At 59.1% G+C, this 106300-nt stretch carries 98 protein-coding genes and 5 pseudogenes; 53 read left to right on the top strand and 50 right to left on the bottom strand.

Going from position 1 to position 106300, the window contains the following annotated elements:
• Positions 1 to 114: 114 nt before the first annotated feature.
• Positions 115 to 339 (bottom strand): hypothetical protein, encoded by a 225-nt coding sequence (locus tag ACYP2A_RS18980; protein ID WP_459747240.1) that lies wholly within the window; start codon positions 337 to 339, stop codon positions 115 to 117.
• A gap of 125 nt (positions 340 to 464) precedes the next feature.
• Here ACYP2A_RS18980 and ACYP2A_RS18975 point away from each other — a divergent pair, with 125 nt between their 5' ends.
• The gene (locus ACYP2A_RS18975; RefSeq protein WP_459747239.1) at positions 465 to 1388 is read left to right on the top strand and encodes a LysR family transcriptional regulator; all 924 of its coding nucleotides are present in this window, start codon (positions 465 to 467) and stop codon (positions 1386 to 1388) included.
• Here ACYP2A_RS18975 and ACYP2A_RS18970 read toward each other — a convergent pair.
• From ACYP2A_RS18970 to galB, 5 genes are all read right to left on the bottom strand, one after another.
• Positions 1379 to 1822, bottom strand: a complete 444-nt coding sequence (locus ACYP2A_RS18970; RefSeq protein ID WP_459747237.1) for a GlcG/HbpS family heme-binding protein — start codon at positions 1820 to 1822, stop codon at positions 1379 to 1381. The genes ACYP2A_RS18975 and ACYP2A_RS18970 overlap by 10 nt on opposite strands.
• A gap of 2 nt (positions 1823 to 1824) precedes the next feature.
• Positions 1825 to 3168 (bottom strand): metal-dependent hydrolase family protein, encoded by a 1344-nt coding sequence (locus ACYP2A_RS18965; RefSeq protein ID WP_459747235.1) that lies wholly within the window; start codon positions 3166 to 3168, stop codon positions 1825 to 1827.
• 105 nt (positions 3169 to 3273) lie between these two features.
• Entirely contained in the window at positions 3274 to 4359 is a 1086-nt protein-coding gene (locus tag ACYP2A_RS18960; protein ID WP_459747233.1) for a 4-oxalomesaconate tautomerase, read from the bottom strand.
• A gap of 1 nt (position 4360) precedes the next feature.
• Positions 4361 to 5077: a 4-carboxy-4-hydroxy-2-oxoadipate aldolase/oxaloacetate decarboxylase gene (locus tag ACYP2A_RS18955; RefSeq protein ID WP_459747232.1), complete on the bottom strand. Its 717-nt coding sequence runs from the start codon at positions 5075 to 5077 to the stop codon at positions 4361 to 4363.
• On the bottom strand, positions 5074 to 5808 hold the full coding sequence (galB, locus tag ACYP2A_RS18950; protein WP_459747231.1) for a 4-oxalmesaconate hydratase: 735 nt from the start codon (positions 5806 to 5808) through the stop codon (positions 5074 to 5076). The genes ACYP2A_RS18955 and galB overlap by 4 nt, the downstream gene beginning before the upstream one ends.
• A 161-nt stretch (positions 5809 to 5969) precedes the next feature.
• On the opposite strand from galB, the gene ACYP2A_RS18945 reads away from it, so the two are divergent.
• Positions 5970 to 7151: a LysR family transcriptional regulator gene (locus ACYP2A_RS18945; RefSeq protein WP_459747229.1), complete on the top strand. Its 1182-nt coding sequence runs from the start codon at positions 5970 to 5972 to the stop codon at positions 7149 to 7151.
• A gap of 36 nt (positions 7152 to 7187) precedes the next feature.
• Here ACYP2A_RS18945 and ACYP2A_RS18940 read toward each other — a convergent pair.
• Positions 7188 to 7802: pseudogene (locus ACYP2A_RS18940) on the bottom strand (gallate dioxygenase); the annotation flags it as partial.
• Here ACYP2A_RS18940 and ACYP2A_RS18935 point away from each other — a divergent pair.
• The 11 genes and pseudogenes from ACYP2A_RS18935 to ACYP2A_RS18885 all read left to right on the top strand — a co-directional run bounded on the left by ACYP2A_RS18935 (position 7764) and on the right by ACYP2A_RS18885 (position 18741).
• Entirely contained in the window at positions 7764 to 9521 is a 1758-nt protein-coding gene (locus ACYP2A_RS18935; protein ID WP_459747228.1) for a transposase, read from the top strand. The pseudogene ACYP2A_RS18940 and the gene ACYP2A_RS18935 sit on opposite strands and share 39 nt — an antisense overlap.
• A 5-nt stretch (positions 9522 to 9526) precedes the next feature.
• Positions 9527 to 10387, top strand: coding sequence for a TniB family NTP-binding protein (locus ACYP2A_RS18930; RefSeq protein ID WP_459747227.1), 861 nt, complete (start codon positions 9527 to 9529; stop codon positions 10385 to 10387).
• Positions 10388 to 10714: 327 nt separating this feature from the next.
• A complete protein-coding gene (locus ACYP2A_RS18925) occupies positions 10715 to 11410 on the top strand; it encodes a hypothetical protein (protein WP_459747226.1) in 696 nt (231 codons plus the stop codon).
• A gap of 123 nt (positions 11411 to 11533) precedes the next feature.
• Complete coding sequence (locus ACYP2A_RS18920; protein ID WP_459747225.1) at positions 11534 to 12628, top strand: TniQ family protein; 1095 nt, start codon at positions 11534 to 11536, stop codon at positions 12626 to 12628.
• 335 nt (positions 12629 to 12963) lie between these two features.
• The gene (tnpA, locus tag ACYP2A_RS18915) at positions 12964 to 13281 is read left to right on the top strand and encodes an IS66-like element accessory protein TnpA (protein WP_459747224.1); all 318 of its coding nucleotides are present in this window, start codon (positions 12964 to 12966) and stop codon (positions 13279 to 13281) included.
• Positions 13278 to 13613, top strand: coding sequence for an IS66 family insertion sequence element accessory protein TnpB (gene tnpB, locus ACYP2A_RS18910; protein ID WP_459747223.1), 336 nt, complete (start codon positions 13278 to 13280; stop codon positions 13611 to 13613). Before tnpA ends, tnpB begins: the two co-directional genes overlap by 4 nt.
• A gap of 81 nt (positions 13614 to 13694) precedes the next feature.
• A pseudogene (tnpC, locus tag ACYP2A_RS18905) lies at positions 13695 to 15263 on the top strand (IS66 family transposase).
• 352 nt (positions 15264 to 15615) lie between these two features.
• The gene (locus ACYP2A_RS18900; protein WP_459747222.1) at positions 15616 to 16398 is read left to right on the top strand and encodes a transporter substrate-binding domain-containing protein; all 783 of its coding nucleotides are present in this window, start codon (positions 15616 to 15618) and stop codon (positions 16396 to 16398) included.
• A 53-nt stretch (positions 16399 to 16451) separates the two neighbouring features.
• Positions 16452 to 17180 (top strand): ABC transporter permease, encoded by a 729-nt coding sequence (locus tag ACYP2A_RS18895; protein WP_459747221.1) that lies wholly within the window; start codon positions 16452 to 16454, stop codon positions 17178 to 17180.
• A complete protein-coding gene (locus ACYP2A_RS18890) occupies positions 17177 to 17887 on the top strand; it encodes an ABC transporter permease (protein ID WP_459747220.1) in 711 nt (236 codons plus the stop codon). The genes ACYP2A_RS18895 and ACYP2A_RS18890 overlap by 4 nt, the downstream gene beginning before the upstream one ends.
• Positions 17888 to 17913: 26 nt before the next feature.
• Positions 17914 to 18741 (top strand): ABC transporter ATP-binding protein, encoded by an 828-nt coding sequence (locus ACYP2A_RS18885; protein WP_459747219.1) that lies wholly within the window; start codon positions 17914 to 17916, stop codon positions 18739 to 18741.
• Between the two features lie 34 nt (positions 18742 to 18775).
• Here ACYP2A_RS18885 and ACYP2A_RS18880 read toward each other — a convergent pair whose 3' ends face one another.
• A complete protein-coding gene (locus ACYP2A_RS18880; protein ID WP_459747218.1) occupies positions 18776 to 19654 on the bottom strand; it encodes a LysR family transcriptional regulator in 879 nt (292 codons plus the stop codon).
• Between the two features lie 108 nt (positions 19655 to 19762).
• Here ACYP2A_RS18880 and ACYP2A_RS18875 point away from each other — a divergent pair, with 108 nt between their 5' ends.
• Complete coding sequence (locus ACYP2A_RS18875; RefSeq protein ID WP_459747217.1) at positions 19763 to 20158, top strand: DoxX family protein; 396 nt, start codon at positions 19763 to 19765, stop codon at positions 20156 to 20158.
• A 128-nt stretch (positions 20159 to 20286) separates the two neighbouring features.
• Here ACYP2A_RS18875 and ptsJ read toward each other — a convergent pair whose 3' ends face one another.
• Positions 20287 to 21579 carry a MocR-like B6 salvage transcription factor PtsJ gene (gene ptsJ, locus ACYP2A_RS18870; RefSeq protein ID WP_459747215.1) on the bottom strand — a complete coding sequence of 431 codons (1293 nt, stop codon included), beginning with the start codon at positions 21577 to 21579 and terminating at the stop codon, positions 20287 to 20289.
• A 220-nt stretch (positions 21580 to 21799) separates the two neighbouring features.
• Here ptsJ and ACYP2A_RS18865 point away from each other — a divergent pair, with 220 nt between their 5' ends.
• From ACYP2A_RS18865 to ACYP2A_RS18840, 6 genes are all read left to right on the top strand, one after another.
• A complete protein-coding gene (locus ACYP2A_RS18865; RefSeq protein WP_459747214.1) occupies positions 21800 to 22693 on the top strand; it encodes a dihydrodipicolinate synthase family protein in 894 nt (297 codons plus the stop codon).
• A gap of 292 nt (positions 22694 to 22985) precedes the next feature.
• Positions 22986 to 23423 carry an Lrp/AsnC family transcriptional regulator gene (locus ACYP2A_RS18860; RefSeq protein ID WP_459747213.1) on the top strand — a complete coding sequence of 146 codons (438 nt, stop codon included), beginning with the start codon at positions 22986 to 22988 and terminating at the stop codon, positions 23421 to 23423.
• A 129-nt stretch (positions 23424 to 23552) separates the two neighbouring features.
• A complete protein-coding gene (locus tag ACYP2A_RS18855; protein ID WP_459747212.1) occupies positions 23553 to 24602 on the top strand; it encodes a homoserine dehydrogenase in 1050 nt (349 codons plus the stop codon).
• A 1-nt stretch (position 24603) separates the two neighbouring features.
• The gene (locus ACYP2A_RS18850) at positions 24604 to 26019 is read left to right on the top strand and encodes an aldehyde dehydrogenase family protein (RefSeq protein WP_459747211.1); all 1416 of its coding nucleotides are present in this window, start codon (positions 24604 to 24606) and stop codon (positions 26017 to 26019) included.
• A 91-nt stretch (positions 26020 to 26110) separates the two neighbouring features.
• Entirely contained in the window at positions 26111 to 27664 is a 1554-nt protein-coding gene (locus ACYP2A_RS18845) for an amino acid permease (RefSeq protein WP_459747210.1), read from the top strand.
• 16 nt (positions 27665 to 27680) lie between these two features.
• The gene (locus ACYP2A_RS18840) at positions 27681 to 28886 is read left to right on the top strand and encodes a trans-sulfuration enzyme family protein (RefSeq protein ID WP_459747209.1); all 1206 of its coding nucleotides are present in this window, start codon (positions 27681 to 27683) and stop codon (positions 28884 to 28886) included.
• A gap of 73 nt (positions 28887 to 28959) precedes the next feature.
• On the opposite strand, the gene ACYP2A_RS18835 is transcribed toward ACYP2A_RS18840, so the two are convergent.
• Positions 28960 to 29562 (bottom strand): XRE family transcriptional regulator, encoded by a 603-nt coding sequence (locus tag ACYP2A_RS18835; RefSeq protein WP_459747208.1) that lies wholly within the window; start codon positions 29560 to 29562, stop codon positions 28960 to 28962.
• 43 nt (positions 29563 to 29605) lie between these two features.
• Between ACYP2A_RS18835 and ACYP2A_RS18830 the strand changes: the two genes are divergently transcribed.
• The 4 genes from ACYP2A_RS18830 (at position 29606) to ACYP2A_RS18815 (ending at position 32764) form a co-directional block, all read left to right on the top strand.
• Positions 29606 to 30292: a B3/B4 domain-containing protein gene (locus ACYP2A_RS18830; RefSeq protein WP_459747364.1), complete on the top strand. Its 687-nt coding sequence runs from the start codon at positions 29606 to 29608 to the stop codon at positions 30290 to 30292.
• A gap of 95 nt (positions 30293 to 30387) precedes the next feature.
• The gene (locus ACYP2A_RS18825) at positions 30388 to 30708 is read left to right on the top strand and encodes a DMT family transporter (RefSeq protein WP_459747207.1); all 321 of its coding nucleotides are present in this window, start codon (positions 30388 to 30390) and stop codon (positions 30706 to 30708) included.
• 229 nt (positions 30709 to 30937) lie between these two features.
• Positions 30938 to 32317, top strand: coding sequence for a threonine synthase (gene thrC / locus ACYP2A_RS18820; protein ID WP_459747206.1), 1380 nt, complete (start codon positions 30938 to 30940; stop codon positions 32315 to 32317).
• Between the two features lie 9 nt (positions 32318 to 32326).
• A complete protein-coding gene (locus tag ACYP2A_RS18815; RefSeq protein ID WP_459747205.1) occupies positions 32327 to 32764 on the top strand; it encodes an Lrp/AsnC family transcriptional regulator in 438 nt (145 codons plus the stop codon).
• Positions 32765 to 32819: 55 nt separating this feature from the next.
• On the opposite strand, the gene ACYP2A_RS18810 is transcribed toward ACYP2A_RS18815, so the two are convergent.
• The gene (locus tag ACYP2A_RS18810; RefSeq protein ID WP_459747204.1) at positions 32820 to 34229 is read right to left on the bottom strand and encodes an amino acid permease; all 1410 of its coding nucleotides are present in this window, start codon (positions 34227 to 34229) and stop codon (positions 32820 to 32822) included.
• A 494-nt stretch (positions 34230 to 34723) separates the two neighbouring features.
• On the opposite strand from ACYP2A_RS18810, the gene ACYP2A_RS18805 reads away from it, so the two are divergent.
• Positions 34724 to 35941 carry a M20 aminoacylase family protein gene (locus tag ACYP2A_RS18805; RefSeq protein WP_459747203.1) on the top strand — a complete coding sequence of 406 codons (1218 nt, stop codon included), beginning with the start codon at positions 34724 to 34726 and terminating at the stop codon, positions 35939 to 35941.
• On the opposite strand, the gene ACYP2A_RS18800 is transcribed toward ACYP2A_RS18805, so the two are convergent.
• Entirely contained in the window at positions 35928 to 37391 is a 1464-nt protein-coding gene (locus ACYP2A_RS18800) for an L-lactate permease (RefSeq protein WP_459747202.1), read from the bottom strand. The two genes, ACYP2A_RS18805 and ACYP2A_RS18800, sit on opposite strands and share 14 nt — an antisense overlap.
• A gap of 217 nt (positions 37392 to 37608) precedes the next feature.
• Between ACYP2A_RS18800 and ACYP2A_RS18795 the strand changes: the two genes are divergently transcribed.
• From ACYP2A_RS18795 to ACYP2A_RS18785, 3 genes are all read left to right on the top strand, one after another.
• Positions 37609 to 38238 (top strand): glutathione S-transferase family protein, encoded by a 630-nt coding sequence (locus ACYP2A_RS18795; RefSeq protein ID WP_459747201.1) that lies wholly within the window; start codon positions 37609 to 37611, stop codon positions 38236 to 38238.
• Between the two features lie 52 nt (positions 38239 to 38290).
• Positions 38291 to 38923 (top strand): LysE family translocator, encoded by a 633-nt coding sequence (locus ACYP2A_RS18790; RefSeq protein WP_459747200.1) that lies wholly within the window; start codon positions 38291 to 38293, stop codon positions 38921 to 38923.
• A gap of 94 nt (positions 38924 to 39017) precedes the next feature.
• Positions 39018 to 40244, top strand: a complete 1227-nt coding sequence (locus ACYP2A_RS18785) for an MFS transporter (protein WP_459747199.1) — start codon at positions 39018 to 39020, stop codon at positions 40242 to 40244.
• Between the two features lie 314 nt (positions 40245 to 40558).
• Here the strand turns inward: ACYP2A_RS18785 and ACYP2A_RS18780 are convergent, their stop codons facing one another.
• From ACYP2A_RS18780 to ACYP2A_RS18770, 3 genes are all read right to left on the bottom strand, one after another.
• Entirely contained in the window at positions 40559 to 41572 is a 1014-nt protein-coding gene (locus ACYP2A_RS18780; RefSeq protein WP_459747198.1) for an IS30 family transposase, read from the bottom strand.
• A gap of 144 nt (positions 41573 to 41716) precedes the next feature.
• Complete coding sequence (locus ACYP2A_RS18775; RefSeq protein WP_459747197.1) at positions 41717 to 43021, bottom strand: tyrosine-type recombinase/integrase; 1305 nt, start codon at positions 43019 to 43021, stop codon at positions 41717 to 41719.
• Between the two features lie 254 nt (positions 43022 to 43275).
• The gene (locus tag ACYP2A_RS18770; protein WP_459747363.1) at positions 43276 to 43911 is read right to left on the bottom strand and encodes a hypothetical protein; all 636 of its coding nucleotides are present in this window, start codon (positions 43909 to 43911) and stop codon (positions 43276 to 43278) included.
• A 143-nt stretch (positions 43912 to 44054) separates the two neighbouring features.
• On the opposite strand from ACYP2A_RS18770, the gene ACYP2A_RS18765 reads away from it, so the two are divergent.
• A complete protein-coding gene (locus tag ACYP2A_RS18765) occupies positions 44055 to 44459 on the top strand; it encodes a DUF2251 domain-containing protein (protein WP_459747196.1) in 405 nt (134 codons plus the stop codon).
• 31 nt (positions 44460 to 44490) lie between these two features.
• Here ACYP2A_RS18765 and ACYP2A_RS18760 read toward each other — a convergent pair whose 3' ends face one another.
• Positions 44491 to 44796, bottom strand: a complete 306-nt coding sequence (locus ACYP2A_RS18760) for a hypothetical protein (protein WP_459747195.1) — start codon at positions 44794 to 44796, stop codon at positions 44491 to 44493.
• Positions 44797 to 44864: 68 nt separating this feature from the next.
• Here ACYP2A_RS18760 and ACYP2A_RS18755 point away from each other — a divergent pair, with 68 nt between their 5' ends.
• From ACYP2A_RS18755 to ACYP2A_RS18730, 6 genes and pseudogenes are all read left to right on the top strand, one after another.
• Positions 44865 to 45320, top strand: a complete 456-nt coding sequence (locus ACYP2A_RS18755) for a hypothetical protein (protein ID WP_459747193.1) — start codon at positions 44865 to 44867, stop codon at positions 45318 to 45320.
• A gap of 178 nt (positions 45321 to 45498) precedes the next feature.
• Positions 45499 to 45840: a hypothetical protein gene (locus ACYP2A_RS18750; RefSeq protein WP_459747192.1), complete on the top strand. Its 342-nt coding sequence runs from the start codon at positions 45499 to 45501 to the stop codon at positions 45838 to 45840.
• Positions 45837 to 46133 carry a hypothetical protein gene (locus tag ACYP2A_RS18745; RefSeq protein ID WP_459747191.1) on the top strand — a complete coding sequence of 99 codons (297 nt, stop codon included), beginning with the start codon at positions 45837 to 45839 and terminating at the stop codon, positions 46131 to 46133. Before ACYP2A_RS18750 ends, ACYP2A_RS18745 begins: the two co-directional genes overlap by 4 nt.
• 17 nt (positions 46134 to 46150) lie before the next feature.
• On the top strand, positions 46151 to 46831 hold the full coding sequence (locus ACYP2A_RS18740; protein WP_459747190.1) for a peptidoglycan-binding domain-containing protein: 681 nt from the start codon (positions 46151 to 46153) through the stop codon (positions 46829 to 46831).
• Complete coding sequence (locus ACYP2A_RS18735) at positions 46832 to 49864, top strand: hypothetical protein (protein ID WP_459747189.1); 3033 nt, start codon at positions 46832 to 46834, stop codon at positions 49862 to 49864.
• Between the two features lie 202 nt (positions 49865 to 50066).
• Positions 50067 to 50339, top strand: a pseudogene (locus ACYP2A_RS18730) (LysR substrate-binding domain-containing protein); the annotation flags it as partial.
• A 35-nt stretch (positions 50340 to 50374) separates the two neighbouring features.
• Here ACYP2A_RS18730 and ACYP2A_RS18725 read toward each other — a convergent pair.
• The 7 genes from ACYP2A_RS18725 to ACYP2A_RS18695 all read right to left on the bottom strand — a co-directional run bounded on the left by ACYP2A_RS18725 (position 50375) and on the right by ACYP2A_RS18695 (position 58318).
• Positions 50375 to 51985: a GMC family oxidoreductase gene (locus ACYP2A_RS18725; RefSeq protein ID WP_459747187.1), complete on the bottom strand. Its 1611-nt coding sequence runs from the start codon at positions 51983 to 51985 to the stop codon at positions 50375 to 50377.
• Between the two features lie 26 nt (positions 51986 to 52011).
• Positions 52012 to 53229: a mandelate racemase/muconate lactonizing enzyme family protein gene (locus tag ACYP2A_RS18720; protein ID WP_459747185.1), complete on the bottom strand. Its 1218-nt coding sequence runs from the start codon at positions 53227 to 53229 to the stop codon at positions 52012 to 52014.
• A gap of 1 nt (position 53230) precedes the next feature.
• Positions 53231 to 54541 (bottom strand): MFS transporter, encoded by a 1311-nt coding sequence (locus tag ACYP2A_RS18715; protein WP_459747184.1) that lies wholly within the window; start codon positions 54539 to 54541, stop codon positions 53231 to 53233.
• A 76-nt stretch (positions 54542 to 54617) separates the two neighbouring features.
• Positions 54618 to 56042, bottom strand: a complete 1425-nt coding sequence (gene aldA / locus ACYP2A_RS18710) for an aldehyde dehydrogenase (protein WP_459747183.1) — start codon at positions 56040 to 56042, stop codon at positions 54618 to 54620.
• A gap of 121 nt (positions 56043 to 56163) precedes the next feature.
• The gene (locus ACYP2A_RS18705; RefSeq protein WP_459747182.1) at positions 56164 to 57093 is read right to left on the bottom strand and encodes a LysR substrate-binding domain-containing protein; all 930 of its coding nucleotides are present in this window, start codon (positions 57091 to 57093) and stop codon (positions 56164 to 56166) included.
• Between the two features lie 131 nt (positions 57094 to 57224).
• Complete coding sequence (locus ACYP2A_RS18700) at positions 57225 to 58139, bottom strand: LysR family transcriptional regulator (protein ID WP_459747181.1); 915 nt, start codon at positions 58137 to 58139, stop codon at positions 57225 to 57227.
• Between the two features lie 5 nt (positions 58140 to 58144).
• Complete coding sequence (locus ACYP2A_RS18695) at positions 58145 to 58318, bottom strand: hypothetical protein (protein WP_459747179.1); 174 nt, start codon at positions 58316 to 58318, stop codon at positions 58145 to 58147.
• A gap of 292 nt (positions 58319 to 58610) precedes the next feature.
• Between ACYP2A_RS18695 and ACYP2A_RS18690 the strand changes: the two genes are divergently transcribed.
• From ACYP2A_RS18690 to ACYP2A_RS18665, 6 genes are all read left to right on the top strand, one after another.
• A complete protein-coding gene (locus ACYP2A_RS18690) occupies positions 58611 to 60245 on the top strand; it encodes an ABC transporter substrate-binding protein (RefSeq protein ID WP_459747178.1) in 1635 nt (544 codons plus the stop codon).
• A gap of 64 nt (positions 60246 to 60309) precedes the next feature.
• Positions 60310 to 61263, top strand: coding sequence for an ABC transporter permease (locus ACYP2A_RS18685; RefSeq protein ID WP_459747176.1), 954 nt, complete (start codon positions 60310 to 60312; stop codon positions 61261 to 61263).
• Positions 61260 to 62096, top strand: coding sequence for an ABC transporter permease (locus ACYP2A_RS18680; protein WP_459747175.1), 837 nt, complete (start codon positions 61260 to 61262; stop codon positions 62094 to 62096). Before ACYP2A_RS18685 ends, ACYP2A_RS18680 begins: the two co-directional genes overlap by 4 nt.
• Positions 62097 to 62098: 2 nt before the next feature.
• On the top strand, positions 62099 to 63739 hold the full coding sequence (locus ACYP2A_RS18675; protein WP_459747174.1) for a dipeptide ABC transporter ATP-binding protein: 1641 nt from the start codon (positions 62099 to 62101) through the stop codon (positions 63737 to 63739).
• Positions 63740 to 63839: 100 nt separating this feature from the next.
• Positions 63840 to 65009, top strand: a complete 1170-nt coding sequence (locus ACYP2A_RS18670; RefSeq protein ID WP_459747173.1) for a hypothetical protein — start codon at positions 63840 to 63842, stop codon at positions 65007 to 65009.
• A 99-nt stretch (positions 65010 to 65108) separates the two neighbouring features.
• Positions 65109 to 65984, top strand: coding sequence for a LysR substrate-binding domain-containing protein (locus ACYP2A_RS18665; protein ID WP_459747172.1), 876 nt, complete (start codon positions 65109 to 65111; stop codon positions 65982 to 65984).
• On the opposite strand, the gene ACYP2A_RS18660 is transcribed toward ACYP2A_RS18665, so the two are convergent.
• The 22 genes and pseudogenes from ACYP2A_RS18660 to ACYP2A_RS18555 all read right to left on the bottom strand — a co-directional run bounded on the left by ACYP2A_RS18660 (position 65931) and on the right by ACYP2A_RS18555 (position 90328).
• Entirely contained in the window at positions 65931 to 67307 is a 1377-nt protein-coding gene (locus ACYP2A_RS18660; RefSeq protein ID WP_459747171.1) for an MFS transporter, read from the bottom strand. The two genes, ACYP2A_RS18665 and ACYP2A_RS18660, sit on opposite strands and share 54 nt — an antisense overlap.
• Before the next feature lie 96 nt (positions 67308 to 67403).
• Positions 67404 to 68837 (bottom strand): NAD-dependent succinate-semialdehyde dehydrogenase, encoded by a 1434-nt coding sequence (locus tag ACYP2A_RS18655; protein ID WP_459747170.1) that lies wholly within the window; start codon positions 68835 to 68837, stop codon positions 67404 to 67406.
• Entirely contained in the window at positions 68834 to 69868 is a 1035-nt protein-coding gene (locus ACYP2A_RS18650) for an aldo/keto reductase (protein WP_459747169.1), read from the bottom strand. The genes ACYP2A_RS18655 and ACYP2A_RS18650 overlap by 4 nt, the downstream gene beginning before the upstream one ends.
• A gap of 10 nt (positions 69869 to 69878) precedes the next feature.
• On the bottom strand, positions 69879 to 70391 hold the full coding sequence (fae, locus tag ACYP2A_RS18645) for a formaldehyde-activating enzyme (RefSeq protein WP_459747167.1): 513 nt from the start codon (positions 70389 to 70391) through the stop codon (positions 69879 to 69881).
• Positions 70392 to 70617: 226 nt separating this feature from the next.
• Positions 70618 to 71052 (bottom strand): annotated as a pseudogene (locus ACYP2A_RS18640) (methyl-accepting chemotaxis protein); the annotation flags it as partial.
• 102 nt (positions 71053 to 71154) lie between these two features.
• Positions 71155 to 71841 (bottom strand): annotated as a pseudogene (locus ACYP2A_RS18635) (PAS domain-containing protein); the annotation flags it as partial.
• Between the two features lie 317 nt (positions 71842 to 72158).
• The gene (gene katG, locus ACYP2A_RS18630; protein WP_459747166.1) at positions 72159 to 74429 is read right to left on the bottom strand and encodes a catalase/peroxidase HPI; all 2271 of its coding nucleotides are present in this window, start codon (positions 74427 to 74429) and stop codon (positions 72159 to 72161) included.
• A gap of 235 nt (positions 74430 to 74664) precedes the next feature.
• Complete coding sequence (locus tag ACYP2A_RS18625; RefSeq protein ID WP_459747165.1) at positions 74665 to 75147, bottom strand: DUF6882 domain-containing protein; 483 nt, start codon at positions 75145 to 75147, stop codon at positions 74665 to 74667.
• Between the two features lie 11 nt (positions 75148 to 75158).
• Positions 75159 to 75770 carry a dTMP kinase gene (locus ACYP2A_RS18620; RefSeq protein ID WP_459747164.1) on the bottom strand — a complete coding sequence of 204 codons (612 nt, stop codon included), beginning with the start codon at positions 75768 to 75770 and terminating at the stop codon, positions 75159 to 75161.
• Positions 75771 to 76263: 493 nt separating this feature from the next.
• Positions 76264 to 77046, bottom strand: a complete 783-nt coding sequence (locus tag ACYP2A_RS18615; protein ID WP_459747163.1) for an enoyl-CoA hydratase-related protein — start codon at positions 77044 to 77046, stop codon at positions 76264 to 76266.
• A 17-nt stretch (positions 77047 to 77063) separates the two neighbouring features.
• The gene (locus tag ACYP2A_RS18610) at positions 77064 to 78191 is read right to left on the bottom strand and encodes an acyl-CoA dehydrogenase family protein (RefSeq protein WP_459747162.1); all 1128 of its coding nucleotides are present in this window, start codon (positions 78189 to 78191) and stop codon (positions 77064 to 77066) included.
• A 10-nt stretch (positions 78192 to 78201) separates the two neighbouring features.
• Positions 78202 to 79389, bottom strand: coding sequence for an acetyl-CoA C-acyltransferase (locus ACYP2A_RS18605; protein ID WP_459747161.1), 1188 nt, complete (start codon positions 79387 to 79389; stop codon positions 78202 to 78204).
• Between the two features lie 10 nt (positions 79390 to 79399).
• Positions 79400 to 80167: a 3-hydroxyacyl-CoA dehydrogenase gene (locus tag ACYP2A_RS18600; RefSeq protein WP_459747160.1), complete on the bottom strand. Its 768-nt coding sequence runs from the start codon at positions 80165 to 80167 to the stop codon at positions 79400 to 79402.
• Between the two features lie 18 nt (positions 80168 to 80185).
• The gene (locus tag ACYP2A_RS18595) at positions 80186 to 81805 is read right to left on the bottom strand and encodes an acyl-CoA synthetase (protein ID WP_459747159.1); all 1620 of its coding nucleotides are present in this window, start codon (positions 81803 to 81805) and stop codon (positions 80186 to 80188) included.
• A 124-nt stretch (positions 81806 to 81929) separates the two neighbouring features.
• Positions 81930 to 82958, bottom strand: a complete 1029-nt coding sequence (locus tag ACYP2A_RS18590; protein ID WP_459747157.1) for an AraC family transcriptional regulator — start codon at positions 82956 to 82958, stop codon at positions 81930 to 81932.
• Positions 82951 to 83889, bottom strand: a complete 939-nt coding sequence (locus tag ACYP2A_RS18585; protein WP_459747155.1) for an AraC-like ligand-binding domain-containing protein — start codon at positions 83887 to 83889, stop codon at positions 82951 to 82953. Before ACYP2A_RS18585 ends, ACYP2A_RS18590 begins: the two co-directional genes overlap by 8 nt.
• An 86-nt stretch (positions 83890 to 83975) precedes the next feature.
• Entirely contained in the window at positions 83976 to 85175 is a 1200-nt protein-coding gene (locus tag ACYP2A_RS18580; RefSeq protein ID WP_459747362.1) for a CaiB/BaiF CoA transferase family protein, read from the bottom strand.
• A gap of 14 nt (positions 85176 to 85189) precedes the next feature.
• Positions 85190 to 86134: a hydroxymethylglutaryl-CoA lyase gene (locus ACYP2A_RS18575; protein WP_459747152.1), complete on the bottom strand. Its 945-nt coding sequence runs from the start codon at positions 86132 to 86134 to the stop codon at positions 85190 to 85192.
• A gap of 14 nt (positions 86135 to 86148) precedes the next feature.
• On the bottom strand, positions 86149 to 87435 hold the full coding sequence (locus ACYP2A_RS18570; protein WP_459747150.1) for a CitMHS family transporter: 1287 nt from the start codon (positions 87433 to 87435) through the stop codon (positions 86149 to 86151).
• A 139-nt stretch (positions 87436 to 87574) separates the two neighbouring features.
• Positions 87575 to 88273: an RraA family protein gene (locus ACYP2A_RS18565; protein WP_459747149.1), complete on the bottom strand. Its 699-nt coding sequence runs from the start codon at positions 88271 to 88273 to the stop codon at positions 87575 to 87577.
• A gap of 13 nt (positions 88274 to 88286) precedes the next feature.
• Positions 88287 to 89261, bottom strand: a complete 975-nt coding sequence (locus tag ACYP2A_RS18560; RefSeq protein WP_459747148.1) for a hydroxyacid dehydrogenase — start codon at positions 89259 to 89261, stop codon at positions 88287 to 88289.
• Between the two features lie 149 nt (positions 89262 to 89410).
• Entirely contained in the window at positions 89411 to 90328 is a 918-nt protein-coding gene (locus ACYP2A_RS18555) for a LysR family transcriptional regulator (RefSeq protein WP_459747147.1), read from the bottom strand.
• Between the two features lie 141 nt (positions 90329 to 90469).
• Here ACYP2A_RS18555 and ACYP2A_RS18550 point away from each other — a divergent pair, with 141 nt between their 5' ends.
• A complete protein-coding gene (locus ACYP2A_RS18550; protein WP_459747146.1) occupies positions 90470 to 90838 on the top strand; it encodes a histone-like nucleoid-structuring protein, MvaT/MvaU family in 369 nt (122 codons plus the stop codon).
• 273 nt (positions 90839 to 91111) lie between these two features.
• Here the strand turns inward: ACYP2A_RS18550 and ACYP2A_RS18545 are convergent, their stop codons facing one another.
• From ACYP2A_RS18545 to ACYP2A_RS18530, 4 genes are all read right to left on the bottom strand, one after another.
• On the bottom strand, positions 91112 to 91693 hold the full coding sequence (locus ACYP2A_RS18545) for a HupE/UreJ family protein (protein WP_459747145.1): 582 nt from the start codon (positions 91691 to 91693) through the stop codon (positions 91112 to 91114).
• A gap of 65 nt (positions 91694 to 91758) precedes the next feature.
• Complete coding sequence (locus tag ACYP2A_RS18540) at positions 91759 to 93294, bottom strand: amidase (protein ID WP_459747144.1); 1536 nt, start codon at positions 93292 to 93294, stop codon at positions 91759 to 91761.
• 165 nt (positions 93295 to 93459) lie between these two features.
• Positions 93460 to 94092, bottom strand: a complete 633-nt coding sequence (locus tag ACYP2A_RS18535; protein ID WP_459747143.1) for an ANTAR domain-containing response regulator — start codon at positions 94090 to 94092, stop codon at positions 93460 to 93462.
• Entirely contained in the window at positions 94089 to 95237 is a 1149-nt protein-coding gene (locus ACYP2A_RS18530; protein ID WP_459747142.1) for a transporter substrate-binding domain-containing protein, read from the bottom strand. The genes ACYP2A_RS18535 and ACYP2A_RS18530 overlap by 4 nt, the downstream gene beginning before the upstream one ends.
• 651 nt (positions 95238 to 95888) lie before the next feature.
• Here ACYP2A_RS18530 and urtA point away from each other — a divergent pair.
• The 11 genes from urtA (at position 95889) to ACYP2A_RS18475 (ending at position 105697) form a co-directional block, all read left to right on the top strand.
• The gene (urtA, locus tag ACYP2A_RS18525) at positions 95889 to 97070 is read left to right on the top strand and encodes an urea ABC transporter substrate-binding protein (protein ID WP_459747141.1); all 1182 of its coding nucleotides are present in this window, start codon (positions 95889 to 95891) and stop codon (positions 97068 to 97070) included.
• Positions 97071 to 97139: 69 nt separating this feature from the next.
• A complete protein-coding gene (gene urtB, locus ACYP2A_RS18520; RefSeq protein WP_459747140.1) occupies positions 97140 to 98042 on the top strand; it encodes an urea ABC transporter permease subunit UrtB in 903 nt (300 codons plus the stop codon).
• A gap of 1 nt (position 98043) precedes the next feature.
• Positions 98044 to 99180 (top strand): urea ABC transporter permease subunit UrtC, encoded by a 1137-nt coding sequence (gene urtC, locus ACYP2A_RS18515; protein WP_459747139.1) that lies wholly within the window; start codon positions 98044 to 98046, stop codon positions 99178 to 99180.
• Positions 99177 to 99914 (top strand): urea ABC transporter ATP-binding protein UrtD, encoded by a 738-nt coding sequence (gene urtD / locus ACYP2A_RS18510; protein WP_459747138.1) that lies wholly within the window; start codon positions 99177 to 99179, stop codon positions 99912 to 99914. Before urtC ends, urtD begins: the two co-directional genes overlap by 4 nt.
• Positions 99915 to 99916: 2 nt before the next feature.
• Complete coding sequence (gene urtE, locus ACYP2A_RS18505; RefSeq protein WP_459747137.1) at positions 99917 to 100606, top strand: urea ABC transporter ATP-binding subunit UrtE; 690 nt, start codon at positions 99917 to 99919, stop codon at positions 100604 to 100606.
• Positions 100607 to 100628: 22 nt separating this feature from the next.
• Positions 100629 to 101069: an urease accessory protein UreE gene (gene ureE, locus ACYP2A_RS18500; RefSeq protein ID WP_459747136.1), complete on the top strand. Its 441-nt coding sequence runs from the start codon at positions 100629 to 100631 to the stop codon at positions 101067 to 101069.
• Positions 101066 to 101791 (top strand): urease accessory protein UreF, encoded by a 726-nt coding sequence (locus ACYP2A_RS18495; RefSeq protein ID WP_459747135.1) that lies wholly within the window; start codon positions 101066 to 101068, stop codon positions 101789 to 101791. Before ureE ends, ACYP2A_RS18495 begins: the two co-directional genes overlap by 4 nt.
• 15 nt (positions 101792 to 101806) lie before the next feature.
• Positions 101807 to 102502 carry an urease subunit beta gene (locus tag ACYP2A_RS18490; protein WP_459747134.1) on the top strand — a complete coding sequence of 232 codons (696 nt, stop codon included), beginning with the start codon at positions 101807 to 101809 and terminating at the stop codon, positions 102500 to 102502.
• Between the two features lie 3 nt (positions 102503 to 102505).
• Positions 102506 to 104218 (top strand): urease subunit alpha, encoded by a 1713-nt coding sequence (ureC, locus tag ACYP2A_RS18485; RefSeq protein WP_459747133.1) that lies wholly within the window; start codon positions 102506 to 102508, stop codon positions 104216 to 104218.
• Positions 104219 to 104237: 19 nt separating this feature from the next.
• Entirely contained in the window at positions 104238 to 104888 is a 651-nt protein-coding gene (gene ureG, locus ACYP2A_RS18480; RefSeq protein ID WP_459747132.1) for an urease accessory protein UreG, read from the top strand.
• The gene (locus tag ACYP2A_RS18475; protein ID WP_459747131.1) at positions 104885 to 105697 is read left to right on the top strand and encodes an urease accessory protein UreD; all 813 of its coding nucleotides are present in this window, start codon (positions 104885 to 104887) and stop codon (positions 105695 to 105697) included. Before ureG ends, ACYP2A_RS18475 begins: the two co-directional genes overlap by 4 nt.
• A 15-nt stretch (positions 105698 to 105712) precedes the next feature.
• Here ACYP2A_RS18475 and ACYP2A_RS18470 read toward each other — a convergent pair.
• On the bottom strand, positions 105713 to 106300 hold a 588-nt coding region (locus tag ACYP2A_RS18470), incomplete at its 5' end, for an amidase family protein (protein WP_459747130.1).

Genomic DNA, 106300 nt, shown 5'->3' with positions numbered 1-106300 from the left:
TCTGTTGTGGGGGGGAACTATTAACGAATCGAATGGACCGAAGGTTATTATCGATCTTAATGATGTGAGCGGCTTTCGCGGCTGAAGCGGCGACCCGCTTCAGCCGCGAGAAAATCACCGCCCATCTGCCACCTTGCGCTCGACCTCGTCGACTTTGCGCTCCAGTTCTTCGTTTTCCTGCTCCTTGGTCCTGATATCGCTGGGGGTAATCACTTCATCGATGACGCGGGTCTTGCCGCTCGTATCCTCCAGGTCGCGGCGCACCACATCCACGGGTTTACCTTGCGCATCGGTCGCTTGGCCGGCGCCGTCGTGTTCAAGTTTGCTGTCATTGCTCATGGGGACTTCTCCTGTGCATGTACCAGTTTTGAGGCGCCCATGCGCGATGAGTTCGGGGTTTTTTACGTGTTTTTTTCAGGTCATGGCGCCTAGAATCCAGCCAAATCGTCTTAACAGGCATGTGCATGCGCTACCGTCGTCTCGATCTCAATCTGTTGGTGGCGCTCGATGCGTTGCTCGAAGAGTGCAGCGTCAGTCGTGCGGCGCAGCGGCTCAATCTGGGCCAGTCGGCGACCAGTGCGGCGCTGGCGCGGTTGCGCGAGCATTTTCAGGATCCGTTGCTGGTGGCGGTCGGGCGTAATCTGGAACCCAGTGCGCTGGCCCGTGAGTTGGCGCCCAAGGTGCGTGAAGTGCTGGCGCTGGCCGGGGAGGTGATCGATGCCTCGGTGCTGTTCGAGCCTGCGCGTTGCGAGCGGCGCTTTACGATCGTGGCCTCTGACTATGTGGCGGCGACCCTGCTGCCGGCCGTCAGCCGCACACTGTCGCAGCGTGCGCCGGGCATCACCCTGGTGGTGCGTGACTTTCCTTTACCGCGTGACGGCGATGTGGTGGCCGAAGCCCTGGAATACCGGCGCAGCGATCTGGTGATCGTGCCGCAGCAGCGGGTCAACCCGCGCTATGCACAGGGGCCGCTGCTGCGCGATGAGTTGTGTTGCCTGGTGTGCGCCGAACAGCCCGTCTGGGCCCAGGGCCTGAGTCTGGACGCTTACTGCGCGGCCGAGCATGTGCTGCGTGAGTTTGCCGACGGCCAGAACCTGTCGCTGGAGGCCCAGCACTTGCGTGACACCGGCATCGAACGGCGGGTGGCGGTCAGCGTGCCGAGCTTTTCGCTGATGGCCGACTATGTGGTCGGCACGGCCCGCGTCGCCACGCTGTTCCGCCGCCAGGCCGAGGCGCTGGCGCAGCGTTACCCGGTGCACGTGCTGCCGGCGCCGGTGGCGTTTCCGGCGGCCGTGCAAGTATTGCAGTGGCATCCCCAGCAGGATCAAGACCCGGCGCTGGCCTGGTTGCGTCAGCAGCTATTGGAACAGGCGCAGGCTCACGCCTGAGCATCACCGGTGTCGCCGCGCAGGCCCAGCTCGGTAATGGCCAGCAGCGCACAGCGTTCATCGTTGTCCGAGGTGTCGCCGCTGACGCCGATGGCGCCCAGCAACTCGCCGTGCGCATTGCGTAGCAGGATCCCGCCGGCTACCGGAATCACTTCACCGCCGGTCAAGCTGTTGATGGCGTCGAAAAAGCCCGGCATTGCCTGGGCACGCCTTGCCAGTTCACGGCCACCGAAGCCCATACCCAGACAACCCCGTGCCTTGCCGGTGGCGATCTGTGGGCGCAGAAAGCTGGCGTGTTCGTCACGCAACACCGCCAGTGGATGCCCGGCAGCATCCAGCACCGCAGCCGCCAGTGGGCGCAGATCTAAATGGCGGGCATGACGCAGGGTGGCAGCGGCGAGTTGCAACGCGAGTTCGAAATCCAGTGCGGCCATGATCACAGGCTCCCTTTGCCCAGCTGCGCGACGCGATCGCGGGTATAAAGGTCAGTCCACTTCAGACTGTTGAAGTCCGAGACCTGCTTGGGGTTGTAAGCCGTGCGCGTCAGGTTGACCGCTACACCGGCCTTGTACACAGCCTGCAGGCGCTGGCGGTCTTGCAGAATGCGGATATCTTCCAGCGGTGAGCCGTCGAGCAGCAACAGATCGGCCTGTTTGCCAGCTTCCAGCGTACCGAGCGTTTCGCCACGCGGCATCAGGCGGGCGCCGACGTTGGTGGCGGCATAAAGTGCCTCGGCCGGGGTGAAGCCGAGGCGGGTGACCAGTAACTCAAGCTCGCGGGCGTGCCATTCGCCGTAAGGTGTCACGGCAAAGCCGCTGTCGCTGCCACAGGCGAACGGAATACCGGCGGCCTTGGCACGCTTGAGCACCGGCGTGCCCACTTCCAGGGTCCGTGCGCAATAGCCGGCGTAACCGGTGGTAATCGCCGGGTCATGGGGCTGGCAGAAGTCCACCGTGTTCTGCGGAAAGGTCATGGTCGGTGCAAGCACGCTGCCGGCTTGCAGCAGCGCCTCGATGCAGGCGTCGTCCATGTAGAAGGCATGAAACACCAGGTCGACCCCGGCCTTGGCCGCATACATCACCGCTTCCCGGCCATAGGCGTGAGTGGCGACGCGGCAACCGAGGCGGTGGATCTCGTCGACCATCTCGCGGGTTTCATCCAGGGTGAAGGCGGCAATGATCTCGCCATTGGGGCGTCGGTGCGTGCCGTCCATAGCGATCTTGATCAGGTCGACGCCGTCCTTGGCCTGCTTGCGGATCTCGGCGATGGCATCGGTGCGGCTGGTAACCAGGGCGGCGGTGAAGTATTCCGGGGCGCCGACGCGGCTGGGAAACCAGTCGTTGAGGCTTTGCCGATTAGTGATCACCCGGCTGCTGGCGGCGATGCGCGGGCCTTCGAACAACCCGGCATTCACCGAATTGCGCACCGCGATGCTGAGCTGGCCGCTGTCACCGGGGCAGATCATCGAGGTCACGCCGGCGGCAAGTACATGCTGGGCGAAGAACATCCCGCGCAGGGCACGGAATTCGTCGCTGGTCCACAGATCGATGTCTTCCTCGCTCTGCGCATTACCGAACGCCAGATGAGTGTGGACATCCACCAGCCCCGGCATGACGAAGTCGCCACGCACTTCACGATCGCCAGCGTGCGGCCGTGGCGCCTGCACGGTCGGGCCAACGTGGCGGATCAGGCCGTTTTCAATGATCAGCGTCTGGTGCTGGCGGGCAATCAGATCAGTGCCGTCGAACAGGGTATTGCAATGCAGGTGCAGGGCGCCCATGGGTCAATCTCCTCGTCTTGTTATGGACGAGGAGGCTGAGGGATGTGGAGGGGCAAGACCAACAGATCGTATTGATGAGCAGGTATCGATGCGCTCGATAGCTCGTTACGCCAATGTTTGATTCCACACCGCACGCGGGATGTTCACGTAGCCATCGAACAGCAAGCGTGCCGTGCGCAGCAGGCCGCAGCGGGTGGGCAAGCCGTTGTCCAGGTGCAGTTCCACCGTGAATTCGCCACTCGGATGCTCCACTGACAGGCGCTGCAAGGCGTTGCCGCTCACCTGGGCCAGCGCTGCGGCCACCGAGCCTGGAATCAGGCAGGCGCTGGCCACGCTGACCGCGCCGAACACGCCAATCGAGGCATGGCAACGGTGCGGGATGAAACTGCGGGTACTGATCGCGCCACCGGCCTGCGGCGCGGCGATCAGGCACATTTTCGGCACGTTGCGCTGGCTGACATCGCCCAGGTTCATGCGCGGCCCGGCCTGCAGGCGAATCGACTCCAGACGCTCCTTCAAGTCGTCATCGGCGTCCAGCGCCTCGCGGCTTTCATAACCGCTGCGGCCAAGGTCTTCAGCACGCAGCAGGATCACCGGCATGCCGTTGTCGATGCAGGTCACGTCTATGCCGTCGAAGCGGTCCAGCGCATTGCCGGTCGGCAACAAGGCACCACAACTGGAAGCGGCAACATCGGCGAACTCGATCACCTGCGCCGCCGCCGTGCCGGGCACGCCGTCGATGCGGGCGCTGCCGGCATAGTTCACCTGGCCGTGCGCGGTCGCTACCCGCGCCACGGCAATCTGGCCGGTGTTCTCCATGAAAATACGCACGGTGGTGAGGTCATCCTGCGCCGCCACCAGCCCGCGCTCGATGGCGAACGGACCAATGCCGGCAAGGATATTGCCGCAGTTCTGGCCATAGTCGACCCGCGCTTCGTCGACCAGCACCTGGGCGAACAGGTAATCGACATCGGCATCGCTGCGTGTTGAGGCGCGCACGATGGCGACCTTGCTGGTCAGCGAGTCGGCGCCACCAATGCCGTCGATTTGCCGGCTGTCCGGCGAGCCCATCGCCGCCAGCAGTACCTGGTCACGCAGACCCATGTCGCTCGGCAGGTCGTCGGCCAGAAAGTAAGCGCCCTTGGAGGTGCCGCCCCGCATCAACAGACAGGGAATGCGTGTCTGGCTCATCTCAGTTCTCCAGTTCCTCAAGGCTATCGATGTAGCACAGGCCTTCAGCGACCAGGCGCTCGCGCATGCTGTAGATGTCCAGGCCCAGCTCGCCAGCGGCCAGGCGCAGGCGCTTTTGCTCCTCGACCTCGGCACGCTTGCGCGCTGCCTCGACCACCTGCTGCGCCTCACTCAGGCGCACAATCACCACGCCGTCATCGTCGGCGATGACGATGTCGCCAGCGTTTACCAGTTGCCCGGCGCATAGCAAAGGCAGGTTCACCGAACCGATGACCTCTTTGACCGTACCTTGCGCATTGATGGCTTTCGACCACACCGAAAAGCCCATCTGGCGCAAGGTCTGGGTGTCGCGCACGCCGGCATCGATCACCAGCGCGCGCACGCCACGGGCCTGCAACGAGGTCGCCAGCAGGTCACCGAAATAGCCGTCTTCACATGGCGAACTGGGTGCAACCACGAGGATATCGCCGGCCTGGCACTGCTCGACCGCGACATGGAACATCCAGTTATCGCCCGGCGCCACCAGCACGGTGACGGCGGAACCGGCCACCGACACGCCTTGCTGGATCGGCCGGATGCCAGTGCCGAGCAAGCCTTTGCGGCCCTGAGCTTCGTGCACGGTGGCCACGCCGTAGCGGGCCAGTTCATCGATTACCGCGCTGTCTGCGCGAGGGATAGTGCGCAATACCACGCCTTTCTTGCCTATCAGCGTACTCATGCCAGGTTCTCCGTCACGCGCGGGAAGATGCTCTGCAAGCCTTCGGCGTAGATGATGTTACGGCTGGAGGTGATGCCGACGTTGCGCTTGGCCTGCACGCCGCGTTGCAACGCGACGCGCGTGTAGTACTCCCACAGGTGTTCCTGGCCTGCCATGCACTGGATGGCGGCGTATTTCTTGTCCCAGACCTCGGTGATGTCGAGGAAGGTGTCCGGGCGCCACTCGCATTGCTCGGGCTGATGCGGCTCGAAGGCGTACACCGGTGGCGCGCCGACGATCTTCTCGCCCGGTTTGTAACCCTCGGCCTGGGCGATGATGCGCGCTTCCTGGGTCAGGTTCATGGCCAGCGGGTGGTCGTAGTTGTACGGGTCCTTGATCGAATGGCTGAGGACGAATTCAGGCTGCACGCGGCGAAACACATCGGCCAGGCGGAACAGCGTGTCGGTGTCGGCGCGCATCGGGTAGTCGCCGATGTCGAAGAACTCGACGCTGGCGCCAAGGATATCGGCCGCCGCCTGGGCTTCTTCGCGGCGCGAGGCCTTGACCTTGTCTTCAGTCATCTCGCCCTTGCGCCACAGCTTGGCCGACTCGCCACGCTCCCCGAACGACAGGCAAACGATGTGTACGTTGTAACCCTTGCTGGCATGCAGGGCGATGGCGCCGCCGGCACGCCAGACGAAATCGGCGGAGTGGGCGCTGACGACCAGGGCACTTTTGGAGATGGCATTCATGACGGGTGACTCCTCTTGGCTTTTTATCGAGGATGTCAGCGCACAAGTCTCAGGCCCAATGCGTTGCGTTGCATCAGGTATGCGTTCTGTTTATCGGCTGTTTGCAGGATTCGCCAGAATGCCTGATGCTGCAAGTCCTGGCGCCCTGTGAGTGAATCTGAATGCCTGATGAGTTTCCCAACCTGATGCAGGTCCGCGCCTTTGTACGGGTGGCCGAGCAGGGCAGTGTCTCCAAAGCCAGCGAGGTGCTGTTTCGTGCCCAATCGGTGGTCACCCGGGCGATTGCCGACCTGGAGGCGTACCTGGGCGTGCCGTTGTTCGAGCGTCACGCCAACGGCATGCGCCTGACCGATTATGGCGAGCGTTTATTGCCGCGCGCGCGTCAGGTACTCGAAGAACTGCAAAGCGTGGCGCGCCTGCTGGGGCACAGTGCAGAGCCGATTTATCTGTATCAGGTGCGGCGCTTGCAGGTGTTCGTCAAACTCTGCGAAACCCACCATATGCAAACGGTAGCCAGCCTGTTCGGCCTGACCCAGCCGGCGGTCAGCGCGGCGCTTAAAGTGCTGGAGAGCGGTTGTGGTTGCAGCCTGTTCGAGCGCACGCCGCGTGGCTTGCAACCGACCCGCGTCAGCCTGGACATCCAGTTTCCGATCCGCCGGGCACTCAACGAGCTGCGCCATTTGCAGGATGACCTGGCTGTACTGCAGGGCACGTTGCAGGGCGTGGTCACGGTCGGCGCCTTGCCACTGGGTCGCACACGGATTCTGCCGCAAGCGATTGTGCGCCTGACCACGCAATACCCACAGGTGCGGGTGGTGACCAACGAAAGCCCCTTCGACCTGCTGGCCACCGACCTGCGCGCCGGGGATGTGGACTTCATTTTTGGCGCCTTGCGTGCGCCCGGCTATGCCAGCGATCTGGTCGGCGAGGCACTGCTGAGCGAAGAAATGGTGATTCTGGCCCGTCGCGGCCATGCCTTGCTGGGGCGTGAGGTGAGCGCCAGCGACCTGTCCGGCGCCCGCTGGGTATTGCCGCGGCCGGGCTCGCCGGCGCGGCCGATTCTCGATGAGTTTTTTGCAGCCTCCGGTATGACTGCACCATGGCCGGTGGTGGAAAGCGGCGACCTGGCGATCATTCGCGGCTTGCTGCTGCACTCGGACATGCTCGCAGCGGTGTCGGCCCATCAATTGGAGCACGAGATTGCCTTGGGCGAACTCTGCCCGCTGGCGCTGCCGATGCCGCACACCCAACGGTCGATCGGCATGACCTGTCGGGTGGGCAGCCTGCATTCGCCGGCGGCCGCGGCGTTGATGGCGTGCATTCGGGCAGTGAGTGACAGGTAGCAAGCCCGGTCTGGAGATGCTCGCCGCTGATGATGGTCAGGCCTTGCCCGCGACCGAATACAGCACTTGCTGGTTACGGGTTTTCTGGAAATCCTCCAGGCTCTGTCCGCGCATGGCGGCGTAGATATGCAGGTTGGAGACGCCCAGCACCGCGCCAAGCTTTTCCAGCACAAAGAAGATCGCGCCGTACTGAATCAGCCCGCGCCAGTCACGCTCGCGCAGCAGGTTGCGCTCTTGTTCGCACAATTCTGCTTCGGCAAACAACGCCTCGGGCTCTTGCAGAAAACGCGCACGAAACGCCGGATCGATCAGCCGGTGCAGAAACTTGTTGAGCCGGTAACCCTTGGCGCTGCGCTCCAGGGTAAAGGGATAGGTGCCTTCCAGCTTCTCGATACCGGCCAGTTGATGACCCATGTGCTGGCGATGCCGCGCCAACACATCCACCGGCAGCGGCTGGTCGAGGTTTTCCAGCAACAGGGTGGAGATACCGGTCATCGACGGCAGGTAATAGTCGTTATGCAGCTTGTTGACCGTGGCCGACAGCGCGCCGCGCATGATCAGCCAGGTGATCACCTCGGCGCCTTCCATCCCGCCCAGGGTGGCGTACTCGGCATGGGTCAGCTCGGTCAGGCGCACCGGGTCATTGTCCAGATTACAGCATCGGGCGCTATAAAAACTGTTTCACTTGAGAGCGTAGAGTTTATCAAGGCTGTCAACGAGCGCGATATACCGATTGAAAACAATAAAAAGCTGGTGATGTTTGATGAGGCAACAGACGCACAATATCTGGAAGCTAAACGACGTTTTGATATTATCAAGACATGGCGATCTGGGCTGCTATCAGCTAGTGAAGCTGCGCTTAAAATAGGTGTCGTTCAGTCATATTTTTACAAACTCAGCAAGCTATATGACGGTGCCGTTGGCGCATATTCGTTATTGCCAAAAAAACGCGGAAGAAAAGAAGGTACTTCATTTATCGACCAGAGGGTAGAAAAAGTTGTAGTACAAGCCGTTAAGTCATACAGAGGCAAGGCTGCGACATTCAGTAAAGTCTATCGCGAGGTCGAGTCATTATGTATTGAGCAGAGGTTATTATTACCAGCGCGAGGTACTGTGACAGCTAGGATTAAGTCGATAATGTCCAGGGAAGAGCTCTATCGAGCAAAAGAGGGTGGGGAGGCAGCACGGCAGAAATACGGTAGCCGAAGAGGGAAGCATAAGTCGTCCGCTCCGCTTGCTCGCGTGCAGATGGACCATACTTTGGTCGACGTGATGTTGCTGTCAAATGATCGGCTCCGCGTAATTGGTAGACCGTGGTTAACCGTCGCAATTGACATTTATACCCGGGCGATTCTCGGCTACTATCTTAGTTTGCATGTGCCCTCCGCGTTATCAGTGGCCTGTACGTTAACCCACGCCGTCTTTCATAAAAAAGACTACCTCAGGAGATTAGGGCTCGATGATATAGACTATCCGTTTTATGGAGTGCCCCTGGAACTACAAATGGACAACGCCGCAGAGTTCACAAGCGGCAAGTTTATCAGGGCCTGTGATGGAGTCGGCATTAAGCACGAGTTGCGCCCGCTCGGCCGAAAGCACTATGGTGGTCATGTGGAGCGACTGATAGGCACCTTCATGAACTCCAAAGTGCATTTATTGAAAGGCACTACTATGTCTAACGCTGTTGCTCGTAGGGGGGCCGAAAGCGAGAAGAACGCTACACTGACCTTTTCTGATTTCTCAATTTGGTTCGCGCGTGAAGTGGCGGAATATCATGCTACCGTCCACTCGGTTACGGGCAAGTCGCCGAGACAGATTTGGGAGAAGTATTTTACATCGACAGACGCTCAGCCATTCAGAAAAATAGTTGAGGATCCGTTTCAGTTTAAGCTGCGATTCATGCCGGAAGATCGTCGTATGATTCAGCCCGATGGAATACACCTATTTTGTAAAACCTATTGGGATCCGGTACTTAAACCGTTTTACGGCATGAAAAATGTTCAAATTAAGTTTGACCCTTTCAGTATGCGACAGATATGGGTAAAGGTAGATAATCGGTACTGCAAGGTGGGGTACTCAGACTTAACTGAAAAAGACTTTACTTATGAAGAGTACCGGGCGTCCCGGTTTTTTAGTAGCCCGGTCCGGGCAGGAACCTTAGATGACCCAAGCGCGGTATCTATTAGGCGTGAAAACCTGAGACTGACCAAAAAAGCTAGCGTAAAAAAACGTTCAGCTTTACGTCGGCAGGAGTCTAAGGATGCATATGATAAATATCAGAACCTCGAGCCAGAAATAGTCTCCACGAGTCTGCGTGAAAAAATTGATTACTCTTTGCCTCCAATACCGTTTAAGCCCGGAACAGACTAATGCATATGGATGATCTTCTTCATCTTAGGCCGGATCGGCGCCAGCTGGCAAATCTTGACGCAGCTACGCGTATAAAAATTATACAGAAAGACGTCTGGATCGACTACAAGCCGTCGGAAACGATATTCAAGATGATTAACAATATGGCCGAAGTTCGGGGCCGCATCACTGCGCCTTGCCTCTTGGTAACGGGTGAAGGGGGGACTGGAAAAACTGCCATCATATCTCAGCTACCCCACCGCATAAAAAAACCCGAGGGACTGATTTATCTAAGTATGGCTGAGGATACCCAAATAAAGGCCAGCAAAAACCTTCGAGCTGAGTTGGCTAAAGCAATGGGGATACCCATCACTGGAGAGTCCAGAACCAATCCCAGTTTTGATTTGCCCCAGGAAATGGCGCGGGTGATTAAATTACGTAAACTGTGGGGCGTTGTGATAGATGAATTCCACGATGCGCTCTTGCGAAATAAAACAGAACAACGCCTGAATATGTCGATGTTTAAAAGATTGGCTGGGGAGTACGGCATTGGGGTGGTCGCCTTCGGAAATGAAGCAGCTTCTGCCGCACTTAATCATAATAATGAGTTCAAGAGAAGATTTTATGAGTTCAAGCTAAAAGACTGGAGCGAAACGCAGGATTTCAGATCGTTTGTTTATGAATTAGAAAGCTTGATTCCACTCAAAAAACCTTCCTTTCTTTACGAGGAAAAAATGCTATTGACCATTTTGGCTGCCACAAATGGTCGAGTGGATAGCGTAGTCGATTTAATTAAGAAATCAGCAGCGTTCGCCATCAGGTCTGGATCTGAAGCTATTGATTCCGAGACTATCACGAAAACGATAGCTAACCCTTGGTCCTACTAGTGAGGGGGTTCAAAGGTTTGCCCAAACCTATTTTTGATGAGGCGTTTAGCTCATGGGTGTATAGATGTTCCTTGCGCACCCCTACATTACGCGCTCACCTAGGAACTATACGAATTGAATTCTGGCTATCCAGTCACGATGAGCAAGCGGCAGATCCGGATCTTCGACGCAACTTCAGACTTCTACGCGTCAGTATGTAGGCTTCTTAACGTCGACAACGCAACGGTATGGGCCTACTTCAGACCGAAGCGTGGAGAGTTGACGCCATGGCGCAATAGAGTACATTTTTGCCATCAGTGTCTAGAAAAGGATATTGCGGAGGGTCGCATGCCCTCATGGAAGAAAAGCTGGTGTTATATTTCATCTATCCAGTGCACTGAACACATGACTGAACTGTCGTCGTGCAACGTAAGACCTTCGATCGATAAAGCGTGGAAATGCTTCGGGGCGATGATCGGTTTTCCCCAAAGGATTAGTGCATGGAATGACCCAAAGTTTATCCGGCGCAGAGCATGCTTTGTTCGACAGCTTGAACGATTGAACTATTTATCAACTCGGAACATTGGAAACGATAGTGGTGATGCTCAGAATAATTTTGCGGCTATCTACACCTTGTCATTAAGGCCGCGGACTTACCGCCATGCCGCAGGCTGGGCTGTCCGGCTTGCCTGTAATCAGAGATCGATCTATCGTGGATTGAATGATGAATTTTCCTCTATGCTGGCAAGAGGACCAGGCCTAAGCGGTCCTCGCCAGCGTTTCATTGCCGCGTTGCTCGCTAGCTGGATCATGCAACTGGTACCATCTACAAAACTCGGCTACCTCATCGCACACGTTCGCAACGCTGGCGTCAGATTTCCAGAAGATGTATTCACATTCGGTTGTCAATTTTTAACCGTGTCAACGCTGATTGAGCACGAGGCTGTAATGGCCTTCTTTACACCGGTCGCCTGTAGTCCAGCAGACTTGTCTGATTTATTTATCAATGGTTTGAGATTCGGGGCAGAGACGCAATTGAGGTAAGCCAGTTCTGGAGAGTGCGTACGTATAATGACTTTGCGCTAATGAGCCAAGTATCAACTGCAACCACAAAATCGTAGATTTCTACGGATTTCTTGGTGATTTTCAGTGAAAGGAAAAATGGTAATGAAAGTCATTAGTTTTCCTGCGTGTCAATCAGATGAAACGTTTACCTCTTGGCTATACCGTTGTAGCCAAAGTGAAGGGTCTTCGATAGCTGACGTGGATAGCATCATGCCAGAAATCAGTGGCACTTTAGAGTCCGAGCACGATTTCTCGGTTTTAAATTTAGCCCATGTGGCGGCGAAGCTTGGTGTGAGTCAAGTGCGTTTCTGCTCGTTTTTTATGCCAAGATCCAATTGGATCCTACGTCCATCCCAGCGTCTAGTTTTTTGCCCGCAGTGTTTGGAAAATGATGTGGCTCAGAGACGACTGCCCTATTGGAGAAAAGCGTGGTGTTATTTACACTTTCCCATCTGTCCATTACACAAGGCATTATTGATTCGTATGGCTGGAGCTGTATCTCCTTATGAAAAGTCTTGGACTGCATTTTCCAATGCAGATGTCTGGCGGCACGATAATTCTAATATGAAGAATCGACTTTTTCCATTATCTTATTCGCTTACCCCACTAAAAATCGTATTATTGGCTTTAAAAACTCAGCAGCTCATCGAGCGTGCACATCGTAATAGCTCAATCACCATTAGTAACGACAACATTCGATACGCCAGCGTCGACCTCTTGAATCTGTGTGCGTTTGTTTTTAACCATTTTTTGCTCCCTCCTACTACTATTTCCAGAGGTGCAGGGGCAGCCCGGATTAGGCAGATAGGGCTATATCGCACTCGTTACAATGGTCTTTTGGCAGGGTTAAGGGCAGGCTGTGAAGAGTGTGACGTTTTCCAGAGAATGATTTGCCTTATTGCTGTCGGGTTGATTATTGATCTTTATACAGTACGCTCTATAAAACTCATCTCTGAAATGGATTATCTACCTTTAGTGCTGGACAAGGGTCAGCTGTCGCGAATCACAGAAGCATTCCGTGCTGTTGGAGACCCCGACCTCCAGGAGCTTGCTATCCACCAGATAGGTGGCGGTGAGGAAAAGTTTCTCAAACGTATTCTTCCCTTTTTAGACGAGATGTCTACCCTCGTTCCTGAGCTGTCCTACACAGCGATCATGGAAGAGAGGACGTTGTACAATTCTAGATCAGGTGGTTGATGATCCACTTTACTCCCTGTACTGGCGGTTCAAGGGGCTGTTGACCGTACATATCGTTTGATCGCCGCGCTTGGCCGATGTGCCAACATAATGCAGGTGGACGCCTCTGCCTGATTCTGGGGCAACGGGGAGGCTGCAAGCGGATCATTGAAGGTGGGGCTCTCGTGCGGCTAACACTCGATGTACACCGGCCTCTTCGTATTGAATGTGGGTGTATCCCCAGGCTCAATGATCCGTAAGCGTCCGGCAAACTCACCTTCCGAACTTCAGCTTTAAGAGCGATGGTGTCCGCGTATTTTTAAGTGGACGCGATCACTCTTATCGCAAGGATTTCCATGCGCCAACGAAGCTCTTATCCGAAACCATTCAAGGCTCAGGTCGTTCAGGAATGCCTGCAACCCGGAGCATCCGTTTCCAGTGTCGCCATTCGTCACGGCATCAACGCCAACGTCATCCGTAAATGGATGCCCCTTTACCGCGATCAGGCCGTGACCTCGCTGCCGGCATTTGTTCAAGTAACAGCTACACCCAAACGAGCAGTCGAAGCAGCGGCAACCATTGAGCTGTCTGTGACCGGTCAAGCGATCACAGTGAAATGGCCCGCTTCAGATCCTGAAGGCTGCGCGATCTTTATTCGGGCTGTTACTCGATGATCCGCATCGACACCATTTGGCTCGCTACCGAGCCGATGGACATGCGCGCCGGTACCGACACCGCCATGGCCCGCGTGGTTTCAGTGTTCGGTGCGGCGCAGCCGCACTGCGCTTATTTGTTTGCCAACCGCCGCGCCACGCGCATGAAGGTTTTGGTACACGACGGCCTCGGTATCTGGCTGGCAGCACGCCGGCTCCATCAAGGTAAATTCGCCTGGCCAGGCACTCGCCATGGTTCACAGTTGGAACTGAACGCCGAGCAATTGCACGCCTTGATACTGGGCCTGCCTTGGCAAAGAGTCGGCCCTGGCAATGCCATTTCCATTCTCTGATCTGGACAGTGTTCCATCCGCCAGTGCAATTGTCCGATCCGCCAGTCGTCGCCTTTAAGCTGATCTGGCAAGATCGGCGGCATGACTTCGATCCCAGACCTCGACCAACTCAATCCCGAACAACTGCGCGCCTTGGCGGCGCAGTTGCTGCAACGTGTCTCGGCGCTCGATGAGCAAGTCGAGACGATGGGCAAAACCGTCCAGGTCATGGACAAGAAAATCCATCACGACAAGACGCTGATTGAAAAACTCAGCCACGAAATTGCCCAGCTCAAGCGCTTCAAGTTCGCCAAGCGCAGCGAGCAGATGAGTCCAGAGCAGGCCAGCTTGCTCGATGATCTGATCGATACCGATATTGCCACGATAGAAGCCGAACTTGAGTCGTTGCAAGTAACACCCGCACCGACCCAGGAAAAGCAAAAGCCCAAACGCCGCGCCTTGCCGCCCGAGTTTCCGCGCACGCTGATCCATCATGAGCCGGATAACACCGACTGCACCTGCGGCTGTGCGCTAAAGCGCATCGGCGAAGATGTCAGCGAGAAGCTCGATTACACGCCGGGCGTCTTTACTGTCGAACGGCATATTCGCGGCAAGTGGGTCTGCGACCGCTGCGAAACGTTGATCCAGGCTCCAGTGCCCGCACAGGTCATCGACAAGGGTATCCCGACGGCGGGCCTGCTGGCCCACGTCATGATCGCCAAGTTTGCCGACCACCTGCCGCTGTATCGCCAGGAAGCCATGTTCGGTCGTGCCAGCCTGGCGATCCCGCGCTCTACGCTCGCTCAATGAGTCGGAACGTGCGGTGTACAGTTGCAGCCATTGGTCGATGCGCTGCGTGAAGTCGTGCTGGAACAGCCGGTTGTTCATGTCGATGAAACGCCCGTGCAGATGCTTATGCCAGGCACCAAAAAGACCCATCGATCCTATGTCTGGGCGTACTCCACGACCCCGTTTTGCGAAACCTCGGCGGTGGTATACGACTTCAGCCTCAGCCGGGCTGGCGAACATGCGCGCAACTTTCTACAAGACTGGAAGGGCAAGTTGGTCTGCGATGACTTCGGCGGTTACAAGGCCAGCTTCGAACTCGGCGTGACGGAGATTGGCTGTATGGCCCATGCCCGGCGCAAGTTCTTTGAACTGCATGCAACCCATAAAAGCGTGCTGGCTGAACAGGCCTTGCGCTACATCCAGCCGCTGTACGAACTCGAAAGTGAAATAAAAGACCTGGAGCCGGATTTACGCCGCCGAATACGGCAGGAAAAGGCCGTACCGATAATGGATGCGCTGCATGCCTGGATGGTTGCCCAGCGCGATCTTGTGCACAACGTTTCGGCTATCGGTAAAGCCCTGGATTACAGCCTCAAACGCTGGACGGCGCTGTCGCGCTATCTCGATGATGGGGATGTCCCCATCGACAACAACTGGTGTGAAAACCAGATACGCCCGTGGGCGCTTGGTCGCAAGAACTGGCTCTTTGCAGGATCACTGCGCAGTGGCAAACGCGCGGCTGCGATCATGAGTTTGATCCAGTCGGCTCGTAACAACGGGCACGATCCGTATGCCTATCTTAAGGATGTGCTGACGCGCCTGCCGACGCAGCGGGCGAGTGAGATTACGGAGTTGTTGCCGCACAGATGGCGTCCGGCTTAGTCATGCAAGACGGGTTGGCCGGACGCTTACAATAATCGAACATTTTTCGCCGCTCATTCATCGATTTACCAGTCACAGATTATGCTGAGCGTTCTGCTTGAGATCCAAGCAAAGTGCTCGTAACGTCGAGCTGATTGCCAGCTTGTACCCGCTGAGGGTTGGCGTAGCATTCAGTTGTGGGCAACGCGCTTCACAGCGTTACAAACCTGACGCTCAGGCCACCCGATCAGAAGGGCAACCCGATAGTTGCCGCTTCTTGAGAGAAGAAAACGAAAGGCAACTTGTAGTCCGTCCAAGAAGATCGTCCGTTTTAGCAACCCTTATTTAAATTACAATAGCCAGGGAAACTGACATGAATTCCATTGCCCGATTCTTATCGCTCGCATTCCTTCCACTCTGTGTATCTGTGGCTCATGCCAAGGAATATAAGGAAATCCGCTTTGGCGTGGATGCCAACTATGCCCCGTTCGAATCCAAGGCGCCTGATGGCAGCTTTGTCGGTTTTGACATTGATCTGGGCAATGCGTTGTGTGCAGAACTGAAGGCTGAATGCAAATGGGTGGAGAGTGACTTTGACGGTCTGATTCCGGGCCTGCGCGCCAATAAATTTGACGGTATTCTTTCATCAATGACCGTCACCCCGGTACGTGCCAGAGCCGTTGACTTTTCGGAAGAATTGTTCTCGGGGGCGACTTCCTATGTCTTCAAAAAAGGTTCCGGGCTCACTACTGATGTAGCTTCCCTGAAAGGCAAGCGCGTTGGGTATTTCCAAGGCAGTATTCAGGAAGGCTATGCAAAGGCGGTATTGAAAAAAGCCGGTGTCAACATTCAGCCTTATCAGAACCAGAATCAGGTCTACTACGATCTGGTGTCCGGTCGCCTCGATGCGTCACTTCAAGACATGTTGCAAGCCAAGGCCGGCTTCCTTGATCTGCCGCAAGGGGCTGACTATGAGCTCAGCGGCCATGTTGAAAGCGAGTTGCTACCCTCCAAGACTGCGGTTGCGGTTGCCAAAGGCAATGACGACCTCAAGGCGCAGTTGAACAGAGCGATCAAGACTATTCATGAGAACGGCACCTACAGCCGGCTGCAAGCGAAGTATTTTGGTGACTTGAATCTCTATAGCGGCAAATAAGTGATCGCGCCTGTGCAAGGCAGGCGCTCCTTTTTCTTGAGAGTAATGCCGCCATGATTGATCATTTCCTCAATGCTGTGGGGTTGTCATCCCTCAGCTTACAGGGTTATGGGCCTTTGTTGCTTGAAGGGACCTGGATGACCCTCAAACTGTCGTTGTTGTCCCTGAGCCTGAGCATTGTACTGGGGCTGTTCGGTGCCAGCGCCAAGTTATCTCCCGCCCGTTTCATCAGGCTGCCAGCCCAGCTCTATACGACGCTGATACGTGGTGTACCTGACCTGGTATTGATGTTGTTGATCTTCTATAGCCTGCAGACGTGGTTGACTCAACTGACCGGAGCGCTGGGGCTTGATTATGTCGAGATTGACCCCTTCAGTGCCGGCGTGATTACCCTTGGTTTCATTTACGGGGCTTATTTCACCGAGACTTTTCGCGGGGCAATGCTAGCAGTGCCAGCAGGTCAGGTCGAGGCGGCCACTGCTTATGGGCTCAACCGCTGGCAGCGCTTCTACCTGATCGTGTTCCCGCAAATGATGCGCTATGCCCTGCCGGGGATTGGCAATAACTGGTTGGTGTTACTCAAGGCCACCGCGCTAGTGTCAATCATCGGCCTGGCTGATCTGGTAAAGGCGGCCCAAGATGCAGGGAAGAGTACCTTCCAGCTGTTCTACTTTCTTGTGCTTGCCGGGCTTGTTTATCTGCTGATCACCACGTTGTCCAGTTATGTGCTGCGACAACTTTCTCGCAAATATGCTGCCGGCACGCGGGAGGCATTGCAATGATCGAGCTCCTGCAAGAATACTGGCAAGCCTATCTTTATTCCGACGGTTCGGGCGTGACCGGGCTGGCCATGACCCTGTGGCTATTGGTGGCTTCCGTCATGCTTGGTTTTCTGGGTGCCATCCCTCTGGCAATTGCCCGCGTATCAGAGCATGTAGGGTTGCGCTGGCCAGTTCAGGTCTACACCTGGTTATTCAGGGGCACCCCGCTCTATATCCAGTTGCTGATCTGTTACACCGGTATTTACAGCCTGGCAGCGGTTCGTTCGCAGCCACTGCTTGATGCGTTTTTCAAGGACGCGATGAACTGCACCCTTCTGGCGTTCGCCTTGAATACCTGCGCCTATACCACCGAGATTTTCGCCGGTGCCATTCGCAACATACCTTATGGCGAAGTCGAGGCCGCGAAAGCCTACGGGCTCAATGGATGGCGGCTTTACGTCTGGGTGATCATTCCATCAGCGCTGCGCCGGGCGCTGCCTTACTACAGCAATGAAGTCATCCTCATGCTGCATTCGACCTCGGTGGCTTTCACCGCAACGGTTCCCGACATTCTGAAGATTGCCAGGGACGCCAACGCAGAAACATTTTTGACCTTTCAGTCGTTCGGTATCGGCGCGGTGATTTACCTGGCGATTTCGTTTGCGCTGGTGGGACTTTTCCGAGTGGCGGAACGGCACTGGTTGGCTTTTCTTGGCACCGCACACTAACCATAACAATATCGGAGTCAGCCTCCATGACCAGTTTCTTCAAAGCCGCGCCCTCAACCCTCCACTCGCCAGCCCCGAATTCGGACAGCGATGGGTTCAAGCTGACGATCACCAATCTGCACAAGAGTTATGGTGATCATCAGGTGCTGAAGGGGGTTTCCCTGAAGGCCCGCAAAGGTGATGTCATTAGCCTGATTGGTTCGAGTGGGTCAGGTAAGAGTACATTCCTGCGTTGCATCAATTTCCTCGAAACACCGTCTGAGGGAGCAATGACCCTGGATGACAAACCCATCCGGATGGTGCAGGACCGACATGGATTGCGCGTGGCGGATCCTGCAGAGCTGCATCTGCTGCGCACCCGCCTGGCCATGGTGTTCCAGCATTTCAATCTGTGGAGCCACTTGAGCGTTCTGGACAACATCACACTCGCTCCGCAACGGGTATTGGGCCACAGCCGGGCGGCCGCAGAGGCGGCTGCGCATCGCTACCTGGAAAAGGTCGGCCTACCTGCCCGGGTCGCTGAGCAATATCCTGGGTTTTTATCGGGTGGGCAGCAGCAGCGGGTAGCGATTGCTCGCGCTCTGGCCATGGAGCCAGAGATCCTGCTATTCGATGAGCCGACGTCAGCCCTTGACCCCGAACTGGTGGGCGAGGTGTTGAAGGTTTTGCAGACCCTGGCTGAAGAAGGGCGAACCATGTTGATGGTGACCCATGAAATGGCGTTTGCCCGCCAGGTATCCAGCCAGATTCTGTTTCTGCACAAGGGGCTGGTTGAAGAGCAAGGCAGTGCGGACATTCTGGTCAATCCTCAGAGCGAGCGCCTCAAACAGTTTCTTTCGACGGGTCTCAAATAATCGATTGGCTGGCCTCACTGCAGCCAAGCTTTGCTTAAAGCTTCAACTGTCGGAGTTCATCGCTGACAAAAGCTACAAAGGCGCGGACTCTGGCAGTGTGTTTCAAGTCTTTATGAGTCAGTATCCAGAGCCCGGTGGTAAAGCGATCCAGCGCCGGGCACTCCACTTTGCGCAAGCCTAGTGTGCTGTCACCAAGGTAACAGGGCAGGGGGGCGATGCCGATGCCGGCCAAGGCTGCCTGTTTAAGCGCTACCAGGGAGTCAGCCCTGAAAACGATTGAGCTGGAGGGCAAATTGCTTTCCAGCCAACGGACGACGGCCATTTGACTGAAGGTGGCATCAGGCAGCACCCACTTGCTGTAGCCCAATGGGTCGATGCCTTGCAACTGCGCTTGAATTTCATCAGTGGCGTACAGCGAAAACCCGACGTCGGCCAGATGTCTGCCGATCAAGGTTTCGGTCGGATTATCACCGGTGCGAATCGCTACATCGGCTTGTCTCTGGGCCAGATCGGTCACCTGGTTCCCGGTGCTCAGGGCTACCACGATCTGTGGATGAAGGAGGCTGAAGCGCCTGAGTACCTGGGGCAGGATCGAGCCCATCAAGGTGTCGCACGTCGCGATTTTCAGCGTGCCCTCGAGTTTCAGATCTTTGCCATCGAGCCGTAATGAAAGACTATTAACGGCGCCTCTCATGACCTGGGCAGTGTGCAGGAGTTCTTCTCCTGCTTCGGTGAGTGTGAAGCCGGAAGAAAGCCTGTCCAGTACTCTAAGGCCATGTTGCAGTTCAAAGTTATTGACCCGGCGTAGTACCGTCGTATGATTGATTTTCAATTCACGGGCTGCACCAGAAAAAGAATGGTGTTCGGCGACTGCCAATATTAAACGTAAATCGTCCCAGTCCCAGTTGTGCATTATTGCAGTCTCATTTTGGATAAATGCAGATTGTGTCGTGAAGTGTTATTGGCAGAATGTGCAACCACACAGCGCATTCGACGCTGGATAACAACAGAGGAAAAACCCATGACGACTCATCAATACAGCCGACTGATTCTCCGCTGTACAGCAGGGTTGGCACTGATCGCTCATTCTTTTTATTTAAAGATCTTCGTATTCACCATGGCGGGCACCGTCGCTTTCTTTGAATCCATAGGTTTGCCGGGAATGCTTGCCTGGATCACCCTGCTGGTAGAAATCGTGACCGGGCTGATGCTGGTGACCGGCGTTAGAACGCGTTATGCGGCCATGGCTGCAATACCCGTATTGCTGGGGGCCACTTTGGCCCATGCCGGTAATGGCTGGTTGTTCAGCAGTGCCGGAGGAGGCTGGGAATACCCGTTGTTTTGGGCCATGGTACTGCTTGCCATTGCTCTGGAGTCAGATAAGGTGGATTCACAGCCCCTGCAAGCCAGTGCCTAATCTGGGCCATGGCTGGAATCGTGTGCAGGCACTTTAGATTTCATTGACCTTTAAAGTCAATATATCGACCGATCCTCGTATCTTGACTAGCGCAAAGCCAGAGCCATGCTCTGGCTTTGCGTTTTTCATCAGAGCACTGCGTCGAGGTCGTTGACGAACGCTTCAGCAAGCTCGTCAGTCAGTCTGGATGCTGTGATACGAATGGCCTGCGGACACTCCTGTACGGTGAATGCGCTGCCCAAGCGCACCAGCCAACCCCTTTTGGCCAATTCGTAGCCGACATTCTTCATATCTTTTCTGACCGGTACCCAGATATTGAAACCATCTGTTGGGCAAAATGAATGGATGCCTTTTTTCAGCATCAGCTGCCGCAATGATTCCCGGCGCTGACTGTACTGCTGGCGCACCCTGGTCAGATGAAGGTGGGTATCCGGATCTGCAAGGCATCGCGCAACGATGATCTGCAGGATATGACTCACCCAGGTCATGCCGGGTGCCAGTCGCGTACGCAAGCGCTCTGCCGTCCCGGCATCACAGGCGAGGAACGCCACCCGCAGATCAGGTCCCAGCGCCTTGGAGAGCGAGCGGATCAGCGCCCAGCGGGTTGATGTTTCGGGAATGGCCGAATGATAGGCAGAGTCGGCGATCAAGGCGAAATGATCGTCGACGATGACCATGACATTGGGATAACCGACCAGTACCTGCCGGATGGCTGAGGCCCGGGAGGCTGTAAGGCTGCACCCGGTTGGATTGTGCGCACGTGGAGTGATCAGTACTGCCCGTACACCGCCAGCAAGGGCTGCTTCAAGAGCGTCCGGAAGCATTCCGTGCTCGTCAATGTCGACACCGACTGCTTGCATTCCCGCTAATCTCAACGCGTTGATCGTGCCTAGGAAACAGGGCTGTTCAACCGCGACTTTGTCGCCAGCCACCAGATGGGCTGCGGCCAAGCGCTCGATGGCATCCACCGCACCGTGGGCCAGCTCCAGTTCAAGCCCTGGTGGGCAGTCGTCCGTCAGCCAGTCTTGACCCCAGCGCTGCAGCTCCGGGAGCACGGTGTCATCGCCATACAGGAAGGGGCGTGGCCATGGGGCGTTTGTATAGCTGCCAATATCGATCAGGGCTTCAGGGTCAGGGTTGCCATCGGCCAGATCAATCAGCGCGGTGTCGGCGCTGCGACCCTCCTGCTCGCCAGCCTGGGGCTGGGCGCAGATGGATGTTCCGTAGCGGCCCTGGGTCTGGGCGATGCCGGCTTTCACCAGGCGTTGGTAGGCCGCCGCAACGGTATTGCGGTTGACACCCAGAGTCTCGCCGAGCTCACGCACCGGAGGCAGCGTGTGCCTAGGCTGCAATACACCGGTTTCCACGGCTTCGCGGATGCATTCGTAAATTTCAGCTGCAGTACTGCCTGTGATCTTCACTATTGTCCTATGCCAATGTATTCTTGATGGTATGACAATTCTACCGCGCCTTGGTGGCAGGTAGAAACCCTGAAGGAGTATCACCGCAGTCTCGCGTTGAGCACACCTCCTTCAGCGCTCCGTCATCTGGTTTACCAGTACCTGTTTTGTCCTCTACCGATTGGGTGGAGCAGCTTCGTTCGTGCCGAATTTTATTGCCCATTAATAGGAGATTGAAGAAATGTTTACAGGACTCAGTGCATTCCCATTGACCCCCATGAATGAATCCCGAGTGGATGAGGCTTCGTTTGTACGCCTGGTTTCGCGCCTGGTGTGGGCAGAGGTGGACTCGATCGGGGCCTTGGGGTCGACAGGCAGCTATGCCTACCTGTCACGTGCCGAAAGAGCCAAGGTTGCGCAACTGGCGGTGCAGACTGCCGGCCAGATTCCGGTGATGGTCAGTATTGGCGGGTTACGGACCCGGGATGTGCTGGACTTTGCAGAAGATGCGCAGAAAGCAGGCGTGAAAGGGGTGCTGTTGGCGCCGGTGTCTTATCAGAAGCTGAAAGACGATGAGGTCTACGATTTCTATAAGACTGTAAGTCGGCATCTATCAGTGCCGATGTGTGTGTACGACAATCCAGGCACAACACACTTCGAGTTTTCTGATGAGCTGCACGGTCGGATTGCCCACCTGCCCAATGTTCGTTCTATCAAGATCCCTGGCGTACCCGTCGCGCCAGCACAGGCTCGCGAGCGTGTCGAGCGGCTGCGAGCCCTGGTGCCAGAGTGCGTCACGATCGGGGTCAGTGGTGACTCTCTTGCGGCTGTCGGGCTGAATGCCGGTTGCGAGGCATGGTATTCGGTCATGGGCGGATTGTTTCCGAAAACGGCCCAGGAAATGACCCGGGCAGCCCTTGAAGGCTATACCGCTGAGGCCACACGTTTGTCCATGCGTCTGCAGCCACTCTGGGATCTCTTCGAACAGTGCGGTGGCAGCTTGCGCGTGGTGGCGGCGGCAGCCGAACTACAAGGATTGGTGGAAGCCAACTGTCTACCATTACCGCTCAGAAGCGCTGACGGGATCATCCGTCAGAAATTGGCAGCACTCATCGACGAGCTTGAGTTGAGTTGACTGACGGCGCCTTCGCCTGACGTCCAGGTCAGGGAGTAGACACGCTACTTCCTGGCAATGCCTCTGTTGCAAATAATTCTCAAAATCGGTCGATATATTGACTTTTATGGTCAATTGTATGAGGCTGACTCGTGCCGCTGTGCAGCGGGCAGCTCTATGCTCTCGTTGAACAAGGTTGAAGGTGGTCTGGAGTGACGTTTCTGGGGAGGGTGGCCGCGGCTGCCCTTCTCCAGCAGAAGAAGGACAAGAGTTTGCTATATGAGTGATTGCCTGACGCGATCCGGAGGTGGCGATGAAGCGCACTTTGGACAAGATTGATGAGCGGATCATCGAAGAACTGACAAAAAACTCGCGTCTGGCGCATAACGATATTGCCCAGAAAGTTAATCTGTCACGCAATGCCGTTCGATTGAGGATCGAGCGTCTCGAGCGTGACGGCCATATAAAAGGCTATACCATCGTCAAGGGGGTCATGGCCAATGAATACCCTCCGATCCGGGCACTGGTATTTGTGTATCGGCAAGACCGCATGCGAGGTTCGGAGGTTGTACGATCCGTGGTAGCAATGCCTGAAGTGGTCTCGTGTAATGTCATGAGTGGTGATCTGGATATCGTACTGACGGTAGAAGCCCTTTCACCTGACCGTATCAACAAGGTCTGGACGGATATTTCAAACCTGCCAGGCGTGATCAATACAATGACCACTTTTGTTCTTTCGACGACCAAGTAAGTCGGGGTGCAAAGTGGCATGAACTACGAGCATTCTGCCAGTCAGATTGATCCGATTGGCATATTCGGTTGAGCAGGGATGCGGCATACGATTTGTCTCAATGATAAACAACAAAATGAGGCCGTTGCTGTGACTGAATACAAACTTGCTTTGCTGGGTTTTGGTGGCGTGAATCGCGCCCTGGCTCAACTGGTCGCCGAGAAGAATGACGAGTGGGCACAGACGTTGGGCTTCACCCTGAAAATCGTAGGTGTCAGTGACATTTTCTTGGGGTCGGTCATTGGCAAGGAGGGGCTTGATGCTCGGCAACTCGTGGCGACGCCGGCCGAAAAAGGGGCCTTTTCCAAGCTCGAGAACGGCAATGCCGAGCCGGCCAATGAAACAGTCATCCGCTTCTCGGGTGCCGACATCGTTGCAGAAGCGACCTTCACCAACCCGGTAGATGGTGAGCCTGCCACGACGTTCTGCCGCTGGGCGCTGGAGAAGGGCATCAGTGTCGTGACCACCAACAAGGGGCCGGTTGCACTGCATGCGGCGTCCTTGAAAAAACTGGCTGCCGAGACAGGTTCAGCATTCGAGTTCGAAGGCGCGGTCATGAGTGGCACGCCAGTCATTCGTCTGGCGCAGGAGACACTGGCAGGCTCGGAGATCACCGGGTTCAAGGGCATTCTCAATGGCACGTCCAACTTCATCCTGAGCAATATGCAAGCTGGTCTGGACTTCAGTGATGCCCTGGCCAAGGCGCAGGAGCTGGGGTACGCCGAAGCTGATCCTACTGCGGACGTTGAAGGTCACGATGTGCGTCTGAAGGTCGTGATTCTTGCCAATGAGCTGCTGGGCGCCAAGCTGACGCCGAGCGATGTCGAGTGTGACGGTATTTCTGCTATCACCGCCCAGGATATTCAGGCTGCAGCCAGTAAAGAGTCGCGCTGGAAGCTGATCGGCAGTGCCCAGCGCAGTGCTTGTGGCGCCGTTACCGCCTCGGTCAGCCCGCAGTTGCTGCCAGTCTCCGATGCCCTGGCCGGAGTCAGCGGCGCCACCAACGCAGTGACCTTCGAGACAGGCTTGCTGGGCCCTGTGACGGTCGTCGGCGCCGGTGCGGGTCGTATCGAAACGGCCTACGCCTTGCTCTCCGACATCATCAGCATCCACAAGAAAAAAACCAAACAGGTGCTCTGATATGAACAGTTTGAGTCTGGCACTTACCGCGAATCACGAAGAGATCACGGTGTTCAACCCTTTTGATGGAGCAGCCATTGGCGAAGTTACCAAGGTTCCGGCGACAGCGGCTCATGTTCTTATCGAAGCGGCCAAGCATGGCGCAGTGATTGCGCGCAATCTGTCGCGGGCCGAGCGCTCTCGTATCCTTGAGCACACTGCTGCGCTGGTGGAAAAAGACAAGGAAGAGTTTGCCCAGCTGATTTCGGCAGAGTCAGGCAAGACCATTCGCCAGGCGCGTAAGGAGGTACTGCGCTGCGTCAATACCTTGAAGTTGTCAGCTGAAGAGGCCAAGCGCAATGCCGGGGAGATTGTGCCTTTCGACGCCTATGTTGGTTCCGAGTCGCGCCAAGGCTGGTTCACCCGTGAACCTCTGGGCGTGATTCTGGCGATCACTCCTTACAACGACCCGCTCAATCTGGTGGCCCATAAATTGGGGCCGGCCATTGCCGGAGGCAACTCGGTCGTCTTGAAACCTTCGGAACTTACTCCGCTGTCGGCGGTGAAGCTGGTGAGTTGCCTGAACGAGGCCGGCCTTCCTCACGAGGTGGTTTCGGTCGCCACAGGTGATGCCGAATTGGGCAAGGCTCTGGTCGCGCACCGGGCAGTCCGTATGATTTCGTTCACTGGCGGTTTTGTCACTGGTGAGCAGATCACCCGTACAGCCGGTTTGAAGAAAATGGCGATGGATCTGGGCGGCAATGCGCCGGTCATCGTCATGGCAGACTGTGATCTGGATACCACCGTCGAGTCTTGCGTATCGGGGGCTTACTGGGCAGCGGGGCAAAACTGCATTGGCACCCAGCGGATCCTGATCGAAAGCAGCCTGTACGAAGCATTCAAGGAAAAATTTGTCGAGCAGTCACGTGCGTTGGTAGTGGGTAACCAAGCAGATGAACGTACTGATGTCGGGCCAATGATTTCCGAAGCTGCTGCCAAGCGCGCCCAGGCCTCTGTGAATGAAGCAATAGATCAGGGTGCAACCCTGCTGCTCGGTAACGAGCGCAAAGGATCGTTGTTTTCTCCCACTGTGCTGGAGAACGTCAACTTCGATTGCAGGATCTGGCAGGAGGAAGTGTTCAGCCCCATCGTGATCTTGCAGAAAGTTGGCACCCTGGAAGATGCGCTGATGCTGGCTAACGAGCCTGAGTACAGCCTGCACGCCGGCATTTTCACCAGCAACCTGAATACAGCCATGAAAGCAGCCCGTTTGCTGGAAGCAGGCGGTGTGATGATCAATGACTCTTCGGACTACCGCTTTGATGCCATGCCGTTTGGCGGGTTCAAGTATGGAAGCATGGGACGCGAAGGCGTGCGGTTCGCTTATGAAGATATGACGCAACCCAAGGTCGTTTGTCTTAACGGCCCAAGCGTTTAACTCCAGGCTGTTGTTACTCAGTCATGCGGCTTGAACAGGGTTTCGCCGGCTGGCGGAACCCTGTTGCAATACAATAACAAGGTAAGAGCGTATGAGTATTAGTGAGCGCGAGCCTGTTCAGGCGGATTTGGCGTGCGCAAAAAAAGAAAAATATGTAGGGGTCGAGGACGCCGGTTACAAGAAGACGTTGCGTGCCCGACAGATTCAAATGATCGCCATTGGCGGCGCGGTCGGCAGCGGGTTGTTTCTTGGTGCTGGAGCGCGATTGTCCGAGGCAGGACCTTCTCTGGTTTTTTCCTTTGCGGTCTGTGGTGTGTTTGCCTGGTTCATTATTCGTGCCTTGGGTGAACTGGTATTGCATCGCCCGTCCACCGGGTCTTTTGTTTCCTACGCCAGAGAGTTTTATGGTGAAAAGCTGGCTTATGCAGCTGGCTGGATGTACTGGACCAATTGGGTGACCGTCGCGATCGCTGAACTGACAGCGACTGCGCTGTACCTCAATTTCTTCAAGGCCTACGTGCCCTTTCTCGGGGACGTTCCGCAGTGGGCCTCGGCTTTGGGTGTACTGGTCATCATCACTACGATCAATCTGGTTTCAGTGAAGATCTTTGGTGAGCTCGAGTTCTGGTTTGCCTTCTTCAAGGTCGCTGCGCTGGTGACCTTTCTGTGTGTCGGCGTCTATATGGTGGTGTTCGGTACGCCCATTGCTGGCCACACACCGGGCTTTCAACTTATCGCTGATCATGGCGGCTGGTTCCCCTATGGGGTGATGCCGGCAGTCATATTGATACAGGGTGTCGTATTCGCCTACGGCAGTATCGAGCTGGTCGGCACCGCAGCGGGAGAGGCCAAGGACGTCGAGCGCGTAATGCCCAGGGCCATCCGCGCCGTGGTGTTTCGCATCGTGGTGTTCTACGTGGGCACAGTGCTGTTGCTGTCGCTGCTCATGCCCAATACGGCTTATGTTCCTGGTGTAAGCCCGCTGGTGACCTTCTTCGGTGCTATTGGTGTTCAAGGTGCAGATGCGATCATGAACATGGTGCTGTTCACCGCTGCCATCTCGTCACTCAATGCAGGCATCTACACCACTGGTCGCATTCTGCGCTCTTTGGCGGTCACCGGATCGGCACCGCCGTTCCTGGTAAAAATGAACAGCCGGGGCGTCCCGTTTGCCGGGATCATGTTTACCACCATTGCCTCGCTGGCGGGGGTGGCCATGAATGCCTTTTTACCTGGCCAGGCGTTTGAAATTGCTATGTCGCTAACCGCGATTCTGATGCTGGGAGCCTGGGGCGTCATCATTCTCTGCCAACTGAAACTCTATAAGTTGTCTGAGCAGGGGGTGATGGACCGGCCTAACTTCCGGATGAAGTTTGCACCCTACAGCGGCTACGCGACCCTGGCGTTCTTTGTTCTGGTGTTTGTCCTTATTGCCTGTGATTACCCGGTGGGGACTTACTCGGCTGCTTCAACGCCTCTATTCGCTGCCGTCCTGGTATTCGGCTGGTACCGGGTGCGGGGGCGTATCCAGGCTATTGCCCAAGGGCGGCGGGTGTTCGATGCCAACCAGAACCTTGTTTCCGCTCAGCCAGCGCATTCACCAGTGGACCATCACGACGGTCCGCAACTACAACAAGTCCGATAAGCGAGAGGGTATATAGATGCGTCCTGACAAAGAGAATCTGGCCACTCTGGGAGTGGGCAGCCAGGCTGTTCATGGTGGCAACGTAATGGATGCCACTACAGGGGCAGTGCGTACCCCGTTGATCATGGCCAACTCCTACCGCCTGCCTGAGGACCCGGAGGATATGGACTGGTCAAGTCCGGACGGGCTGGTCTACACCCGAAACGCCGGGCATAACCAGGTATGCCTGGAGAAGAAGCTGGCGGCCATCGAGGGCGGTGAAGCGGCTGCAGCCTTTGCCACCGGTGTTGCTGCCCTGCACGCGGTGTTCTTCACCTTCCTTAAAAGCGGCGATCACATTGTTGTCGGGGATGTGACCTACGAAGCCGTCTGGCGATTGTTCGCCGAGCTGCTGCCGGAACGCTATGGCATCCAGGCAACCTTCGTGAACATGGGCGATCTGGACGCGGTTCGCAAGGCGATAAAACCCAATACGAAGCTCATCCACACCGAGTCCATTGGCAACCCGACAACCAAGGTAGCAGATATCCAGGCCTTGGCCGAGCTGGCCAAGGCGCACGGTGCACTGCTGTCAGTGGACGCCACCTTTACTCCGCCGCCTTTCTTCCATGCCTTGAAAAAAGGTGCTGACTTAGTGGTGCACTCGCTGACCAAGTACATCAATGGCCATGGTGACGCCATGGGTGGTGTGGTCATTGGCAGCAACGAATTGATTGGCAAGATAAAGCACGATGCGCTCGTTGACCTGGGTGCGGTCATCTCTCCATTCAACGCCTGGCTGATCATGCGCGGCTCGGTGACGCTGCCATTGCGAATTCGCCAGCACTTGGCGACAGCTGAGAAAGTTGCGACGTTTCTCGAGAATGACCAGCGCATTGCGTATGTCTATTACCCAGGGCTGCCTTCCCATCCGCAACATGAGCTGGCCCGTCGTCAGTTCGAAAACAAGGGCTACGGTGCAGTCATGGCATTTGCTGTAGAGGGAGACTCGGCAGCACAGAACCGCTTCGTTGCCAACCTGAAGGTGATTACTTCGGCCGTTTCGATTGGCCACGATGAGTCACTGATTGTGCACGTTGGGCCTGAGGCACGCGGTGGGTCCGAGCACTATCCAGCCGAGTTTCTGCAGTATGGGCATCTGCGTCTTTCCGTCGGTCTGGAAGATGCTGATGATGTGATCAACGATATCAGCGCTGCGCTGGCAGAGACGTTCCCTAAATAACCACGAACACGTTAATTTGCTCTTCAGGCTATCCCTCCTTGGCCTCCTTGAAAGGGAGGCCTTTTTTATGGGGTCAGCGATGAAGTTCTGCAACGGTCATGGTGAACAGCAGATCTTCCTGTCCAGGATTGATGTATTGGTGCGCAGTGTCAGTTCTGGCGAGGGCCGAGCAGCCTTGGGGAATGATCAACTCACTGGTGTCGACGATAATCTTCAGTGTGCCGTGCTCAACATGAAATAGTTCCCGAGTACCAGCCGGATGTCCGCTGGATTCGAACACTTCGCCGGGCTTCAACTGCCAGCGCCACAGTTCAATCATGTCGGGACCGCTGGTGCCAACCAGCAGTCGCGCCGTACCGCCCAGCGGGCCGGTCCAGAGTGTCGGTATTTCTTCGGCCTGAATCAGGCGCGCCGGTGGGGCGCTCGCCACATTAACGATATCGGCTACCGATAATCCCAGGGCGGCGGCGATCTTGCAAAGAATGGCAATGCTGGGGTTGGCATTGCAATTTTCTATCTCCACCACCATGCCTTTACTCACTCCGGCACGACGGGCAAGTTCGTCCAGCGACAGTTTTTTCTGCTTGCGTTCTTCTCTCAAGCGTCGGGAAACGGCCTCGCTAACTTGATGGATATCAGCGCCCGAATCGGTCGTTATATTGACTGTTTTGGTCATTGGTCATTAAAATGCACTAAATTGGTCAGTGAGAGATTTTCTAATGCTTTCGGTACATCCGTCAATTGACCCTCGGGTTAGAGAACTGGCGCCTGGGTTTCGTGCAATCAGTGTTGTCGTTGAAGCAGCACCCATCGTTAACCCGGAAGTTGCAGAGCAGGTCATGCAGCAAGCATGTCAAGCGGTCACCACCCAGCCCTTTGAATGGGCCGAGGCGCATCTTCTGGCCTGGGCTGAAACGTTTCGCAAGTTCGGCTCCAAGCCGCAACGCACACCGTGTTCTGCACAGGCCTTGCTCAAACGGGTCCTGAAAGACAGCAAATTGCCGGTCATCGACCCGGTGGTCGATCTGTACAACGCGATCAGCATCAAATATGCCATTCCTGTGGGCGGCGAGAATTTTGCGGCCTACGTGGGCATGCCGCGCTTGACTGTTGCAGATGGAACCGAGGTGTTCGACACCATGAACAATGGTGAACCGGCCAACGAATCTCCCGATGTTGGCGAGGTCATTTGGCGCGACGAGCAGGGCGTGACCTGCCGCCGCTGGAACTGGCGCCAGGGCGTACGTACCCGGCTTGACGCAACGGCGCAGAAAATGTGGTTCATTCTCGAAAGCTTGCCGGAAATGCCGATTGAAGCCCTGAATGCTGCCGCTGATGAGCTGGTGTCCGGCTTGAAGGAGATGATGCCGGAAGCCGTGGTCACCAGCGAACTGATCGAGGCCTGAGGCGACCTGCTGCAGCCTGCAAACTGCCCAAGGGGACGACCCCTTGCCAAGGGCTTGATTCGCCGGGACGACCCGGCCTCTAAAGAGGGTTATTCATGGCTTGGGTAAGTCTGGTTATTGCGGGAATTCTGGAAGTGGTTTGGGCATTCTCGATGAAGCAGTCGGAGGGTTTCACCAAGCTTGGAGCCTCGACGGTCACTATCGTGACGGTGATTGCCAGTTTTGTGCTGCTGTCATACTCGATGAAAAGTCTGCCGTTGGGCACGGCTTATACCATCTGGACAGGAATTGGTGCAGTAGGTGCTTTTCTGGCCGGTATTACTTTCCTCGGGGAGCCCGCAGGGGCAATGAGGATCGTGGCGGCAATCATGATCATTGGTGGGCTATTGCTAATGAAGCTTTCTTCTGCTGCGTGATACGGATCAGATGACCAGGGAGGCCGCCGTCAAGCGGCCTTTTTTGTCACTGCCGAAAATCAGACATGCGAGCGAAATGCTTGAAGACGCGCAGTCTGCTCAGCAAAAAGTGCAAGGTGACTTGTTCTGTATTACGGCGTGCCTGCCTAAGGTGAACGTTGACCGCTGTGGCTGTTTCGATGCGTCGGTACGACCATGAACGCAACTCAATTATCTATTCGGAGTCATTATGGACTACGTCAGCACCCGTGGTTCTGCGATATCAGCCAGCTTCCGGGATGTGATCCTGTCTGGTCTGGCGGCAGATGGTGGGCTTTATGTGCCTAGGGATCTGCCCCACTTCAGCAGTGAGGAAATCGCCAGTTGGTCCTGGTTGCCTTTCGATGAGTTGGCTTTTCGGGTCATCGCACCGTTCATTGGCGATGAGATTGATAGCCTGGCGCTCAAGGGGTTGCTCAAAGAGTGTTACCACGACTTTGCCCATCGGGCTGTTGCCCCGTTGCAGCAGATCGGCCAGAACGAATGGGTGCTGCAACTGCACCACGGGCCTACCCAGGCTTCCAAGGATTTTGCGGCGCAGCTCCAATGTCGGTTGGTGAATCACTTTATGGGCAGTTCCGACAAGGCAGTGGTGATCGGTGCGACAAACGGCGATACCGGACTCGCGGCCATTGAGGCGTTCAGGCCTATCGATGATGTCCAATTGGTAGTGCTGTATCCCAGCGACGGGGTGCCACCGGACCGGCTCAGTGGTTTGTTTGCCACGCGCTCTGGGCGCATTCATCTGCTGGAAATCGAAGGCAGTTTTGACGATTGCCAGACGCTGGTGTCGCAGGTGCTCAGGACCTGGCCAAACGAGCAGGCCATGGCTGTCAGCTTCAACTCCACCAACTGGGTTGGCGTGCTGGCGCAGATCAGTTTTTTCTTCTACAGCGCGCTGCAGCTCGGTGGTGGTGTGCGACCCATCGGTTTCAGCATTCCGGGCGCCAGCTTCGCTGAAATCTATGCCTGCTACATTGCGCAGAAAATGGGTTTGCCGATCAACCAGGTAATCGTATCGACCAACTCCAACGATGCACTGCACCGGTTTATCAACCGTAATACCTATGCCATTGGCGAAATCAGCCACTCCAGCCACTCGCTTTCACCAGCGATGGACTTTTCCGTCTTTTCCAACCTGGAAAGGTTTATATGGGAGCTCTACGAACACAACGGTGCTGGTGTGGCGCAATTAATGAGTAGGTTTGAGGCGTCTGGCCAGCTCAGTATCGACAACAAACAATGGTTACAGGCCAGGATGTTGTTTGATTCCTACGCAGTGGCCGACGCTCAGGTGAAGGAAGAGTTGCTTGCGCTGTATCGTGAGGCTGGGGTCGCAGTTGATCCGCAAACCGCTACCGGAGCCTTGGCGGCCAGACTGCACAGGCGCAGCATCTCAAGTCCGATGGTCACATTGGCCCAGCTTGCGCCGTCCAAGTCTGCCCAGGTGTTGGCCGATCTTGGCATATGGAACGCAGAAGTGCCGGCAGTTGCCGTTCCTAATGTTGACCACACCGTGTTGAACAAGGGTGATCTCGATGGCTTGTCCCGATTCATTTGTGGCTTGTAGGGGGATGCCATGAAGCGGCTGCTCGACCCACAGGATGAGCGTATTCTTGCTGAATTGGTGGCCAATGCCAGGATTTCCCACGCTGAACTGGGGGGCAGGGTTAACCTGTCCCGCAATGCGGTTCGTCAGCGTATTGAACGTATGGAGCGCGATGGGGCTATTGAGGGATACACCATCTGCATGGGTGAAGGCCGGAGAGCTGCAGTGCCGATCAGTGCCATCATCTTTGTGTACCGACATGATCGTATGCGGGGCAATGATGTGATCCGCTCGTTGAAGGCTATCGCGCAAGTGACCCTGTGTGAGGTCATGAGTGGCGAGTTCGATCTGATGGTCAGGATCGAGGCAGCACACCCGGAACAGGTTCATGCTGTTTGGAAAGCTATTGCAGCCATGCCCGGGGTCGACAACACGGTAACCACTTTTGTCTTGAACACGCTTATTTAGTTACTGCCTGAGGATACATAGGCTGCCGGGCCTGGGCCCGACAGCCTTGTCTGTGTCAGCGAGGCTGTACTAGAGCAGTTCGCTGGCCATGCCGGACCTTCTTCAGCCAAGCGACGGTCAGAATGGCGAACCAGATTGGCATGCAGATCATGGCCTGCAAGGTGTCTGGCTCCAGTGCCAGCAGCACGATAACGAACGCAAAAAACGCCAGCACTGCCCAAGACATGATCAGCCCGCCAGGCATTTTGAAGCGCGAGGCTTTGTGCAACTGTGGGTCGATCCTCCGGTAGCGGATATACGCCACGACCGTCATTGCCCAGGCAAAGACGAACAGAATGGCCGAGATGGTGGTCAGCACCGTGAACGCCTTCATCACTTCCGGAATGATGAACAGGACCACCAGGCCCATTGCCATGCACAGGCAGGAAAAGACCAGGCCCCTGACTGGAATGGCCGAGCCGGAAAGTACCTTGAACAGCCCAGGGGCCTGGTCTTTGTCAGAGAGGCTGTAGATCATACGGCTGGTCGCGAAGACTCCGCTATTGGCTGCAGACATGGCTGAGGTGAGGACCACCAGGTTGATCAGCCCAGCCGCAGCAGGCAGGCCTGCCATGAGGAACACCTGCACGAATGGACTTTGTTCCGGGTTGATTTTTGCCCAAGAAGAAACCGAAATGATGCAACCCAATGCCAGCACATAGAAAATGATGACCCGAAGCGGCACCGAGTTGATCGCCTTCGGCAGCGTCTTGTGCGGATCGCGGCTTTCGGCGGCGGTCGTACCGATTAACTCCACGCCGGCGAAGGAGAAAATGGCGATTTGAAACCCGGCAAAAAATCCACTGATCCCGTAGGGGAACATCACACCGTTTTCAGTGAGATGGCTCACAGAGGCCACGACGCCCTGTGGAGAGGTATGCGACAGGCTGATCATCACCAGGCCGGTCACAATCAGGGCAATGATGGCGATCACTTTGATCAGCGCAAACCAGAACTCCACTTCACCAAACAACCTGACAGCAAACAGGTTGAGTGAGAACAGTATTGCCAGCACACCAAAAGCGGGCGCCCAGATCGGGATGTCTGGAAACCAGAATCTCATATAGCCGGTGATCACTGTGCAGTCAGCAATGGCCACCACGACCCAGGCCAGCCAGTACGACCAACCAATGAAGTAACCGGCCCACGGGCCAATATACGAGGTGCAGAATTCGGTGAAGGTCTTATGCTTCAGGTCTGAAAGCAGAATTTCTCCCATGGCACGCATGACAAAGAACATGAAACAGCCAATGATCGCGTAGGTCAGAATAATCGACGTGCCGGACACGCTGATGGTTTTACCTGAACCCATGAACAGGCCGCTGCCAATGGCACCGCCGATGGCAATCAACTGAATATGTCGATTGCTCAGGTTTCTTTTTAAAGAGTGCTCATCATCCAGATGATTAGTAAGGTCGTGCTTCATGCCTCTCGCCTTGGAATTGTAAGTAGTTGCAAGCAGGGAGCCATCAGGAGGCTGCATATTTGCGGCCACCTGATGGAGTGGGGCCTGGTCAGGGCATTTACTGTCGCAGGATAGCGAATGAGATCAGGCAGTCGAATAGGCCAATGTGCTTCTTGTTTTGAGCAAGGTGCTACTTGGTGCGGCTATTTTGATCAGGTTCCGGAGGTGGAATTAGTGTTGAGCAGGCCTGTTTTCTTGGGGCATGAAAAAACAGCGTCAGGTCAATTATCAAATGGATTGCAAGTTTGATCAATTTGCTCGTGCGGCAGAGCATATTGCCATATTTAAGGTGCTCTGAGGTGGTGTAGGATTTTCACTTGGGGGCCTGAAAAAAGCCTGGCTTGGTTGGATATTCCGTATTGCTATTTGCGTGGCTATGACTAGATGCAGCTTTCTAATTTTGCCTAGCAGTCCCCGCTCGATAGATAGGTAATAATTATTATAAGGACTGTTTCATGAGCACCAAGAACGTGTTGCCCGGCATCGCTGCCAATCTGACTGAAATGATCGCCATCCGTCACCATCTGCATGCTCACCCTGAAATCGGGATGCAAGAGTTCGCAACGGCTGAGCTGGTTGCGAATTACCTGCAAGCTTGGGGTTATGAGACGCATCGCGGCATAGGTGGCACCGGGGTAGTGGGAACACTTCGCCAAGGGCGGGGTGGCGGCATGATCGGGATACGGGCTGATATGGATGCACTGCCCATTCAAGAGCAGACCGGGCTTGACTACGCCAGCCAGCACAGCGGCGTGATGCATGCCTGTGGGCATGATGGACACACTGCAATTCTGCTGGCGGCGAGCAGGCATCTGGCAGAGAGCCGAAATTTCGACGGTACCCTGGTCGTCATCTTTCAACCTGCCGAGGAAGTCGATGGCGGCGCCCAGCGTATGCTCGATGACGGCCTGTTCGAGCGCTTTCCCTGCGATGCCATTTTCGGACTGCACAACATGCCTGGGCTTGCCACAGGCAAGCTTGGCTTTCTTCCGGGACCGTTCATGGCCTCTACCGATACATTACGTATTGTCATAACCGGGGTAGGTGGACATGGCGGCATGCCGCACGAGGCCATTGATCCGATCGTGGTGGGCAGCTCAATCGTCGTGGGGTTACAGAGCATCGTATCGCGTAACACCAATCCTTTCGAAACAGCAGTGATCACCGTGGGTTCATTTCATGCCGGAGACGCGCCGAATGTGATTCCGGCCAAGACTGAACTGCAACTGTGTGTCAGGGCCCTGCGCCCGGAAATTCGCCAATCGTTGCTGCAACGCATCGAAGTTCTTGCCCAGGCACAGGGCGCAGCGTTTGGTGCGCAGGTGAGTGTCGAGCTGGTAGCAGGGGAGTCGTTGCCACCGGTCATCAACCATGCAGGGTTCACTCGTTTTGCTAAGCAGGTGGCGCTGGACTGGGCGGGGACGGATGGTGTGATCGAGCAGATGGTTCCGGTGGCGGCAAGTGAAGACTTTGCCGTGATGCTGGAGCAGCGGCCAGGCTGTTACTTCTTCATTGGCAACGGCGACGGGGAAGGCGGTTGTATGGTTCACAACCCCAAGTACGACTTTAATGATCAGTGCCTTGGGGTTGCAGCCAGTTATTGGGTGAAGCTGGTTGAAACGTTTCTTTGTGCCGATACCATTCAGCGCCTGGATGAAATCAGGAATGGCTGACCAACAATGCCAAGAGTATGAACAGGGTGAGGCAACCGACTGCACAAGGTAGCAGCAAGCGATATACCGCCCGCTCATGGTTGTGGCCTACGCAGAGGCCGGCAGCAATGGACATCCTGACCGGCGAGAACAACCCCATGCAGGTACCAGAGGTGTGCTGCAGCGCGGCCAGTGCCGGGATGCTCAGGCCTGCCTGGACCGCCAAGGCATACTGTGACGGCATGAACAGGCTGTTCGGTGCATTGCCACTGTTGGCCAGAATGCCAAATGCAGCGGAGGTGATTGGCGTCAACAGTACGGCTGAAGTCTGCAGGGTGTCGAACATGCCTTGAGCGAACGCGTGCGAGATGCCCGCAGCTGTCAGAACCTCTGCCAGCATGGCGAACAGAAAAACCGTCAGCACTGCCTGCTTGCCGGTCTTCCAAGCCGTTTGCAGCTCTTTTGGCAACTGTAGGAGCGTGCCTTTGATAGCAGCAGTCATCAAGGCTCCGCCAATGAGCCATGACCCGGCATGGAACAGGGGCGACCATTTTGGCAGGTCGTCATAAGGGGCGACCTTGCCCAGTGAGGTGAGTAGTGTCCTGAAGTCAGGCAGCAGCCGGGATGCTACAAGACCAGCCACCAGAACGATATAAGGCATGGCGGCAACCAGGGCGTTCAGGGCTTGCTGGCTATCCGGTTTCCTGTCGCTGAGGAAGCGCAAGAGGATCAACGGTCCGAAGGCGGCCAACAAGCCGGTCTCAGGCCCCAGACAGTCTGTTGCCATGGCCAGAAGCACCAGGGTGCCGATCATCCACAGTGCTTCACGCAGGCATTCTGTTCGTGAAGCTGCCATGCCGGCATTTGCTGCTGTGCGCCAGAAAAGCGGCAACCAGATGATCATCAGTAGCGAAACAGGAATCACCGAGTATACACCCAGATCGGACGGCGACATGCGGGCGTAGGCTGCTGCGAGTATCGTCCCGCTGCCCATTGCTCCCCAGGGAATAAACGTCTGGCTAAGCAGGGCGAAAATCATCAGATGCACAGGGGCGAGCCGCATGCCACGCAGCAGCGCGACAGTGCCGAGCATGCCGACGCCGAAGCCGGTGGCGGACTCGGCAAAAGGGCCGATCAGGAAACAGGCAAAGAAGGCGGTTCTACGCCGCAGCACAGTGGTCCCGGCCTCAAGGGCGGGACTTTGTACAGCCATGCCTGCAGGTTTGCTCATGGCGATTTGCCAGAAAATCAGCCCGCCGAGGATGTAAGGAACGATGGTCATACCGATCCATGAGCCCCTGCTCAGGGCACTGCTCAGTTCGGTCAGGCCAAACGCGTGTGGCCCGCTGAAGATCGCCACGGGGATGGCGGTCAGCACTCCCAGAAAAGCAGAGTTTGAAGCGGTAAGCCGCCCGCAGCCAATGGCGCTGGCCACGATAAAAGTTGGAAGAAGCCACAGGAGATAAATCATTGGTCTACTGCTGATCCCGATATGTTGCCTACTCCGCCGGCTGCCGGCGGAGCTATGGAGGCGGGCGAAGGAGTGTACACAGAACCGAATTAATGGCATAGGCCAATAATTTCTTTGACCTAGTTTATTCTTTGTGATCTCCTCATATTCGCTTCGCTCTGCAAATACAACGAGCAGGATGCAACCGTCCATCTGTCTGACACCTCAGGATTCGAGAATGTCCGAATACAAACTTCATTGCTTCGCACTGTCCGGTAACGCTTACAAAGTCGCGCTGTATCTTGCGTTGTCGCACCAGAACTGGCAGCCAGTGTTTGTCGACTACCTTCACGGCGAAACCAAAACCCAGGTGTGGCGAGAAGCGGTGAACGAACAAGGTGAGGTGCCGGTGCTGGAACACCGTGGTCAGAAGCTCACTCAATCCGCATTGATTCTGGATTATTTGGCCGAAACCACTGGCCAATTTGCAGCTCATTCTCCGGAAGAACGTCAGGAGATCTGGCGCTGGATGTTGTTCGATAATCACAAGTTCACCAGCTACTACGCCACCCTGCGCTTTTTGTACGGTGTGCAGAAAACCGGTGACACTGACGTCACCCGATTCCTTCGCGAGCGCGCCGTTTCTGCGTATCAGATCGTTGATCAGCATCTGGCCAATACGCCGTTCTTGGTGGGGAAGCGTTTGACCATTGCTGACCTCTCATTGGCGGGCTATGTATTCATGCCGGAAGACACTGGTATGAATATGAACGACTTTCCCAATATCCAGGCCTGGAAAACGCGGATCCAGGCCATGCCCGGTTGGGAGCCTCCCTATGAGTTGATGCCGGGACCGACCACGTTATGACTGGTTGCATGACCAATGTTGTTTTGCCCCTGAACCTGAGGCTTTGATACCGATGTTCGACTCTCACCATCTTTTGCTAGTGTTCACCGCCTATATCGTGGGGGCTGCCAGTCCAGGGCCAAGCAACATGCGCATCATGAGCGTCGCGATGCATCAGGGCCGGGCCTCAGCGTTGCTGCTGGCGGCTGGGGTGATCAGTGGTTCGTTTTTCTGGGGGGCGATGGCTGCTACAGGCGTTTCCGGATTGCTCACACAGTATGCCCAAGCACTTGTGGTCTTGAAGATTCTGGGCGGCGCCTACCTGCTTTTCCTGGCCATCAAGGCGGCGCGCTCAGCGCTGACAGCTGACGAAGAGGCCAACAGGCAAGCTGAACAGGCACAGCGGGTTTCGGGTTTGCAACTATACCAACGTGGCTTGCTGATGCACTTGAGCAATCCCAAGGCGCTGCTGGGCTGGATTGCAACCATGACGCTTGGCCTGGGGCCCGAGGCATCACCAGCCACCGTGGTGGTGATTCTGGCTGGCTGCGCAGTACTCAGCATCACGATCTTCTGTGGTTATGCGCTGCTGTTTTCAACAGCCCCCATGGTTCGGGCCTATCGTAAGGCTCGACGCTGGATTGAAGGCACGCTCGCCTTGGTCTTTGGCGGGGCAGGGTTGAGCCTGGTGTTCTCCAGAATCTGATCTGTTTTTCTCCACTCAAGCCAGGTGCGATGGGCTTGCTTCTGGTACCACTAGCGGGCTGGCCTACTGCACAGTGACACCCATGCAAACACCTATGCAAACCAACACAGAAATGCACTCTCCCCATCAACCCGTCACCCGTATCCAGGGTGTCGCCCCGTTGCTGGCGATTGTCACCTTGGGCATTTCCAGCTTCAGCATCCTGCTGCCCCTGTCGCCCGCCTGGGCTATCGAGCGTGGCGCCAATGAAGCGGCAGCAGGCAGTGTGACCACCGTACTTATGGTGTTCACCATCCTCGCCCAGCTGTCGATGGACAAAGCCATCAAACGCTTTGGCTGGACCCGGGTGCTGGCCTTCGGTCTGCTGGCCCTGGGTGTGCCGGCCACGTTGCAGGTGTTGTCCTCAAGCTATGCGGCGTTGCTGATTTCCAGCGCTGTGCGCGGCCTGGGGTTTGGCATTCTGACCGTCGGTAGCGCCACGGCCATGGCGCTGCTGGTGCCGGCAAGCCGGCGCGGTGCAGCGGTGGGGGCCTATGGTCTGGCGATTGCCTCGCCGCAGTTGCTGCTGATCTCATCCGCTCCAGTGATGGAGCAATACTTGGGCAGCCTGGCGGTGACCCTGCTGGCCAGCGCGCCGCTGCTGGGCCTGTTTCTGGTGCGGTCACTCGGGCAGCACATTGACCAGTGCCGCTTCCCGGAGCCTGCTCAGCCTGAGTCCCCAGCCACGCAGCAGGTTTCCACCCTGCGCCTGATCGCACCGACCTTGCTGACCCTGCTGCTGGTGACCGGCAGCGGCGGGGCGCTGCTGACCTTCGCCAGCCAGATTGTCAGCGACTCGTCCTCGGCGGCGATCATGCTGCTGTGCATGACCGGCCTGGCCACCCTGACGCGCTGGTGGTTTGGTGTGCTCAGCGACAGGTACAGCGTGCTGGGCATGCTTAGCGGGTTATGTGCGGTGCTGTTGGGAGGCATGGTTGCGCTGGCGGCGGGCTTGTCAATCTCAAGTGCGTCCATCGCCATGCTGGCATTGTTCAGCGGCAGTATACTTTTAGGCATCGCCTATGGCGGGATTCAGAGCTGTTCTTTGGTTTACGCCTTTCGGCTGGGTGGTCCGGAGCGGCTTTCAAAGGTTGCAGTTTTATGGAATGTAACGTTCGATCTGGGAACCGGGCTAGGTGCTTTGTTGGCGGGTGTACTTGCTACCGCAGCCGGATTTGCTTTCTCATTCACCTGTCTGGCGTTTTTGACAATGGTGGGAGCTGCAATGGCGCTTGGGTTGCTACATAGGGGATTGTCTCCAGGGGCGATTGCTCAGAGATAGGCTCAATTCAGCGCTGCAGGTTTGCTTGCCGGACCTTTTTGTCCAGCTCATGGCACAGTGCCAGGATCACCTGATCCTGACTACTGTTTCGTTCATGTGGCGTCACGACGCGGATCCGACTGTGTCGATGTTCATAGCTGTTCCAGTGCATGAAGACCCTCCCCCAATGACTGACCGCGTCCGCGCTAGCAAAGCTGCTCGACGGCTATAACGGGCGGTATTTCAACGTAAGGAACAACGATTCTGAGGAATAATTATCGTTGCTAAAGTGGAGAGGCCGTTCTGGGCGGTTGCAGGGACCGAGTGCAACACGGTCATTGAATTGAAGGGGGTGCCTCATGATACATGCCCATCACCTCCGTAATGACCTCAATCGGGCATTTAAACCCGAAGCGCTTACGAGGCCGAATGTTCATCTGATAAGAAATAGCGTCCAGCTCTTCCTGGCTGTGCTTCGACAAGTCCGTGCCCTTGGGCAGGTATTGGCGGATCAAACCGTTGATGTTCTCGTTACTGCCGCGCTGCCACGGACTGTGCGGATCGCAAAAGTAAATCGCCACGCCCGTCTTCTGGGTCAGTTCGGCGTGTTTGGCCATCTCACGCCCCTGGTCGTACGTCATGCTTTTACGCACCTCCAGCGGCATGCTGTTCAGCGCCGCGCTGAAACCTTCGACCGCCGAGGTCGCAGTGGCATCGCGCATTTTGACCAGGATCAGATAACCACTGGTGCGCTCAACAAGCGTGCCCACCGCCGAGGCATTGTCCTTGCCCTTGATCAGATCGCCTTCCCAGTGGCCCGGCATTTGCCGGTCTTCAATCTCGGGCGGACGCACGTGAATGCTCACCATGTCGGGAATCTGGCCGCGTCGGTCAACCCCGCCACTGCGCGGTCTGCGGGTGCTTTTCCCTTGACGCAGACACAGGATCAACTCCTTGCGCAACTCGCCCACGGGCAGTGCGTAAATTGCGTTGTAGATCGTTTCCCGGCAAACGTAGGCTTCTTCAAAATTGATTTTCATAACGCGCAGCTTGCCCGCGATTTGCTCGGGAGAAAAGCGCTCTCGCAGCAAGAGGATAATCAGTTCGAACAGTTCATTGCCCGGCACCAGCTTTCTGGGCGGACAGCAGACCTTTCGACGTTCGCGAGTAAGGGCTTGAGCCTCGCAGGCCGCATAGCTTCCGGTGGGAGCGGTATTTCTTCGCAACTCGCGGCTGATCGTGGAAGGACTACGCCCCAGCAGATGAGCAATCTCTCTCTGGCTGAGGTCTCGGAGCTGTCCGATTTGAATGGTGATGCGTTCTTCGATACTGAGTTCGGTATAAGACATCGCCGCACCTTACCTGAGGTAGAGGTGTTGCACTCAGTTCTTGCGGCCGCCCCTACAGAGTGCCTTTGTTCCGGCCAAGGCACTGTCTTGGACTGCGGCGGGCCGCCGCAATGAAGATTAAACCAGCTCAACCATGAGCAGGTCTTAGTTGCGATCCTTCATTGGTAGACGCTTGACGGAATACGCGCGCTTCTCGTCCTCGGAGTTGTAGTAGACGTTCTGCGTCGTGCTCAGGCTATTATGCCGCAGATCCACCTGTAGATCCTTCATGTCGCGATGTGGCGCATCGAACGTCGCTGAGGTGTGCCGAAGCCAGTGCAACGACGCGGCGCGCAGGCGGCCGATGTCTTCGTCCGCCCAGCCTTCTTCCTGCATGCGTGCCAAGGCGCGATCGAACACCTCTTGCAACAACACGCGGATATGCCGGTCCGAGAGCCCGGCACGGCCTCTTTGTGTGGCGATTAAAGGGGTAGATTCGCGAAAGCCGGGTAAGGGAGACAATCCCAAGTGCAGCCGCCAACGCTTCAAATAATTCTCGACGTAGTCGTCACGTATGCTGATCTTACCAGCCTTGTTGCCTTTACCGACTACGTGGTACCACCAGTTGCCTGCGCTGTCCTTGCGCAGATCACCCATAGTTGGCTGCCAGTTGTCACGCCCGACCAGGTCAGATACTCGCAGATACATCGCGAAGATCGTCGCCACGATGAACAGCGTCCGCTCATATCTAGAGTCTTCGGCGGCCAGTTGTTCGGCGGTCTCCAGAACGAAATCCCACTGCAGCGAGGTCAGGATTCGTGTGTCCTGACCATCAGTATTGCGCTGTTTGTATTTGCTCTTTTGCTTCACTGCCCGAACCGGATTCTGCTCGCAAAAACCCTCGTCGATCGCGTGCTGAAAAAAACTGCCGCATACCGCGAAGACCTGTGCGATAGATCCTTGGGCCATCTTGTAAGCATCTGGCGGAGCAGGGCGGTTCTGCTCCTTGGCACGCTTGCGTTCTTCCTTGGAAGTGGTCTGACTGAATGGCCGCCATTCAGGGTTCAACACGTAAGTATCAGTGGCGGTTTTCTTGCGCGCACCAATGCGGTTGAAGCGTGATTTGACAACAGGCCCGATCCAGCCTGGATCCGGCGCCAGGCAGAACTCCATGAAGCTTTCGGCGTGAGTGCGGCGCATCTCCAGCAGCGGAATCCCCGCCTTGAGCAGCGTCCATAACAACAGCCGCTCTACGTGTGTGCGGTAGGAGTTGAACGTGGCTTCGTTTCCGGCATAAGACTTCAGAAAGCTGCGCACGGCCCGATAACCCTCGAGCGCCTGAGTCTTCTCGGGAAACTGCCCCAGATAGTCCACTATGGCAGGAAGTTCTTCTTTCAAGGAGCTGAAATTGAGCTCGCCAAAGCGGGCGTAGGTTTCAAACAGTGGGTGTGGCGTGGCAGGCGCAGGCATTCAAATTCGCTTGAACAGGTAGAGAAACGTACCGATATGATGCTCTGGAGGACGCGATATTACAATATCCGGGTCTGGGGATTATCGGATATTTCACATTGAAATCCCCATGCCGACTTTGTGCTCTACTGCCCGATGCGGGACACTTAGTACAGATCGGGGTGGTACCAATATTGTTCCTTTAGTGGAGTTATGCATGAGGCGCATTACAGGACGAGCAGGGGGCGCGAGCCCCTGCAGGTCCGACAGGGATCTTACTTGCCAAACAGGCGTTCGTGAACCCAGCCATTGTTGGTCAGGATAAATGCGCGGGTTTCCTTGATCGGCGTGTCCTTGCTGGCGGCCATCGGCGCCAGTTCGCGATTGGTGGCCACAACGGCCTCATCGCTGGCCCATTTCGGCAGATCGTCGACCTTATAGGTGTAGGTCACCCGTGAGATTTTCTGACCCATCATGTCGCCGGGCTCGCTGAACTGCTCGATCTTGTCCACCTTGGCCTTGCCGATGCACAGACCGGGTACGGTGCTGCCGTCGCGCATCTTCTGGCCGTCGGCCTTGTAGTACTTGCGGCCTTCGTCAGTCAGGTCGTACGAATACTGGATCTGCGTACTGGCTTGCTGGAACAGGCTGGCCGGGATCTCCTTGCGGGATGACTCGACTTCCTTCAGTACACCGGCACCGGCCAACGCATGCAGCGTCTTGTTGGTGTTGGTGATGTCGAATTCCTTGGATTGAACCGGGAATGTCGACACCAGGAAGCACTTGGGATACGCCGTATCCAGCCAGGCCTGTGTGGCTTTCTCGAAGTTGTCTTCGGAGGCTTTCTTGGGGTCCGAGCAGCCAGCCAGTGCGGTGGCGAGGATGACCAGGGGGAGAATCTTTTTATGCATCACGCTGCGTCCTTGAATGCTTGAACGAACGGCATCCAGCCTTAAGCAGATTACCGGGATGTTTTCGATCGGGTTTTGCGCCGTTGGTTCATTTGTTACAGTCAGGCGCGACATGAACTTCAAGAACGTAAGGATCGCATCTCATGCCTATCTATCTGGCTGCTGAACAAGTCTTGAATGTGGGACAGGCCCTCGTCGTAGAGGCCCCGGCGCAGGAAGGCGCCTTTGTCGTGGTTTTCGAGGACGATGAAGACACCGGCTATTTCTATGCGCTCGACACCCAGTCCCAGGACAACCCGATTCAGGATGCGCTGCACATCTATAACGTGGCTGACGTCTCCGACCGGGCCAAGCCCTCAACCATCAAGATCGGCTGGTCCGTGGACCACACCAAAGCGGTGTTGCTGATCAACGACAATCCCCACGCCATATTCGATTTCCAGGCCAAACAAGGCTATTGCCGTACCGGATTCCCGCCACCGGCGGACAACGGCTGGTCAGTCAACGGGCATGAATGGGACGATGCCGCACTGGATTTATTTGCCTGAATTGAGGGTCGCCTGGTGACTATCGGGCGACTTACAGGCCTTTCATGCATTTGCGTACATCGTCATCGATCAGGTTGTTGGGCTTCATGCACTCACGCAGAGTTTTCTTGTCGGCGGCTTTATCGAATTCGCGGGCATTTACGGGCGCGGGGTCATCACTGTCCCGGCACTGAGGCGCCTTATCAATGCCAGGTGTGCCGGCCATGACAGTGCAGGCAAACGCATTGCTGAGCACGCCAATATGCCTGCCAAGCGGCTCTGTAATTGAATTGACCGCATTGGCCGACCACGCCGTCGAACTGACGCTGGCGAGTACAAACACTAGAGTGCGCTTCATGATTCATCCTTGAATGGGGCTGGCAATAACAGAGACGGGATTATCGTGGGAGTTAATGGATGATGTCGATGGGCCATTTATGGATAGCATTTCTTGTAGTCAGTAGCGCCGCCATGGCGGACGAGCTTCCACGCAGTGAACAGATAAAGGCATTGCGCGCCGCTGGATTCGATGACAAGTCTTCAGAGTGCGAGCTTGAGGAAACGGGTCGCTACACGGCGGCAACCATGGAGTTGGTTAAAGACCTGAACGGTGACGGCCGTCCGGATGCATTGATTACCGAAGGCAGCGTTCAGTGTTACGGGCCTGCGGGTACGGGCTTCTTTCTGGTCAGCCAGCAACGTGACGGGCAATGGAAGCTGATGGTGAGTGAAAATGGATCGGCTGAGTTTCTTGCCAGCAAAGGTCGTGATGGCTGGCCTGATATTCAGGTTGGCGGACCGGGCGTTTGTTTACCGGTGTTGCGTTATGACGGGCAGCGTTATGGGGTTCATCGTCGTGTGGGTGAACGGTGTGGTGAGTAGCTGTGGGGTTGCGGCTTTTGCGGGCTTTGAAATGGGCTGCCCTGAGTCTCTGGCCATGAATGCGTAATTGCGCATAATGTATATTATGTTAAATTGTGTAGGACTGTAACGGATTGTTGCCAATAACCGTCGCCGTGACTTACAACTGGATCCAACGCTCAAAAACTCGGAACCGCTCATGCTGACCATCCGCCAAGCACAAATCGATGCGTTGTCCGTTGCCCGACTGAACCGATTCCAGGCGCGGCTGGAGGCTTTGCTGGCCGCGACAGCTCCACAGCTGAGCCCAGAGGCGATCGCGCTTGCCAGCGCCACGGTCATCGACCAGGCGCCGCGCTTCGGCCTGGCCAGCGAGTCAGCCATCGCGCGCTTTGGCGTGATCTCCCTGAATGCCTTCGGCGACTATCCCAAGGCGCCGCTGCCCATACCGGCGCTGGCGATTCTGATGAGCCACGGCCTCGACCCTGAGCGCAAGCTGGAGCGCTATCAGACCTGGGCCTCCGGGAGGCCCGTCGAATGAGCTTCAGTGATCTGCCACCAGGCTCCACCGTGCAGCCTTGCTCGGCTGTGGTGCCCTCACCCGTCTACTGGATCGAGATCGAACTGCTCGGCGAGAACGACCAGCCCATACCCTGGGAAGCCTACGAAGTACGACTGCCGGACGGTCAGTGCGTACCCGGATTCCTCGATGGCGAGGGATTCACGCGTTTCGACAACCTCCAGTCTGCGGGCGCCTGCGAGGTGCGCTTTCCCAACCTCGACAAGGACGCTTGGGAAAAGCTCGAAACCCGCACTGCCAAAGAGCAACCGTAATCATGGAGCGATTCTGAATGCCGATACAGCATGAAGTCACCCAGGGTGACAGCGTCGCCAGGCTCGCGGCACAGTACGGTTTTTTTCCGGAAACCCTCTGGAATCACCCTGAGAATGCCGCGCTCAAGGCATTGCGGCCGTCCATGAATGTGCTCGCTCCGGGCGATGTGTTGCATATCCCCGACAAGCGCGAAGGCCAGTTCAGCTGTGAGACCGGGCAACGCCACGTGTTCCGGCGCAAAGCGGTGCCGATGCTGTTTCGCGTCCAGTTGCTGGACGGTCGCACGCCTCGTGCTAACCGACCGTACCGGCTGGAGGTCGACGGCCAGCCGCTCGAAGGGCTGACCAGCGCCCAGGGCTGCATCGAGCGCTATATACCCAATGCGGCACGCCAGGGACGGTTGGTGGTAGATGACGGGATTGTGGATGTGAAGCTCGATTTCGGCCACATGGACCCTGTGGCTTTGCCCGCCGGCGTGCGCAAACGGCTGGTCAATCTGGGGCATGTGCTGCCGGACGAGGCCGAAGACGTCGACGGTGCGCAACTGGCCGCAGCCTTTCGCCAGTTTCAGCGCCGCATGGGCTTGCCGGTGACCGGTGAGCTGGACGGCATCACCCGCGATACGTTGAACCGCTGCCATGACGAGCAGAACGCCTTTGCGCAAGCTGCCAGCGGCTCACCCGGAGAGGATAGGTAAATGCCCAGTCTGTTCAATCCCTGCCCGCCGGATATCGAAGCCATGCAGTGCCCGATCTTCGATACCACCGTCATCCAGAAAGCCCTACAGGCCAGGCGCGACGGCCTTGGTCATCAGCGCCTGATACTGGGCAAGCGCTGGGCAGACGACCTGCAGGAGCTGGAATGGGACTCGGATGGGCACAAGCACACCTGCTTTCCGCTACCGCCCACGGGGCCGGAAGACCAAGAGGTTGCGCGCCTGCGCACGGCATTGCCGGTAGAGCTGCTGGCCGCCATCAATGACAGCGGCCTGAGCCTGACTGGCCAGGTGCAGATGGCCCAATCGCTGGAGCGAGACCTGGATCACTACCGCGCCAGTCTCGACTTTCACCAGGTGCCTCAGCACGAGGCATCGCTCACACGGGCCGAGCAGGCGGCTGGCCACTCCGGCTACCCGCCGGCCAGCACGCCGGACAGTGGCGGACAAGCCACGCTCAGTGTGATCCCGACCGGGCTGTTCAATACCATCAGTACCCCGCGCCGCTATTTCCGCATGCTGGCGTGGAATCTTGAAAACTTCACGCGCGACCGCCGCCCACGAGGCAGTGCGCCGATAGAGTCAGTCAGGAATCAGGCCCGCATCGCCATCGTCGCCGAAGCCATGCGCGAGCATGACGTCGATCTGTTACTGGTCATGGAGACCGGCTACGACGTGGGGCCGGCGATGACCGCCATCGCTACGCGCTTCGAAGAAATCGCCGGCCAGCAGCCCCATGGCACCCATCCTCTGGTCAGCCCGCCGACCGGCGCCCTGCCCTTTGTCGCGACCCGGTACGCCAACCGCAATCTGGGACGGCGCAGCGCGACCAAGGTACTTGCCTTGCGCACGTTGTTCGAGGTGTACAAGGTATCGGCGCAGAATCCACAGTTGCCGCTCACCGATGAACAAATGCTCACCGGCTGGCGCCTGCTGCGAGAGCTGTCTGCGCTTGCAGCCACGCTGTTACCTGAAGCGACGGCCATTGATGTGGCGATCGCCACGACGTCAGAGCGTATCTTTCCCAATCCCCAACTGGTTGGCTGGCTCCGGAGCGAGGCCGCAAATCTCCCAGGTCTCAATGGCACCCGCAGTGACCTGCCAGACCTTCTGTACCTGCTGACTTCGGATCTGGCGGGCTGGATCGGCCTGATAAAAGACGAAGCAATCATCGATCTGTCCTCTCCCGCGTTCATCGATGTGCATAACGAACTGTGCGACGGCATCCAGTGGCTGCGCCTGTACATCGACCGGGTCGATGAGGATATCGATGATCCGCGCCTTCGCGAGGCGCTGGTAGTCTATGCCCAGGCCGTGGAACTGCTCCTGCTGTGCTTCCTGCAATCGCTGTGGGGAGGCATTCCCCAAGACGAGAACGGGCTAGTGTTCATGCCCGACCAGGCTGAAGGCAATCGTCTGACCCTGGCGATCTACCTGACTGCCGTAAGCTCCTCACTCGACTTCGACGAGATCGACCCTCAGCAAGGCCCCCTTGAAGGCGAGGTAGACAAGGACGTGGTACTTGATGCGTTGCAGCGGCTCGGCTTCGTCGACCGCCATATCGAAACCTACGGCATGGTGTACCGCCCGCCCTTTGCCGATGCGCTCCAGCAAATGTTCGACGCTGGAGTGACGGCACATGGCTATACAGGGGGGAGCGATAGCCAGGCCAGTCGTTATGACATCGTCCGCGCGCCGCTGCTCAGCGGTGAATTCAACATTCAGCAGGCTGGCGGGCTTTTAAACTGGCGCTCCGCGCTGCAGGTCACGGTGCCGGTCAGCGACACCCTGAACGTTCCGCTGCTGCTGTTCCACACGCGTTACAGCGGCACCGACGAGATTGCCACCGAGTACACCGGCCTTACCAAGAAGCAGCGCGCGGCGAAGAAAAAAGCCGACCCCGACCGACTCACCGTCGCCGAGGCCGAGGTCAAGGCACGCACCCAGACCTTGAGCCAGATGGCCCAGGCGCTGCTGCCGGGGCACAGTCAGAACGGCATGCCGCTGATTGTCGGTGACTTCAATATTCCCCAGGAATATCTGGAGCCCACGATATCGACCACCGACGCCGCAATACGCAAGCAGGGCATCCGGCAGGAATTGCTACTGGACATGGCCAAGGCCGGCTACTTGCGGCACACCCGCCAGGGTACGTTAGGCGAAGGGCATCCCTTGACCACGCTGAAGTCGTTCGGCTCGCTGGCGCTCATGCAGCCGCAGGGGAGTCAGCCCTACGATGGTGTCTACCAGCCGTTCGACTTCGCGCAACGCGGCGCCCTGGTACGCAGTGGCGTGATAGGTGTCAGGGCCATCATGAGTGACAAGGCCCTGAGCGGAACCATCAAGGGCATCACGACCCAAACCAGCGAAATCGACATTGAGGACGATGACAACGCGGAAGTAGTGACACAGGACGACAGCGACGATGACAATGCCACGGTGATAAATGCCACGCAGATGGCCGTGATCCAGGCCGTGGCGGCTGAAGTGGCCCGGGTCTATGCCGCCTGCGTGCGGCGCATCGTGCGCGGTATCACTGACATGACCCTGTGGGTCACGCACCTGGAGGGACACGCAGCACGCCAGGCCGAGAATGCAGGACACCAGACAGAAAAACGCTATGCCGCCCGCGCACCCTCGCAGGCCCTGCTCAATAAGCTTCACGAACTTCTGGCACAAGGGCGGGATATTCTGCCCACCCATGTGACGGACCGCGAGAAATGGTTCGTCGACCGCATCGTCGCTGGCGATTTCTTCGATTACGCCACCCACACAGGCCAGCGTGACCCGCTCGATGCGTGCGCCCAGGTCTTGCGGGAAACCATCGCGGCAACCCGCGGATGGCAGCAGCCTCATACCGCGCTGGATGATCTGGAGTCGGCCATCGCAAATGTCAGGACTCAACTAAGCAACTTCGAACTCCAGATCAGCGTGCGCCTGGCGATCGCCTACCGCGCGGTGGTCAGCGACCACTTGCCACAGATTATCGAGCTCGATCTTCAGCCCGGGCCTTGATAATGAACCCCCACCCCCTCCTCTCCCGGTGCCAGCTCCGGTTTCAGGGTCAGTTCCGGGATCAGATAGTCGCCGCCATTCTGTTGCCTGTAAGGGATAGGCGCATCACTCCACAAGCCATCCAGACGCCGCTCCAGGTCCACACAGACCGCCGCGAACGCTGCGGCGTCGAGACGGCACCGCTTGAACTATGCCAACGCTCGTTACCGATGTCGCCTTGGCCGAACAGGGCCTGACTCGACAGGTAGTTCTGTCAGTGCCGCATTTCATGCTGCTGGCTGCGGTACTGGCCAGCTCTGATCTGGTGGCTATGGTGCCGCAGCGCCTAGTGGTCTCGGACCCAAGGCTCAAGGTGGTGGAAGCACCGCTGGCGGTGCGCGGCTTTGAAATGTTGATGCTGTGGCCAGAGCGGGTGCACCGCGATCCTGGGCATCGATGGTTGCGCGAGGTGATTGTGGGTTGCATCGGGGGGTGAGCAAAAAGCCCCTCGGTAAATTGCCGCCCCCCCACTCAAACATCCCCCAAAATCAAATCAGCCCCCTTCTCCGCCACCATCAACACCGCCGCATGCGTATTACCCGATGTCACATTCGGAAAGATCGACGCATCGACAATCCTCAGCCCTTCAATCCCATGCACCTTCAAGCGCTTGTCCACCACCGATGTCTGCGGGTCCTGGCCCATGGCGCAAGACCCACACAGGTGATAAATCGAGCCGCTGTTTTCACGAAAATACTGCAGCATCTGCTCATCGGTCTGCACGGCGGAGCCCGGTAATACTTCGGCCACGGTGATGCCTTTGAGCGCCGGTGCCTGCATGATCTTGCGCATCAGCCGGCTGCCCTGGATCACTTCGTCGATGTCCTTTTGCGTGCTCAGGTAGTTGGGGTCGATAAGGGCTGCGTCTCGTGGGTTTTTCGAGGCGATGCGGATGCTGCCGCGGCTGGTCGGCCGGCAGGGGTTGAAGCACAGCAGAAAGCCGGAATACGGCTCGGGCTTGAGGCTGGCCTTGTTGTTTTTCGGAATCTGGTAGGACAGCGGGTTGAAGTAGAGCTGCAGGTTGGGGTCTTTCTGTTCGTCGTTGCCGCGAAAGAAACCACCGGCCTGGTTGACGCTCATGGCCAGCGCGCCCTTGCGGGTCAGCAGGTACTTCAGGCCCAGTTTCATCTGGCCGAACAGCGAGCTGAGTTCGTCGTTCAGCGTCGGGATATTGGCCTTGTAGTAGTAGCTGACGCACAGGTGGTCTTGTAAGTTCTCGCCCACTGCCGGCAGGTGCTTGACCAGCGGTATCGCGTGTTCGGCCAGCAGTTGCTGGTCAGCGACACCCGACAGTTGCAGGATCTTCGGTGTGTCCACCGCGCCGGCGCAGAGGATCACTTCCTTGCGCGCCGTGAAGGTGCGGACCACGCCGCGCTGGGTCACTGCAATGCCGGTGGCTCGCTGCTGGTTGTCGAACAGCACGCGGTCGACCAGTGCATGCAGTTCCACGGTCAGGTTCTTGCGGCCAAGCGCCGGGTGCAGGTGCGCAAAGCTGCTGGAACAGCGTTCGCCATTGCGGGTGTTGACGTCATACAGGCCTGCACCTTCAAAGTTCGGGCCGTTGAAGTCGTCGCTGTGGGCATAACCCAGTTGCTCGCAGCCTTTGAGAAACACGTCGCAAATCGGGTGGGTCTGGCCCTTCATCGGGGTGATGCTGATGGGGCCGCTGCCGCCGTGGTATTCGGTATCGCCAAGCGGGTGGTTTTCCAGCTTGCGAAAATACGGCAACACGTCCTGAAAACCCCAGCCGTCGTTGCCATTGGCGGCCCAGTCATTGAAGTCGTGGGCCTGGCCACGGACATAGATCATTGCGTTGATCGAGCCGGAACCGCCCTGCACTTTGCCCCGTGGCGCATAGATCGCGCGGCCAGCCAGCTGTTTTTGCGGCTGGCTGTAGTACATCCAGTTAAAGGTCGGGTTGTAGTACATCTTGGCGAAACCGACCGGGATTTTGAACCACCAGGAACTGTCCTTGCCGCCCGCTTCCAGAAGCAATACGGAGTACTGCCCGGAAGCTGAAAGCCTGTTGGCGAGGATGCAACCGGCCGCGCCTGCGCCTGCGATGATGTAGTCGTATGTCATTCACGGTTACCGCATAAGTCGTTTTTTTAGCCCTTGGCGGGCGAAGTGTCTTTGACATCAGCCGGGGTCGGCGCCATTTGCAGGTGCAAACGCTCACCGGTGTACGGCGTGTGCTTGCGCACGACGTCCATGTTCAGTTCCACGCCCAGGCCCGGCTCGGTAGACGGAATGATGTAGCCGTCCTCCCATTGCAGCGGTCTGGTCAGCACTTCGGCATGGAAGCCGCCCCAGGTCATGATGCTTTCCTGAATCAGGAAGTTCGGCGTGCAGGTCGCCAGTTGAAAGCTTGCCGCCGCGCCAATCGGGCCGTTGTACAAGTGCGGCGCGATCTGCGCGTAGTACGCCTCGGCCATACTGGCGATTTTCTTGGCTTCCAGTAGCCCGCCGCAGCGTGCCACGTTCATTTGCAGGATCGACGCACCACCGGCTTGCAGCAGCTTGAAGAACTCATACTTGGTGGTCAGCCGCTCGCCGGTCGCGATGGGAATGCTGGTCTTGGCCGCCACCTGGGCCATGGCGTCTTCCTGGCCCGGCGGTACCGGCTCTTCGAACCATAGCGGGTCGTACTTTTCCAGGCGCCTGGCCAGGCGGATTGCCGAAGACGGCACCATCTGCCCATGGGTGCCGAACAGCAGGTCGCACTTGTCCCCTACTGCCTCGCGGATCTTGCGGCAGAAGGTTTCGCAGCGCTCCAGCACTTCGAGGGAAATCTGGTGGCCCGAGTACGCGGTGTAAGGGCCGGCCGGGTCGAACTTCACAGCGGTGAAGCCCTTGTTCATGTTGTCGATGGCGCACTCGGCGGCCAGGTCCGGGTCGTCGTAGTCGTACTCGCCTTTACTGTTGACCGGGTACAGGTAGGTGTACGAGCGCAGGCGCTCGTTGACCTTGCCGCCGAGCAGCTCGTACACCGGCTTGTTGGCGGCCTTGCCGATGATGTCCCAGCAGGCCATTTCCAGGCCGCTGACCACGCCCATCATGGTCAGGTCCGGGCGCTGGGTGAAACCGCTGGAGTAGGCCTGGCGGAAGAAACGTTCGATATGGTGCGGGTCATGGTCGAGCAGATAGCGCTCGAACACGTCCTCGATGATCGGCAGCATGGCCTTGGGGCCGAAGGTGGCGGCGTAGATCTCGCCGACGCCTTCGATGCCGCAGTCGGTCTTGAGTTTGACGAACAGCCAGTACATGCCACCGATATGCGGCGGCGGGACGGCAACGATATGGGTTTCAAGGGCGACGATTTTCATCTCAGGCACCTGTCCGGTTGAATTTTTTACGATTGATTCGGGCGCGCAGGGTCAAGGCCGCAAGGGTGCCCAGCACGCCGATAAAGGCGATGTAGCCGAAATACAGGTCGTAGCCGACCTTGCCCGGATAGGTGTCGGTCAGGTAGCCGTTAATCAACGGAATAAAGGTGTCGGGCAGATACCCCACCACCGAAACAATGCCGATCGCCAAACCTGTGATGCGCAGCGGAATGTCGCAGCTGTCGAGGATGGCCCAGTACAGGCCGCGAATCGCATAGGTCATCAGGCCGATAAAGATCACCGTGCCGATCAGCAAGCCCAGGCTGTTGAGCGCCGGGAAGACGATCAGCCCGACCATGGCCAGGGTCACCAGCACCAGCGCGACGATCAGCACCGAGATGTTCGAGAACCTGTCTCCCAGCCAGCCGCCACCGATACCGCCAATCGGGCGCATCCATAACTTGATGGTGGTGATGGTGCCGGCCATGACCGCGGTCATGCCGCTGCCTTGCAGGTAGTCGGAGAAGCTGTAGGTGGCCCAGAACATGTGATAGCCGCAGAACACGATGGCGGTCACCAGCCACAGCTCGGGGATTTTCACCAGCGTGGCCAGGTCGCTGATCAGGTTGAACCTGCCCTTCTCTACCGCTGCGGTTTCGGCCAGTGATTTCGGATCCTTGAGCAGCACCAGCACACAGCCGATGGCAATGCAGACGAAGGAATACAGGTAGACCACCTGCTTGAAGCCCTCGGCCGCCGACTGGCTGCGGGTCTCGGTGGCATAAGCGAACAGGCCCAGCGCCACGGTGGCCAGCAACGCTTCGACCAGGCCACGCCCACCGTCGAGAATGCCGAAGAAACGGCCCTGTTCAGTGGGGTGGGCAATCATCTTCACGCGCTTGAGCACCGAGGCCCAGAACGTCAGGCCGGTGGTCAGGCCCCAGCAGCCGAAGATGATCATCAGGCCGGTCATCGACGGTATGCTGGCGTACCACACGCCCAGCGCGCCGGTGGCCACCAGCGAAAAAAAGATCAGGAAGCGTGGCGGCAAACGGTCCGCCAGCCAGCCGCTGGGCAAATAGCTAAGCAAGAAGACGGTGCCAAGCATGGAGTACAGGTAACCCAGCTCGCTGTGGTTGATCTGGAATACCTCCAGCATGGTGGTCTGGTAGACCTGGCGCAGGTAGAGGATCGGGTAGATCGCGCCAGCGGCCAGTACCAGCAACATCAACTGGAAATAGCGACGGGCGGTGTCGCTGCTTGCTGCAGGCACGGCAGCGGAACCCTGGGCAATGGGTGCAGGTTTGGACATCGTTTGAACCTCAGGCACCCAATACACAGGTGCCCTGATGATTGTTTTTATTGAAGGTGCAGCCGGTGTGGGTGAATCAGTACTTCATGACCACCAGACGGGTCTGGGTGAATTCAAGCATCCCGTGCTTACCGTCATCGCCGCCCAGCCCTGAGCGTTTCCAGCCGGCGTGAAAACCCTGATACGGGTCCGCCGGGGTACGGTTGACGTACAGCTCGCCGGCTTCGATGGCGTTCGCCACCTTCATCACCGTGCGGTAGTTCTCGGTGTAGAGCACCGACGACAGGCCGAACTGATGGTCGTTGGCCATGGCCAGGGCTTCGTCGATATCGCGGTACTTGAGCACTGGCAGCACCGGGCCGAAGATTTCTTCCTGGATGATCTCCATGTCCTGGCGGCAACCGCTGAGCAAGGTCGGCGGGTAGAAATGCCCCGGCCCTTCGGGCAGCACGCCGCCCGCTTCCAGTACCGCGCCGGCAGCGACGGCGCGCTCGACCATGGCGTGGATGTTCTGGCGGGAACTGGCGTTGACCAGCGGGCCCATCCTGTCCGGGTCGGTTGCGCGATCGCCGAATGTCACCGCGCTGATCCTGGTTTTCAGCAGCGCCAGGAATTCTTCGTAGATGCTTTCGTGTACATACACCCGCTCCACCGCCGTACACAGTTGGCCACAGTGGGTGGTCTTGGACGCAACAATGGCGCTGGCCGCCTGTTCCAGATCGGCATCGGCCTCGATGATCGCCGGGGTCTTGCCGCCCAGTTCCAGGGACGGCTTGGCGATATTAGCCTTGCAGTAATCCAGCACGATACGCCCGGCGTTCACGCTGCCGGTCAAGGTAATCAGGCCAACGGCTTTGTGGGTGCACACGCTGGCAGCGGTGGCGTGGTCCATGGTGAGGATATTGATCACCCCGGCCGGAATGCCGGCGGTGACCACGGCCCTGGCGATTGCAAACGCCGACAGCGGCGTGTTGTTGCTCGGGCGCACGACCACGGTATTGCCCGCGATCAACGCCGGCGCGATCTTGCGCAGCAGGGTGTAGACCGGGTAGTTGAACGGAATCAGGCACGCCACCACGCCAATTGGCTCGCGTTGCAGAAACAGGTTCTCGTCCGGGGTATCGCTGGGGATGATCTCGCCTTCGATGCGGCGTGCCCATTCAGCGTGGTAGCGGGTGATCTGCGCGGCGTAACGGGCTTCGTTGCTGGCATCGCTGACGCTTTTGCCGGACTCGCAGGCCAAGGCACTGCCGATGGCTTCGGCGTGGGTGTCCAGCGCGTCGGCAAAGGCTCGTAGGTGTTCGGCGCGTTCGATACTGGTGAGCTTGCCCCAGGTTTTCTGGGCGATGGCTGCGGCGTCGACGGCGGCGATGGCCTCATCGGCGGTCGCGGCGCTGACATGGCCGGCCAGGGCTTCGGTGGCCGGGTTGTAAACGGCGATCAAGGCGTCGCTGGCAGGGGCGGCGAATTGGCCGTTGTAGAAATTGCGCTCGAATTGCATGTGGTTTGCCCAACGTTGTTGTTTTGCGAGTGACAGGCAGTTTTGTCAATGCGCGGGAGTTGGACAAACGACTTATTGGACGGGGTAACGTGAGAAAAAGGCAGTTTAGTGGGGTTAAAGCTCATACCGCTGCGGTAGAGGGCTCAAGCTGACGCTGCGCCAGCCAGATTTCCTCTTGCAACCAGCGCCCGAACACCTGCAACTGCGGCATATCCGTCTGCTCGGGTCGCGTCACCAGCCAGTACGACTGATGCCCCTCCACGTGCACATTCAACACCTGCGTCAACTGCCCGCACGCCAGCTCTGCCGCGACCATATGCCAATCCGCAATCGTGATGCCCAGCCCATCCGTCGCCGCACGGATGGCCAGGTCCAGCAGGTCGAATTCGTACCCGCCCTGGGTATCCACCCCATGAATGCGCGCCGCGTCCAGCCAGTGCTTCCACGTCAGGTAACGCTGGTCTTCACGGGCCAGCACATGCAGCAGGGTCATGCGATTGAGGTCAACGCCATCATTGCATTCACGCGCATACAGCGACGGTGCGCACACCGCGATGTGCCGTTCCTGAATCAGCAATGAACTGTCTAGCCCATCCCACTCACCATTCCCAAAACGAATGGCACAGTCCAGCGTGCTGGTTTGCGCCAGACTGTCCTGCAGGCACGTGGTGATGCTCAATTCCAGCTCTGGATGAGCTTCGCGCAGGCGGCCCAGGCGCGGCATCAGCCAGCGGCTGGTAAAGGTGGGCGGCGCGTTGATGTGCAAGCGGTTGGAGTGGGTTTTCTGCTGGATGCTGCGCACCGTCAGCTCGATCTTGTCGAAGGACTGGTGCAACGCCCGCAGCAGCACGCGCCCGGCGCTGGTCAATTCAAGGTGATGGTGACGCCGTTCCAGCAGGTTCTCTCCCAGTTGTTCTTCCAACTGGCGCACCTGACGGCTGACGGCGCTTTGGGTCACGTTCAACAGCTCGGCAGCGCGGGTAAAACTGCCGGTGCTGCCGGCCACTTCAAACGCCTTGAGGGCATTGAGACCGGGCATTTTACGTTTCATAACAGGCACTCGAAAACGGCTGACGAGAAATCAAGCTTCCCACGATGCGCGGGAAAATTCCCGCGCAACATACCTTTTTGTGCGGGTCAGCGTGAATCCATCAGACGCTTCAAAGCCTGCAAGGGATAGGGTCAGATACTCAAAGCCAGCATCGAGGACCGGCCAACATGGCGTGGCCTGTCGGCATACCCCGAATACCCCAGCCGGTGTTGCACACTCTCCACCAACGCCTCTATCTCAGGCACCTGGCAACCCGCCGGGCGCCAGTACATCAAGCGCACCGGGTCAATCGGCGGAAAACCCTGGTGCTCATCCAGAATCTGCCAGCCCTGCGGCACCAGACGCCGCGCCATCACGCCCACCGACAAACCTTGCTCAATGGCAATCGCCAGCCCTCGAGGATTCTGGCTGGTGGACGCCACATGCCATGAGCGCCCGGCCCTGGCCAGCGCCTGCATGGCATTGGCGCGAAGCGCACAACCCTCAGCGTACACCGCCAACGGCACCGACTGGCGTCCTACGCAACTCCAGCTCGGCGCCGCCACCCACACCAATGGCTCGTCGCACAGGTATTGCCCCGGTGGCAAACCGGCATGTTCGACCCCCAGCACCAGGTCCAGTTCGCCGCGATTCAGGCGACTGATCAGCGCGGCGGGCATGTCGTAACAGAGGTCCGGGCGCATCTGGGCAAACTGTGCCTGAACGTCCTGGAGCAAGCCGTCCAGGCAATATTCTGCGTAGTCCTCGGGCATGCCCAGGTGAATGCAGGCGTGGTCATGGGGTAATTGCACGGCGCTGATCGCCTCGTGGTGCAGCTTGAGGATCTGCCGTGCGTAGATCAGAAAGGTTTCTCCGCCAGGAGTCAGGTCGATCGAACGACCGGTGCAGCGAATCAGTGGCGTGCCGACGATCTCCTCCAGGTGCTGCAAATGCTGACTGACCGTGGATCGGGGTTGATGCAGACGTTTGGCCGCTGCCGGCACTCCCTGGCATTCGATAACTGCCACAAACGTTTTAAGTAAGCTGCCATCCAGTTCGCCTGTCATAACGATCACCCCATATCAGCGACATCATTAATGCAGAGCGATAGCCCATACAGGATTCGGGCCATGTTCAATTTCAGGCGCTGATCGACCAGGCGCGTATTGAACAGGCCGAAGACGACTGTTTTCTGCCCCAGGATGACCCGCGCCGCACTTTCATGGAGCACATGACCGGCGCTCAACCTGTCTAGCCTCACAGGCTGCTCCTGGCCGTCGCCGTAACATGCATTTATCGAAGGTTACTGCGCAGAATTTGTCGTTTGTCGATCTTCACGTAAATGACAAAACTGCGGCCATCTCTAATAAAAACAACATGAGAGCCGCCCTATGTCCCATCTCGTTGCCCACCTCCTTACGCCGTTACGCCTTGTTTTCCTGCCAGCTTTACAGCGGTCCGTGCTGCGCCTTGCAGGCGCTCGCCACTGACCCTTGCGGTTCAACAACAACGCATATTCGCAAGTATCGGAGAGGCTTATGAAAGACTTGACGACCCTGGACGGCAGCGTGCCGCATCCAGCCGTAAATGACCTGTGTGCCCAAGTGCAACGTGGCGAGATCAACCGCCGGCAATTTCTGCGTACCGCCACCCTGCTGGGCATTGGCGTGGCCAGCGCCTCCAGCTTTATCGGCTCGGCCCTTCTGGGCAATGACGCCCAGGCCGCTGACGCTACCCCGGCCCGCCAGGGCGGCAGCCTGCGCTTTGCCTGTGCGATCCAGGAAATCCAGGATCCGATGCTGATCACCTGGATCGAGGCCTCCAACCTGCTGCGCAACTCGCTGGAATACCTGACCTGGGTCGACGCCGACAACATCACCCACCCGTACCTGGCCGAGAGCTGGAGCCCGTCCGAGGACCTCACCACCTGGACCTTCAACCTGCGCCAGGACGTGAAATGGAGCAACGGCGACCACTTCAACGTCGACGATGTGCAGCACAACATCACGCGCTGGATCGCCGCCGACTCCAAGTCGGTCAACCGCACCGCGTTCCAGGACATCAAGGCCTTCGAAAAAGTCAGCGATTACCAGTTCCGCCTGCAACTCAAGCGGCCGATCCTGGCGATCCCGGAGATGCTCAACGCCTTTACCTGCGCCCTCGTACACCGCAGCTTCAAGGCCGGCGACGACTGGGCGAAAAACCCATTGGCCACCGGGCCGTTCAAGCTGGTGTCGTTCGCGGTGAACAAGCAGGCGACGTTCGCCAGGCGCGCCGATTACTGGGGCAAGCCCGCCAACCTCGACGAACTGCGTTACATCGACATGGGCACTGACGTGTCGACCCACCTCGCCGCGCTGCAGGCCGGACAAGTCGATGTGCTGTACCGCGTCACCGTGGCCGAGCTGGACCTGGCCAAACGTCTGCCCGGTGCGCAATTGCTCAGCTGCAAATCGGCGCAGACCGTGGTCATGCGCATGGCCTGCGACCAGAAGCCGTTTACCGATGTGCGCGTGCGCAAAGCCGTGGTGCTGTGCGCCGACAACGCACAGATGCTCAAGGTCGCCTATCGCGGCATGGGCACGCTAGGCGAAGACCACCATGTGGCGCCGTCCCACCCCGAGTATTTCCCGCTGGCCAAGCGCGTACGCGATGTCGCCGCGGCGAAAAAACTGCTGGCCGAAGCCGGTTTCGCCAATGGCCTGGACATCGACCTGATCGTTGGCAACACCCAGGGCCGCTATGAGCAGGACTGTGCGCAGATCCTGCAACAGAACTGCCTGGAGGCCGGCATTCGCATCAACCTCAAAGTGGTGCCGGCGGCGCAATACTGGCCCATCTGGGACAAGGCCGCGTTCAGCCTGACGTATTGGGCGCATCGCCCGCTGGGCGTCATGTCCCTGGAACTGGCCTATCGCGGCGGCGGTGCCTGGAATGAAAGCCACTACAGCGACCCGGCCTTCGATGCGGCTCTGGACAAGGCGATGGGCATCATCGACCCGAAACAGCGAGCCGTGGCCATGCAGAGCGTCGAGCAGATCCTGCAGGATGCCTGCGTGATCGTGCAGCCGTTCTGGGGTGACAAGTTCACCGCTGTAAGCAAAAAGGTGCAGGGATTCCAGGTGCACCCTTCCGACTTCTATCCGATGGGCAATGTCTGGCTAAGCGCCTGAACTTCAGGGGCTTTGAAGCCAGGCCACACCCTTCATTCCCATCATCCGTCGGAGCATGCACCTGATGGTTCACTTTCTGTTGCGCAAACTGCTGATGCTGCTGGCGACGCTGTTGTCGGTATCGCTGATTGTGTTCCTGGCCCTGGAACTCAATATCGAGGACGTGGCAATCAACGTCCTCGGCCCCTACTCCGCCGCCGACCAGCGCGCGGCGTGGCTGCTGGAGCACGGCTACAACCAGCCATTCGCGTGGCGCTACCTGGTCTGGCTGAAAGACTTTATCAGCGGTGACTGGGGCACCTCGGTGTACTTCCGCGAGCCGGTGCTCACGCTGTTGCTGCCCAACCTATGGCAAACCCTGACCCTGGCCGGGCTGGCGTTGCTGGTGATGGTGCCGGTCGCGCTGACCCTGGGCATCCTCGCCGGGATTCGCCAGGGTTCGATGATCGACCGGCTGGTGTCGTTCCTGTCGATTGTCACCACCTCGATCCCGGACTTCGCCAGTGCCGTGTTCGTCTCGGCGATCTTCGTGTTCTGGCTCAACTGGTTGCCGGGTGTCAGCAGCATGAGCGACGGCTTCAGCGCCATTGAGCTGGTGCTGCCGCTGATGGTGCTGTGCCTGTTCGGCATCGGTTACCTGGCGCGTATCACCCGGGCGTCGATGGTCGAAGTGATGCAGGCGCCGTACATCCGTACGGCGCGGCTCAAGGGCGCCTCCACCTCGCGCATCGTATTGCGCCATGCGCTGCGTAATGTGCTGATCGCGCCGGTCACGGTGATCATGCTGTACATCCCCTGGCTGCTCTCCAACGTCATCGTCGTCGAGGTGTTTTTCGCCTACAAGGGCTTCGGTTCGATGCTGTATACCGCGTCGCTGAACCATGACGTCTACCTGATCGAAGCCTGCGCGATGATCAGCGGCGTGGTGGTGGGCATCAGCAAGATCTTCTCGGACCTGGCCTACACCTGGCTCAACCCGCGCATCACCCTGCGCAGTCTTGGCGGAGGCAGCCAATGAACCTGCTCACATCCTTCAAACATCCCCTGGCCCTGCTCGGCCTGTTACTGGTCGGCGGCTGGGTGCTGATCGCACTCTGTGCGCCGTGGCTGGCGCCGCATGATCCTCTGGAAAGCTTTACGCCGTTACTGACGCCCATGACCGCCGGTGAAGACGGCGCGAGCTTCTTGCTGGGCACCGACATGATCGGCCGCGACATTCTCTCGCGCCTGATCTGGGGCACACGCACCGTGCTGTTCTGGTCGATCCTGGCCACCGTCACCGCGTTTGCCGTGGGCATTGCCATGGGCCTGTGCGCCGGTTACTTCAACGGTTGGGTGGATGCGGCGCTGTCCTATGTGGCCGACACCGTACTGTCGTTTCCGGTACTGGTGTTGTACATCGTGATCATCATCGCCCTCGGCGCATCGGCGCTGAACATCCTGATTGCGGTGACCTTCACCAGTGCGCCGGCGATCTTTCGCATCATGCGGGCGTTGACCATCGATATTCGCTCCCGCGACTACGTGCTCAGCGCCATCACTCAGGGTGAAGGCTCGCTGCGCATCATGCTGGTCGAGATCCTGCCCAACTGCGGGGGCCCGCTGATCGTCGATTTCTGCCTGCGCATCGGCTACACCGCGATCATGATCGGCGCCCTGGGCTTTCTCGGCCTCGGCCTGCCGCCGCCCACGCCCGACTGGGGCGGGATGATCAACGACGGCCGCGCCATGGCCATTTCCTTCCCGCATCTGGTGCTGTTCCCGTGTATCGCCATTTCTACCCTGATGCTGGGCCTGAGCCTGCTCGCCGACGGGCTGGATGAACACGCGCAGCAAGGCCCAAGGAGTTGAGCATGAACAGCCAGCAAACCGTATTGCGGGTCGACAACCTCAGTATCAAACTGCCCAAAGGCGCCGACCGCAGCCACGCCGTGCACGGCATCAGCCTGGAAGTGCGCAAAGGTGAAATCCTCTGTGTGATCGGCGAGTCGGGCTCGGGCAAATCCGTGCTGTCGGCGGCGATCATGGGCGATTACGCCAAGGGCCTGCGCCATGCCGGTGGCGTGATCGACTTTCTCGGTAGCGATATTTGCACCCTGGATGAAGGCCGTTTGCGTTCATTGCGCGGCAACCGTATCGCCATGATCTTTCAGGAGCCCATGGCGGCGCTGAATCCGGCCATTCGTATCGGCAAACAAGTCGAAGAAATCTTCGATATTCATGCGCCGCAGATGCCGTTGGCCGAGCGCCGGGAGCGCATGCTGGCGCTGTTGGCGTCCACCCAGTTGCCAGACCCGCCGCGCATCGCCAACAGCTTCCCGCATCAACTGTCCGGCGGCCAATGTCAGCGCGTGGTGATTGCCATGGCATTGGCGATGACCCCGGACCTGCTGATCGCCGACGAGCCCACCACCGCCCTCGATGTCACTACCCAGGCGCAGGTGCTCAAACTGGTGCGCGACCTGCGCGGCCGGGGCCAGCACGGCATTCTGTTTATCACCCATGATTTTGGCGTGGTGGCGCAGATTGCCGACCGGATCGCGGTCATGGAGGGCGGCCGCCTGGTCGAAATCGGCGAGCGCGATCAGGTGCTCAATGCCCCGGCACACGCCTATACACGCAAGCTGATCGCTGCGGTGCCGGCATTGCATCCGGAGTTGCATGCACCCAGTGCCGACGGTGAAATGGCCCTGCGCATCGAACACCTGACCAAGACCTATGACGTCGGCGGCAGCCAGGTGGCGGCGCTGCGCAATGTGTCGCTGAACCTGCCACGGGGCAAGACGCTGGCGATTGTCGGCGAGTCCGGCTCGGGTAAAAGCACACTGGTAAAAGCCGCGATCCGCCTGGTGGACAGCGACAGCGGGCATGTGTGGGTCGGTGATACCGATTTTCTTGCCTTGCGCGGCGCCGCCTTGGCGGCCAACCGTCGGCGCATCCAGATGATCTTCCAGGACCCTTACGGTTCCTTGAACCCACGGCATCGCGTCGGCGACATCATCGCCCGCGCCGCGCAACTTCGCGGTTTATCGGCCAAGGACGCCTGGGCCGAAGCCGGTGACTTGCTCGAACAGGTCGGGCTCAAGCGTGACGCCCTGCAGCGCAAGCCCCGGCAATTCTCCGGGGGCCAGCGCCAACGCATCGGCATCGCCCGCGCCCTGGCCATGCGCCCTGAAGTATTGATTGCCGATGAAAGCGTTTCCGCGCTGGACGTATCAGTGCAAAAGCAGGTGCTGGAGCTGCTGGCCGACCTGCAAAAGCAGTTGAACCTGAGCATCCTGTTTATTACCCACGACCTGCGTGTGGCCGCACAGATCAGTGACCACATCGCGGTCATGCGCCAGGGCGAAGTGGTGGAATACGGCACCGCCGAACAGGTGCTGCTGCGCCCACAAAACAGTTACACCCAGACGCTGCTCGCCGCCGCCCCCGGTGCCTCTGAGCTACCGGCTGCCGAACCGGTGCTGCGACTGATCCGTCCCGCAACCCACTGAGTTCGACCCATTTCCCCGCGTCGCAGCCTTCGCTGCGGCAACGGGCTGCTGTTGCCAAAAATAACCACTGCCCAAAATAACCAATAACGAGAGCCCAATCATGCGACCCACCTTAGGCTACTTCGCTTTTATTCCCATGCTCGGCGCCCTGGCGGCGCCGGCCATGGCCGTGCAGGTCACCGACAACCTCGATCTCGGCGGCGCCGTCCGTGCACGCTGGGACTATGACCCGGACCGTGACATCCAGAAATTCGGGCTCGACACGGTGTTTCTCAGCGCCAAATACACCTCTGACTCCTGGATTGGCGAGGCGCAGTACCGCTTCTACGGGCGCTCGTACCCTTACCAGTACACCAAAAACTACGGCGACATCCAGTTCGCCAAATTCGCCTGGGTCGGCTACAGGTTCAACCCCGGTCAACAGGTGCAAGTGGGCCTCAATAGCGTACCGTTCGGCTTGCAGCCGTACTTCGGCAGCACCTTCTACGAGACTTTGGGCAACGTGATTGGCCTGGAAGACGTGCAGCAGGTCGGGGCCAAATACATCCAGCAAAGCGGTGACTGGAACCTTCAGGCCGGTTATTACCTGCGCCCGGCATGGCAAGGCAAGGGCACCAGCAAGGGCGTGACCTACTCCAGCGTGGTCTCCGGCGCCGACAGCTACGTCGGTGACGGCAGCGACAACCAGGAACGCAACACTGTGGTCCTGCGCGTGGCCAAGGCTCTGGACCTGGGCGACTGGAAATCCGAAGTGGGCTTGTCTGGCCTGACCTCGACCCTGAAAAACAAGGACACCGGCAACGACGGTCGCCGCAACGCCGTGGCCATTCATTATCTGGGCAAGAACGGCTCTTGGGGCGTGCAATTACAGGCGGCGCGCCAGCAGATGTCACCGCGTAACGCCGGTACCGATGAACTGGTGACGCTGGGCGGTTATGACGGTACGTTCAACGTTGCCAGCCGGGGCAACCTGTATGTGGCGGACCTGAGCTACGACGTGGGCGGCAAGTACCTGTGGGACCAGGTCAGCGGCGTGAAGCTGTATGCCAACTACAGCGCCTTCGATAAATCTGCCGATGAATTCAAGACCTCACAGCGGATCATCCTGGGGACCTCGTTTTCGCTCAGCAAGCTATGGATCGCCACCGAGTGGTTGATCGGCAAGAACGACCCGTACATTGGCGGCAGTAGCTATACCCAGAGCCTGGGTGCTGGAGGCAGCAATCAGTGGGAGAATCAGCTGTACATGAACATCGGCTATTACTTCTGACAGACCATTGACGGCCGTCACCGGCAAGCCCGCCCGCACAGCGTCGTGCCGTGGGCTTGCCAGCAAAACACCCTGAAACCGCTGTATGGAATCTCAACCATGCGCCAGCTGCCCGCCCTCAACATGCTCCGCGTCTTCGAAGAAGTCGCCCGCCACCGCAGCTTCAGCCAGGCCGCTATCGGCCTGAATGTCACCCAGGGCGCCGTCAGCCGCCAGATCAAGCAACTGGAAGACTACCTCGGCGTCGCCCTCTTCATCCGCACGCCACAAGGCCTGTCGCTGACCGAAGCCGGCTTTGCCCTCTCGCCCCACCTGAGCGATGCCTTCGACCATATCGAACGCGCACTGCAAGCGGTGCGCGTGCCCAACCTGCGCCAGCGCTTGCGAATCGTCGCACCGCCGACCTGGGCGACCCGTTGGCTCTCGGCGCGCCTGCGCGGCTTTTGCGAGCGCTATCCCGACATCAACCTCAGCGTCACTCATCAGAACAGCCATGCCAGTCTTGCGGAAATCGACTGCCAGATCCGCTTCGGTCTTGAGCCCTCCGCCCATTGCAGCAGCCAATTGCTGGTGATGGAGCGCCATATCGCCGTGGCCAGCCCGGAGTTGTTCAGCGCGGGTCAACCGCCGGATCTGCAGCGTTTTGCGCTGCTGCATATCCTGCACGACGGCAAGCGCCTGAAGGTGTGGGAAAACTGGCTGGCCGCCATGGGCCGGGAAGATATCGATGCGGATCAGGGCCTGGAATTCAGCACCCTCGACCAGGTGATCCACACCGCCCTGGCAGGCGGTGGACTGGCGGTGATCGATCGGCAGATGATCGAGCGTGAACTGGCCAATGGCAGCCTGTTGCCGATCACCCCCGTGGAAGTGATCGGCCCTTATGGCTATTGGCTGGAGGTGGCGCAGGACAAGCTCGGCTTATCCAAGGTTCGACTGTTTACGCAGTGGCTGGGGCAGGTCAGCAACCCCTGACAACGTGGGGGCTTGCGTCTTGCACGCTTCGCTCAGGGTCAGCGCCTTGGTTTCCGGTGCCCACGCCCAGGAAATGATCGCGCCAAATACGAGGATGGCCGCCAGAATGCCCATGGTCGGACTCAAGCCGATGCCCGCCACGCTGACCGGTAACAGGAACGTACTGACCGCCGAACCCAAGCGACTCACCGCCGTCGCCAGACCAATGCCGCTGGCACGTACTTCGGTTGGAAAACTTTCCGCCGGGAACACGCCCACCAGGTTACTGACCGCCGACAGCACCAGGGTGAACACACCGAACGTCAGCACCATCAACCACGCCATGCTCCCCGGCAACACCGCCAACAGAAACAGAGCGGCCGCGAGGATGATGAACGAGTTGATCAGAAAGCCCCGTCGCGAAAACCTAACCGTGCACCAGATGCCGATCAGCGCGCCGACAATCAGCAGCATGTTAAGCAACAGTTCTGTGCCAAAGCCCTGGGACAAGCCCATCTTTTGCAGGATCGATGGCAGGAACGTGTAAATCGCGAAATACGGCATCACGATGCACACGAAGAACAGGCAGTTGAACGCGGTGCGTTTGCGGTATTCACGGCTAAACAGCACGCCGTAGCCGGAGCGGGTCTGCGCGGAAGGTTCTTCATCCAGCACCACATGCTCGCCAAGGTGCTTCCTGACGATGGCGCGCGCTTCGGCAACACGCCCACGGTTTACCAGCCAGCGTGGCGATTCCGGGGTGCCGATACGGGCGATCAGGATCAGGCCGGCCGGTATCGCCGACGACGCCAGCATCCAGCGCCAGGCATCGTCGCCCAGGCTGAGCATGGCCGTGCCGACGAAGGTCGCGGCGACGTAGCCGAACGTCCAGATCACGCTGAACGAACCGAGCAGGACACCGCGATGTTTCTTCGGCGAAAACTCGGCAAGCATGGCGTGGCCGACGCTGAAGTCGCCGCCCAGGCCAATGCCAATCAGGATGCGGCACAGCAGCAAGCCCATCGCCGTCTCGGCATAGAACTGCATCACCGACGCCACGGTGATCAGCACAAAGCTGACCAGAAAGATTTTCTGCCGACCGAGGGTGTCGGAGATCCAGCCGAAAAACAGGCTGCCGAGGAACAGGCCCATCAGTGCCGAGGCGCCGATAAGGCCTTGCCAGAAGGCATCGAGCTGCATTTGTGGGGCAAGCAGCGTAAAGGCGATTCCGATCAGGCCGAGGATATAGCCATCGGTGAAATGCGCGCCGAAGGTCAGCCCGGCGATTTTCAGGTGAAAGCGGCCAATCGGCAGGTCGTCGATCTTGACGGGTTGAGCAGTCATGGTGTTCTCCATTTTTTTGTTCTTGACGGAGTAACAGCGGGCAAACCCTGTCCCTTGCGAGAACGGACTCGCCCGCACTTTGGAGGCTGTGCCGGTTTAGAGACCGCCCATCAACAGGTATTTGATCTCCAGGTAATCGTCGAGCCCATATTTGGAGCCTTCACGGCCCAGGCCCGATTCCTTGATGCCGCCAAACGGCGCGACTTCGGTGGAAATGATCCCTTCGTTGATGCCCACCATGCCGGCTTCCAGGCCTTCGGCCATGCGCCACACGCGGCCGATGTCGCGGCTGTAGAAGTAGGCGGACAAACCGAACGGCGTGTCATTGGCGCGTTGCAGCACCTCGGCTTCATCCTTGAAACGAAAACACGCGGCCACAGGACCAAAGGTTTCTTCCTGAGCGATCAGCATGTCGCCACTGGCTTCGGTGAGGATGGTCGGTTCAAAGAACGTACCGCCCAGCGCATGGCGACGGCCGCCGCACAGCAGTGTGGCGCCCTTTTCCAGGGCGTCGCCCACATGGGCTTCGACCTTGGCCAGAGCCGCCGCGTTGATCAGCGGGCCTTGTTCGGTTTCACCCTCCAGCGCGCTGCCGACGCGCATGGCGCTGACGGCGTCGGCCAGCTTTCGGGTAAACGCCTCGTACACGCCGTCCTGAATAAAGAAGCGGTTGACGCAGACACAGGTCTGCCCGGTGTTGCGAAACTTCGAGGCCATGGCGCCTTTGACGGCGGCATCCAGGTCGGCGTCGTCAAACACGATAAACGGCGCGTTACCGCCCAGTTCCAGAGAAACCTTTTTCAGGGTGTCCGCCGCCTGGCGCATCAACAGTTTGCCGGTGCGAGTGGAGCCGGTGAACGACAGCTTGCGCACCACGCTGGAGGCTTGCAGTGCGACGCCAATGGCCACGGCATCGCCAGAAACAATGTTGAATACGCCGGTCGGAACCCCCGCCTGTTCGGCCAGGACGGCCAGCGCAAACGCCGACAGCGGGGTTTCTTCCGACGGTTTGAGGATCATGGTGCAACCCGCCGCCAGCGCCGGGCCGACCTTGCGGGTCACCATGGCCAGAGGGAAGTTCCACGGCGTGATCGCTGCGACCACGCCAATGGCTTCCTTGACCACGATGATTCGCGCATCGGCCTTGTGGCTCGGGATCACATCGCCATAGGCGCGCTTGGCTTCCTCGCCAAACCACTCCAGAAAGCTTGCGGCGTAGACCACCTCGCCCATGGCTTCGGCCAGGGGCTTGCCTTGTTCCAGGCTGAGCAGGTGCGCCAGGTCTTTCTGGTTGCTCAGCATCAGTTCGCTCCAGCGCTTGAGGCGCTGGCTGCGCTCTTTGGCAGTGAGCGCGCGCCAGGCGGGCAAGGCACGGTTGGCGGCATTGATGGCCAGATCAGTTTCTTCGGCAGCGGCGCGCTGCACATCAGCAATCAGCGCGCCATTGGCCGGGTTGACCACCGGGTACGTAGGTCCACCGCTGGACCATTGGCCGTCGATGTAGTGACCGGTGCGGATCAGCGGGTTCATGCCACGGCCTCGATCAGATTGAAACGGTCCAGGCCCGGACGGGCTGCACGCAGGATGCGCTTGCCGGCGGTGTAGTCGTTGATCACATCGCACGGGGTGTAATTGCGCTCCAGCTCGTGGAGTTCTTCGGCATCCAGCCGGGTGTCGAGGGCCGCCAAAGCGCTGTCGAATTGAGCGGTGGTGTCGGCGCCCACCAGCATCACATCGACGCCAGGGTGATTGGCCACCCACGCCTGGGCGATCTGGGCGTTCGACACGCCACGGGCGCGGGCGACACGTTGCACCGAGTGGGCGATATCGAACGACGCCTGGTCGCTGTACATCTGCTGGGTAAAGAAATCGGTCTGGTTGCGGGTCGATTGCACTTCGCCGGTGAGCAAGCCACGCGCCAGCGGGCTGAACACCGAGACGCCCAGGCCCTGGTCGCGGCAGAACGGGATCATCTCGCGCTCTTCTTCGCGGTAGGCGCAGTTCAGTTGCAACTGCATATTGATCGGCTTGACCCAGCCATTGCGTTCGCAAGCCATGAGGATCTTCGCCAGTTGCCCCGTCAGCATGGTCGACACGCCGATGTAGCGAGCCTTGCCGGAGCGCACGATGTCATTCAGCGCGCACAACGTTTCTTCGACCGGCGTGTTCACATCGAAGTAATGCAGCATGAACACGTCGACGTAATCCATTCCCAGCCGGCTCAGGGACGCATCGATGCTGTCCATGATGTGCTTGCGTGAATGACCGCTGGCGTTGACGCCGCTGCGGGTTCCGTAACCGACCTTGGTGGTCACCACAATGTCGTCACGGCGTGCCACGCGCTTGAGGATGCGCCCGACCACTTCTTCACCGACACCGGCGGAATAGAAGTCCGCCAGATCGATGAAGTTGACGCCGTTGTCCAGTGCGTGGGCGACGATGGGTTCGCTTTGCTTCTCGTCGAAGATCCACGGTTTCCAGTCCGGGGTACCCATGTTCATGGTGCCCAGGCACAGGCGCGAGACTTGCAGGCCGGAGTTGCCCAAACGGATGTATTGCATGGGATTGTCCTCAGGCCTTGGGCGTGTAGAAAGGGTTGCTGATGTGGTTGACCACATCGGCCAGTTGCGCCGTGTATGGCGTGCCCGTGAGGGCGGCGCGAATCGCGGTGCGACAGGCGTTGTAGTTATTCAGGTAGACAGCATCCAGATCATCGCACCCCGGGTTGACCCAGTTGGCAGTGACGATGGCCCACTCGTCCTCGGCGTGTGGCGGCAAGGTGCCGTCGAGCAAGGCTTCAAGTACCGCCTTGGCGATACCGGCCTGCGACGCACCCCAGGTGGCATTGCCGTGCAGGTCGCTGCTGATCTCGGCCTTATTGACATAGAGGGTCATGGGTTTGACCGGGATATTCGGCTGGGCGATCACCATGAACGGGCAATGTCCCTGGCTCGGCGACGCCAGGCTATTGGCGAAGGCTTGCCCCGCTGGACCGTTACGCGGCCCGAGGAGAATGTTGATGTGCGCGGCATTCACGCCTGGGCCTTCAAAACCTTCGCCTATGTACAAGTCGAGTTCTTTCATGAGTCGTTACTCTGTTGGGCTTTTTAGGGTGATATCGAGGTTTGAAGAGCGCGCGAGGACGTTACAGTGAGGATCCGTCATGGTTGCAAACACTCTTTCTTGTTGTTGATGAGCGGTGTTTGCGATTTTTAGCACTGGGCGGGATAAAGCGATAACCATTAAAAGTCATGGGGGTATGAGCGCCGAACATACCCACCAAGACTCTGTCGTTGTCAGTTATATGTTCTTAAGCGATCTGATTCGCAAACTTGCCTACGGCGTCGACAACTCTTCTGGCACCGTCCTGAATGTCGACAATGACGTTGCCTGCCTGGGTCGCCAACTCAAGGCCCTGCTCCGCCTGGCGCTTGCTGTTCGCCATCTCGCCGACGGTCTCATCGACCAGCTTCTGGTTTTGCAAGACCACAGACGCGATTTCTTCGGTAGCGCTGCTGGTGCGCCCAGCCAGTTTGCGGACTTCGTCAGCGACGACAGCAAAGCCTCGACCCTGCTCACCCGCGCGCGCCGCTTCAATCGCAGCATTGAGGGCCAACAGGTTGGTTTGTTGGGCAATGCTGCTGATCGTCTGGATGATCGAGCTGATTAACAGTGACTGCTTTCCTAGCGCTTCGACACCGCTTGAAGCAGCCTGTATATCGACCGCGACTTTGCGCATGGTGTGCACGGTGTCCTTGACGACCACCGCGCCACGCTGAGCAATGACATCGGTCTGCTGCGAGATTTCAAATGCTGTTTGCGCGGCCTCATTTACTGCTTGTTCATGGGCAACCTGATCGGTGATGACCGTCGCAAACTTGACCACTTTGCACAGTGCGCCCTCAGTGTCATAGACCGGGTTGTACGTCGCTTCCAGCCATACGGTTCGACCTCGACTGTCAATACGCTCAAATCGGCCTGCCACAAACTCTCCCTTGTTCAACGTTGACCAAAAGTCTTTGTACCGTTGGGATGAGGCTTGCTCTGGCGTGCAGAAAATACGGTGGTGACTGCCTTTGACCTGGCTAAGGCCGTAGCCCATCGCGTTCAGGAATTGCTCATTTGCCATGAGTACATGCCCGGAGAGATCGAACTCGATCACCGCCGTCGAACGAAGTAATGCATCGATAAAAGACGCGTTTTCCGATGCTTTTTCCAAGCGTGAGGTGATGTTCGTCGCATGGCAGGTAACATGACTTAACTTGCCATCGCTGTCAGTGATGGGCTGCCAATGTGCATGAAGCCACACCAGTGAACCGTCAGCATGCAAGTACCTGTATTCGTCAGAAATGGACTTGCCTGCGGCGACGGCGGCTCGAAAGTTGTGGAAGCACGGCAGCCTAGAGACGTACTTCGGAACGATATCAGCCATAGCGCGACCGACAAGCTGATTCTGCGTGTAGCCCAATGCCTGCGCAAAATTTTCATTGCAGGCGGTAATAGCAAACGCTGAATCGATACTTAACGTCAGCATTTCGCGATTCAATCCATCGCGCAGCTGGCGCAATGCCAACAGCTCGGTTGCCTGAGATTCAAGCTGATTCTTGATTCTGGTGTTCACGAAGATCACGTCATTAATCCGCAAGGTACAAGCGTTGTGGCAACCACGGTTGCCTTCAAGGGTCAGGATCGTCATCGAGGATCGCGGAAGGATGCTATGAACTTTGGCAAAACTTGTACATTTTTTTATTTTTGTACAGGTTTTGAACTTTTTAACAGGGTGGGCAGGCTTTGCAAAAACGCCTCCACGAGGGAGGCGTTGTCGTACAGGGTCAGTACACCGCGATAAAGTCAGGCAAGATCGAAACGATCCAGATTCATGACTTTGGTCCAGGCCGCCACGAAGTCCTCAACGAACTTCTCCTGCGCGTCAGCACTGGCATACACCTCCGACAGCGCCCGCAACTGGGCATGGGAACCGAACACCAGGTCGACACGTGTGCCGGTCCACTTGACTGCACCGGTCTTGCGGTCACGGGCTTCAAAGATGTCGTGGCTACCGGAGACGGGCTTCCACTCGACGCTCATGTCCAGCAGGTTCCTGAAAAAGTCGTTGCTCAGGGTCTGTGCACGATCCGTGAGCACACCGTGTTTGCTGTGCCCGACGTTGATATCCAGGACCCGCAGGCCACCCAGCAACACTGTCATTTCAGGGGCCGTCAATGTCAGCAGTTGTGCCTTGTCGACCAGCAATGATTCAGCTGAAGCCCGATAGTGGGCCTTCTGATAGTTGCGAAAGCCATCGGCGAGCGGCTCCAGGTAACCGAACGACTCGACATCTGTCTGCTCCTGAGAAGCATCCGTGCGCCCTGCCGTGAAAGGCACCGTGACCTGTAGACCTGCATTTTTGGCCGCCTGCTCCACACCCACACCGCCCGCCAGTACGATCAGGTCCGCCAGCGAAATCTTTTTGCCACCGGCCTGTGCAACGTTGAAGTCGTTCTGGATCGCCTCCAGCTTTTGCAGTACGCCCGACAACTGCTCAGGCTGATTGACGGCCCAATCCTTCTGCGGCGCCAGACGCAGGCGTCCGCCATTGGCACCACCGCGTTTATCGGAGCCCCGGAACGTGGAAGCCGCTGCCCAGGCCGTCGACACCAGCTGCGAGACCGTGAGCCCTGTGGCGAGAATGCGGGCCTTGAGCGTGGCGACATCTTGTTCGTCAACCAGCGGATGATCGACCTTGGGAATCGGATCCTGCCACAGCAACTCTTCTGCAGGTGTATCCGGGCCAAGATAACGCGCAAGCGGGCCCATATCACGGTGAGTAAGCTTGAACCAGGCTCGGGCAAACGCATCGGCCAGTTGCTCGGGGTTGGCCAGAAAGCGGCGGGAAATCTGTTCGTAGGCCGGATCGAAGCGCAGTGCCAGGTCTGATGTCAGCATGCTTGGCGCGTGTCGCTTGCCAGCGTCGTGAGCATCCGGAATCTTGCCAGCGCCTGCACCGTTCTTCGGTGTCCACTGATGCGCGCCCGCCGGACTTTTGGTCAGCTCCCATTCGAAGCCAAAGAGGTTTTCGAGGTACTCGTTGCTCCATTTGGTCGGCGTCGACGTCCACGTCACCTCCAGACCGCTGGTGATGGTGTCCGCGCCCTTGCCGCTGCCGAATGCGTTTTTCCAGCCAAGCCCCTGCTCTTCAAGTCCGGCCGCTTCCGGCTCCGGGCCGACGTTGTCGGCAGGACCTGCCCCATGGGTCTTGCCGAAGGCGTGACCGCCTGCAATCAGCGCCACTGTCTCTTCATCATTCATCGCCATACGGCCGAAGGTTTCACGTATGTCCTTCGCCGAGGCCACCGGGTCCGGAACACCTTCCGGGCCTTCCGGATTCACGTAGATCAAGCCCATTTGTACCGCTGCGAGCGGATTTTCCAGAATGCGTTCGCCATGGGCTGTGCGGCTCTCTTCGCTCCCGTGAAGCTGCGGCTCGGCTACCAGCGTGCCGTCGCCTGGCTGCTGCATGTTCTTTTGCGCGCCGTAACGTTCTTCACCGCCCAGCCAGGTAGTTTCGGTTCCCCAGTAGACGTCTTCTTCCGGCTCCCATACATCCGGGCGACCACCTGAAAATCCGAGGGTCTTGAAGCCCATGGACTCCAGCGCGACGTTACCGGTGAGCACGATCAGATCGGCCCACGAAATCTTGCGACCGTACTTTTGCTTGACCGGCCAGATCAGCCGACGGGCCTTATCGAGGCTAACGTTGTCAGGCCAGCTGTTGAGGGGCGCAAATCGCTGTTGACCGGCACCCGCGCCGCCACGGCCATCACCGACACGGTAAGTGCCGGCGCTGTGCCAGGCCATGCGAATGAACAGCGGACCATAATGGCCAAAGTCCGCCGGCCACCAGTCCTGAGACCGGGTCATGACATCGCGCAAATCCTGCTTGACGGCATCAAGGTCAAGGCTCTTGAACGCCTTGGCGTAATCGAAGCCCTCGCCCATCGGATCGCTGAGGGAGGAATGCTGATGCAGTATTTTCAGGTTCAGTTGCTTGGGCCACCAGTCTCGATTGGTGGTGCCGCCACCCGCTGCATGATTGAAGGGACATTTCGATTCAGTCGACATGATTGATACACCTTTTGGTCATCTTCATCCCACCGTCAGCGTCCGCTGACACAGACGTTTACTCAGACTAGCGCCCTTTTTAAAAAGATCTAATAGTCAGAGCCTTATCGCTCGATAGGCAGACTCTTTGTACCCAAGGCTTTCAACATTGCCGAACCGTAATCGCCCCGTTCAGCAAAACGCCCGACCTGAGTCGGGCGTCTGAAAGAGCACGCAGGGTTTTGCGGTGAACGGCCTACTGGTAGTTAACGCGGTCAATACTCGTCAACGCCAGATACACAACCGGACCATCGTTGCCTGACGGCGCCCGATAACAACCCAGCGCCTGCCAATGATGAACCGCAATCGCCGCCAGTTCCCACGCCATGCCTTCGTCGCCAACCGCAAATGCCTCTTCACTTGCAAATAGCGCAATGCCTGTAATGCTCTCCAGTTCTTTCAATTGCAGCGCCTTCTCGCGCAGGCCCGGTTCCACGGTTGGATTACTCCACGCCCATTTCCAGGTATCGGTCTTGGGCGCAAAAGAGCCAATGTTCAGAATCTGCGCCTCAACGGCCAGCCTGTCTTGCTCATCGAAGAACTGGATCGTGCCGCTTGGCTGGTCCAGCCACCAGCGCGCCATATCACCCAGCCCAAAATCGCGTTGAAGGCCTTCCTGCTTGGCGATGAGCTCCTGCATGGACGTCTCAAGCAGTTGTTCAAAATCATTGTCTGCCATGGTTCTTCCTTTTAGATCAGCACTCGATGAATCTCAGCCACCACTTGGACCGTTGCCTCTTCGATCGTTCCTTCATTACGGCATAACACCCAGCCGTTATCCGCCACCGCTCGCTCGAACGCCTGGGTACTGGCGACATGTTCTTCCAGATGATGCAGCACCGTACTGCCCAGGCCACGCGAGCGTGCCGCTGCCCTGGCCCATGAAACTTCCGGGGCGGTAACAACCCCGACATGCAGGTCGGGAACCTGCACGTTACGCTCGATGTTCAACTGCAGAATCTCTGCAAACGGGACTGTCCGGCGAAACGCCGCATCGGACGGGTACCAACGGTCAATCAGAATGATGCTGTCCGCTGGCTGTTCAGGCAGTACGTTTCGGGAAATCCAGGCACGGCTATCCGCCAGGCGCTCGCACACCTGCCGCTCCAGACCCTGCTCGGGATGTCGGGCGAGCTGGTTGACCAAAGCCATTGTCTCAGCCCGGTGAGGGTCGTTTTTTCTCTCGCAAAGCCGGATCACTTTCTTGTTGTCGACTCTCAGGGCTCTGGTAACAGCCTCCAGGAGCGTGGTTTTACCGGTGCCCTTGGGGCCATCCAGAGAAACAAACAGTGGACGAGTCATCGAGTATTCCAGAGTTACAGCGAGCGGCTTTTCTATTCACACGCTAAGCGGGTAACAAAAAGTCAGGTTGTCTTTTTATCATGGCTGAACACGTGCCTCGTAGGAGATCACCCGCCGCCATGGCGCCGCGCTGTCGCGTAGCTGACATTGGATGTAGGAGGGGCCGGTCGGCGTCCCGATCTGCCGGAATGCCGGACCATCGCGATCGGCTGCGCAGCAGTCGTAGATTTGCAGCGTTTCGACGATTTCTGTGAGCGCTTCGCGCTCAATCGCCAGCAGAGCTGCCTCCTACAGGTGGTGTTTTTTAAATTCAATAAAATCAGAGAGTGAGCGCAAGCTCGCGAATGCTGACTATAAAGCACCGAATATGCTGAATATATGGGCCCTTTCGCGAGCTTTACGCTCACTCCGATGTCCGTGTTTAGTCGCTATAAAAATGTGACCTTACTTTAAGGCGTGACCTGGACGCGCCTGGGCTTTTGTCTAAAGTTCGTCAAGAACGATTAGCAGGGCAATACGACGGCGAGCGCTTCTCCAGAAAGGCTAACATTCCCTCCTTCTGGTCTGCCGTCGCAAACACCGACTGAAACAACCGCCGCTCAAAGCGTACGCCTTCATGTAATGACGTTTCATCCGCACGGTTCACGCATTCCTTGAGCATCAGCACTGCGGTGCGCGAGTGCGCGGCGATACAACGGGCGGTGTCCATGGCCACGGCAAGCAGGTCGGCAGGCGCAACCACCTGCGCTACCAGGCCGTAGCGTTCGGCTTGGGCTGCGTCCAGGCTGCGGCCGGTCAAACACAGCTGCATGGCTTTGGCCCGGCCTACCAGGCGAGTCAGGCGCTGTGTACCGCCTGCGCCCGGAATGACGCCCAGTTTGACTTCTGGCAGGCCGAACCTGGCGTTGTCGGCGGCGATGATGAAGTCGCACATCAAGGCCAGTTCGAAACCGCCGCCCAGTGCGTGGCCGGCGACGGCGGCAATGATCGGTTTACGGCGCTGCGCCACGCGGTCCCAGCGGCCGAGCAAGTCGTCCAGGTAAGTGCCGGGAAAGCTCAGTTCAGCCATTTCCTTGATATCGGCGCCGGCGGCAAATGCCTTGGGCGAGCCGGTAAGTACGATGCAACCGATGCCTGGGTCGCGTTCCAGGGCGTCGAGTGCATGGTTCAGCTCATCGATCAGTTGGGTATTGATGGCGTTCAATACGTGCGGACGGTTCAGGGTCACCAGGCCGACCGCGTCGACCTGTTCCATCAACAGGGTCTGGTAGTTCATGGGTTACCTCGTGGGCGTTACAGGTTGCGTGCAATCACCATGCGCTGCACATCGCTGGTGCCTTCGTAGATCTGGCAAACCCGCACATCGCGGTAGATGCGTTCCACCGGAAAGTCCTTCAGATAGCCGTAGCCGCCCAGGGTTTGCAGGGCTGCCGAGCAGACTTTTTCTGCCATTTCGGAGGCAAACAGCTTGGCCATCGAGGCCTCGACCAGACAGGGCAGCCCGGCGTCGCGCAGGCTCGCAGCGTGATGCACCATCTGCCGGGCGACGGCGATCTGTGTCGCCATGTCGGCGAGTCGAAACGCCACGGCCTGATGCTCGATGATCGGTTTGCCGAAGGTTTTGCGCTCGTGGGCATAGTCACGTGCGGCCTCGAATGCCGCGCGGGCCATGCCCACCGACTGGGCGGCGATGCCCATGCGACCGCCTTCAAGGTTGGACAAGGCAATGCGGTAGCCCTCGCCCGGTTCGCCGAGCAATAGCGACACCGGCACGCGCACGTCGTCGAGCTGGATCTGGCAGGTGTCCGAAGCGTTCTGGCCAAGTTTTTCTTCTACCCGCACGACCTGATAACCCGGCGTATCGGTGGGCACGATAAACGCACTGATGCCTTTTTTACCGGCCGCGGGATCGGTCACGGCGAAGACAATAACCATCCCGGCATGACGGCCGGAGGTAATGAACTGTTTGGCACCGTTGAGCACGTAATAATCGCCCTCCAGGCGCGCACGGGTGCGCAAGTCTGCAGCATCGGAGCCGGCCTGGGGCTCTGTGAGGGCGAAGGCGCCGAGCATTTCGCCTGTTGCCAGTGGCAGCAAGAAGCGCTGCTTTTGCGCTTCGCTGCCGTACTTGAGAATCGGCATGCAGCCCACCGAGTTGTGCACGCTCATGATGGTCGAGCACGCGCCGTCACCGGCGGCAATCTCTTCCAGGGCCATGGCGTAGGCCAGATGGCCGGTGGCCGCCCCGCCCCATTCTTCGGGTACCAGCATGCCGAGAAAGCCCAGTTGCGCCATCTCGCTCAAGGCCTCTGCCGGAAACCGGTGCTCGCGGTCCCACTCGGCAGCGTTGGGTTTGAGTCGTTCCTGGGCGAACTGCCGGGCCATGTCACGGATCTGCAGATCCTGTTCCGATGGAATCATTGCGCTGTCCTCAGTTGATGCATTCGATAGCCAGCGCCGTCGCCTCGCCACCGCCGATACACACTGCCGCCACACCGCGCTTCAAGCCGTATTGGCTGAGGGCATTGAGCAGCGTCACCAGCACCCGCGCCCCGGAGGCACCGATCGGATGACCGAGGGCGCAGGCGCCGCCGTGGACATTGAGGGTGGCGTGAGGGATATCCAGGTCGCGCATGGCCACCATCGGCACCACGGCAAAGGCTTCGTTGATCTCGAACAGGTCGACCTGATCCAGCGTCCAGCCGACACGTGTCAGCAATCGCTGGATAGCGCTTACCGGCGCGGTGGTAAACAGGTCTGGTGCCTGGGCGAACGAGGCATGGCCGGCGATTCTGGCAAGGGGTTTCAGGCCACGCTTTTCGGCCTCCGACAGGCGCATCAGCAGCAGCGAGGCGGCGCCATCGGAGATGGAGCTGGAATTTGCAGCCGTCACTGTCCCGCCCTCGCGAAACGCTGGCTTCAGGGTTGGAATCTTTTCAATGCGCGCCTTGGGCGGTTGTTCATCGCGGCTGACCGTCACGGGTTCGCGGCGAGATGGGGCCTGTACTGCAACGATTTCGCCATCGAAGCGGCCTTCATCCATGGCCTTTTGCGCGCGCAGCAGCGAGGCAATGGCAAAGGCGTCCTGTTGCTCGCGGGTAAAGCCATAACTTTGCGCGCAGGCTTCGGCGAACTCGCCCATCAGGCAGCCCTTGTCATAGGCGTCCTCAAGACCATCGAGGAACATATGATCCAGTACCTTGCCGTGCCCCATGCGATAGCCAGAGCGGGCACGTTCCAGCAGATAAGGCGCGTTGGACATGCTTTCCATACCGCCCGCCAACACCACCGCTGCACTGCCGACCAGCAACTGGTCATGCGCGAGCATCACCGCTTTCATGCCCGAGCCGCACATCTTGTTGACGGTCGTACAAGCCACACTTTGCGGCAGTCCGGCCCCCAGTGCCGACTGCCTCGCCGGTGCCTGGCCGAGGCCGGCCTGCAACACGCAGCCCATGATCACTTCGTCCACGGCATCCCCCGGCACACCGGCGCGCTCCAGTGCGGCGCGGTTGCTGGCCGCTCCCAGTTGCGTCGCACTCAGGTCCTTGAGATCGCCAAGAAAGCCGCCCATGGGCGTGCGCACGGCGCTGACAATAACCACAGGATCGTTGTTCATGACGTTCTCCTTACTTGGCAGCCATGCGCAGCGCGCCATCCAGACGGATGACCTCGCCGTTGAGCATGCTGTTTTCGATGATATGGCGGGCCAGTGCGGCGTATTCGTCCGGGCGGCCCAAACGCTGAGGAAACGGTACGTTGGCGGCCAGCGAGGCCTGAACGTCCGCAGGCATGCCGGTCATCATCGGGGTTTCGAAGATACCCGGCGCAATGCACATCACCCGGATGCCGGAACGCGCCAGATCACGCGCCAGGGGCAGGGTCATGGCTGCCACACCACCTTTGGACGCTGCATACGCCGCCTGGCCCATTTGCCCGTCAAAGGCGGCGACCGAGGCGGTATTGATGATCACACCGCGCTCGCCAGCTTCATTGGGCTGTCCCTGCGCCATGGCTTCGGCGGCCAGGCGTAGCATGTTGAAACTGCCGATCAGATTGATCTCGATCGTGCGGCGAAAGCTCGACAGGCCGTGGACACCGTTACGGCCCAATACCTTCTCGGCCGGTGCCACGCCTGCGCAATTGACCAACCCGTGCAGGTTGCCAAAGTTATCGATGGCAGCGGACACAGCGGCTTGAGCCTGCTCTTCACAGGTGATGTCGCCCTTGAAGAACACCGCGCCGGCACCCAACTCTTCAGCCCGTGCAGCGCCCGCCTCGGCATTGATGTCGACCAGCAGCACGCGTGCGCCCTGCCCCGACAGTTCACGCGCCGTCGCCAGGCCAAGGCCGGAACTGGCGCCGGTGATCAGGAAAACCGAATCTTCGATACGCACGTTATCAACTCCTCTGGATCAATGAGTGGTCGCCACGTTTGCCTTGGCGACTTCCTGATTGCGCAGCAAAAACCGCTGAATCTTGCCGCTTGGGGTTTTCGGTATTTCGGCGACGAACTCGATTTCGCGCGGGTAGGCATGGGCCGACAAGCGCTTGCGCACGTACTGCTGCAAGTCGTCGGCAAGTTCAGGGGTGGCGGCATAACCGGCTTGCAGCACGACAAAAGCTTTGACCCGCTCGGTGCGCTCGGGGTCGGGCTTGCCGATGACCGCCGCCTCGACCACGGCCGGGTGCTCGATCAGCGCGCTTTCGACATCGAAGGGGCCGACCCGGTAGCCCGAGGTGGTGATCACATCATCGGCGCGTCCGACAAAGCTGATACTGCCGTCTTCATTAAGCTCCACCGTGTCGCCGCTCAGGTAGTAGCGCCCGACAAACGACTTGGTTGCCATGCCCAGGTAACCGGGAAACCAGAACAGCGGCGATTGCTGCATGTCCAGCGCCAGAGTGCCCGGCACACCGGCAGGCAGTTCCTGGAGATTTTCGTCGACGACGACCACGCGGTGGCCGGGCATGGCGAAACCTGCCGCGCCAAGGCGCACCGGGTGTGCCAGCGCGTGGTGGTTGCACAGCACCATGCCCAGTTCGGTTTGCCCGTAATGGTCATGGATGATGCAACCCAGATGATCGTTAAACCAGCGGATAACCTCCGGGGTCAGCGGCTCGCCCGCACTGCTCACCACCCGCAGACGACCGCTGATGGCGGCCTGCACTTCCTCGCGCGCGGCCAGCAACAGGCGAAACGCGGTGGGCGATCCCGCCAGGTTGGTAATGCCGTATTCATTAATGATGCGGCAGGTGCTTTCGACGCTGAACGGCCCCTCGTAAAAGGTGGTCGCGTGACCCATGGCGAGCGGCGCGGTGACGGCGTAATACAGGCCATAAGCCCAGCCGGGGTCGGCCAGGTTCCAGAAATTGTCTTCGGGGCGCAGATCCACCGCACTGCCCAGGTAACTGACGAAAGCCACGATCGCCTTCAACGGCACAGTCAATGGCTTGGCCAGACCCGTTGTACCGGAGGTGTACATCAGCAGGAACGGGTCTTCGGCGCGGCGCAGCACCGGCTCGAAACGAGTGTCCTGCGGCGCAAGCTCGGCCCAGAAGTCCAAGCCCACGGTCAACGCGCGCAATGCGTGATCGAACTCGTCGAGTTTGCTGTGGTTAGCCACATCGGTTACCACCAGTTTCGCGCCGGAACCCTTGACCCGGTGCTCGATGGCTTTGGGCCCGAAGGCGGTAAACAGCGGTTGGTAGACCGCGCCAATTCGCCATGTGCCGAGGATGACCACCAGCAGTTCGGGGCATCTGGGCAGCAAGCCCGCCACGCAGTCGCCAGGTCCGACGCCGATGCTTTGCAAGTAATGGGCGAAGCGTGCCGAAGCCTCCTGAAGCTGAGCGAATGTCCAGACCGCTCGTTCACCATTGCGACCTTCCCAATACAGCGCCACACGCCCCGAGTCGGCGTGCCGGTCGCAGCATTCGACGCAGGCATTGAGCGCCTCAAGATCACCCGTCAGGGTGGTTGAAACAGCATTCAGGTAATCAAACTCAAAGGCGGCATCGAAGTAATCGCGCATGGACTGGCCTCCCGGTTTTTGTTGTTGGAGTGCCGGAATAATCAAGCCAGATGCGCGAAGCGGCAATGTCGAAAGGTATCAACTGGAAAGAGAGGATTTGACAAGCTGGCTGCTACTTTACCGGCTACGTTACCTGCGGGTGTATCAGTAAGCGGTATTGGCCGGGCGCCAGGCCGGTCCACTTCTTGAAGGCCTTGTAAAAGGCACTGGTATCGGCAAAGCCCAACTCAAGCGCCAGCTCGGTGAAGTTGCCCTCTCCGCTGTCCAGACGCGCGACAGCCAGATCTCGCCGCACCTGGTCTTTCAGGCTCTGGAACGACTGCCCCTCCAGCGCCAATTTGCGGTGCAGGGTCGACGACGCCATATAGAAATGGCTGGCGAGCGCTTCCATGTCGGGCCAGCGGGCGGGCTTCACGCTGCGCAAGTAGGCCTTGATGCGCGCTGCCAGACTCTGGGGGTCGCGATAGCGAACCAGAATGTTCTCCGGCAAGCCGGCCAGAAAACGCTTCAGGTCGTGTGACGTGCGACGCACCGGCAATTGCAGAAAATCGGCATCGAACAGCAAGCGGCTACAGGGTCTTGAAAAGCGCAGGTTGGCGCTGAACATGACCCGATAATCGTCAATGAACTCCGGGGCCTCACAGCGCAGGTCGACCCCTAGAATGGGGAGACGCCGCCCGGCCAGCCAGCACAGCAAGCCGTGGACCATCAACCACAAGGTGAAGTAGCTGAAGGCCCGGCATTGCTGAGGTTGCGCTTCGACCAAGGCGATTTCCGCCTGGCCATTCTGATTGACCAGCCGTGGCGAAAAGTCGTCGAACACCAGGTTGAGCAAGCGCAGCATGCCCTCAAGCGCGGCCCCCAGCGTGGACTCCTTCAGGGCTGTACGGGTCATGTAGGCAAACGTGCCCGACTTCATTCGCCGTGCGTTCATGCCAAAAAACTCATCGTCCATGGCCTGCGCAATCAAGCGCCAGAGCTGGCCGTAGCGTTGTGAAGAGACCCGCCCAAACGGGTTGGCGAGAAGTTGTGCAGGAATCCCGGCTTGCGCCAGCAACTCGTCATCGTTGCCGCCGCGCTGGCGTAACTCCAGCAACGCCTCCTGCACCAGCAGTACGGAAATGGTGCCTTTATCGGCGCAGGTTTCAGGCATTTCTGCGCAACAAGGTTTGCGGGGCAACGCCAAAGGCTTTGCGAAACGCGTGGCTGAAATGCGAGAAGTCGGTGAAGCCGAATTCCAGGGCCGCATGGGAAATGCTGCGAACCCGACCGCGCTCGATGGCGTCGCGACTGGCATTCAGGCGCTCTTTCCAGATCTGCGCGACCGGGGTTTGCTGGTAGCGGGCAAACGCCCGGGTCACGGTGCGTGTGGAAACGTGGTGGGCCTGGGCGATACGCTCGATCGAAAGCTCCGGGTCGGTCAGGTGCTGGAGGATGTAATTCATGCTGCGCCCATACAAATCAAGCTCGCCATGGGCGGCTTTCAAATCCTGAAGTTCAAGGCTGATCACCAACAGATCGAGCAAGGTGCTGGAGTAACAGCTCGCCATGGCGTCGTCTTGCATGAGTGCCGGCGTGCTGGCGGCCTGACGCAGCATTTCGCGCAGCGGGATAACACCCGGCCGACGATCATCCAGCACCCGCGCCGCAAAGTCGGTAACCCCAGGCACCCTTGTGCTGAGCAACGCCCTTGGAATCCGCAGCAAGTGGTTTTCCGGCCCCCCAATGCTGAATCGAAAGGGTTCGGATGCGTCATAAAGAAACAGACTTTCAGCAACCAGCCTGGCTTTGCGTCCACCCTGCTCCAGTTCACCGGCCCCTCGCCGGGTATACCCCAACCATAAATCATCACTGGGGCCGCTGCGCAAATGCTGTGCAGACCGCTCCCAGTAATGCAGGGGTGCGCCCAGCGTGCAGATGTCCATTTTGCCTATACCCTGCACGTCAAGCGAACCGTCAAAACTGCTCTGTTCCAGCGGTTTGCTGTCGGCGGCCAGGCAATGGCGACATACCACTTCTTTCCAGTATTCAAAGCGCCGGGGCGCCGAAACGGCAAGGGTCGAATACTGACTGGTCTGGCTCATGGCAGTGACTCCACGACGGCTGTTCATGGAAAACGGTGTCGGTAACACGGCTCCATTCGTAGCAATTTGCAGGCCAGTCAAGCTCACTACCCCTTACTGATGACGCCCGCAACGTACAAGTCCTGCACATCCGACGCCGAGTACCCCAGTTCTTCAAGCAACGCCTCCGAATGACTGCCCAACTCAGGCACCCCGAGCCGCGCCCCAAAACGCTGGCCGTCCATTTCAAACGGCAGCATGGGCACTTTTACCTCTTTGCCAGAGGGAGTCGTCAGCGCTGCCATGCCGCCCGATGCATTCAAATGCTGATCGTCAAACAAATCCTCTGGCCGTTGGATGGGCGAGAACGGTAGCCCTGCCGCTTCACATCGCGCCATCACATCGGCCTTGCTCATGGCGCCAAGGCACTGCCTCACGTGCGGCAGCAGCTCATCACGTACCTGCACCCGCTGGTTGTTCAGCGCCAGCTCGGCGTCCACGGCCCAGTCACTGAAACCAAAGGCCTGGCAGAAGCTTTGCCATTGGCCGTCGCTGACGACTCCGAGGAAGACCTGCTCATCGTCGGCGGTGGTGAATACATCGTAGATCGCCCAGGCGGAGACGCGATTGGGCATCGGCGCGGCGGCTGTGCCGGTGACCACTTTCTGCATCATGTGCTGGGCGACGAGAAAGGCCGAGTTCTCGAACAGCCCGGTTTGCACGAATTGCCCCAAGCCCGTGGCGTTGCGCTGGTACAACGCCGCCAGAATCGAAATGGCGCTGAACATGCCGCCCATGACGTCATTGACCGATGCGCCGGCCCGCAATGGCCGGCCAACGGGACCGGTCATGTAAGCCAGGCCGGTCATCATCTGCACCACCTCATCCAGCGCTGTACGCTGGTCGTAAGGGCCGGGCAGAAAGCCTTTCATCGAGCTGTAGATGATCGATGGCTTGATGGCTTTGACCTGCTCATAGCCGAGCGCCAGTTTTTCCATGGCGCCGGGGCGAAAGTTTTCGGTGACCACGTCGGCACTGGCGATGAGTTTGCGCACGGCCAGCATGCCCTGTTCGCTTTTCATGTCGACCGCAAAGCTTTTCTTGTTGCGGTTGTAGGTCATCCAGTAGCCGGCGCCCGAACCGCGCAAGCGGCGGGTATTGTCGCCTGCGGCTGCCGGCTCGACCTTGATCACCTCGGCGCCAAGATCGGCCAGCACCAGGCCACAGGTCGGGCCCATGACCATGTGCACGAACTCGATCACCCGAATGCCGGCCAGTGGCAGGGCCTTTTCAGACGTCGGCTGCATGTTTATTTGCATGTTTATTGTTCCTTGCTGGCGTAGCGAAAGTTCTTGCCGACACCGGCGTCGGGAATGAAACCGTACAGCGGCTCGCCCGGCAGGCCTTTGTGCAGCCACTCGCGGGCGGCCACCAGGCGATCAATGTCGATGCCGGTGCGCAAGCCCATGGATTCGAGCAGGTACACCAGGTCTTCGGTGACGATATTGCCCGACGCGCCCGGTGCATAAGGGCAGCCGCCGAGACCGCCTTGCGATGCATCGAAGGTGGTGACGCCCGCCTCCAGCGCCGCGACCACGTTGGCCAGGCCTTGGCCACGCGTATTGTGAAAGTGCGCGCTGCCGGCAATGGCGCCCAGTTCGCTGCGCAAGCGGGTGAATAACTGGCGCACCTGGCGCGGATTGGCGTAGCCCACCGTGTCGGCCAGCCCGACCTCGTCCACCCCGAGCCCGGCCATGGTCAGCGCCATGCGCAGCACATCGTCGTCGGGCACCACACCTTGCAGCGTGCAACCGAACACCGTCGACAGCCCCGCCTCTATCTGCACCTGCGGATACTGTTGATCGCGCAGCGCAACCACCGAACGGACCTCTTCGATCACCTGCGCGTGGGTCTTGCGAATATTGGCCAGCGAGTGGGGTTCGCTGACCGAAACCGGCATGGTGATTTTCTCCACGCCGACCTCGAAGGCGGCCTGCGCCCCTTTGAGGTTGGGCACCAGCGCCGTGACGAACACGCCGGGCAAGGTACGTGCATGGGCGACCAGTTGCGCGGCATCGGCCATTTGCGGCAGCAGTTTGGGTGATACAAACGAGCCAATCTCGATTTCGCGCAACCCGGAGGCGGCAAGCGCCGAGAGCCATTCGATTTTCAGTGCCGTCGGCATGCAGGTCTTGACGCTCTGCAGTCCATCGCGGGGGCCGACTTCACTCACCAGAATGTCGATGTCGTGATTACTGTTGTACATGAGACGACCTCTTGTTAGTGCAGGATGGAAAGCGCGCCGATCAGCAGCGACATCACAAACATCACCCCCACCGTGCCCAGCGACCACTTGAACGAAATGCGCTGGTTGTTGGCGTAATCGACATCGAGCAAACCGCACAGCAGATAAGTCGATGCCACCAGCGGGCTAAGCACATGCACCGGTTGCCCGATCAGCCCGGCGACGGCCATTTCCATCGGGCCGATGCCGTAGTGGCTGGCGGTGTCGGCGAGGATCGGCAGGATGCCGAAATAGAACGCATCGTTGGTCAGCACATAGGTGCCCGGCAGGCTGATCAACGCGGTGATCAGCGACATGTATTGCCCGGCCCATTGCGGAATGATGTAGATCAGGCTTTCGGAAATGGCCTTGATCATGCCGGTGCCGCTCATGATGCCGACGAAGATGCCGGCGGCAAAAATCAACAGCGACACCAGCATCACGTTGTCGGCGTGGCGCGCGATCAAGGCTTTCTGTTCTTCGATTTTCGGGAAATTCACCACCGCGCCCAGACCGAAGGCCAGCATGAACAGAATCGGCAGCGGCAGGACACTCATGACCATGCAGGCAATCAGGGTGATGGTCAGCACGGCATTGAATGCAAAGCGCCAGTCGCCGGGCGTGGACTCCTTGAAGTGGTCCATGCCCTCGCCTTCGCGCAGCTCGATCACCCCCAGACGCCGCTTTTCCATGCGCCCCAGCAGAAAGGCGACAAACACCACCCACACCACGGCGGCGAGCATCATCGGCAGCATTTCCATGAACAGGTCGGCAATGTCGACATGCATGGCGCTGGCGGCGCGGGAAAACGGCCCGGCCCAGGGCAGCATGTTCATCACGCCGTTGCTGAGCAGCAGCACCGTCGCCATGACTTGCAGGCGAATGCCGGTGCGCCGGTACAGGGGCAACAGCGCGGCGGTGGTGATGATGTAGGTGGTCGCGCCGTCGCCATCCAGGCCCACACAAATGCCCAGAATCGCGCTGCCGATGACGATTCTCTGCGGGTCGCCCCGGACGATCTTGAGGATCAGCTTGACCAGCGGGTTGAACAGCCCGGCGTCGGTCATCATCGAGAAGTACAAAATCGCGAAGGTCAGCATGATGCCGGTGGGTGCGAGCATCTTCACACCGTCGATCATCATCGGCCCAAGCCCTGCGGCAAAACCGCCGATACAGGCAAAGACCACGGGCACCAGCATCAAGGCCACCAACGGCGAGAGGCGTCGGCTCATGACCAGGTACATGAAGCAGGTGATCATCGTATAGCTGAGGATCGTCAGCATGGGTTCCCTCTTTTTTTTGGTTTTGTCCGGGTAGTTTTCAGGCTATGTGCCAATCCTGGCTCGGAACTCGTAGGAGCTGCTTCAGCAGCGAATAAGGGCGGCGCCTGCTTCCCGGCTGAAGCCGGTCCTACGGGTCAGGTCAGACCGGCAGCCCCTTGGCGCGCAACAGCGCGTCGAAGCGTTCCGGGTCGGCGGTGCCGAGGCGATTGGTCTCGCGAATCGAGGCTTCGCGTTCAAGGTGGGCAAGGGTTTTGGGCAGTAGCGCTGCGACATCCGCCTGCGGTACCGCCAGCACGCCATCGGCATCGCCCAGCATCAGGTCACCGGGCATGACGCACAGGCCGGCACAGGCAATCGGCACATTGATTTCGCCAGGACCATCCTTGCTCGGGCCGCGATGGGTGTGGCCCGCCGCAAACACCGGCAGGATGCCTTCGGCCAGCTCTTCCAGATCACGCACGGCGCCATCGATAACAATGCCGCCAAGCTTGACCCGCAACGCGGTGGTGCGCACCAGACCACCAATCACCGCCTGGCTAAGGTCGCCCGCGCCATCGATGACCAGCACATCGCCGGCCTGCACCATCATCAGCGCCTTATGCACCATCAGGTTGTCGCCCGGTCTTACCCGCAAGGTAAACGCCGGGCCGCACAGTTTCAGCGACAGATCACCGTGATAAGCATGCAGGCCACGGGCACCGATGTTGCGGCCCAGGCAATCGCCCGCCACGGCCACAGGGATAGTGCGAAACGCCTCGATCAGTTCAGAACTCAGGGCCTCGTTACGCGGGTTGATACGGTAGCCGGTGGGCCAGTCGTTGAGGGCAGAAACAGTCATGGTGAATCTCCGGTCAGAGGGAGAGCTGATCAGCATTGATGCACGAGGTCCGTGGCAGAGGCTGGCCGTCAAGCACGGCTAAAACAGTTGTTGCTGCATCACGGGCCATGGCAGCCAGCGCGGCCGGAGTCGAACCGCCGACATGCGGGGTAAGCACGACGTTATCCAGCGCCAGCAAAGGGCTGTCGGACGGCAGCGGCTCGATGGCCATGGTGTCCAGACCCGCTGCGTACAACTGGCCACTGCGCAAGGCAGCGACCAGAGCGGCCTCGTTCACCACCTCACCACGCGCGGTATTGATCAGCACCGCGCCTTCTGGAAGCTGCGCCAGTTCGGCGCTGCCGATCAGGTCATGGGTTTGCGCCGTGAGCGGTATGTGCAGGCTCAAAATCTGGCTTTGGCTGAGTAATTCAGGCAGCGAATTCACGGCGACAGCGCCCAGTAGGTCGCTATTGGCGTTGAGAAACGGGTCGTAAACCCGCACGGACATGCCCAGCGCCTGACACACCGTGGCGACTTTGCGCGCTACCTGGCCAAAACCCACAAGTCCCAGCGTGCGCCCGCTCAACTCCAGCCCGTCTTGCGCACGGGACCAGCGACCGGCGCGAATTTCGCTGTCCATCCAGCTGACTTTACGAGCGGCGGCGAACATCAAGGCCAGGGTCATTTCACACACCGACTGCGCGTTGGCACCCGGCGTGACATATACCGGAATACCTCGGGCGCTGGCGGCAAGCACATCAATGTTGCTGACGCCGACGCCGTGTTTGCAGATGACTTTCAGGGTCGGGCACGCGTTGATCGCCTGCTCGCTCAACTCGAAGGTGCGGGAGATCACTGCGTCGACCGGCTCGGTTGCCATCAGCCGCTCGATGTCGGCGACTTCCTGGCCGGCGCGGACAAACAACACGCGGCAGCCGCGCTGCTCCAGCAGGCTCAACCCGGCCGGGGCCAATCGCTGTGCGGTGACAAGAATGGTGTAAGTCATGGGGATGCCCTGTTTTGTCATGGCCCCATGGTTAACCGATTACTCGTATAAATCTATTTCCGCTTTTTTATTCAAATATGAATTTCAGGAATAGCAATACCCAAACGTTTTCCTGTACTGGGGCCATGGGTAACACTCAGGAAAGAGGCTCAGGCGGAGTCGACGTGATCCGTGAACAGGGCCGCGCCTTCGCGCTTGAGTAAATCCACCACGTACGCGGTGGGCGGTGAAACGTAGGCTTCGCGGCGCATCACCACGCCGAAGCTGCGCTTCATGGTGGTTTCCGGTAACGGCACTTCGCGCAAGGTGGCGCCGATCTTGCCCGTGCCCAGGTTGTGCCTGGAAATAAAACTCAACAGCGGCGTATGAGTAATCAGCCGCGGCATCATGTTGATCGAGTTGGTCTGAATCTGAATCTTCGGTGTATCCAGTCGATGATTGAAAAACGTGTTGTCCAGCCAGCGCCGTGTGGCCACCGTGGGCGCCGCCAGTACCCAGCGCCACTTACATAGATCCGCCATGGCAATCGGTTGTTCGAACAATGCATGGTCGGCACTGGCGACCACCACCACCTCGTCCTGTAACAACGCAAAGGTGTCGAACTGAGCGACATCGACCGCTGATAACGGAGCAATCAGTAAATCGAGCTGCCCGGTACGCAGTGCATTGAGCAACATATCGTTCTGCCCTGTGATCAGTTCCAGGGTCAAATCGGGGGCTGTGTCCAGCAGCAATGACACCAGGCTGGGCAACAGGTATTCCGCCGCCGTGGGGCCACAGCCCAGGCGCACATTACCGACCGTGCCCTTGGCAAAGTCCTGAATTTCGCGGCGGGTTTCCTGAACGCCCTGGCGCAGGTGCCGCGCCCGGATCAATAACAGCTCTCCGGCAGGCGTCAGGCGCATGCGCCGCCCTTCGCGAAAAAATAGCGCTGTGCCAAGTGTTTCTTCCAGGCGCTGAATGCTTTTTGACAACGCCGGCTGGGTGCGATGCAACTTGTCACCGGCGCGCCCCAGGTTGCCTTGGTCGGCGATGGTTTCGAAGTAATAAAGGTCGCGTAAGTCCATCTATTGCATCATCCACATTAAATTGAGCAACGGGCTGAGTCGCCACCGATAAATACCTGAATAAAAAACATGCAACTTGCATCGATGACCAGAGTCCTATTAAGCAACATAACCTGATCACCCTGAAAGCATGGAGCAACAATGTCTAAACTCGCTGAATTCCGCCAACTCGAACGTCATCTTGCCGAGCAGCTTGCCGCACTTGAGGCCATGAAAGGCGACAAGGGCCTTGAGCAGGAAATCGAATTCGAGACCAAACTGCGTGCCTTGCTGGGCGAGTACAACAAGAGCCTCAAGGACATCACCTCTATCCTTGGCCACCAACCCAGTGCCAAGCCTGGCCGCACAGTGGCTGCACCTGAAAAAGCCCCGCGCAAGCCTCGTTCGGTGAAAATCTACAAGAACCCGCATAACGGCGAAATCGTAGAAACCAAGGGCGGCAACCACAAAACATTGAAAGAGTGGAAAGCCGAATATGGCTCGGACACGGTGGAGTCGTGGGTGTCCTGACCTGAAGGGTTTGTACAAGAAAGGGCCTGTGCAGGCCCTTTTTTTATATCACAACAATGGCTGTATATTTATACAGTTATTTTCTGGTCCCCGTAAAAACGGCACTTTCCTGTAACTGACCTGTTGCTTTTTCAGCGGCTACAGCATCGCTGAATAGTGCCGAAATCCCTGTATTCGTTGGTCGAATCCGATAATTCACCCTCAGGTGACAACATTCACTCCCCTGGAGAGGGCAAATCTGGCGATGCACCCAAATACTGTATTTATATACAGTCAAGCTATCATCAGCCCAATCCCTGCCCCTGCCGACGCCAGCCCGATCACTCGAATCAACGCCGCACTGCCAGCAGGCACCCAACGCGCCAGACCATAACCTGCAGCATGCAAAGCCGATGTCGCCAGCACAAAGCCGATCGCGTAACTCATCGGACTGCTCATCTGTGGCAGCTCAAGCCCGTGAGCAACGCCGTGCGCCAGGCCGAACAGCCCGGTAATCACCAGAGCGATCAGCTTCGGCAGCCTTGCCGCCACCGCAACCAGCAAGCCCAAGGCAAGCACGGAAGCGGCAATGCCCGTCTCCAGCCAGGGCACAACAATCCCGTCAAAGCCCAACAATCCCCCCAGCAGCATGCAACCCACAAACGTCACCGGCAGCATCCAGCGTGTACTGCCCTGTTGCTGCGCCGCCCACAGGCCGACGGCGAACATCGCCAGCAAGTGATCCAGCCCGGTCAGCGGGTGCGACACACCGGCCATCAGGCCCGATTCGGCATGCCCTGGATGAGCAAAGGCAAACACCGGGACGGCACATAAAACAGCGCCCAACGTCAGGCGCAGGGATCGAGTCAATCGCATGAAAGGCTCCTTGAGGATGATAAAGGCAAGGTGCCGAACGCCATCGGCACCTTGTTGAGGGTTACTCAGGCACGCGGTGGTTTGGGGAATGCGCCACGCGCCTGTTCGTAGGCCTGGGCTACGCGCAGCGCCAGGGCGTCCTTGAAGCGCGGGGCGACGATCATCATCGCCACCGGCAAGCCATCGGCCAGGCCCGCCGGAATCGAGGTCGCCGGGTGGCCGGTCAGGTCGAACGGCGCGGTGTTGGTGAGCATGTTCAGCGCGCTGTGCACGTACTCTTCGATGGGCGCGTCGGCCGGGGTCAGTGGCGTGGCCACGAACGGCATGGTCGGCATCACCAGCACATCGAAGTCCTTGAACGCTTCGTCATACTGGCGAGTGAGTTCAGGCACCAGCATCCGCGCCTTGGCGTAATAAGCGCCGTGCAGATTTTTCAGGCTGTAATGGCCGGTCAGGGCCACGGCACGCACGCTGCTCGACAACGCATCGGCGTGCTCGCGGCGTTTGGCACCGAAGTAACTCATGATGTCCGGGTCGTAGTAGCCGTCGACGTTCATGCCGTAGCCGTTGCCTTGCAGCATCTGGTACGCCGCGCCGTCGGTGGCAATGACGTTCCACATGTGCAGCGCCACGCCCGAATGCCAGGGCGCGCTGGCTTCACCGACAACGGCGCCGAGGCTTTCCAGTTGGGCGACGGCCGCTTTGACCAGCGCATCGACCTGGTCCTCGGACACACCGGGGATGGCAAAGCCTTCACGCAGCAGGCCGATTTTCAGGCCGGCCACGCCCTGGTCCAGGGTCGCTACACAGGCCACGGCCGGCGGGTTTTTCTGCCGTGAATCGAGGCCATCGGCGCCGGCAATGACATCGAGCATCACCGCCACATCGCGCACGTTGCTGGCCATCGGGCCGACGTGGTCGATGGTGCGCTCGATAGGGAAAGCGCCGGTGTACGGCACCAGACCGTATGTGGGTTTATGCCCGACGATGCCGCTCCAGGCCGACGGCATGCGAATCGAGCCGCCCTGGTCGCCGCCGATGGCCATGTCGACCTCCTCCAGCGCGACCAGCACCGCGCTGCCGCTGGAAGAGCCGCCGGCATTACGGGTCAGGTCCCACGGGTTTTTCACCGGGCCACTGGCGGCGGTGAAACTGGCCCCGGAGAAGCACAGGTCTTCGCAGACCGACTTGCCGACGACCGTGGCGCCCGCCGCCAGCAAGCGTTTGACCACCGTGGCATCTTCGGAAGGCACATAACCGTCCAGGCTCAAGGAACCGTTGGCCATCGGCACGCCGGCCACCGAGACGTTATCTTTGATCACCACGGTCTTGCCGGCCAGCGGGCCTTGGGCGGCGCCGGCAATGCGGGTTTTCACGTACCAGGCGCCGTGCAGGTTCTCAGTGTCGCTGGCTTTGCTGAACTCACGCTGTGGCGGCTGCTGGGCCACGGTGGCCGCGTACAGCGCGTCGATGGCTTCGTAGGAACCCAGGGTTTCATCTGCCAGATTCAAGAAAGACTCCATCTGGCTGTCGCTCAGGTGATAACCGTGATCTTCAGCGGCAAGCAGAAAGTCAGCTTTGACAGGGCGTTTTACGGACATGAGGTGTTCTCCGGATATAAATGGGGGCTGCCTGCGATCAGGCAGTCAGGCATTCCGGAGGACCTCGTTGTCCGGGCCGGTCGCCACGCGGTGATCCATACCTGCCGAGTCAGGGCGTATGGCATCCTCCGCGCAGAAGAGTGTCAGGCCCGCAGGGCCTGGCAGTCAGGAACAGGCTTTTTGAAACAGTTCGTGGGCTTTCACCAGAGCTTCAGCGATCTTTTCCACCGGCTCGCGCTTGGCCATGGCTTGATCGCGCAAGGCGTTATAGGCGTCGATTTCCGACAGGCCCTTGGTTTCGATCAGGATCATCTTGGCCTGCTGCACGGTGCGCATCACTGCCATTCGGCCTTCGAGGCGCTTGACGTGTTTTTCGCGCTCGCGGGCCTTGCGCGACTGGCTGAGCGTCAGCGCCAGCGCGGTCAGCAGGCCGAAAGAGCGCACCGGCGAGGCGATCACCGAGCAGGCATTCAGTTGCACCAGTGCCTCGACAATGATCGGGTTTTCATAGGCGATCACCGGAATGATCGGCGGCGTACTGGCGTGCAGCAGCCACGGCGCATTGGTCGCCAGGCTTTCCGGCGAAACCGCCAGCACGATGACGTCAGCCTCGGTGCTGAGCCGTTCCGGGATCGGCCATTGCACCCGCACCTGGCAGCCGATGCGCTGCAATTGCGCGATCAGGTTGCGGCCATCTTCATCGTCCGGGTGTACCACCAGCACGCTGATATCGCGCAGGTCCTTGATGCCGGCGCTGCTGTCGTTGCGTTGGCGCTTTTTAGCCGCGCGTAACGTCATAGCGCTCTCCCGGCGGTGCTGGACCAGTCGTTCAGGCGTGGCGCAACGGCGTAAGGATCCGGTTTCAGGGCGCTCTGGCTCTCATGCAGGATGTCAAACTGGCCTTCGGCATTGGCCCGGCCAATACGTGAAAACAGCCAGGTGTGATGGTTGTGCGCATCGACCCGCACGCGGCCTTGCGGCGCCTCGAACTCCAGGCCGCGCAAGGCTTGCAGCACGTCGTCGACCTCGGTACTGCCGGCGTTGAGAATCGCCTTGGCCAGCAGGTGTACCTGAAAATAGGCAGCTTCCCAGCAGCGGTCGGTGACTTGCTGCTGGCCAAACAGCTCGCGGTACTGGGCGATGCACTGGCGGTTGATCGGCGTGTCGATCGACTGAAAATAAGTGGCGGCCGAGATATGCCCGGCGCCCAGGTGAGCGCCCATCTGCTTGATGTCGGTTTCGCTGGTAGTCAGGCTGGCAATCGGCATCACCGCAGGATCGAAACCGGCGTCGGCGTAGGCCTGGTACAAATGCGCCATGGTCTCGCCGACCACGGTAGAAAAGATGAACGACGGCTTGAGTTCCCGGGCCTTGACCATCAGTTTGGCAAAGTCTTCGGGGCGGGCGTTTTTCAGCGGCAGGTAATATTCGCCCAGCTTGGTGCCGCCGCGCTCATACAGCAGGTCGCTCATCAAGCGGTTGGTTTCATACGGGTACACGTATTCGGAGCCGATCATCAGCACCCGGTTGCCGAAGTTATCCAGCATGTAGTTACCCAGCGGCACGGCGTTGTGATTGGGCGTTGCGCCGGTGTAGATGATGTTGCGCGAGTATTCGAAACCTTCGTAGTACACCGGGTACATCAGCAGCGCATCAAAGCGCTCGACCACCGGCAAGGCGGCCTTGCGCGCCGCCGAGGTGTAGCAGCCGAAGAAGAACCGCAGGTTCTCTTCACGAATCAGCGACTCGATGTGCAGGGCATACAACGCGGGCGTCGAGTCGGGATTGCGCACGATCAACTCCAGTGGCCGCCCGCCTACGCCGCCGGCGGCGTTGATCTGCTGGATGGCGAACTGTGCGCCGCGCATTGTCGAGCCTTCGGGGGCCGCGGTGACACCGGTATCGGAAAACAGACCGCCTATGCGGATCGCCTGGTCAACCATGGCTAGCAACCTTGTTCAACGTGAAATGAGACGCCCGGCATCCGTCGGGGTCCTGAAATGCAGCAAAGGGATGAGGCGGCTTGTGCCTGCTACGGACGCGACAACGCTGTCGGGGTCCGTCATGCGAGGGACCTTCCACACCTGCCGAGGATGGGCGTGTGACAAGGGACCCTGCGAGGGTATGGTTTTCTGCCATGCAGATTGCGGGCCATGGGCCAAATGTCATGCCTCATGCAGGACCAGTAGGAGGCAGCTCTGCTGGCGAAAGGGCCAGTACCTACGACGCATTTTCAGCGTCTGTCATGCAGTCATCGCCAGCAGAGCTGCCTCTTACAGAGCTGTGGGGTGCTGAAATATTTTGGTGCAAATTGTGGATTTTTGCGCCAATCCGGCGCATCTCGATTTTACGTGCAATAGATGCAGAGAGCTGCCTGATCACCGCCAATCGTCAATTGGCACCACCCTTGCAGTCTCATCCCTGAGACATCGCGCCAGCTGTTTGCCCTACGCCCCATTGGCAAGTAGGGAGACACCCGGCGCACGACTGGATCGGACACAGTTGTCCCGCCAGATTCGGCACAAGAAGCCTGACCTCCCGGTTATCGAATTAACCGGGACGTCGGGCTTTTTTTATTCCTGGGGAGAAATCAGATGCACAACGACAAGCGCCGTTTGATCAAGCAAGCCCTGTTGCTGGGGGCCTTCAGCCTGTTGCCGTTTTCTTTGGCCAGCCAGGTGCAGGCGGCAGAGACCGTCAAAGTGGGGATCATCCATTCGTTGACCGGCACCATGGCCATGAGCGAGGCCTCGGTGGTGGATGCCGAAAAACTGGCCATCGACGAGATCAACGCCAGTGGTGGCGTGCTCGGTAAAACCATCGAGCCGATTGTCGAAGACGGCGCCAGCGACTGGCCGACTTTCGCCGAAAAGGCGCGCAAGCTGCTGGAAAACGACCATGTGGCCGCGACCTTCGGCGCCTACACCTCGGCCTCGCGTAAAGCCGTGTTGCCGGTGTTCGAGCGCAACAAGGGCCTGCTTTACTACCCGACCTTCTACGAGGGCCTGGAGAAATCCCCGGCGATCATCTACACCGGCGCCGAGGCTTCGCAGCAAACCCTGGCGGCCGTCAGCTGGTTGATGGCCAACAAGGGCAAAAGCGTCTATCTCGTGGGTTCGGACTACATCTGGCCGCGCACCACCAACAAGCTCGCCCGCGCCTCGGTGACCAAGCAAGGCGGCTCGATTGTCGGTGAGGATTACCTGCCGCTGGGCAATATCGAGTTCTCTTCGGTGATCAACAAGATCAAGGCCGCCAAGCCCGACATCGTCCTGTCGACCATCGTCGGCGGTTCCAACGTGGCGTTCTACAAACAGCTCAAGGCCGCCGGCATCGACAGCAGCAACCAGACCCTGATGGCGCTGGCCGTCACCGAAGAAGAGGTCACCGGTATCGGTGCGGAAAACCTCACCGGCTTCCTGACCTGCATGAGCTATTTCCAGAGCCTGAAAAACCCGGTCAACGAGAAATTCGTCGCCGCGTTCAAGGCCCGTTATGGCGAAAAACGTGTGGTCGGCGACCCGATGGCCGCCGCTTACACAGCGGTGTATCTGTGGAAAAAAGCGGTAGAAAAAGCCGGCAGCTTCGACGTGCCAGCGGTCATCGCCGCGTCTTCGGAACTGACCCTTGCCGCGCCTGAAGGCGAAATCAAGGTGCACAAGGATAACCACCACCTGTGGAAGCAGGCGCGCATCGGCACCATCAATGCCCAGGGCCAGGTCGATGTGATCTACGAGTCGGCGCCGATCGAACCCAATCCCTTCCCGAAACTGTAATGCAGGGCCGGGCGCGACTCACCTCGCGCCTGCAGCCACCCCTTACGTGCAGCGACAGGTAGCGACGCAATGACTCTCGATATTCTGATAATGCAGGTCTTCAGCGGGTTCTCGCTGTTCTCGGTGCTGGTGCTCATGGCACTGGGGCTGACCATCGTCTTTGGCCTGATGGGCGTCATCAACATGGCGCACGGCGAGCTGATGGCGCTGGGGGCGTACATGACCTACGTCACCTCGCTGGTGTTCCAGCGCTATTTTCCCGAGCTGATGGGCTGGTACTTCATCGTCGGCATCGGCGTGGCCTTTACCGTGACCTTTGCCTTCGGCCTGGTGCTCGAACGCTGCTTCATCCGCTTCATGTACAACCGGCCGCTGGACACGTTGCTGGCCACCTGGGGCCTGTCGCTGGTGTTGCAGCAAGTGTTTCGCCAGGTCTTCGGGCCCAAGGAAGTCAGCGTGCCGACCGTGCAATGGCTGCAAGGCGCCTGGAAGATCAGCGAAGGCCTGGAATTGCCGCTGAACCGGATTTTCATCATCGGCCTGACACTGGTGATTGCCGGCGCCGTGTTCCTGTTTCTGTACCGCAGCCGCTGGGGCCTGCGCATTCGTGCGGTGACCCAGAACCGCGCCATGGCCGGTGCTGCCGGTATCAACACCGCACGCGTCGATGCCGTGACCTTCGCGCTGGGCTGCGGGCTGGCCGGTATCGCCGGCAGCTCGTTCACCATGCTCGCCTCGACCGGTCCCGTGAGCGGCCAGCAGTACCTGGTAGACACCTTCATCGTCGTGGTGTTCGGCGGTGTCGAGAGCCTGCTGGGCACCTTCCTGTCGGCGTTCGCCATCGGCCAGACGCAAATCTCGCTGGAGTACCTGACCACCGGCTCCATGGCCAAGGCCATCACCCTGATGGTGGTGATCGTGCTGCTGTTCTTCCGCCCCAACGGCCTGTTTGCCGCGAAAGTGAGACGCTGAGATGAATGACATGACTGAAAAGCCGTTTTCGCTCACCAAGTCCCGAGCGCCAGCCTGGCTACGGGCCGGCTGGTTGCCGTTGCTGGAACGTCACAGCCTGATCTGGCTATCGATTCTGTTGCTGGTGGTGCTGCCGCTGAGCCTGGGTGATTTTCGCCTGGGGCTGGCCGGCAAATACCTCAGCCTGGCGTTCTGCGCCGTGGGCATGGTGCTGATCTGGGGCTACGGCGGCATTCTGAGCCTGGGCCAGGGCATCTTCTTCGGCCTGGGCAGCTACATGATGGCAATGTTCCTCAAGCTGGAAGCGACCGCCAACGATGAAGCCGCCAGCGCCCTCGCCGCCTTCTACGGCTCGGCCTTGCCGGACTTCATGATCTGGAACAGCGTCGAGTCCTTGCCCTGGTGGTGGAAGCCGTTCGAGTCGGCAACCTTCACGATTGCCGCGATCCTGATCATCCCGGCGCTGCTGGCCTTCGTGTTCAGCTACGCCTACTTCAAGAAGCGCGTCGGCGGGGTGTATTTCTCGATCATCACCCTGTCGCTGGCCTCGATCATGTCGATCATGATCATCGGCCAGCAAGGCTACACCGGCGGCGTCAACGGCCTGACCGACTTCAAGACTGCCTTCGGCCTGAGCCTGCAAACCCAGCAGGCGCCCTGGATCCTGTACCTGATCACCACCGTGCTGCTGCTCGCCAGCGTCGCGTTGTGCGGTTTTATCCTGCGCAGCCGGCTGGGCAAAGTGGTGGTCGCCATCCGTGACCGCGAAGACCGGGTGCGCTTTTCCGGCTACAACACCGCGCTGTTCAAGGCCTTTATCTTTGCCGTCGCCGCGCTGATTTCCGCGCTGGGCGGGGTCATGTTCACCTTGCAGGTCGGCCTGGCGTCGCCGTCGCTGGTGGGCATCATCCCATCCACCGAAATCGTCATCTACGCCGCTCTCGGCGGGCGCCTGTCGCTGGTCGGTGCGGTCTACGGCACGCTGCTGATCGGCGTGGCGAAAACCTACCTGTCGGAGAACTTCGTCAGTTTCTGGCAGTACTTCATCGGCTTTCTGTTCATGGGCGTGGTGCTGTTCCTGCCGTCCGGGCTGGCCGGCCTGTTGCAACGATTTGGCAAACGAGAGGTACAGCCATGAGCGGCATGTTGCTGAGTGTCGAAGACCTGACAGTGTCGTTCGATGGCTTCAAGGCGGTCGACAGCCTGAATTTCTATGTCGAGGAAAACCAGGTGCACGTGGTGATCGGCCCCAACGGCGCCGGCAAAACCACGCTGCTCGACATGATCTGCGGCAAGACCCGGCCCAGCGCCGGCAGTATCCGCTTCAAGGACCTGCAACTGGCCAACATGATCGAGTACCAGATCACCCGCGCCGGCGTGGGCCGCAAGTTTCAGAACCCGTCGGTGTATGAAGACCTGACCGTGCGCGAAAACCTCGACATCTCGTCTCCCGACAAGCGCGGCATTTTCAACTGCCTGTTCGCCCGCAAGGACCCGGCATTACAGACCGAAATCGAACAGACCGCCGAAATGATCTTTCTCCACGATCAGTTGGGGCGCAAGGCCGGGCTGCTGTCCCACGGCCAGAAGCAGTGGCTGGAAATCGGCATGTTGCTGATGCAACGCCCGCAATTGCTGCTGCTCGACGAGCCGGTGGCCGGCATGAGCGCAGGCGAACGGGAGAAAACCGCCGGCCTGCTCAAGCACATCGCCAAGGGCCGCGCCATGGTCATCATCGAACACGACATGGAGTTCGTGAAATCGGTGGCCGACAAGGTCACCGTCCTGCACCAGGGCAAAACCCTGGCGTACGGCTCGATGGACAAGGTGCAAAACGATCCTCGCGTCATCGACGTCTACCTGGGGCACTGAGCATGCTGACCGTCAATAATCTCAACGTGTATTACGGCGACAGCCACGTGCTGCGCAACCTCGACCTGAACCTGGCGCCGGCCGAGTCGCTGGCGATCATGGGCCGCAACGGCATGGGCAAGACCACGCTGCTGAAAAGCCTGGTGGGAATGCTGCCGGCGCGCAGCGGCAGCATCAAGCTGGCCGGTACCGAACTGACCGGGCGCAAAAGCTACGACCGCGTCGCGGCCGGTGTCGGCTTTGTGCCGCAGGGGCGCATGATCTTTCCGTTTCTGAGCGTCGAAGAAAACATCCTCACCGGCATGCAGGGCGCCAAGGCCGCGCCGATTCCCGATTACATCTACGAGTATTTCCCGGTGCTGTTCGAGATGCGCCGGCGCAAGGGCGGCAACCTCTCTGGTGGGCAACAGCAACAACTGGCGATTGCCCGCGCGCTGGTCTCCAACCCCAAGGTGCTGATTCTCGACGAACCTACCGAAGGCATTCAGCCGTCGATCATCAAGGACATTGCCAAGGCGCTGAACCTGCTGAAAAAGGAGCGCGGCTTCTCGCTGATCGTCTCCGAGCAGGTGCTGTCGTTCGCCATGGCCGTGGCCGACCGTTACCTGATCATCGAGAAAGGCGAGTTCGTGCACAGCGAGGTCCGCGAAACCGTCGACCGCGAGCGCATCCTGCGCTACCTGACCATCTGAAACCGGCCCCGGAGAGACCGTCATGTTGATACTCGACCGCATCGTCGGCCAGGCCAGCGACCCTGCCCTCGCCGAGCGTTTGCATGACCTGAGCCACAGCGGCCAGGTCGAAACCCTGAGCCTGTCGGCCAGCGACATTCAGCGCCACCGGCTGCGCCTGGCCAGTGACCGGGGCACCGATTGTGCGATTCGCCTGGAGCGTCATCAGCAACTGCGCAACGGCTCGGTGCTGATGCTCGATGGCCAGCGCGCCATCGTCGTACAGATGCAGGACCAGCAGTACCTGACGCTGCGCCCGCGCGATGCGGCGGCCGCGCTGGAGCTGGGTTACTTCGCCGGCAACATGCACTGGAAAGTACGTTTTGACGGCGACACCTTGCAGGTGCCGCTCAACGGCCCCGAAGCCGACTATCTGGAACGCCTGGCGCCGATGCTGGCCGACGGCCGGATTTGTCGACCATGAATGCACTGCACAGCAGCCTGCTGGCGTTGCAGCAGGCCGACAGTTTTTTTCCCGGTGGCGCGGTCGCCTGGTCATGGGGGCTGGAAACGCTGGTTGCCGATGGCCGGCTGGGCATTACCGAGACACAGCCTGTCCGGCGCCGTCAGCGTGATCGGGATCGCAGCGCTGAAGTGCGCGGCTTTGTCGAAGGCCAGTTGCGCCATCGCTGGGCCAGTTTCGACCGGGCATTCCTGTGCGCCGCCTGGCACGCCGCCGACGACATGCCGGCGTTACTGGCGCTGGATGCGCAAATCGAGGCCCTGACCCTGGCCGAAGAACTGCGCCAGGGCTCGCGCCGCGTCGGCCAGTCCTTGCTGGGCGTGCATGTGGCCCTGGGCACTGCGGATGCTGCGGCCTACCAGCGCCATGTGCTGGCCGCTGAAACGCCCGGCCATCTGCCGGTGCTGCAAGGCTTGCTGTGGCAACGGCTGGGCATGGATTGCGAGCACAGCCAGTTGGCCGGCGCCCACGCGCTGTGTACCGGGCTGGTCAGCGCGGCGGTGCGCCTGGGCGTGATGGGCCATATCGACGCGCAACGGGTGCTGACCGACATCCAGCCGCTGCTGCTTGAAGTGCTCGCGCAGCCGGCGCCGGACATTGAAGACGCCTGCGGTTTCACGCCCATGGCCGAGATCGCCGTGATGCGCCATGAAACCCAGGACTTGCGCCTTTTCGCCAATTAATCGAGGAACCTGAGCATGCTGCTGACCCCCACCGAACTGGAACGGCTGACGCTGTACAGCGCCGCCGAGCTGTCGCGCAAGCGGCGCGCCAAAGGCCTGCGCCTTAACTTTCCCGAGGCCTCGGCGTTGATCGCCGACGAGATTCTCGAAGGCGCCCGTGAAGGCCGCAGCGTTGCCGAACTGATCGGTTTTGGCTCGACGATTCTCAACACCGACGATGTGCTGCCCGGCGTCGCCGAACTGCTGCCGGTGCTGCAAGTGGAAGGCACTTTTCCCGACGGCACCAAGCTGGTCACCGTGCACCAGCCCATTCGCCCCGGTCGCCTGCCGTTGGCCAGCCTGCCCACACCCGGAGAAATCATCGCCGCCCCCGGCGATATCCAGCTCAACAGCGGCCGCCCCACCGCCACGCTGCGGGCGGTCAACACCGGCGACCGTCCGGTGCAGATCGGCAGCCACTATCACTTTTTCGAGGTCAACAAAGCCCTGGATTTTCCCCGCGACATCGCCTTTGGCATGCACCTGGACATTCCGGCCGGCACGGCGGTGCGTTTCGAGCCCGGCGAGCTGCGTGAAGTGCAACTGGTGCAGTTCGGCGGCAGCGGCGACATTCATGGCTTCAGCGGTTTGACCAACGGCAACCTGCACGACCCGGCCTGCAAGGCGGCGGCGCTGCAGCGCGCGCGTGCCCAACAGTTCAAGGGGGCCTGAGGCATGGCAACGATGACCCGTAAGGAATACGCCGCCATGTACGGCCCCACCGTGGGCGACGCGGTGCGCCTGGGCGACACCTCGCTGCTGGCCGAAGTCGAGTTCGACCATTCGGTGCCCGGCGATGAATGCCTGCACGGCGGCGGCAAGACCCTGCGCGACGGCATGGGCCTGATGCCCGGCCACGACAGCGACGATGGCGCGCTGGACATGCTGATCTGCAACGCGCTGATCATCGACCCGGTGATTGGCATCGTCAAAGGCGATATCGGCATCAAGGACGGCAAGATCGTCGCCATCGGCAAAGCCGGCAATCCGCAGGTCATGGACGGCGTACACCCGCAATTGATCTGCGGCGTGGCCACCACGGTGCGCGACGCCGAGGGCCTGATCGTCACGCCGGGCGGCATCGATGTGCACGTGCATTTCGACTCGGCGCAACTGTGCGAACACGCGCTGGCGGCCGGTCTGACCACGCTGATCGGCGGCTCGCTGGGCCCGATCACGGTCGGCATCGACTGCGGCGGCGAATGGAACGTCGGCAAGATGCTCCAGGCTTCCGAGGCCTGGCCGATCAACTTCGGCTTTCTCGGGCGCGGCAACTCCAGCAAACCCGAATCGCTGCTCGGCCAACTGCGCGGTGGCTGCCTGGGCTTGAAGATTCACGAAGACTGGGGCGCAATGCCGGCGGTGATCGACACCTGCCTGAAGGTCGCCGACGAGTACGACTTTCAGGTGCAACTGCACACCGACACCCTGAATGAATCGGGGTTTCTCGAAGACACCCTGGCGGCAATTGGCGACCGCACCATTCACATGTACCACACCGAGGGCGCCGGCGGCGGGCATGCGCCGGACATCATCAGCGTGGCCGGCAAGGCCAACTGCATTCCCTCCTCCACCAACCCGACCAACCCGTACACCGTGAACACGTTCGACGAGCACCTGGACATGATCATGGTCTGCCATCACCTCAACCCCGACGTGCCGGAAGACGTCGCCTTCGCAGAATCCCGGGTACGTCCGCAAACCATCGCCGCCGAGGACATCCTGCACGACACCGGGGCGATCTCGATTCTGGGCTCCGACAGCCAGGGCATGGGCCGTATCAACGAAGTGATCTGCCGCACCTGGCAACTGGCGTCGAAAATGAAAGACCAGCGCGGCCGCCTGCCCGAAGAAAGCACCGCGCAGGGCGATAACGAGCGGATCAAGCGCTACATCGCCAAATACACCATCAATGCGGCAAAAGTGTTCGGTATCGACCGCTACATCGGCTCGCTGGAGCCGGGCAAAATCGCCGACCTGGTGCTCTGGCGCCCGGCGTTTTTCGGCATCAAGCCGGAACTGGTGGTCAAGGGCGGCTTTATCGTCCACGGCGTGATGGGCGACTCGGCCGCCTCGCTCTACACCTGCGAGCCGCTGGTGATGCGCCCGCAATGGGGCGCGTTCGGCGAGGCCAGGCAGGCGCTGTCGGTCAATTTCGTCAATCGCCTGGCCGTCGAGGCCGACACCGCCAGCAAGCTGGGCCTGAAAAAAGCCCTGCTGCCGGCCATCGGCACCCGCACGCTGCGCAAATCCGACATGTTGCACAACGATGCCTGCCCGGACATTCGCGTTGACCCGCAGACCTTCGATGTCTATGCCGACGGCGAGCGCCTGACCTGCGAGCCGGTCAGCGAAGTGCCGCTGGCCCAGCGCTACATGCTGCGTTGATCCCTATTCTGGAGCCTTGATGATGAATGCAGTGCCTGTAACGTCTCTACAACCGCATCCCGGCGCCGCGCGTGTAGGTATCGGCGGCCCGGTCGGCTCGGGCAAGACCCGCTTGCTGGAGCAATTGATTCCACGTTTTATCGCCCGCGGCACGCAATTGGCGGTGATCACCAACGACCTGGCGACCCGCGAAGACGCCGAGCGGGTGCGGCGCAGCGGCCTGATCGACCCGCTGCGGGTACGCGCGGTGGAAACCGGCGCCTGCCCGCACACCGCGATCCGCGAAGACCCGACACTGAACCTGCAAATGGCCGACGAACTGGAAGCGCAGTTCGAAAACCTCGACCTGGTGCTGATCGAATCCGGCGGCGATAACCTGGCCTCGACCTTTTCGCTGGATCTTGTCGACTACTGGATCTTCGTCATCGACGTGGCCGGCGGTGACGATATCCCGCGCAAACGCGGGCCCGGCGTGTTGAGCTGCGACCTGCTGGTGGTCAACAAATACGACCTGGCGCCCTATGTCGGGGTCGACCTGCCGCGCATGCGCCGCGAGTCCGCCGAGGCCCGCAACGGCAAGCCGGTGCTGTTCACCAACTGCGCTACGGGCGAAGGCGTCGACGCGGTCGTCGAAGCCATCAGCCGCGCCGTGCTGTTTGATCGCCCATGAACATTACCTTCAGCCAGAGCCCGGCGGGCACCACCTACATCAGCGGGCAACAGGTCGGTTACCCGTTTCACCTGGGGCGCACGCTGAAACTGCCGGATGACCCGCCGGGCATGGCAGCGGTATACCTGCAATCGTGCTCCGGCGGGATTTTTGCCGGTGAAAACCTGCTGGTGCAGCTGCATGCCGAGCCCGACGTACAGGCCCACGTCAGCACCGGCGCGGCAACGGTGGCGCACAGCATGCTGGAGCGACCGGCGCGGCAAGTCGTCAATCTGGTCGCCCAGCGTGGTGCATTGCTGGAATACCTGCCGATGGCGACCATTCTGTTTCCGCAGGCAAAACTGCACAGCCAGGTGAACGTGACTCTGCATGGCGAGGCCAGGGTGATGCTCTGCGACGCCATGTGCCTGCATGCGCCGCAAGGCAACGTCGGCGTGTTCGACCACTATCGCGCCGATCTGGCCGTACGCAGCCCGTGCGGACGCTTATTGGCCGGCGACCGCCTGGCCCTGAGCGGGCAGGACATGCAGCGCCAGTTGCCCGGTGTCAGCGAGCACATGCAAGCGCTGGCGACCTTCATGCTGGTGGGCCATGACCTGCCGGTCGAGGCATTGAAACGCAGCCTGCGTGAAGCGTTGTCTGCCCTGCCCGACAGTTACCTGGGCGTCAGCGCGCTGCCCAACGATTGCGGGGTCAGCGTGCGCCTCATGACCGTGGACGCGGTGGCTTTGCGCGTGGCGCTGCATCACGCATGGGCCACCGCGCGCCAGTTGCTGACCGGTGTTGCGCCGCGGGTGCGGCGCAAATAAAGGGTTATGGGCGGATCAGAGGTTACCGGCCCACACCGTGGGGCGGCGATCAGCCCATGGCTGTGCGCGTTCCAGTTGCCCGGCCAGACTCAATAACAGGCCTTCGGCACCGAAGCCGGCCATGAACTGCAGGCCGATCGGCAAGCCGCTGTGCGCATCATGCGCCAGCGGTACGGACATCGCCGGCGACCCGATGACGTTGGCCAGCGCGGTGAATGGCGACTGATTGAACACCCTGTGCATCCAGCCGCGGGCGTCCAGGTGCTCCTGGCCTGCGTTGTAGCTGCCAATCAGCGGCGCCAGGCCGGGCAAGGTCGGCGACAGCAGCAGGTCGTGCTGCTCAAACAAACGGCCCATCTGCCGGGCAACGATATTGCGCTCGTACAGCGCGCCCAACAGTTCGGTGGCGCGCAGGATTTTGCCGGACCGATACAGCGCCAGCGTCGCCGGCTCCAGGTGCTCGGCATCTACCGTGCGCCCGGTGGCGGCGGCAATGGCGTCGATCCAGGCAGTGGTATTGGACGACCAGAAGCGCGTGTTCAATTCGACAAAAGCCTCCCAGCTGATGCCGATGTCCGGCTGCACCTCCTCGACCCGATGCCC

This window comes from Pseudomonas sp. 3A(2025) (genome assembly GCF_054589175.1).
The sequence above is the reverse complement of the archived record's forward strand: the minus strand, read 5'-3'. Positions and strand labels throughout refer to the sequence as shown.

Coding starts and splice junctions, on each gene's coding strand:
- ACYP2A_RS18980 (WP_459747240.1), bottom strand. CDS start 339: ATGAGCAATGACAGCAAACTTGAACACGACGGCGCCGGCCAAGCGACC.
- ACYP2A_RS18975 (WP_459747239.1), top strand. CDS start 465: ATGCGCTACCGTCGTCTCGATCTCAATCTGTTGGTGGCGCTCGATGCG.
- ACYP2A_RS18970 (WP_459747237.1), bottom strand. CDS start 1,822: ATGGCCGCACTGGATTTCGAACTCGCGTTGCAACTCGCCGCTGCCACC.
- ACYP2A_RS18965 (WP_459747235.1), bottom strand. CDS start 3,168: ATGGGCGCCCTGCACCTGCATTGCAATACCCTGTTCGACGGCACTGAT.
- ACYP2A_RS18960 (WP_459747233.1), bottom strand. CDS start 4,359: ATGAGCCAGACACGCATTCCCTGTCTGTTGATGCGGGGCGGCACCTCC.
- ACYP2A_RS18955 (WP_459747232.1), bottom strand. CDS start 5,077: ATGAGTACGCTGATAGGCAAGAAAGGCGTGGTATTGCGCACTATCCCT.
- galB (WP_459747231.1), bottom strand. CDS start 5,808: ATGAATGCCATCTCCAAAAGTGCCCTGGTCGTCAGCGCCCACTCCGCC.
- ACYP2A_RS18945 (WP_459747229.1), top strand. CDS start 5,970: ATGCCTGATGAGTTTCCCAACCTGATGCAGGTCCGCGCCTTTGTACGG.
- ACYP2A_RS18935 (WP_459747228.1), top strand. CDS start 7,764: ATGGGTCAGCTCGGTCAGGCGCACCGGGTCATTGTCCAGATTACAGCA.
- ACYP2A_RS18930 (WP_459747227.1), top strand. CDS start 9,527: ATGGATGATCTTCTTCATCTTAGGCCGGATCGGCGCCAGCTGGCAAAT.
- ACYP2A_RS18925 (WP_459747226.1), top strand. CDS start 10,715: ATGCCCTCATGGAAGAAAAGCTGGTGTTATATTTCATCTATCCAGTGC.
- ACYP2A_RS18920 (WP_459747225.1), top strand. CDS start 11,534: ATGAAAGTCATTAGTTTTCCTGCGTGTCAATCAGATGAAACGTTTACC.
- tnpA (WP_459747224.1), top strand. CDS start 12,964: ATGCGCCAACGAAGCTCTTATCCGAAACCATTCAAGGCTCAGGTCGTT.
- tnpB (WP_459747223.1), top strand. CDS start 13,278: ATGATCCGCATCGACACCATTTGGCTCGCTACCGAGCCGATGGACATG.
- ACYP2A_RS18900 (WP_459747222.1), top strand. CDS start 15,616: ATGAATTCCATTGCCCGATTCTTATCGCTCGCATTCCTTCCACTCTGT.
- ACYP2A_RS18895 (WP_459747221.1), top strand. CDS start 16,452: ATGATTGATCATTTCCTCAATGCTGTGGGGTTGTCATCCCTCAGCTTA.
- ACYP2A_RS18890 (WP_459747220.1), top strand. CDS start 17,177: ATGATCGAGCTCCTGCAAGAATACTGGCAAGCCTATCTTTATTCCGAC.
- ACYP2A_RS18885 (WP_459747219.1), top strand. CDS start 17,914: ATGACCAGTTTCTTCAAAGCCGCGCCCTCAACCCTCCACTCGCCAGCC.
- ACYP2A_RS18880 (WP_459747218.1), bottom strand. CDS start 19,654: ATGCACAACTGGGACTGGGACGATTTACGTTTAATATTGGCAGTCGCC.
- ACYP2A_RS18875 (WP_459747217.1), top strand. CDS start 19,763: ATGACGACTCATCAATACAGCCGACTGATTCTCCGCTGTACAGCAGGG.
- ACYP2A_RS18865 (WP_459747214.1), top strand. CDS start 21,800: ATGTTTACAGGACTCAGTGCATTCCCATTGACCCCCATGAATGAATCC.
- ACYP2A_RS18860 (WP_459747213.1), top strand. CDS start 22,986: ATGAAGCGCACTTTGGACAAGATTGATGAGCGGATCATCGAAGAACTG.
- ACYP2A_RS18850 (WP_459747211.1), top strand. CDS start 24,604: ATGAACAGTTTGAGTCTGGCACTTACCGCGAATCACGAAGAGATCACG.
- ACYP2A_RS18845 (WP_459747210.1), top strand. CDS start 26,111: ATGAGTATTAGTGAGCGCGAGCCTGTTCAGGCGGATTTGGCGTGCGCA.
- ACYP2A_RS18840 (WP_459747209.1), top strand. CDS start 27,681: ATGCGTCCTGACAAAGAGAATCTGGCCACTCTGGGAGTGGGCAGCCAG.
- ACYP2A_RS18835 (WP_459747208.1), bottom strand. CDS start 29,562: ATGACCAAAACAGTCAATATAACGACCGATTCGGGCGCTGATATCCAT.
- ACYP2A_RS18830 (WP_459747364.1), top strand. CDS start 29,606: ATGCTTTCGGTACATCCGTCAATTGACCCTCGGGTTAGAGAACTGGCG.
- ACYP2A_RS18825 (WP_459747207.1), top strand. CDS start 30,388: ATGGCTTGGGTAAGTCTGGTTATTGCGGGAATTCTGGAAGTGGTTTGG.
- thrC (WP_459747206.1), top strand. CDS start 30,938: ATGGACTACGTCAGCACCCGTGGTTCTGCGATATCAGCCAGCTTCCGG.
- ACYP2A_RS18815 (WP_459747205.1), top strand. CDS start 32,327: ATGAAGCGGCTGCTCGACCCACAGGATGAGCGTATTCTTGCTGAATTG.
- ACYP2A_RS18810 (WP_459747204.1), bottom strand. CDS start 34,229: ATGAAGCACGACCTTACTAATCATCTGGATGATGAGCACTCTTTAAAA.
- ACYP2A_RS18805 (WP_459747203.1), top strand. CDS start 34,724: ATGAGCACCAAGAACGTGTTGCCCGGCATCGCTGCCAATCTGACTGAA.
- ACYP2A_RS18800 (WP_459747202.1), bottom strand. CDS start 37,391: ATGATTTATCTCCTGTGGCTTCTTCCAACTTTTATCGTGGCCAGCGCC.
- ACYP2A_RS18795 (WP_459747201.1), top strand. CDS start 37,609: ATGTCCGAATACAAACTTCATTGCTTCGCACTGTCCGGTAACGCTTAC.
- ACYP2A_RS18790 (WP_459747200.1), top strand. CDS start 38,291: ATGTTCGACTCTCACCATCTTTTGCTAGTGTTCACCGCCTATATCGTG.
- ACYP2A_RS18785 (WP_459747199.1), top strand. CDS start 39,018: ATGCAAACCAACACAGAAATGCACTCTCCCCATCAACCCGTCACCCGT.
- ACYP2A_RS18780 (WP_459747198.1), bottom strand. CDS start 41,572: ATGTCTTATACCGAACTCAGTATCGAAGAACGCATCACCATTCAAATC.
- ACYP2A_RS18775 (WP_459747197.1), bottom strand. CDS start 43,021: ATGCCTGCGCCTGCCACGCCACACCCACTGTTTGAAACCTACGCCCGC.
- ACYP2A_RS18770 (WP_459747363.1), bottom strand. CDS start 43,911: ATGCATAAAAAGATTCTCCCCCTGGTCATCCTCGCCACCGCACTGGCT.
- ACYP2A_RS18765 (WP_459747196.1), top strand. CDS start 44,055: ATGCCTATCTATCTGGCTGCTGAACAAGTCTTGAATGTGGGACAGGCC.
- ACYP2A_RS18760 (WP_459747195.1), bottom strand. CDS start 44,796: ATGAAGCGCACTCTAGTGTTTGTACTCGCCAGCGTCAGTTCGACGGCG.
- ACYP2A_RS18755 (WP_459747193.1), top strand. CDS start 44,865: ATGGGCCATTTATGGATAGCATTTCTTGTAGTCAGTAGCGCCGCCATG.
- ACYP2A_RS18750 (WP_459747192.1), top strand. CDS start 45,499: ATGCTGACCATCCGCCAAGCACAAATCGATGCGTTGTCCGTTGCCCGA.
- ACYP2A_RS18745 (WP_459747191.1), top strand. CDS start 45,837: ATGAGCTTCAGTGATCTGCCACCAGGCTCCACCGTGCAGCCTTGCTCG.
- ACYP2A_RS18740 (WP_459747190.1), top strand. CDS start 46,151: ATGCCGATACAGCATGAAGTCACCCAGGGTGACAGCGTCGCCAGGCTC.
- ACYP2A_RS18735 (WP_459747189.1), top strand. CDS start 46,832: ATGCCCAGTCTGTTCAATCCCTGCCCGCCGGATATCGAAGCCATGCAG.
- ACYP2A_RS18725 (WP_459747187.1), bottom strand. CDS start 51,985: ATGACATACGACTACATCATCGCAGGCGCAGGCGCGGCCGGTTGCATC.
- ACYP2A_RS18720 (WP_459747185.1), bottom strand. CDS start 53,229: ATGAAAATCGTCGCCCTTGAAACCCATATCGTTGCCGTCCCGCCGCCG.
- ACYP2A_RS18715 (WP_459747184.1), bottom strand. CDS start 54,541: ATGTCCAAACCTGCACCCATTGCCCAGGGTTCCGCTGCCGTGCCTGCA.
- aldA (WP_459747183.1), bottom strand. CDS start 56,042: ATGCAATTCGAGCGCAATTTCTACAACGGCCAATTCGCCGCCCCTGCC.
- ACYP2A_RS18705 (WP_459747182.1), bottom strand. CDS start 57,093: ATGAAACGTAAAATGCCCGGTCTCAATGCCCTCAAGGCGTTTGAAGTG.
- ACYP2A_RS18700 (WP_459747181.1), bottom strand. CDS start 58,139: ATGACAGGCGAACTGGATGGCAGCTTACTTAAAACGTTTGTGGCAGTT.
- ACYP2A_RS18690 (WP_459747178.1), top strand. CDS start 58,611: ATGAAAGACTTGACGACCCTGGACGGCAGCGTGCCGCATCCAGCCGTA.
- ACYP2A_RS18685 (WP_459747176.1), top strand. CDS start 60,310: ATGGTTCACTTTCTGTTGCGCAAACTGCTGATGCTGCTGGCGACGCTG.
- ACYP2A_RS18680 (WP_459747175.1), top strand. CDS start 61,260: ATGAACCTGCTCACATCCTTCAAACATCCCCTGGCCCTGCTCGGCCTG.
- ACYP2A_RS18675 (WP_459747174.1), top strand. CDS start 62,099: ATGAACAGCCAGCAAACCGTATTGCGGGTCGACAACCTCAGTATCAAA.
- ACYP2A_RS18670 (WP_459747173.1), top strand. CDS start 63,840: ATGCGACCCACCTTAGGCTACTTCGCTTTTATTCCCATGCTCGGCGCC.
- ACYP2A_RS18665 (WP_459747172.1), top strand. CDS start 65,109: ATGCGCCAGCTGCCCGCCCTCAACATGCTCCGCGTCTTCGAAGAAGTC.
- ACYP2A_RS18660 (WP_459747171.1), bottom strand. CDS start 67,307: ATGACTGCTCAACCCGTCAAGATCGACGACCTGCCGATTGGCCGCTTT.
- ACYP2A_RS18655 (WP_459747170.1), bottom strand. CDS start 68,837: ATGAACCCGCTGATCCGCACCGGTCACTACATCGACGGCCAATGGTCC.
- ACYP2A_RS18650 (WP_459747169.1), bottom strand. CDS start 69,868: ATGCAATACATCCGTTTGGGCAACTCCGGCCTGCAAGTCTCGCGCCTG.
- fae (WP_459747167.1), bottom strand. CDS start 70,391: ATGAAAGAACTCGACTTGTACATAGGCGAAGGTTTTGAAGGCCCAGGC.
- katG (WP_459747166.1), bottom strand. CDS start 74,429: ATGTCGACTGAATCGAAATGTCCCTTCAATCATGCAGCGGGTGGCGGC.
- ACYP2A_RS18625 (WP_459747165.1), bottom strand. CDS start 75,147: ATGGCAGACAATGATTTTGAACAACTGCTTGAGACGTCCATGCAGGAG.
- ACYP2A_RS18620 (WP_459747164.1), bottom strand. CDS start 75,770: ATGACTCGTCCACTGTTTGTTTCTCTGGATGGCCCCAAGGGCACCGGT.
- ACYP2A_RS18615 (WP_459747163.1), bottom strand. CDS start 77,046: ATGAACTACCAGACCCTGTTGATGGAACAGGTCGACGCGGTCGGCCTG.
- ACYP2A_RS18610 (WP_459747162.1), bottom strand. CDS start 78,191: ATGATTCCATCGGAACAGGATCTGCAGATCCGTGACATGGCCCGGCAG.
- ACYP2A_RS18605 (WP_459747161.1), bottom strand. CDS start 79,389: ATGAACAACGATCCTGTGGTTATTGTCAGCGCCGTGCGCACGCCCATG.
- ACYP2A_RS18595 (WP_459747159.1), bottom strand. CDS start 81,805: ATGCGCGATTACTTCGATGCCGCCTTTGAGTTTGATTACCTGAATGCT.
- ACYP2A_RS18590 (WP_459747157.1), bottom strand. CDS start 82,958: ATGCCTGAAACCTGCGCCGATAAAGGCACCATTTCCGTACTGCTGGTG.
- ACYP2A_RS18585 (WP_459747155.1), bottom strand. CDS start 83,889: ATGAGCCAGACCAGTCAGTATTCGACCCTTGCCGTTTCGGCGCCCCGG.
- ACYP2A_RS18580 (WP_459747362.1), bottom strand. CDS start 85,175: ATGCAGCCGACGTCTGAAAAGGCCCTGCCACTGGCCGGCATTCGGGTG.
- ACYP2A_RS18575 (WP_459747152.1), bottom strand. CDS start 86,134: ATGTACAACAGTAATCACGACATCGACATTCTGGTGAGTGAAGTCGGC.
- ACYP2A_RS18570 (WP_459747150.1), bottom strand. CDS start 87,435: ATGCTGACGATCCTCAGCTATACGATGATCACCTGCTTCATGTACCTG.
- ACYP2A_RS18565 (WP_459747149.1), bottom strand. CDS start 88,273: ATGACTGTTTCTGCCCTCAACGACTGGCCCACCGGCTACCGTATCAAC.
- ACYP2A_RS18560 (WP_459747148.1), bottom strand. CDS start 89,261: ATGACTTACACCATTCTTGTCACCGCACAGCGATTGGCCCCGGCCGGG.
- ACYP2A_RS18555 (WP_459747147.1), bottom strand. CDS start 90,328: ATGGACTTACGCGACCTTTATTACTTCGAAACCATCGCCGACCAAGGC.
- ACYP2A_RS18550 (WP_459747146.1), top strand. CDS start 90,470: ATGTCTAAACTCGCTGAATTCCGCCAACTCGAACGTCATCTTGCCGAG.
- ACYP2A_RS18545 (WP_459747145.1), bottom strand. CDS start 91,693: ATGCGATTGACTCGATCCCTGCGCCTGACGTTGGGCGCTGTTTTATGT.
- ACYP2A_RS18540 (WP_459747144.1), bottom strand. CDS start 93,294: ATGTCCGTAAAACGCCCTGTCAAAGCTGACTTTCTGCTTGCCGCTGAA.
- ACYP2A_RS18535 (WP_459747143.1), bottom strand. CDS start 94,092: ATGACGTTACGCGCGGCTAAAAAGCGCCAACGCAACGACAGCAGCGCC.
- ACYP2A_RS18530 (WP_459747142.1), bottom strand. CDS start 95,237: ATGGTTGACCAGGCGATCCGCATAGGCGGTCTGTTTTCCGATACCGGT.
- urtA (WP_459747141.1), top strand. CDS start 95,889: ATGCACAACGACAAGCGCCGTTTGATCAAGCAAGCCCTGTTGCTGGGG.
- urtB (WP_459747140.1), top strand. CDS start 97,140: ATGACTCTCGATATTCTGATAATGCAGGTCTTCAGCGGGTTCTCGCTG.
- urtC (WP_459747139.1), top strand. CDS start 98,044: ATGAATGACATGACTGAAAAGCCGTTTTCGCTCACCAAGTCCCGAGCG.
- urtD (WP_459747138.1), top strand. CDS start 99,177: ATGAGCGGCATGTTGCTGAGTGTCGAAGACCTGACAGTGTCGTTCGAT.
- urtE (WP_459747137.1), top strand. CDS start 99,917: ATGCTGACCGTCAATAATCTCAACGTGTATTACGGCGACAGCCACGTG.
- ureE (WP_459747136.1), top strand. CDS start 100,629: ATGTTGATACTCGACCGCATCGTCGGCCAGGCCAGCGACCCTGCCCTC.
- ACYP2A_RS18495 (WP_459747135.1), top strand. CDS start 101,066: ATGAATGCACTGCACAGCAGCCTGCTGGCGTTGCAGCAGGCCGACAGT.
- ACYP2A_RS18490 (WP_459747134.1), top strand. CDS start 101,807: ATGCTGCTGACCCCCACCGAACTGGAACGGCTGACGCTGTACAGCGCC.
- ureC (WP_459747133.1), top strand. CDS start 102,506: ATGGCAACGATGACCCGTAAGGAATACGCCGCCATGTACGGCCCCACC.
- ureG (WP_459747132.1), top strand. CDS start 104,238: ATGATGAATGCAGTGCCTGTAACGTCTCTACAACCGCATCCCGGCGCC.
- ACYP2A_RS18475 (WP_459747131.1), top strand. CDS start 104,885: ATGAACATTACCTTCAGCCAGAGCCCGGCGGGCACCACCTACATCAGC.